At 61.7% G+C, this 110821-nt stretch carries 111 protein-coding genes (2 of these 111 cut by a window edge); 71 read left to right on the top strand and 40 right to left on the bottom strand.

All coding sequences use genetic code 11. The annotated features are described in order from the left end of the window. The 3 genes from AB8B20_RS12435 to AB8B20_RS12425 form a co-directional block, all read right to left on the bottom strand. Positions 1-130 carry the 5' portion of a hypothetical protein gene (locus tag AB8B20_RS12435; protein WP_158596714.1) on the bottom strand. The gene continues 47 nt to the left of window position 1, outside the view, so the window shows 130 of its 177 coding nt (coding positions 1-130); the start codon lies at positions 128-130; its stop codon lies off the left edge, out of view. A 114-nt stretch (positions 131-244) separates the two neighbouring features. After that, a complete protein-coding gene (locus AB8B20_RS12430) occupies positions 245-1543 on the bottom strand; it encodes a glycoside hydrolase family 130 protein (protein WP_439072775.1) in 1299 nt (432 codons plus the stop codon). 42 nt (positions 1544-1585) lie between these two features. Then, positions 1586-3862 (bottom strand): glycosyltransferase family 4 protein, encoded by a 2277-nt coding sequence (locus AB8B20_RS12425; protein WP_439072774.1) that lies wholly within the window; start codon positions 3860-3862, stop codon positions 1586-1588. A 298-nt stretch (positions 3863-4160) separates the two neighbouring features. Between AB8B20_RS12425 and AB8B20_RS12420 the strand changes: the two genes are divergently transcribed. The 3 genes from AB8B20_RS12420 to AB8B20_RS12410 all read left to right on the top strand — a co-directional run bounded on the left by AB8B20_RS12420 (position 4161) and on the right by AB8B20_RS12410 (position 5229). Beyond that, on the top strand, positions 4161-4289 hold the full coding sequence (locus tag AB8B20_RS12420) for a hypothetical protein (protein ID WP_256461248.1): 129 nt from the start codon (positions 4161-4163) through the stop codon (positions 4287-4289). A gap of 120 nt (positions 4290-4409) precedes the next feature. Further along, entirely contained in the window at positions 4410-4601 is a 192-nt protein-coding gene (locus AB8B20_RS12415; RefSeq protein ID WP_439072773.1) for a hypothetical protein, read from the top strand. A gap of 124 nt (positions 4602-4725) precedes the next feature. Next, positions 4726-5229: a YciE/YciF ferroxidase family protein gene (locus tag AB8B20_RS12410; RefSeq protein ID WP_439072772.1), complete on the top strand. Its 504-nt coding sequence runs from the start codon at positions 4726-4728 to the stop codon at positions 5227-5229. 191 nt (positions 5230-5420) lie between these two features. Here AB8B20_RS12410 and AB8B20_RS12405 read toward each other — a convergent pair whose 3' ends face one another. The 3 genes from AB8B20_RS12405 to AB8B20_RS12395 form a co-directional block, all read right to left on the bottom strand. Beyond that, entirely contained in the window at positions 5421-5651 is a 231-nt protein-coding gene (locus AB8B20_RS12405) for a hypothetical protein (protein ID WP_439072771.1), read from the bottom strand. Between the two features lie 174 nt (positions 5652-5825). Further along, positions 5826-6602, bottom strand: a complete 777-nt coding sequence (locus AB8B20_RS12400; protein WP_439072770.1) for an SDR family oxidoreductase — start codon at positions 6600-6602, stop codon at positions 5826-5828. Between the two features lie 25 nt (positions 6603-6627). After that, positions 6628-7326, bottom strand: a complete 699-nt coding sequence (locus tag AB8B20_RS12395) for a GntR family transcriptional regulator (RefSeq protein WP_439072769.1) — start codon at positions 7324-7326, stop codon at positions 6628-6630. Between the two features lie 181 nt (positions 7327-7507). Here AB8B20_RS12395 and AB8B20_RS12390 point away from each other — a divergent pair, with 181 nt between their 5' ends. The 5 genes from AB8B20_RS12390 (at position 7508) to AB8B20_RS12370 (ending at position 14210) form a co-directional block, all read left to right on the top strand. Further along, positions 7508-8764 carry an ABC transporter substrate-binding protein gene (locus tag AB8B20_RS12390; protein ID WP_093756910.1) on the top strand — a complete coding sequence of 419 codons (1257 nt, stop codon included), beginning with the start codon at positions 7508-7510 and terminating at the stop codon, positions 8762-8764. Between the two features lie 122 nt (positions 8765-8886). Next, on the top strand, positions 8887-9765 hold the full coding sequence (locus AB8B20_RS12385) for a branched-chain amino acid ABC transporter permease (RefSeq protein WP_068734877.1): 879 nt from the start codon (positions 8887-8889) through the stop codon (positions 9763-9765). Between the two features lie 10 nt (positions 9766-9775). Then, the gene (locus AB8B20_RS12380; RefSeq protein ID WP_439072768.1) at positions 9776-12295 is read left to right on the top strand and encodes a branched-chain amino acid ABC transporter ATP-binding protein/permease; all 2520 of its coding nucleotides are present in this window, start codon (positions 9776-9778) and stop codon (positions 12293-12295) included. Between the two features lie 8 nt (positions 12296-12303). Next, positions 12304-13251: a 3-hydroxyacyl-CoA dehydrogenase gene (locus AB8B20_RS12375; protein WP_439072767.1), complete on the top strand. Its 948-nt coding sequence runs from the start codon at positions 12304-12306 to the stop codon at positions 13249-13251. A gap of 35 nt (positions 13252-13286) precedes the next feature. Continuing rightward, entirely contained in the window at positions 13287-14210 is a 924-nt protein-coding gene (locus AB8B20_RS12370) for a 3-keto-5-aminohexanoate cleavage protein (protein WP_068734883.1), read from the top strand. Between the two features lie 393 nt (positions 14211-14603). On the opposite strand, the gene AB8B20_RS12365 is transcribed toward AB8B20_RS12370, so the two are convergent. Together AB8B20_RS12365 and AB8B20_RS12360 are read right to left on the bottom strand one after the other, a co-directional pair. Next, positions 14604-14777 (bottom strand): hypothetical protein, encoded by a 174-nt coding sequence (locus AB8B20_RS12365; RefSeq protein ID WP_170849569.1) that lies wholly within the window; start codon positions 14775-14777, stop codon positions 14604-14606. A 288-nt stretch (positions 14778-15065) separates the two neighbouring features. After that, positions 15066-16085, bottom strand: coding sequence for a LacI family DNA-binding transcriptional regulator (locus tag AB8B20_RS12360; RefSeq protein ID WP_439072766.1), 1020 nt, complete (start codon positions 16083-16085; stop codon positions 15066-15068). A 116-nt stretch (positions 16086-16201) separates the two neighbouring features. Here AB8B20_RS12360 and AB8B20_RS12355 point away from each other — a divergent pair, with 116 nt between their 5' ends. The 6 genes from AB8B20_RS12355 to AB8B20_RS12330 are packed head-to-tail and all read left to right on the top strand — an operon-like array spanning position 16202 to position 21148. Further along, a complete protein-coding gene (locus AB8B20_RS12355) occupies positions 16202-17092 on the top strand; it encodes a dioxygenase family protein (protein WP_439072765.1) in 891 nt (296 codons plus the stop codon). A 37-nt stretch (positions 17093-17129) separates the two neighbouring features. After that, positions 17130-17846: an SDR family NAD(P)-dependent oxidoreductase gene (locus AB8B20_RS12350; protein WP_439072764.1), complete on the top strand. Its 717-nt coding sequence runs from the start codon at positions 17130-17132 to the stop codon at positions 17844-17846. 19 nt (positions 17847-17865) lie between these two features. Continuing rightward, the gene (locus AB8B20_RS12345; protein ID WP_439073068.1) at positions 17866-18750 is read left to right on the top strand and encodes a 3-keto-5-aminohexanoate cleavage protein; all 885 of its coding nucleotides are present in this window, start codon (positions 17866-17868) and stop codon (positions 18748-18750) included. Between the two features lie 20 nt (positions 18751-18770). Continuing rightward, positions 18771-19790, top strand: coding sequence for a quinone oxidoreductase family protein (locus AB8B20_RS12340; protein WP_439072763.1), 1020 nt, complete (start codon positions 18771-18773; stop codon positions 19788-19790). A gap of 4 nt (positions 19791-19794) precedes the next feature. Continuing rightward, on the top strand, positions 19795-20145 hold the full coding sequence (locus AB8B20_RS12335) for a cupin domain-containing protein (RefSeq protein ID WP_089265520.1): 351 nt from the start codon (positions 19795-19797) through the stop codon (positions 20143-20145). A 34-nt stretch (positions 20146-20179) separates the two neighbouring features. Then, a complete protein-coding gene (locus tag AB8B20_RS12330; RefSeq protein ID WP_158596892.1) occupies positions 20180-21148 on the top strand; it encodes a Bug family tripartite tricarboxylate transporter substrate binding protein in 969 nt (322 codons plus the stop codon). Positions 21149-21193: 45 nt separating this feature from the next. Here AB8B20_RS12330 and AB8B20_RS12325 read toward each other — a convergent pair whose 3' ends face one another. From AB8B20_RS12325 to AB8B20_RS12305, 5 genes are read right to left on the bottom strand one after another with little or no spacing between them, the layout of a single operon-like run. Then, positions 21194-22168 carry a sugar ABC transporter substrate-binding protein gene (locus AB8B20_RS12325; protein WP_439072762.1) on the bottom strand — a complete coding sequence of 325 codons (975 nt, stop codon included), beginning with the start codon at positions 22166-22168 and terminating at the stop codon, positions 21194-21196. 54 nt (positions 22169-22222) lie between these two features. After that, positions 22223-23203, bottom strand: a complete 981-nt coding sequence (locus AB8B20_RS12320) for an ABC transporter permease (RefSeq protein WP_439072761.1) — start codon at positions 23201-23203, stop codon at positions 22223-22225. Further along, a complete protein-coding gene (locus tag AB8B20_RS12315) occupies positions 23200-24177 on the bottom strand; it encodes an ABC transporter permease (protein ID WP_439072760.1) in 978 nt (325 codons plus the stop codon). Before AB8B20_RS12315 ends, AB8B20_RS12320 begins: the two co-directional genes overlap by 4 nt. Continuing rightward, the gene (locus AB8B20_RS12310) at positions 24174-25745 is read right to left on the bottom strand and encodes a sugar ABC transporter ATP-binding protein (RefSeq protein ID WP_439073067.1); all 1572 of its coding nucleotides are present in this window, start codon (positions 25743-25745) and stop codon (positions 24174-24176) included. The genes AB8B20_RS12315 and AB8B20_RS12310 overlap by 4 nt, the downstream gene beginning before the upstream one ends. A gap of 56 nt (positions 25746-25801) precedes the next feature. After that, positions 25802-26266 carry a RidA family protein gene (locus tag AB8B20_RS12305; protein WP_158550404.1) on the bottom strand — a complete coding sequence of 155 codons (465 nt, stop codon included), beginning with the start codon at positions 26264-26266 and terminating at the stop codon, positions 25802-25804. 148 nt (positions 26267-26414) lie between these two features. Between AB8B20_RS12305 and AB8B20_RS12300 the strand changes: the two genes are divergently transcribed. Then, positions 26415-26948, top strand: a complete 534-nt coding sequence (locus tag AB8B20_RS12300; protein WP_439072759.1) for a MarR family winged helix-turn-helix transcriptional regulator — start codon at positions 26415-26417, stop codon at positions 26946-26948. A 92-nt stretch (positions 26949-27040) separates the two neighbouring features. Here AB8B20_RS12300 and AB8B20_RS12295 read toward each other — a convergent pair whose 3' ends face one another. Then, positions 27041-28192 carry a LacI family DNA-binding transcriptional regulator gene (locus AB8B20_RS12295; RefSeq protein WP_439072758.1) on the bottom strand — a complete coding sequence of 384 codons (1152 nt, stop codon included), beginning with the start codon at positions 28190-28192 and terminating at the stop codon, positions 27041-27043. Positions 28193-28381: 189 nt separating this feature from the next. On the opposite strand from AB8B20_RS12295, the gene AB8B20_RS12290 reads away from it, so the two are divergent. The 10 genes from AB8B20_RS12290 to AB8B20_RS12245 all read left to right on the top strand — a co-directional run bounded on the left by AB8B20_RS12290 (position 28382) and on the right by AB8B20_RS12245 (position 38903). After that, the gene (locus AB8B20_RS12290; protein ID WP_439072757.1) at positions 28382-29461 is read left to right on the top strand and encodes a maleylacetate reductase; all 1080 of its coding nucleotides are present in this window, start codon (positions 28382-28384) and stop codon (positions 29459-29461) included. Then, on the top strand, positions 29458-30825 hold the full coding sequence (locus AB8B20_RS12285) for an amidohydrolase family protein (protein WP_439059571.1): 1368 nt from the start codon (positions 29458-29460) through the stop codon (positions 30823-30825). The genes AB8B20_RS12290 and AB8B20_RS12285 overlap by 4 nt, the downstream gene beginning before the upstream one ends. After that, positions 30822-31739 carry an NAD(P)-dependent oxidoreductase gene (locus AB8B20_RS12280; protein WP_439059570.1) on the top strand — a complete coding sequence of 306 codons (918 nt, stop codon included), beginning with the start codon at positions 30822-30824 and terminating at the stop codon, positions 31737-31739. The genes AB8B20_RS12285 and AB8B20_RS12280 overlap by 4 nt, the downstream gene beginning before the upstream one ends. A 9-nt stretch (positions 31740-31748) precedes the next feature. After that, entirely contained in the window at positions 31749-32633 is an 885-nt protein-coding gene (locus tag AB8B20_RS12275) for an intradiol ring-cleavage dioxygenase (RefSeq protein ID WP_439072756.1), read from the top strand. Between the two features lie 59 nt (positions 32634-32692). Continuing rightward, on the top strand, positions 32693-34093 hold the full coding sequence (locus AB8B20_RS12270; protein ID WP_439072755.1) for an FAD-linked oxidase C-terminal domain-containing protein: 1401 nt from the start codon (positions 32693-32695) through the stop codon (positions 34091-34093). Continuing rightward, positions 34090-35628 carry a sugar ABC transporter ATP-binding protein gene (locus AB8B20_RS12265; RefSeq protein ID WP_439072754.1) on the top strand — a complete coding sequence of 513 codons (1539 nt, stop codon included), beginning with the start codon at positions 34090-34092 and terminating at the stop codon, positions 35626-35628. The genes AB8B20_RS12270 and AB8B20_RS12265 overlap by 4 nt, the downstream gene beginning before the upstream one ends. Then, positions 35621-36571: an ABC transporter permease gene (locus tag AB8B20_RS12260; protein WP_093756888.1), complete on the top strand. Its 951-nt coding sequence runs from the start codon at positions 35621-35623 to the stop codon at positions 36569-36571. The genes AB8B20_RS12265 and AB8B20_RS12260 overlap by 8 nt, the downstream gene beginning before the upstream one ends. After that, a complete protein-coding gene (locus AB8B20_RS12255; RefSeq protein WP_439072753.1) occupies positions 36568-37542 on the top strand; it encodes an ABC transporter permease in 975 nt (324 codons plus the stop codon). Before AB8B20_RS12260 ends, AB8B20_RS12255 begins: the two co-directional genes overlap by 4 nt. Positions 37543-37578: 36 nt before the next feature. Further along, positions 37579-38550: a sugar ABC transporter substrate-binding protein gene (locus tag AB8B20_RS12250; RefSeq protein ID WP_120293316.1), complete on the top strand. Its 972-nt coding sequence runs from the start codon at positions 37579-37581 to the stop codon at positions 38548-38550. Between the two features lie 65 nt (positions 38551-38615). Then, on the top strand, positions 38616-38903 hold the full coding sequence (locus tag AB8B20_RS12245; protein WP_089265505.1) for a YciI family protein: 288 nt from the start codon (positions 38616-38618) through the stop codon (positions 38901-38903). Positions 38904-39030: 127 nt separating this feature from the next. Here AB8B20_RS12245 and AB8B20_RS12240 read toward each other — a convergent pair whose 3' ends face one another. After that, a complete protein-coding gene (locus AB8B20_RS12240; RefSeq protein WP_093756885.1) occupies positions 39031-40668 on the bottom strand; it encodes an isocitrate lyase in 1638 nt (545 codons plus the stop codon). 146 nt (positions 40669-40814) lie between these two features. On the opposite strand from AB8B20_RS12240, the gene AB8B20_RS12235 reads away from it, so the two are divergent. Beyond that, positions 40815-42254 carry a helix-turn-helix domain-containing protein gene (locus tag AB8B20_RS12235; protein WP_439072752.1) on the top strand — a complete coding sequence of 480 codons (1440 nt, stop codon included), beginning with the start codon at positions 40815-40817 and terminating at the stop codon, positions 42252-42254. A gap of 6 nt (positions 42255-42260) precedes the next feature. Here the strand turns inward: AB8B20_RS12235 and AB8B20_RS12230 are convergent, their stop codons facing one another. Further along, positions 42261-43760, bottom strand: a complete 1500-nt coding sequence (locus AB8B20_RS12230) for a helicase HerA domain-containing protein (RefSeq protein ID WP_439072751.1) — start codon at positions 43758-43760, stop codon at positions 42261-42263. Between the two features lie 385 nt (positions 43761-44145). Between AB8B20_RS12230 and AB8B20_RS12225 the strand changes: the two genes are divergently transcribed. From AB8B20_RS12225 to soxA, 8 genes are read left to right on the top strand one after another with little or no spacing between them, the layout of a single operon-like run. Further along, the gene (locus tag AB8B20_RS12225; protein ID WP_093756882.1) at positions 44146-44595 is read left to right on the top strand and encodes a (2Fe-2S)-binding protein; all 450 of its coding nucleotides are present in this window, start codon (positions 44146-44148) and stop codon (positions 44593-44595) included. Between the two features lie 11 nt (positions 44596-44606). Further along, the gene (locus tag AB8B20_RS12220) at positions 44607-46781 is read left to right on the top strand and encodes a molybdopterin cofactor-binding domain-containing protein (RefSeq protein ID WP_439072750.1); all 2175 of its coding nucleotides are present in this window, start codon (positions 44607-44609) and stop codon (positions 46779-46781) included. Positions 46782-46824: 43 nt separating this feature from the next. Next, positions 46825-47112 carry a c-type cytochrome gene (locus AB8B20_RS12215; RefSeq protein WP_439072749.1) on the top strand — a complete coding sequence of 96 codons (288 nt, stop codon included), beginning with the start codon at positions 46825-46827 and terminating at the stop codon, positions 47110-47112. 1 nt (position 47113) lies between these two features. Beyond that, positions 47114-48394, top strand: coding sequence for an FCSD flavin-binding domain-containing protein (locus AB8B20_RS12210; RefSeq protein ID WP_439072748.1), 1281 nt, complete (start codon positions 47114-47116; stop codon positions 48392-48394). After that, the gene (gene soxX, locus AB8B20_RS12205; RefSeq protein ID WP_439072747.1) at positions 48387-48854 is read left to right on the top strand and encodes a sulfur oxidation c-type cytochrome SoxX; all 468 of its coding nucleotides are present in this window, start codon (positions 48387-48389) and stop codon (positions 48852-48854) included. Before AB8B20_RS12210 ends, soxX begins: the two co-directional genes overlap by 8 nt. Before the next feature lie 12 nt (positions 48855-48866). Next, complete coding sequence (locus AB8B20_RS12200; RefSeq protein WP_439072746.1) at positions 48867-49343, top strand: SoxY-related AACIE arm protein; 477 nt, start codon at positions 48867-48869, stop codon at positions 49341-49343. Continuing rightward, complete coding sequence (gene soxZ / locus AB8B20_RS12195; RefSeq protein WP_439072745.1) at positions 49343-49663, top strand: thiosulfate oxidation carrier complex protein SoxZ; 321 nt, start codon at positions 49343-49345, stop codon at positions 49661-49663. The genes AB8B20_RS12200 and soxZ overlap by 1 nt, the downstream gene beginning before the upstream one ends. Further along, positions 49660-50439, top strand: a complete 780-nt coding sequence (soxA, locus tag AB8B20_RS12190) for a sulfur oxidation c-type cytochrome SoxA (protein WP_439072744.1) — start codon at positions 49660-49662, stop codon at positions 50437-50439. The genes soxZ and soxA overlap by 4 nt, the downstream gene beginning before the upstream one ends. A 38-nt stretch (positions 50440-50477) precedes the next feature. Here soxA and AB8B20_RS12185 read toward each other — a convergent pair whose 3' ends face one another. Continuing rightward, positions 50478-50972, bottom strand: a complete 495-nt coding sequence (locus tag AB8B20_RS12185; protein ID WP_439072743.1) for a PaaI family thioesterase — start codon at positions 50970-50972, stop codon at positions 50478-50480. Positions 50973-51107: 135 nt separating this feature from the next. Next, a complete protein-coding gene (gene carA, locus AB8B20_RS12180) occupies positions 51108-52298 on the bottom strand; it encodes a glutamine-hydrolyzing carbamoyl-phosphate synthase small subunit (RefSeq protein WP_315843354.1) in 1191 nt (396 codons plus the stop codon). A 309-nt stretch (positions 52299-52607) separates the two neighbouring features. Between carA and AB8B20_RS12175 the strand changes: the two genes are divergently transcribed. Next, on the top strand, positions 52608-54233 hold the full coding sequence (locus tag AB8B20_RS12175; protein WP_439072742.1) for a glycosyltransferase family 39 protein: 1626 nt from the start codon (positions 52608-52610) through the stop codon (positions 54231-54233). A 142-nt stretch (positions 54234-54375) separates the two neighbouring features. Next, a complete protein-coding gene (locus AB8B20_RS12170; RefSeq protein WP_089265497.1) occupies positions 54376-54831 on the top strand; it encodes a GatB/YqeY domain-containing protein in 456 nt (151 codons plus the stop codon). Positions 54832-54940: 109 nt separating this feature from the next. Here AB8B20_RS12170 and AB8B20_RS12165 read toward each other — a convergent pair whose 3' ends face one another. Both AB8B20_RS12165 and AB8B20_RS12160 read right to left on the bottom strand, forming a co-directional pair. Then, the gene (locus AB8B20_RS12165) at positions 54941-55291 is read right to left on the bottom strand and encodes an endonuclease domain-containing protein (RefSeq protein ID WP_439072741.1); all 351 of its coding nucleotides are present in this window, start codon (positions 55289-55291) and stop codon (positions 54941-54943) included. Between the two features lie 89 nt (positions 55292-55380). Then, the gene (locus AB8B20_RS12160; protein WP_439072740.1) at positions 55381-57009 is read right to left on the bottom strand and encodes a fatty-acid--CoA ligase; all 1629 of its coding nucleotides are present in this window, start codon (positions 57007-57009) and stop codon (positions 55381-55383) included. An 88-nt stretch (positions 57010-57097) separates the two neighbouring features. Here AB8B20_RS12160 and AB8B20_RS12155 point away from each other — a divergent pair, with 88 nt between their 5' ends. Continuing rightward, the gene (locus tag AB8B20_RS12155) at positions 57098-58189 is read left to right on the top strand and encodes an extensin family protein (protein WP_439072739.1); all 1092 of its coding nucleotides are present in this window, start codon (positions 57098-57100) and stop codon (positions 58187-58189) included. Between the two features lie 274 nt (positions 58190-58463). Here AB8B20_RS12155 and AB8B20_RS12150 read toward each other — a convergent pair whose 3' ends face one another. Further along, a complete protein-coding gene (locus AB8B20_RS12150; protein ID WP_068734945.1) occupies positions 58464-59150 on the bottom strand; it encodes a L,D-transpeptidase in 687 nt (228 codons plus the stop codon). A 443-nt stretch (positions 59151-59593) separates the two neighbouring features. On the opposite strand from AB8B20_RS12150, the gene AB8B20_RS12145 reads away from it, so the two are divergent. Beyond that, the gene (locus AB8B20_RS12145) at positions 59594-60574 is read left to right on the top strand and encodes a magnesium transporter CorA family protein (RefSeq protein ID WP_089265493.1); all 981 of its coding nucleotides are present in this window, start codon (positions 59594-59596) and stop codon (positions 60572-60574) included. A gap of 1105 nt (positions 60575-61679) precedes the next feature. Here AB8B20_RS12145 and AB8B20_RS12140 read toward each other — a convergent pair. Both AB8B20_RS12140 and pdxH read right to left on the bottom strand, forming a co-directional pair. After that, positions 61680-62399, bottom strand: coding sequence for an SDR family NAD(P)-dependent oxidoreductase (locus tag AB8B20_RS12140; RefSeq protein WP_089265492.1), 720 nt, complete (start codon positions 62397-62399; stop codon positions 61680-61682). Positions 62400-62464: 65 nt separating this feature from the next. Next, positions 62465-63115: a pyridoxamine 5'-phosphate oxidase gene (gene pdxH / locus AB8B20_RS12135; RefSeq protein ID WP_439072738.1), complete on the bottom strand. Its 651-nt coding sequence runs from the start codon at positions 63113-63115 to the stop codon at positions 62465-62467. Positions 63116-63237: 122 nt separating this feature from the next. Between pdxH and AB8B20_RS12130 the strand changes: the two genes are divergently transcribed. The 3 genes from AB8B20_RS12130 to AB8B20_RS12120 all read left to right on the top strand — a co-directional run bounded on the left by AB8B20_RS12130 (position 63238) and on the right by AB8B20_RS12120 (position 65664). Next, a complete protein-coding gene (locus AB8B20_RS12130; RefSeq protein ID WP_089265490.1) occupies positions 63238-63651 on the top strand; it encodes an RT0821/Lpp0805 family surface protein in 414 nt (137 codons plus the stop codon). A 140-nt stretch (positions 63652-63791) separates the two neighbouring features. After that, entirely contained in the window at positions 63792-64766 is a 975-nt protein-coding gene (locus tag AB8B20_RS12125; protein WP_093756869.1) for a DnaJ C-terminal domain-containing protein, read from the top strand. A 121-nt stretch (positions 64767-64887) separates the two neighbouring features. Next, positions 64888-65664, top strand: coding sequence for a hypothetical protein (locus AB8B20_RS12120; protein WP_439072737.1), 777 nt, complete (start codon positions 64888-64890; stop codon positions 65662-65664). Positions 65665-65707: 43 nt separating this feature from the next. Here AB8B20_RS12120 and AB8B20_RS12115 read toward each other — a convergent pair whose 3' ends face one another. Both AB8B20_RS12115 and AB8B20_RS12110 read right to left on the bottom strand, forming a co-directional pair. Then, the gene (locus AB8B20_RS12115; protein WP_439072736.1) at positions 65708-66481 is read right to left on the bottom strand and encodes an anti-sigma factor family protein; all 774 of its coding nucleotides are present in this window, start codon (positions 66479-66481) and stop codon (positions 65708-65710) included. 18 nt (positions 66482-66499) lie between these two features. Further along, the gene (locus tag AB8B20_RS12110; RefSeq protein ID WP_089265487.1) at positions 66500-66988 is read right to left on the bottom strand and encodes an RNA polymerase sigma factor; all 489 of its coding nucleotides are present in this window, start codon (positions 66986-66988) and stop codon (positions 66500-66502) included. Between the two features lie 225 nt (positions 66989-67213). Here AB8B20_RS12110 and fabI point away from each other — a divergent pair, with 225 nt between their 5' ends. From fabI to AB8B20_RS12090, 4 genes are all read left to right on the top strand, one after another. Then, positions 67214-68035, top strand: a complete 822-nt coding sequence (fabI, locus tag AB8B20_RS12105; protein WP_093756866.1) for an enoyl-ACP reductase FabI — start codon at positions 67214-67216, stop codon at positions 68033-68035. An 11-nt stretch (positions 68036-68046) separates the two neighbouring features. Continuing rightward, complete coding sequence (locus AB8B20_RS12100; protein WP_439072735.1) at positions 68047-68646, top strand: histidine phosphatase family protein; 600 nt, start codon at positions 68047-68049, stop codon at positions 68644-68646. Positions 68647-68721: 75 nt separating this feature from the next. Then, positions 68722-69807, top strand: a complete 1086-nt coding sequence (gene aroC, locus AB8B20_RS12095; protein ID WP_231079676.1) for a chorismate synthase — start codon at positions 68722-68724, stop codon at positions 69805-69807. Between the two features lie 51 nt (positions 69808-69858). Continuing rightward, complete coding sequence (locus AB8B20_RS12090) at positions 69859-71049, top strand: adenylate/guanylate cyclase domain-containing protein (protein WP_439073066.1); 1191 nt, start codon at positions 69859-69861, stop codon at positions 71047-71049. 2 nt (positions 71050-71051) lie between these two features. Here AB8B20_RS12090 and AB8B20_RS12085 read toward each other — a convergent pair whose 3' ends face one another. The 3 genes from AB8B20_RS12085 to AB8B20_RS12075 all read right to left on the bottom strand — a co-directional run bounded on the left by AB8B20_RS12085 (position 71052) and on the right by AB8B20_RS12075 (position 73568). Further along, positions 71052-71807 carry a hypothetical protein gene (locus AB8B20_RS12085; RefSeq protein ID WP_093757333.1) on the bottom strand — a complete coding sequence of 252 codons (756 nt, stop codon included), beginning with the start codon at positions 71805-71807 and terminating at the stop codon, positions 71052-71054. Positions 71808-71897: 90 nt separating this feature from the next. Continuing rightward, entirely contained in the window at positions 71898-72203 is a 306-nt protein-coding gene (gene clpS / locus AB8B20_RS12080; protein WP_089265483.1) for an ATP-dependent Clp protease adapter ClpS, read from the bottom strand. 48 nt (positions 72204-72251) lie between these two features. Then, complete coding sequence (locus AB8B20_RS12075; RefSeq protein ID WP_439072734.1) at positions 72252-73568, bottom strand: tetratricopeptide repeat protein; 1317 nt, start codon at positions 73566-73568, stop codon at positions 72252-72254. Between the two features lie 220 nt (positions 73569-73788). Between AB8B20_RS12075 and AB8B20_RS12070 the strand changes: the two genes are divergently transcribed. After that, positions 73789-74634: a DUF1194 domain-containing protein gene (locus tag AB8B20_RS12070; protein ID WP_439072733.1), complete on the top strand. Its 846-nt coding sequence runs from the start codon at positions 73789-73791 to the stop codon at positions 74632-74634. Positions 74635-74640: 6 nt separating this feature from the next. Here AB8B20_RS12070 and AB8B20_RS12065 read toward each other — a convergent pair whose 3' ends face one another. From AB8B20_RS12065 to AB8B20_RS12045, 5 genes are all read right to left on the bottom strand, one after another. Beyond that, the gene (locus AB8B20_RS12065) at positions 74641-75960 is read right to left on the bottom strand and encodes a cobyrinate a,c-diamide synthase (protein WP_439072732.1); all 1320 of its coding nucleotides are present in this window, start codon (positions 75958-75960) and stop codon (positions 74641-74643) included. Then, complete coding sequence (locus AB8B20_RS12060; RefSeq protein ID WP_439072731.1) at positions 75957-77282, bottom strand: type II toxin-antitoxin system HipA family toxin; 1326 nt, start codon at positions 77280-77282, stop codon at positions 75957-75959. Before AB8B20_RS12060 ends, AB8B20_RS12065 begins: the two co-directional genes overlap by 4 nt. Further along, entirely contained in the window at positions 77282-77533 is a 252-nt protein-coding gene (locus tag AB8B20_RS12055) for a helix-turn-helix domain-containing protein (protein WP_068734977.1), read from the bottom strand. Before AB8B20_RS12055 ends, AB8B20_RS12060 begins: the two co-directional genes overlap by 1 nt. A gap of 126 nt (positions 77534-77659) precedes the next feature. Continuing rightward, positions 77660-79204: an acyl-CoA synthetase gene (locus AB8B20_RS12050; protein ID WP_439072730.1), complete on the bottom strand. Its 1545-nt coding sequence runs from the start codon at positions 79202-79204 to the stop codon at positions 77660-77662. A gap of 211 nt (positions 79205-79415) precedes the next feature. Next, positions 79416-80588 (bottom strand): acetyl-CoA C-acetyltransferase, encoded by a 1173-nt coding sequence (locus AB8B20_RS12045; protein WP_439072729.1) that lies wholly within the window; start codon positions 80586-80588, stop codon positions 79416-79418. Positions 80589-80729: 141 nt separating this feature from the next. Between AB8B20_RS12045 and AB8B20_RS12040 the strand changes: the two genes are divergently transcribed. The 8 genes from AB8B20_RS12040 (at position 80730) to AB8B20_RS12005 (ending at position 89949) form a co-directional block, all read left to right on the top strand. Then, positions 80730-81395, top strand: coding sequence for a TetR family transcriptional regulator (locus AB8B20_RS12040; RefSeq protein WP_093756860.1), 666 nt, complete (start codon positions 80730-80732; stop codon positions 81393-81395). A gap of 227 nt (positions 81396-81622) precedes the next feature. Then, positions 81623-82381 (top strand): SDR family NAD(P)-dependent oxidoreductase, encoded by a 759-nt coding sequence (locus tag AB8B20_RS12035; protein WP_093756859.1) that lies wholly within the window; start codon positions 81623-81625, stop codon positions 82379-82381. Positions 82382-82588: 207 nt separating this feature from the next. Further along, a complete protein-coding gene (locus AB8B20_RS12030; protein ID WP_439072728.1) occupies positions 82589-83395 on the top strand; it encodes an enoyl-CoA hydratase/isomerase family protein in 807 nt (268 codons plus the stop codon). Positions 83396-83473: 78 nt separating this feature from the next. Continuing rightward, positions 83474-85348: an AMP-binding protein gene (locus tag AB8B20_RS12025; protein WP_439072727.1), complete on the top strand. Its 1875-nt coding sequence runs from the start codon at positions 83474-83476 to the stop codon at positions 85346-85348. A 32-nt stretch (positions 85349-85380) separates the two neighbouring features. After that, positions 85381-86508 (top strand): acyl-CoA dehydrogenase family protein, encoded by a 1128-nt coding sequence (locus AB8B20_RS12020; RefSeq protein WP_089265471.1) that lies wholly within the window; start codon positions 85381-85383, stop codon positions 86506-86508. A gap of 12 nt (positions 86509-86520) precedes the next feature. Next, positions 86521-87765, top strand: coding sequence for an acyl-CoA dehydrogenase (locus AB8B20_RS12015; RefSeq protein ID WP_439072726.1), 1245 nt, complete (start codon positions 86521-86523; stop codon positions 87763-87765). 120 nt (positions 87766-87885) lie between these two features. Next, on the top strand, positions 87886-89127 hold the full coding sequence (locus AB8B20_RS12010; protein ID WP_149531693.1) for an acyl-CoA dehydrogenase: 1242 nt from the start codon (positions 87886-87888) through the stop codon (positions 89125-89127). Between the two features lie 144 nt (positions 89128-89271). Then, positions 89272-89949 carry a nitroreductase gene (locus AB8B20_RS12005; RefSeq protein WP_120291820.1) on the top strand — a complete coding sequence of 226 codons (678 nt, stop codon included), beginning with the start codon at positions 89272-89274 and terminating at the stop codon, positions 89947-89949. A gap of 192 nt (positions 89950-90141) precedes the next feature. On the opposite strand, the gene AB8B20_RS12000 is transcribed toward AB8B20_RS12005, so the two are convergent. Next, on the bottom strand, positions 90142-90948 hold the full coding sequence (locus AB8B20_RS12000) for an enoyl-CoA hydratase/isomerase family protein (protein WP_175368266.1): 807 nt from the start codon (positions 90946-90948) through the stop codon (positions 90142-90144). Between the two features lie 200 nt (positions 90949-91148). Between AB8B20_RS12000 and AB8B20_RS11995 the strand changes: the two genes are divergently transcribed. The 4 genes from AB8B20_RS11995 (at position 91149) to AB8B20_RS11980 (ending at position 93817) form a co-directional block, all read left to right on the top strand. Continuing rightward, positions 91149-91808, top strand: coding sequence for a Crp/Fnr family transcriptional regulator (locus AB8B20_RS11995; RefSeq protein ID WP_089265467.1), 660 nt, complete (start codon positions 91149-91151; stop codon positions 91806-91808). A gap of 15 nt (positions 91809-91823) precedes the next feature. Next, complete coding sequence (locus AB8B20_RS11990) at positions 91824-92669, top strand: DUF6537 domain-containing protein (protein ID WP_093756853.1); 846 nt, start codon at positions 91824-91826, stop codon at positions 92667-92669. 170 nt (positions 92670-92839) lie between these two features. Beyond that, a complete protein-coding gene (locus tag AB8B20_RS11985) occupies positions 92840-93244 on the top strand; it encodes a DUF3307 domain-containing protein (protein ID WP_068735395.1) in 405 nt (134 codons plus the stop codon). Positions 93245-93400: 156 nt separating this feature from the next. Next, complete coding sequence (locus AB8B20_RS11980) at positions 93401-93817, top strand: hypothetical protein (protein WP_089265465.1); 417 nt, start codon at positions 93401-93403, stop codon at positions 93815-93817. A gap of 10 nt (positions 93818-93827) precedes the next feature. On the opposite strand, the gene AB8B20_RS11975 is transcribed toward AB8B20_RS11980, so the two are convergent. Together AB8B20_RS11975 and AB8B20_RS11970 are read right to left on the bottom strand one after the other, a co-directional pair. Continuing rightward, a complete protein-coding gene (locus tag AB8B20_RS11975) occupies positions 93828-94157 on the bottom strand; it encodes a YkgJ family cysteine cluster protein (protein ID WP_439072725.1) in 330 nt (109 codons plus the stop codon). Between the two features lie 60 nt (positions 94158-94217). Further along, positions 94218-94916: a helix-turn-helix transcriptional regulator gene (locus AB8B20_RS11970; RefSeq protein ID WP_439072724.1), complete on the bottom strand. Its 699-nt coding sequence runs from the start codon at positions 94914-94916 to the stop codon at positions 94218-94220. 103 nt (positions 94917-95019) lie between these two features. Here AB8B20_RS11970 and AB8B20_RS11965 point away from each other — a divergent pair, with 103 nt between their 5' ends. Together AB8B20_RS11965 and AB8B20_RS11960 are read left to right on the top strand one after the other, a co-directional pair. After that, positions 95020-95223: a hypothetical protein gene (locus AB8B20_RS11965; RefSeq protein WP_093756851.1), complete on the top strand. Its 204-nt coding sequence runs from the start codon at positions 95020-95022 to the stop codon at positions 95221-95223. Between the two features lie 57 nt (positions 95224-95280). Beyond that, positions 95281-96006, top strand: a complete 726-nt coding sequence (locus tag AB8B20_RS11960) for a glutathione S-transferase family protein (protein WP_093756850.1) — start codon at positions 95281-95283, stop codon at positions 96004-96006. A gap of 13 nt (positions 96007-96019) precedes the next feature. Here the strand turns inward: AB8B20_RS11960 and AB8B20_RS11955 are convergent, their stop codons facing one another. After that, positions 96020-96646: a pyridoxamine 5'-phosphate oxidase family protein gene (locus tag AB8B20_RS11955; protein ID WP_439072723.1), complete on the bottom strand. Its 627-nt coding sequence runs from the start codon at positions 96644-96646 to the stop codon at positions 96020-96022. 124 nt (positions 96647-96770) lie between these two features. On the opposite strand from AB8B20_RS11955, the gene AB8B20_RS11950 reads away from it, so the two are divergent. After that, the gene (locus AB8B20_RS11950; protein WP_439072722.1) at positions 96771-97670 is read left to right on the top strand and encodes a LysR family transcriptional regulator; all 900 of its coding nucleotides are present in this window, start codon (positions 96771-96773) and stop codon (positions 97668-97670) included. A gap of 6 nt (positions 97671-97676) precedes the next feature. Here the strand turns inward: AB8B20_RS11950 and AB8B20_RS11945 are convergent, their stop codons facing one another. Together AB8B20_RS11945 and pobA are read right to left on the bottom strand one after the other, a co-directional pair. Continuing rightward, the gene (locus AB8B20_RS11945) at positions 97677-98096 is read right to left on the bottom strand and encodes a PaaI family thioesterase (protein WP_439072721.1); all 420 of its coding nucleotides are present in this window, start codon (positions 98094-98096) and stop codon (positions 97677-97679) included. A 115-nt stretch (positions 98097-98211) separates the two neighbouring features. Further along, the gene (gene pobA, locus AB8B20_RS11940) at positions 98212-99384 is read right to left on the bottom strand and encodes a 4-hydroxybenzoate 3-monooxygenase (protein ID WP_439072720.1); all 1173 of its coding nucleotides are present in this window, start codon (positions 99382-99384) and stop codon (positions 98212-98214) included. Between the two features lie 206 nt (positions 99385-99590). Here pobA and AB8B20_RS11935 point away from each other — a divergent pair, with 206 nt between their 5' ends. From AB8B20_RS11935 to AB8B20_RS11890, 10 genes are all read left to right on the top strand, one after another. Beyond that, on the top strand, positions 99591-100613 hold the full coding sequence (locus AB8B20_RS11935) for a TRAP transporter substrate-binding protein (RefSeq protein WP_320445237.1): 1023 nt from the start codon (positions 99591-99593) through the stop codon (positions 100611-100613). Positions 100614-100878: 265 nt separating this feature from the next. Beyond that, positions 100879-101373, top strand: coding sequence for a TRAP transporter small permease (locus AB8B20_RS11930; RefSeq protein WP_439073065.1), 495 nt, complete (start codon positions 100879-100881; stop codon positions 101371-101373). Positions 101374-101378: 5 nt separating this feature from the next. Then, positions 101379-102689: a TRAP transporter large permease gene (locus AB8B20_RS11925; RefSeq protein WP_439072719.1), complete on the top strand. Its 1311-nt coding sequence runs from the start codon at positions 101379-101381 to the stop codon at positions 102687-102689. Positions 102690-102693: 4 nt separating this feature from the next. Next, positions 102694-103158: a DUF3237 domain-containing protein gene (locus tag AB8B20_RS11920; RefSeq protein WP_439072718.1), complete on the top strand. Its 465-nt coding sequence runs from the start codon at positions 102694-102696 to the stop codon at positions 103156-103158. A 94-nt stretch (positions 103159-103252) separates the two neighbouring features. Then, entirely contained in the window at positions 103253-104188 is a 936-nt protein-coding gene (locus tag AB8B20_RS11915; protein WP_439072717.1) for a cyclase family protein, read from the top strand. Positions 104189-104352: 164 nt separating this feature from the next. Next, complete coding sequence (locus tag AB8B20_RS11910; RefSeq protein ID WP_120291800.1) at positions 104353-105144, top strand: crotonase/enoyl-CoA hydratase family protein; 792 nt, start codon at positions 104353-104355, stop codon at positions 105142-105144. 65 nt (positions 105145-105209) lie between these two features. After that, a complete protein-coding gene (locus AB8B20_RS11905; RefSeq protein ID WP_439072716.1) occupies positions 105210-107093 on the top strand; it encodes a feruloyl-CoA synthase in 1884 nt (627 codons plus the stop codon). Positions 107094-107141: 48 nt separating this feature from the next. Further along, complete coding sequence (locus tag AB8B20_RS11900) at positions 107142-107903, top strand: SDR family NAD(P)-dependent oxidoreductase (RefSeq protein ID WP_089265449.1); 762 nt, start codon at positions 107142-107144, stop codon at positions 107901-107903. Between the two features lie 129 nt (positions 107904-108032). Next, the gene (locus AB8B20_RS11895) at positions 108033-109181 is read left to right on the top strand and encodes an ABC transporter substrate-binding protein (RefSeq protein WP_439072715.1); all 1149 of its coding nucleotides are present in this window, start codon (positions 108033-108035) and stop codon (positions 109179-109181) included. 192 nt (positions 109182-109373) lie between these two features. After that, the gene (locus AB8B20_RS11890; protein ID WP_439072714.1) at positions 109374-110522 is read left to right on the top strand and encodes an ABC transporter substrate-binding protein; all 1149 of its coding nucleotides are present in this window, start codon (positions 109374-109376) and stop codon (positions 110520-110522) included. A 65-nt stretch (positions 110523-110587) separates the two neighbouring features. On the opposite strand, the gene AB8B20_RS11885 is transcribed toward AB8B20_RS11890, so the two are convergent. Next, on the bottom strand, positions 110588-110821 hold the 3' end of the coding sequence (locus AB8B20_RS11885) for an ABC transporter ATP-binding protein (protein WP_439072713.1). The gene runs 498 nt beyond the window's last position; the window shows 234 of its 732 coding nt (coding positions 499-732); its start codon lies off the right edge, out of view — the gene reads right to left on this strand; it ends in the stop codon at positions 110588-110590.

Raw genomic sequence — 110821 nt, 5'->3', positions numbered from 1 at the left:
TGGCGCGGCTATCCCATTTGACCGTGACGCTACTCCAGTCCTTGGCGATGACGGTGCCAAAGTCATTTTTATCGTTCTTCCAAAAGACTGTCGTTCCGAGAACGAGCGCCCTTGATTTTTCACCGGTCACTGTGCGTCTCCCAAAAGTTCTACTTGCCGTTTGGTGAAAGATGCCGACCACGGACGAGCTGGTCGTGCTGAGAAGCCACATCCAATTGCCTCTACGGTAAAGCTAAGTCAGCTCTTATTTGTCCATCGCTGCGAGCAGGCTTCTTATATCGATCGTCGCGATGTTCGAATAACTGTCCGAAATCGCATACGGGAAGATAATTTGATCGCCATGCCGCATTGCGCCGCATGTATAGACGACGTTCGGCACATATCCTTCGCGCTCGGACGGCGCAGGCCGAAGGAGCGGTTCGTCCAGGCGCCCCAGCACCTTCGTCGGGTCGTTTTTGTCGAGCAGTGCTGCTCCTATCGAATACTTGCGGACCGGGCCGACACCGTGGGTCAGCAATAGCCAGCCCTCATCTAATTCGATAGGTGAGCCGCAGTTGCCGATTTGAATGAACTCCCAAGGGGCGGCCGGCTTCAGGATCGGCGTGCCGCCATCCCATGTATAAAGATCATCCGAATAGATCAGGTAGAGGTTTTCATTGTCTTGCCGCGCGATCATCGCGAACCGCCCGTCGATTTTCCGGGGGAAAAGTGCCATGCCCTTGTTATGTGATGCGCTGCCTCTGAGGGCTGAAAAGCGAAACGTGACGAAGTCGGACGTCTCGATGATCTCCGAGCGGATCGCCCTGCCGCTATAGGCCGTGTACGTCGCGTAATAGACCGTTCGCTCGGAATGCTCGAATTTCACGAAGCGCGCATCCTCGATGCCGTTCGATTGCGACTCCGTAATCGGAAAAATGACCCGCTCGCTGATATCCTCGCTGCTACGAAACGTGACGGCGACATCCTCGCCGCCAGGCCCAGACCCGAGGTGTTGAACTGCTGGATTTGATGCGAGGCGTGCGGTCGGATCGATGCTCACGGTCCCGTCGGTATCTACAAGGCCGGTACGAAATGTCAGGGATGACACATGGCCTTCTCCGACGGCGCGCAGGCTGAGGATGAAGCGCAGGGCGCCGGCTGTCGTTCCCGATTGATCGGGGTGAGGCACGATGCTCGGATTGAAGAGTGCCGATGCTTCAAACGAGTATTCACTCAGGAAATAGGCGCCGACTAGCTGACGCTGAATCGTCGTGAACCGGCTATGGCCGTGGAATGCATCTTCCATTTCGTCAGCGCGGGCCTCGAATGTCTGAAGCAGATTCCGGTGGCGACCCAGAAAGTTTTCAAGTACGTCGGCCAACTGATGCTCTGCCTGCTCGGGACTGAGCGCAAGAATCCGGTCGACAATATGATTGGCGCGCGTCTTATCTGTCGGATTGAGATCGCGTGGCTCCGTCGCAGGTTTAAACGGCCGTACGATGACTCGGGACGCGTCGGGCCGGAGATAGAGTGCCTGGCGATTCAGTATCGGAGATAAGGGCAAAAGGAATCTCAATGGTCTGCTGAGAGGGGGAGCCCAACGTGATCAGGCCACGCGGGTCGCGGATTTGGATTGATCCTCGGCGATACGTGCCATGTGCCGAATTTCGGATAGTCCGAGCAGGTAGGATACGACTGACTCGCCGCCGCGGTTCTCATTAGCACGGTCCGGATGCAGTCCGTCACGACAGCTTCCTGTCTCCAGATCGACGAGCGGGATAGAAAGGTCATTGCTGCCGAGGAACCATGCGAAGACCCGGGCGGCTTCGCTCTTCCATTCAATGTTCTGGTCGGCGCGCCACGCCGCAAGGCTGGCCGCGATGGTGGCAGCAGCCTCGACAGGCTGTTGGTCGAAGCTGCGTGGCTGGCGCCGGATGTCGTGAAATCCCTCCGTGCCCACCGGCCTGAACTGACCGCTGGCTGAGGTCTGCTGTGTCAGTAGCCAGCGCAGGCTTCTCAGCCCGGCATTGAGATAGTCCGGCCGTTTCATCGCAGTGCCGGTGAGAATCAAAGCCTGGCAGAGTCTAGCGTTGTCATAGGAAAGTCCGTTTTCGAACCACACCCAATCGCTCGTCTCGACTTTCTCAAGAAGCGAGACGAGCCTGTCGGCCAGAGCCGTCCGGATTGCATTGGCACGGCTATTGTCGGTGACGGTCGTGCAATACGCATCGAGTCCCAGCAATACGAACGCCCAGGCACGGGGCGAGAGGAAATCGCCGACCTTTGGTAAGGCCTCCGCAAAGAGTGCTGCGGCCCAGGTCCGCCGAGAGGGGTTCGCATCCGAAAGAGCGCAAACGCCCAGCGCCCAAAGCGTGCGCCCATGACTGTCTTCCGATCCGCTTTCTTCCAGCCAGCTGCGATCGAAAGCCATGAAATTTCGAAACCGGTGCGTTTCGGGATTCCACGCATGCTGGACGAAAGCTGCAAAGCGGGAGGTCAGGACCTCCGACAGACGTAGTTCCCCGGGCGTGTTCAACGCGCATGCCAGCAGTAGCGCGCGGGCATTGTCGTCGATGCAATAGCCATGCAAGCGATCCGGAACACTGTGAACCGCATGCTGGAACAGTCCGGTGTCGTCGCACATCGACAGGAAGTGACCAATCTGCATCTCGGGAGGTGCGCGACTATCTCGCAGGAGCGTACTCGTATCCGACTTTGCAATGGTCTTGAGCCGGTGGCGGCGACCCGCGTTCTCGAAAACGGACATGTATCGCTCGGCCGTCCGTTCCCAGGTCATGGAGCGACTGCTGGCATAGGCGCGCTTGCGCATCGCCTGGCGCAGTGGTGCGTTGATCAGAAGCTTTTCGATCTCAACGCCGATCGCATTCGCATCCGCGAACGGGACGATAATGCCGCGGCCGTCGGCGAGCAATTCGCGAGCATGCCAATAGGGAGTCGATACCACGGCCTTTCCCAAGCCAAAACTATAAGCCAGGGTGCCTGACGTCATCTGAGATTCGTTCAGATAAGGCGTGACATAGACATCGCACATCGAGATGAAATCGAGCAAGGTCTCCTGGTCAACGAAGCGATCAAGGAAGACAACGTGATCCGCGACGCCAGCTTCGCGGGCCCTTGCAATGAGGGATTCGCGATAGGTCTCGCCTTCGTCATGTACCAGATTTGGATGGGTTGCGCCCAATACGACATAGACCGCACCCGGGCAGGTGCTCAGGATGGACGGCATCGCATCGATCATGAATTCGATGCCCTTATTAGGTGAAAGCAGGCCGAACGTCAGAATGACAGACCTGCCGGCAAAGCCGAGCCTCGTCTTTGCATCGTCGGGCTCCACAAAAGCGAATTCCGGAATTCCATGTGGAATGATCTCGATCTTCTCTTCGGCGACCTGATAGATGGTCCGAAGCAGTTCCCGACCTTTCTCCGCCATCACCACCACTTTCGACGACATCTCGACAACGCGTGTGAAGACATCCTTTTGTGCGGCGGTGGGCTCTGCAAGAACCGTATGGAGTGTCGTCACGATCGGCATCTTGAGCAGCGAGAGAAGTTGGATGATATCGCTCCCGGCTTCGCCGCCGAAGATACCGAATTCATGTTGAAGCGACACCACGTCGAAATGACCGTTGTTCAGGAATTCCGCTGCACGTATGTAGTCGTTGATCAGCTCGTCATTGATCTGAATGCCAACGGTGGCTGGATAGTCATAGAAATGACCATGATCGGTCATCGCCACGATGACGGTTTTGGAGTCTGCGCGGGCGGCTGCTACTGCGCTTTGCAGATCGGTAGTGAACGTGGCGATCCCACATCGGCGTGGAAGTGAATTGCCAATGAATGCAATGCGGCTGAACACCGTCAATCTGCTGCCTCGCGATTTCAATGTTGAAAGGGCAATCGCTCAAAATTGGCAATGCTGCGCCAGCCGCGGCATATCGGACAATTTCGTGACAAAAGCAGCGCGCGCTCGGCAGGGATCATCAGGGTCATCAATGCGCGCGAGCGCAGGGTGCGCTCTTTCTTCGCGAATAGCCATCAGTATCTTCGAGGGCTGGGAGTTGGAACAAGTTGGTGGGAGGTTGGCGAGAGAGCAGTGATAATAAATCGGTCTTTCAGTGCCAGCCGTGGTAACGCTCGGGCTCACACAGCGGGAGTACGATATGGCCAAGGGAAATCGCGAAACCAAGAAACCGAAGAAGGTGCCGGTCAAGACGATCGCTGCTGCAGAGAGCCTCAAGGGCGGCGGTCCCAAGATCATGCCGGCGCTGGGGGCGGTCAGAAAGAAATAGTACCACTCCTCGCGCGGTAGCACTGAATGCTTCCCGTCCGGCGTTGAACAGAGAGTCCGCTCACGCGGCGACGATGCGTCAACGTTACGTCATCGAAATGTTCACAGATCGAGGAAAGACGTGTCGATCAAGTCGACCATTCGAGATGCATGCGGCACGCCTGCGATGTTTGCCGGCTCCAAGACTGGGCAGGAAGATGCACCGTTTGTTTTCATCAATGTTGGCGGCGAGGAACGTCGGATGAGATCTGCCGAGTGGGAAGCGCTGCCGCCATGGCTAGGCGTGCGCCCGGCCTGGGCAGGCAAAGGCTGATATTCGAGGTCTTTCCTCGCCTGCTGGAACATAAATCCTTACGGCGACTTGTCGGGCGTGAATAACCTCAACCCGAGAATGCGAGGCCCCTGCATCAGCGGGGGCTTTTTATTGGAGAAACCCCATGGCCAAAAAGCCCAAGCTGCTCGCCGACCTTTTCCACGACACCCTCAAGGATGTGTATTTCGCTGAGAAGAAGATCTTCGCAACTCTGCCGAAGATGGCGAAGGCCGCTCATGACAAGGGTCTGAAAGCGGCCTTCCTGAAACATCAGAAGGAAACCGCAGGTCAGATCAAGCGCCTTGAGAGCGTGTTCAAGATTGCAGGCAAGAAGCCCGTCGCGAAGACCTGTGCAGCCATCATGGGCATCACGAAGGAGAGTACCGAGATCATGACCGAGTACAAGGGCATGCCCGCGCTCGATGCCGGCCTCCTTGCTGTCGCTCAGGCGGTGGAGCATTACGAGATGTCTCGCTACGGCACGCTTCGTACATGGGCGCAAGAGCTGGGCATGTCGGATGCGGCCTCGTTGCTCGACGCGACGCTGAAGGAAGAAAAGGCTACGGACGCTGCGCTGACCAGTCTGGCAAAGTCGGTCGTCAACGTCGAAGCTGAAGCGGAGATGTGATACAGATACCCGGTTGCTTCGGCGGCCGGGATCTGCCGGTGTTTGAGAAAGTCTGGAACATTTGGCGCTGGCGAGCTTTACATTGGACAACCGCCGCACCGCGCGTCGGATACGGATGGCCTCTGCCATCATAAAGGCCAGCCATGAACATCCAGGCCGTTGATCGCGCCCTCGACATTTACGGGGCGCTCTCAGGTCATTCCGAGTCGCCCGGGGTTCGGCAAAAGCTTTCCATGCACCTGGACGAGCTGGTGGGCAGCGGCGAGAAAGATCACCACCGTTTGACGGTGCACGGTCTGACATTCCTTCGCGAGTACGACCGACAGCGCAACAGCTAGCTTGTCGGAAAAGCTGCGATGATTGTAGCCGCTATCGTCGAGATGATGATCGCGGCGATATCCATAGGGCTTAACATGCGCCATGCGGACACTCTGCGTGATCTGCAGTCGGTCAGACCAATACAGAAGATGCGCCAGGACTTAAACGGTCTGCAAAAGCTGCGGGTCCAGCCAAGCTGACGCTCTGTACTAATTCATAGGAAGAATGCGGGCATTCAGTGTCGTCAGTTGGCTTGCTCGAGTCTTGAGCATCGATGGCTAGCCCAGCATTTGGGTGTCGCCGCAGATCGAAATAGCCTGGCCCGAGATCGTGCGCCCGCGCGGGCTGGCGAGGAACAGGATCTGGTCGGCGATCTGCTCTGGCGTGACGTAATCCTTGATCGACGTATAGGAGAACGCCGTTTTCTCCATCTCCGCAAAGGAAATGCCGCGCTGCTGCGCCTTGGCTTCCAGCACGCGTCGCTGGCGATCGCCGGAGACGAGGCCGGGCAGGATCGCGTTGACGCGGATGTTATCGGGGCCGAGCTCGATGGAGAGCGATTTCGTGAAGCCGATGACGCCCCATTTCGCCGCCGCATAGGGCGAGCGCATCGCGAAGCCCACGCGGCCTGCCGCCGAGGACAGGTTGACGATGGAGCCGTTGCTGCTCTGGCGCAGCAGCGGTACGGCGAGGCGCGTGCAGTTGAACTGGCCGGTCAGGCAGATGTTCAGGCAACGATCCCAGTCATCGGGATGCATCTCCTCGACCTTGGCGGTCGGGCCTGCGACGCCGGCATTGTTGACGAGGACATCGAGGCCGCCGAGTTTAGCTGTTGCTTCATCGAACAGCCTTTGAACTGACGCACGATCAGCAACGTCGCAATGTGTCTGGGTGATTGTGGGATCACTCGCTGTGAGTGCGGCAAGAGCAGCCTGGTCCACATCGCAGACATGAACGCGTGCGCCTTCGCCGGCAAAGGCGCGGGCGATGGCCAAGCCGATTCCGTTGGCGCCCGCGGTAACGATGACGCGCAAACCCTTGATGTTGAGATCCATGGTGGCTCCGGGGACTTTGTGAGAACTAGGCGGAGAGGCCGCCGCGCGACAGGATGAAATTGGCAGCGCTGGTGATATCGGCAGCGATCCCGACTTTGGCAGCTTCGGCATCACCGATCTCGATCGCCTTGCGAACGTCCGCATGAAACCGAATGGCTTCACCCTTGGCGAGACGATCGGGATTGCCGCGCAGATCGAGATTGATGACGGGGCCAGCCTTGAGCCAGAGCGCACGGATGATCTCGACCAGGATCGGCGACTGCGCGGCCTCGTAGACGGCAAAGTGAAACGTCTTGTTGAGTTCGACGGCGCGCGGCAGGTCGGGTGCCTTCATTTCGCTTTCTGCGCGCATGGCCGCTTCTGCGATCGCGATGGAAGCGAGATTGCGGTCTCCACGTAGTTGCGCTGCCTCTGCTGCGGCATGACCCTCGATAGCGATACGCACCTTCGTCAGATCGCGAAACTGCGTGGCCGACATCACGGGCACGCGCACGGCACGGTTTGCCGCGACTTCCAATGCCTTGTCGGCGACGAGGCGGGACACCGCTTCGCGCACCGGCATGATCGACACGCCGAGCACTTCGGCGGCCGTACGCAATGACAGCTTTTCGCCAGGCGCGAGCCTGCCCGAGATGAGCAGATCCGCCAGTTGCGCATAAGCGCGCTCGCCCAGCGTCTGGCGGTCGAGCGGCTCCACAAGGCTCAGCGCAGTCGGCAGGTTCAACGCGGTCTCCGGGCATCGTCGCAAAATTGCAGGGAGGGACTCGACAAAGTCCCTGTCTTTTGCAACTCTAACTGTGATCACAGATCACGGCAAGCGGACAAAGCCCTCTCAACAGAAGAGCGCAACGCCTGCCGGAGGGGAAACAGCCGCGCCGCGCGGCCGTATCAGGGAGACGAATCTGATGTCGAACACCAATCAATTCACGCGCCGCAGTCTGCTGAAGACCGCGGGCGGTCTCGCACTTGCTTCCGGCCTCTCTGCACCATCCGTTCTGAGCGCGCAGACCTCCGACGTCATCCGCATCGGCCATCTCACGCCGCGTACCGGCTTTCTCGGCCCGCTCGGCGAATATGGCGTGATGGCCATCGACCTCGCTGTTGAGGAGATCAATGCCGCTGGCGGCATGATGGGGCGCAAGGTTGAACTGCTCAAGGAGGACTCGATCAATCCTCAGACGGCCTCGACCAAGGCGGAGCGCATGATCGAGCGCGACAAGGTCGCCTGTATCATCGGCGAAATTTCTTCGGCATCGTGTCTGACCATCGCGCAGGTCGCCACGCGCAACAAGACGCTGTTCATCAACACCGGCGGAAATTCCGATGCGCTACGCGGCAAGGACTGCCAGCGCTACATGTTCCACGTCGAGTCGCAGAACTCGATGTATGTAAAGACGGTCGGTCGCTCGTTCCTGCGCGATGGTCTCGTGAAGGGCAAGAAGTGGTACTCGCTCACGGCGGACTACGCTTTCGGCCATGACCTGCTAAGCGTATCGAAGCGCTTCATGCAGGCCAATGGTGGCAATTTCGCCGGCGACGACCTGGTGCCCACCGACGCCACGGACTTTTCTGCCTATCTCCTCAAGATCCGCGAGGCCAAGCCTGATCTCGTGGTGATCAATCTTGCCGGCAACCAGATCACCAACTTCCTCAAGCAATATGCCGAATTCGGTCTGACTTTTCCGGTCGGCGGTTTCGGCTTTGACACGGCTCTAGCCTGGGCTGCAGGCAAGGGCAATTTCGTCGGCACCTGGCCTGTGGTCTGGCATCATCTGCTGGACACGCCCGGCAGCAAGGCCTTCGTCGCGGCCTTCACCAAGAAGTACAACAAGCCGCCGGAGAATCAGGCCTGGGGCGACTACATCGCCACGAAGATCGTGGCGCAGAGCATCAACGAGCTGAAATCGGCCGAGTCGCCGAAGATCATCGAGCATTTCGAGAAGGGCGCGAAGTTCGATCTGCTGAAGACACGTCCCGGCTACTTCCGCGCATCGGATCATCAGCTGATGCACGAAATGTATGCGGTGACGGCGCTACCTGCGGACAAGATCAAGAACCAGTGGGACATCTTCTCATCGAGCCCGGCCGTCCCGGGGCCGGATGAACCGCTCGAAGTCATTGCGTCCACCGCGGAAGAGAACGTCTGCAAATTCCCGAGCTAGCAACAAATGTTGGCGTCTCGCCTTCGGGCGAGACGCCAACATTGTGCTCGCGAAGTTGCTTTCGTCTCGTCCTTCCGACCCCTGTCAGATGCGCATCAGCGCGCGACTGCGGAGCCCATATCATGTCCGCCATGTTGCTCACCCAGCAGATCCTCAACGGACTGCTTGATGGTGTCTATTATCTTCTGATTGCGCTCGGCCTGTCGCTGATCTTTTCGCTCGGCGGCATCGTGAATCTCGCACATGGCGCGTTCTATGCGATTGGCGCTTATCTTACCCTTGTCATTTCGCCCTATCTCGGCTTCGGTGGCGCATTCGTCGTGGCCCCCGTTGTCGTTGCGCTGCTCGGTGTTGTCATCGAGCGGACGTTGTTCCGGCGCTTCTATCGGTCCGATCCCATTCTCTCGCTGCTGCTGACTTTCGGGCTCGCGATGGTCGCCGAGCAGGCTTTGCGCATGATCTTCGGCGCGCCGCCTTTGTCGTATTCGATCCCGCCAGCGCTGCGCGGTCAGGTCGCGATCGGAAGCTTCATCTATTCGTTCTATCGCGTGGTGTTGCTCGGCATTGCCGTGGCCTGTGTGGTCGGGCTCTGGGTGCTGCTGCAGAAGACCTCGTTCGGCCGCGTCGTGCGGGCCGGCGTCCAGAATCCCGACATGGTCGGAGCGCTCGGTATCTCGCTGCAGCCCTATATGTCGGTCGTCGCAGCCCTGGGTATTGGTCTGGCGGGACTCGCGGGCGTGTTGCTGGCGCCGATCTATTCGATCCATCCGGCGATGGGGCAGGAGATCATCACCCCCGCCTTCGTGGTGGTCGTGATCGGTGGCCTCGGCTCGTTCTGGGGCGTGGTAATCGCTGCGCTGCTGGTCGGATTGGTCAAGGGCGTCATGGTCGGCATCGGCTATTCGGCGGCGTCCACGGCGGCGATCTATTTGTTGATGCTTCTGGTGCTGCTGTTCCGGCCGCGCGGCTTGTTCGGCGAACGCATCATGCGGTTCGAGTAAGGCGATGCCAATGTTGAATCGTCTTCCCGTTCCATTGCTGATCGCGGGCGTCGGCTTGCTCATCCTGCCGCCGATCTTGCTGGCGATCGGATTGACTGTGACGTCGGCGACGGAGATCGTCGTCTTCGCACTGGCCTGCATGGCCCTGAATATCCTGGTGGGGCACACCGGTCTCGTCTCGTTCGGTCATGGCGCCTGGTTCGGCCTTGCCGCCTATGCTGCAGCGCTGATCCAGCGCAACTGGATGCCGAATTCATTCGTCGGGCCGACGCTGCTTGCGCTTGTCGTGGTGGCCATCACGGCGGCTGCCTTCGGCTACCTGATCCTGCGCCGCCGCGGCGTGTATTTCTCGCTGCTGACGCTGGCGCTCGCGGCCATGCTCTACAGCGTCTCGTTCCGCTGGACCGACGTCACCGGTGGCGAGAACGGCCTTGGCGGCATCACCCGGCCGGCACTGCTTGGCTTCGACCTCGATGCAGGTGCGACCTATTATTGGTTCGTGGCGCTGATCGCGTTTCTCGTGCTGATCCTGCTGTGGCGCTTCCACAATTCCACGGTCGGTTCTGTGCTGGTGGCGATCCGCGAGAACGAACAGCGCGCGCGCTTCCTCGGTTATCCCACCAATCGCTACAAGCTCGCCGCCTTCGTGCTGTCGGCTACCATCACCGGGCTGGCCGGCATTCTGCTGCTCTACAAGAACCGTATGACGTCGGCGGATCCCATTTCGGTGGCGTTCTCCGGCGAGCTTCTGGCCATGGTCGTGATCGGCGGCATGCGTAGCTTCCTCGGGCCGGCGCTCGGCGCGCTGTTCTTCATTCTGTTTCGTGAATTTCTCGGCATCTACTCCGAGAACTGGTTGTTCTGGTTCGGCTTGGTCTTCGTCGGCTTCATCATCTTCTCGCCCACCGGTCTGATCGGTATGGGCGAGCGGCTGATCGCGCCATTCCGCAAGAAAGTGGAAGAAGACTCGGCAATGTCGGCGCGGCGCATCGAAGTGCTACCACTGCCGGAGTTTTTGCGACCGAAGTCGTCAGTCGACGGAGCGGTACTCGCTGCCAGCCATATCGTGAAAAGTTTCGGTGGCATCAAGGCCGTGCAGGGCGTCGATATCGCCATCGCCGATCGCACGCTGCATGCGCTGATCGGCCCGAACGGTGCCGGCAAGACCACGGCGTTCAATTTGCTGTCGGGTATGTACAAGCCGGATCAGGGAAGCGTTTCGCTGATGGGCATGCCTATCGCAGGCCATACACCGGAAGATATTGCAAGGGCCGGTATTGGGCGTTCGTTCCAGATTACCAACCTGTTTCCCGCGCTCAGTGTTGGCGAAAATATCCGCCTCGCGGTGCAAGCACGGCATCCGCGGCGCTTCGATCCCGTGACCAACGCGCTATCGATTAGCGCAATCAACGCGGAGACCGATGCGGTGATCCGCTATCTCGGCCTCGCTGGAATCGAGAAGGCAGAGGCAGGCATGCTGTCTTACGGCGGCCAACGCCTGCTCGATATGGGCGTCGCGCTGGCTACAGCGCCGCGCGTCCTGTTGCTTGACGAACCGCTTGCAGGCCTCGCTGCTGCCGAACGTGAACGTATCGGTGCGATCATCAAGCGCATCTCGACCGATTTACCGGTCCTGCTGGTCGAGCATGACATCGATCGGGTGTTCCAGCTGGCCGACCACGTCACCGTCATGAATGAGGGACGCGTATTGCTGGATGGCTCCGTCGAAGAGGCGCGGTCCAGCCCGAAGGTGCAGGAAGTCTATATCGGGTCGGGCACAACGGCTGTGGCTGCGCGCCCCCGCGAGACCGCGGCGGGGGCGAAGCCGCTGCTGACGGTGAAGAATGTCGATACGTTCTATGGCAAGAGCCATATTCTCAACGACGTCAATTTTACCCTGCACGAGAACGAGATCATCGCACTGCTCGGGCGCAATGGCGCGGGTAAGTCGACCTTGCTCAAGTCGTTGATCGGGATCGCGCCGGCATCGAATGGCTCTATTCAACTGGCAGGCAGCGAGTTGATCGGCCTGTCGTCTGCGGAAGCTGCGCGGCTCGGCATCGGCTACGTACCACAGGGACGCGCCTTGTTCGCAGGCATGACCGTCGAGCAAAATCTCGAACTTGGTGGTCTCAAGCGGCAGACTGGCAATGGTGTGCATTGGACCCGCGAGCGCATCTACGACTATTTCCCCCGCATTCGTGAGCGTCTCGACAGTCCCGCCGATTATCTGTCAGGCGGCGAGCAGCAGATGGTGGCCGTCGCGCGCGCGTTGTCGGGCGACGTCCGCGTCTTGTTGCTGGATGAGCCATTCGAAGGATTGGCGCCCGCGGTCGTGGAGCAGTTGTTTGAAACCTTTGACCGGCTTCGCAAGGAAATTGCCATCATCATCGTCGACCATAATCTCGATCTGGCTTTGGCTTTGTCCGATTCGACGGTGGCGCTGGAACGGGGCAAGGTCATTCATCAGGGGCCGTCGAAGGCCCTGCGTGACGATCTCGATCTGCGCCGCAAGGTGCTGTGGCTGTGAGAACATCAATGACACTGAACAATCGACATGTAGCGATCGTCGGCGTTGGCTTGATCGGACGCGCCTGGGCCGCGATTTTCGCGCGCGCTGGATGGACCGTGCGGCTGACAGATCCGCATCGCCCGACGCTGGATGCTGCGCCCGGGCTTATTCGCGATGAACTGCATGCGCTCGCCCGCCACGGACTTGCCAATGACCCCGACGGCGCCGCCGCGCGCATCTCGATAGCGGAAAGTCTAGCCCATGCGGTGAAGAACGTTTCCTTCGTACAGGAGAATGGCCCGGAGAACGTCGATCAGAAGATCGCCATCTTTTCCGAGCTGGATCGTCTTGCGCCTCCGGATGCACTGCTCGCATCATCCACCTCGGCAATCGTCGCCTCTCGCTTCACGGAAGCGCTTCCGGGGCGGGCGCGCTGCCTCGTCGGTCATCCCGTCAACCCGCCGCATCTGGTGCCGCTGGTCGAACTATGCGGCGCATCCTGGACCTCGCAGGAGACTATCGACCGCGCGCGCGAGATCTATCGCGAGATTGGGCAGGTTCCGGTCACCGTCAACCGCGAGATCAACGGTTTTATCCTCAATCGGCTTCAGGGCGCGTTGCTGGCGGAAGCGTTCCGTCTGGTCGGCGAAGGTTATGTCTCCGCGGAGGATCTCGATCACACCGTGAAGGACGGCCTTGGCCTGCGCTGGTCGTTCCTCGGGCCGCTGGAGACCATCGAACTCAATGCGCCCGGCGGCATCCCCGATTACTGCGCGCGCTACACCGGTTTCTACAAGGAGCTGGCCGCTGCATCGGCAGGATCCGAGGTTTATCAAAGCCCGAATGTCGACCGGGTGATAGCGGCCTGGCCGCATCAGCCGTCGCCCGACCGAATTGCGGCGCTCACACAGCAACGAAACGAACGCCTCGCTGCGCTGGCGGCCCACAAGGCCGCGCAGGGCGAAAAATCCTGACTACACCATCTCTTAACAGCAAGACGGAGACTGACATGAGCCGCAAAGTCATCATCACCTGCGCCGTGACGGGCGCTATTCATACGCCCTCAATGTCCAAGGCATTGCCGGTGACGCCGCAGGAAATCGCCGACGCTGCCGTGGATGCGGCGGAAGCCGGCGCCGCCATCGTGCATCTGCATGCGCGCAACCCGAAGACCGGGCAACCCGATCAAAGTCCCGAAGCCTTTGCGCCGTTTCTGAAGATCATCAAGCAGCGCACCAATGCGGTGATCAATCTGACCACCGGCGGTGCGCCCACCATGACGGTGGATGAACGCGTACGGCCTGCCGCGGTCTACAAGCCGGAAGTGGCGTCGCTCAACATGGGCTCAATGAATTTCGGGTTCTTCGGGATGCTGAACCGCTTCAAGAAGTTCGAACACGATTGGGAATTGAAGCACCTGCAGAACAAGGACATCGTGTTCCGCAATACATTCCAGGACATTGAGTATGTGCTGAAGACGCTGGCGGAGACGGGCACGCGCTTCGAGTTCGAATGCTACGACACGGCGCATCTCTATAATCTGGCCTACTTCCTCGAACAGGGGCTGGTGAAGCCGCCATTGTTTATCCAGACGGTGTTCGGCCTGCAGGGCGGCACAGGTGCACATCCCGAAGACGTGCTGCACATGAAGCGCACGGCGGATCGGTTGTTCGGCGACAAATATGTCTGGTCGGTGCTCGGTGCCGGTCGCAATCAACTGCCGATCGCGGCGATGGCTGCGGCCATGGGCGGCAATATCCGCGTCGGTCTGGAAGACTCGCTGTGGGCGGCGCCAGGTCGCATGGCCTCCTCGAATGCCGAGCAGGTCACCCTTGCGCGCAAGATCGTCGAAGGCCTCGGCCTTGAAATTGCAACCCCGGATGAAGCGCGCGAGATGCTTGATCTGAAGGGTGGAGACAAGCTGGAGGTCTAAGCTATCCCTGGAGGAGGCGGACAGTGCAAGAGATGTCCGCCTGCTCTGCTTTGGGGGAACCCTGCTGGCGAATGCCCGCTTCTGACACAAAGTCGACGTGATGCGTTACCGCTCCTGGCGCAAGGCGGACATTTGGCGCGCTGAACGTTGCGCGGATCGCATACTTTATCATTCATGAATTTGGCATTTCTCAACCAAATCTCTCCGTATGGTTCTATTCACCATCCGCTTTAGGGAAGTAGCGAGCCGCATAAGAGATGCTGCGTCATGTTCGAAGATCAACTTCGACAAGGAGGCGTCAATGGCCCTTATCATTATGCCGTTTTTGGTGACCGCAGCGGCTGTCGGTATGTTTGTCCTGGCAACTGAGCGCGCCGATGACAAACAATGCGGTTAGGCGCGCGGCTGGTCAGATTTAGAAATCTCCGGCTGATTGGAGAGCAACTGAACAGCTTCTGAGATCAACAAGGCTACATCGCTCAGATCCAGGCGTTGGGCCCGGCCTCGCATGATGTGCAGATCGTTTTTCAACAGGATAAGTTGAGCGCGGCGAGAAACATCAGGCATTTTACGTTCCCTAGCGTGGGAACCGCCCAGCTTCTTCATATGAAATGTGGAATAGCGCCGCATTACTGCAGATGAATGTTCAATGCATCTCATATGACGTCAGATCTGTCATGCAACTCGCTCCGGTCTGATCACTCGCTTGTTATCTTTTGGGCGTAGCCGCTTCTGGATTTGGCCGAATTGATAAGGAAAGTCGGAGGGGTTTGCCGGTATGCGAGTCCGCCGTTGGTTCAAAGCGAGGGGCAAACCAGAATCACGCTGGCTCAATTAATCAGATCCAACGCTGGCTTATCGCGAGATCCTTGGTGGCTGTGTCGAGCGGCGCACGACGAGCAGGGGCGCTGTGACGACATAAGGCGCATCGCCGCGGACGCCTTCGATCAGGTCGAGCAGGAGTTGGCCGGTCTGTTCACCCATCTCGCGGTGGCTGATGCGGATCGTGGACAGCGGCGGATCCACCAGATCCACCAGCGGCATGTCGTTGTGACCGATCACTGACAGATCTTCCGGACATCGCCGGCCCGTTTCGTGCAACGCTTCATAGATGCCGAGCGCGAGGAGATCGTTGGCTGCGACGATGGCGGTGGCCTCAGGCTGTCGTGCGAGCAGTCTGAGTGCGGCAGCGTGTCCTGCCTCGCGCGTGAAGGCTTCAGCCTCTTCGATATCATTGTCGGCCGGCGCGAAACCGGCTTCGTGCATTGCCTCCAAGAAACCGCGGCGGCGAAGCGATCCGGTCGATAGCATTTGCGGGCCGGCGAGGTGGAGGATGTGGCGATGTCCAAGCTCGAGAAGATGCGCAACCGCGAGCCGCATGCCGGCTACATCGTCCGAGACCACCGAAGGCACACGCGCCTCAGCCTCCGCGCGATTGACAAGCACGACAGGGACTTTCCAACTCAGACAACGCTCGATCGAATTATCCTTGAGCGCGACATTCGCCAGCACGAGGCCATCCACGCGGCGCGCCACGAGCCGTTGAACGATGTCGTCGGTGCCCGTCCGTTGCGGTTGCGGGTCGGCGACAATCAGCGCGTAGCCGCGCGCCGATAGCACGTCTTCGAGGCCGCCGATGATCGGCGAGAAGACGGGGTTCGCGATGTCCGGGACGATGATGCCGACCATGTTCGAACGGCCGCTGCGCAGACTCGCGGCCACCGTGTCCGGGCGGTAACCCAGCCGCTCCGCTGCTTCCAGAATCCGGCGCACGACCGGCTCACCGATCCGTCCGCGGCGGGCTGGGTCGAGCGCGCGCGACACGGTGGAGGGGTGCACTCCCACCTCGCGCGCCACGTCTTTGATTGTCGTCATCCCTGCCACGATCTCCAAACTAGCTGGTGCGGTTGACTTGCGCAATCGATTGCACTACATGTGCAATCGATTGCGCGGCGTGGACAGCCAAAAATTCGCAATGTGAGGGAGTGTCGATGATCATCACGCGTCAGGAGGATGTGACCGACGTTGTGCTTGCCGCGATGAGCGGTGCGCCGAACGAGCGGTTGCGCACGGTCATGGCCGCTTTCGTTCGTCATCTGCACGAATTTGCCCGCGAGGTTCGGCTGACCGAGGCGGAATTCGAGTTTGCTATCGATTTCCTGAACCGCATCGGCCAGGCGACAAACGACACCCATAACGAGGGCGTGTTGTTCAGCGATGCAGTCGGGCTCTCGACATTGGTCTGCCTGTTGAACAACGGCCAGGATGGCGCGAGCGAGACCGCCGCAGCGTTGCTCGGGCCGTTCTGGCGGGCGAACGCTCCGCGCGTGGAGAATGGTGCCTCGATCTTGCGTTCGCCGACGCCCGGTGCACCACTGTTCGTCGATTGCCGCATCACCGACGCACTAGGAGCGCCGCTCTCGGGTGTCAGCGTTGATGTCTGGCAGGCCTCGCCATCGGGAATGTACGAAAACCAGGACGCGGGTCAGGCTGACATGAATTTGCGCGGCGTGTTTGAGACCGATGCGAATGGCCGCTTCGCGTTCCGCTCGGTCAAGCCTGCTGGCTATCCGGTGCCGACCCATGGTCCGACCGGGGAGATGCTGGCCGCGCAGCGCCGGCATCCGTTCCGGCCGGCGCATCTGCATGTGCTTGCCTTCAGGCCAGGCTTCAAGACGCTGATCACGCAGATCTTTGTCGATGACGACGAGCATCTGGAGAGCGACGTCGTATTCGGCGTGACGCGTGCGCTGATTGGCGATTTCCGCAAGGGCGAAGGCGCGTCGCCAGCGCCGGATGTCGCTGGCGAATGGTTCAGCCTCAACTACACATTCGTCATGGAGCCCGGCGAAGCCGTGCTCCCGCATCCTCCCATCAAGTGAGCTGTCGATGTCGGATATTCTCGCGAACAAGATAGCCGTGGTGATCGGCGGTTCGGGCGGCATCGGGGCCGCGGCCGCGCAAGCCTTGGCAGCCGAAGGTGCCCGCGTCATCGTGACCTGGCGCTCCGGCGAAGCAGCTGCCAACGCGTTGCTGGCCGGCCTTCCGGGCGAAGGCCATCTCGCCAGATGCGCGGTAATTGAAGATAGCGCAACGCTGACGGCGCTTGCCGGCGAGGTGGAGCGAGCGTTCGGTCGCTGCGATATTCTCGTCAACACCGCCGGCTACACCAAGCCGATCCCGATCGGCGATCTCGACGCGTTGACCGACGATTTCATCGACGACATGTTCAAGGTGAACTGGCGCGGCCAGTTCGCGGCCATCCGCGCCTTCGCGCCGCTCCTCAAGGCGAGCGGCGACGGGTTGATCGTCAACGTGTCGTCGATCGCGGGGCTGAATGGCGTCGGCTCCAATCTGGCTTACGCGGCGATCAAGGCCGGCATCGACACCATGACCAAGTCGCTCGCGCGGGCGTTGGCGCCGGCAGTGCGCGTGATGGCGGTGTCGCCGGGCGTGGTGGCCACTGACTTTGTGCCGGGCCGTGATGCGGCCGCGCTTGAAAAGGTCGCGGGGACCATTCCGCTCAAGCGTGTTGCGACGGCCGAGGATGTCGGCCGCGCAATTGCCGCCTGCGCCACCCACCTGACCTATTCCACCGGCTCGCTGATCGTCGTTGACGGCGGCCGAGCGTTATAAGGAGAGATTGATGCGCCCGATGCTCGACAAGATCGTCATCACTTGCGCCGTCACCGGCAATCTGACGCGGCCGGACCAGACCCCGCATCTGCCAATCACGCCGGAAGAAATCGCCGACGCCTGCCTCGGTGCCGCAGAAGCCGGCGCGGCAGTCGCGCATATCCATGTGCGCGAGCCCGGCACCGGCGCGCCGTCGATGAAGCTCGAATATTATCAGGACGTCGTCGGACGCATTCGCGCGCGCAATCGCAACCTGATCCTGAACATCACCACCGGTCCCGGCGGTCGCTTCGTGCCTTCGCAGGACGATCCCAAGGTCGCCGCCGCCGGTACTACGCTGATGAACCCGGAAGAACGCGTCGCCCATATCACGGCGTTGAAGCCCGACATCTGCACGCTCGATCTCAACACCATGAATTCCGGCGGGCAGGTGGTGATCAACACGCCCGGCAATGTGCGCCGTATGGCGAAGGTCATCCGCGAGGCCGGCGTGAAACCCGAGATCGAACTGTTCGATTCCGGCGATATCGCGCTGCTGCACGATCTTCTCGGCGACGGTACGCTCAGCGGCCCGGCGCTCACCTCCTTCGTGATGGGCGTGAAATACGGCTTCCAGCCGTCGCCGGAAACGGTGCTCTATGCGCGCGGTCTGCTGCCGCGGGATGCGCATTTCACGGCCATCGGCATCGGTCGCTCCACATTTCCGATGGTGGCGCAATCGGTGCTCGCCGGCGGTCATGCCCGCACCGGTCTGGAAGATGCGGTGATGCTCGGCCGCGGCGTACTGGCGCCGTCGAACGCCGTGATGGTGGACAAGGCACGCCGCATCATCGAAGAACTCGGCGCGCAGATCGCGACGCCTGCTGAAGCACGCGCGCTGTTCGATTTGCCGGGCGCCGCATAACACAGCATTCGAGGACTGAAATGACTGCAGCCGCCAAGACTTCTTCCAGCGTCACCGCAACATGCCTGCGGGTCGCCGCGAAGGCTGATCGCATCGAGAATGTGGCGCTCGGCATCGAGCAACGCACCCTCGCCTGCGCCAGGTCAGGCGATGCGCTGGTCGAGATAAGGGCCGCCGCGATCAATCCGTCGGACGCCAAGGCGACGCTCGGTCTGATGCCGCATGCGGTCTTCCCCCGCACGCCCGGCCGTGACTTCGCCGGAGTCGTGATCGATGGGCCGGCCGACCTGATCGGCAAGGACGTGTTCGGCTCGTCCGGCCAACTCGGGATCGGCCGCGACGGCACCCATGCCACGCATCTGATGGTGGAAGCGTCTGCGCTGGTCGAGAAGCCCGCAAACATCAGCCTCGCGGAGGCGGCTGGCATCGGCGTGCCCTTTGTCACAGCGCAGGAAGGCTTTCGCCGCAGCGGCATGCCGAAACCCGGCGAGACGGTGTTGATCCTCGGCCTGAACGGCAAGGTCGGTCAGGCGGCGACGCAGATCGCATCATGGCAGGGCGCTCGCGTGATCGGCGTCGTCCGCAAGGACGAGCTATATGCTGGCTATGCCCATGGCGAGGTGACCGTCATCGATTCCAGTCGCAATGATGTCGCCGCGACGGTGCGCGAAATTACCGGCGGCAAGGGTGCGGACATCGTCTACAACACAGTCGGCGAACCGTATTACGACGCCGGCACGAAATCGCTCGCGCATCTCGGCCGCCAGATCTTTATTGCCTCCACCAAGGCCACCGTGCCGTTCGATATCTTCGCGTTCTATCGCGGCAAGCACACCTTCTTTGGTGTCGACTCGCTGTCGCTGTCATCGCCGGAAGCCGGCGAGATCCTGCGTGAATTGGTGCCGGGTTTCGCCAGCGGCGCGTTGAAGCCGTTTCCGATCAAGCCGGACGCGATCTACCCGTTGGAGCGCGCTGCAGAGGCCTATGTCGCCGTGCTCGGCTCTTCGCGCGACCGTCTCGTTTTTCAGCCTAACGGGTGAAGCCATGCATGTTGTCCGCCTGAACGATGCCCCGCGCTACGAAGCCCCTGGCCACAATGACATGCGGATGTTCCGCCTGCAGGGCCGCGACGCCGGGCCGGGCGATGTGATGTGGCTCGGCATGAGCCAGATTCTGCCGGGCGGCGGCATTACGCCCTCGGCCTCGCCGGAGGAGAAGTTCTATGTCGTCCTCGAAGGCGAAGTAACCTTCGAGACGCCGGATGGCATCGCCACCCTCGGCATCTGGGATTCCTGCCGCATCGCGCCCAACGAGACGCGCGCGCTGCGCAACGAGACGAAACGACCGGCGGTGGTGTTGCTTGCAATGCCGCTGCCCAACACCGCCAGAGGCTGAAAGCCCGGCACTTGGTTCTTTAAGGGAGAAAATGATGGATCGCCGACACTTCATGATCGGCTCTGGCCTCGCCGCGACTGCGGCGCTGATGGGCAGCGGAGCCATTGCACAGACTTATCCGAACCAGCTCGTGCGTATTATCGTGCCGTTTTCGGGTGGCAGCCTCACCGACATCCTTGCCCGTTCGGTGGCCGAGAAGCTTGCTGCGAAGTGGAAGCAGCAAGTCATCGTAGAGAACAGGCCCGGCATCGCCGGTGTCAGCAGTGTCGCCAAAGGCCCGACCGATGGCTCGCAGATCATGCTGACCTCAAACGGCCACAGCGTGATCGGCGTGGTCAACAAGAACCTCAACTTCGATCCGATCAAAGATTTCGCTGCGATCAGCCGCGTCGGATCGACGCCGTCCATCCTGATCGTGCCGCCGGATGCGCCGTTCAAGACGCTGGCCGAACTGATCGCTGCGGCAAAGGCCAAGCCGGATTCGCTGAGCTACAGCTCTGCCGGCGTCGGTAGTTCCACCGGTATCGCCGCCGAACTGTTCAGGCATCTCACGCAGACCAAGATGGTGCTGATCCCGCATCGCGGACTGCCGGAATCCCAGATCAGCATCATGCGCGGCGACACCTCGGTTGCCTTCACTTTCTTCGGCGTCGGTGGCGACCTGATCCAGTCGGGAAAGTTGCGCGCACTGGCAGTCACCGGCAAGAGCCGCATGGCGCAACTGCCTGATGTGCCAACCTTCGCCGAGGCAGGGCTCCCCGAATTCACCTACGATAGCTGGTTCGGCATGCTCGCCGCCGCGGCGGTGCCGAAGCCCATCGTCAGCCAGATCGCGCGCGATCTCGCCGAGGCGCTCAGCGATCCGGCCCTGATCAAGCAGTTCGCCGCGCAGGGCGCCGACATCGCCAGCTCGACGCCGGAAGCGTTCGAGGCCGAATTGCGCAGCGATGCGGAGCGTTATGGCAAGCTCATCGCGATGTCGACGGACGGGGCGGCCAAGTAGGAAGGCAGGCCTGCAGCACGCGACGCGTCTGCAGGCCCGTTAGCGCTACTTCGCGATATACGCGTCCGGCGTCGGGCAAGTCCGGTCCTTGTAGGGGACGAGCCAGGGCGCATAATTGGCCTTGGTGATGATCGCACCGGGGATCGTGATCTGCTTCGGCGCACTCTGGCCGCGAATGGCATTCAGGCCGACAGCGGTGGCGACGCAGCCGATCTTGAAGCCGTCGAACTCCGCGATTGCCAGCAGGCTGCCGGCCTTCACGGCTTCGACAGCCTCCGGCACGCCATTGATCGAGACTACCGCGACGTTCTTGCGGCCGGCTGCATTGAGTGCCTCGATGGCGCCGAGCGCGGACGCGTCGGCAGCGGCGATCACGCCGTCGATGGTGCTGAACTGCTGGATCAAGTTCTCCATCGTCTGCATGCCGAGCAGGCGCTGGAAGTTGGCGGGCTGCGAGGCCAGTATCTTGATATTCGGATAGTCCTTGGCCGCAGCGTCGAAGCCGCGCTTGCGCTCGTCGCCCGTGGTCGAGCCCTTGACGCCTTCGAGGATCACCACATTGCCCTTGCCGCCGAGGTGGTCGAACAGCGTCTTGGCAATGTCATAGCCGAGCTTGTAATCGTCCTGGCCGACAAAGGAGAGATAGGGGGCGTCGCCGCCGCGGTCATTGTAGTTGATGATCGGCAGGCCGGATTCGATCAGGCGCTTGATCGTCGGCAATTGCGCCTTGGCATCGATCGGCATGAACAGCATCAGATTGGGCTTGGTCACGCCGACGTCTTCGAGCTGCGACATGCCTTCGGTGATATTGTTCGGCTTGGTCGGCGTGTAATATTTGACCGTCGCGCGCATTTTCTCCGCCATCTGCGCGACGCCGGCGCGCACACCCTCGAAATGAGGGTCCACCTGGTTCTTCGTGAAGGCTGCAATCACTTCGCCATCGGCGCGCGCCGCCGAATTGAACAGGGTGCCGCAAATGACGGCGGCAAGAACGCATCGGATAGATCGGGTGGTTCGCATGATGGCCCCTCTGGTTGTGAATGACGAGACTGTGGTGAACTGGTGATGCCGGGTCTATCCGCTCCCTGATCGGCGTCGGCTGATGACGAGATCCGCAATGATGGCGACCAGGACGACGGCGCCGTTGACGAAGGGATGCCAGGTCGCTGCAACATTCAGCAGATTGAGGCCGTTGACGATGATGGTGAGCAGGATGGCGCCAAGCACGGTGCCGACGATGTTGCCGTTGCCACCGAACAAGGATGTGCCGCCGACCAGAACTGCGGCGATAGCAGGAAGCAGCAACGGCTCGCCGATTCCGGGCTCGGCGGCATTGAGGCGTGCGAGATAGACGAGAGACGCGATGCCCGCCGTCAAGCCGCTGAGCACATAGAGCAGCAGCCGACGACGCTCGACCGGGACGCCGGACAGCAGCGCGGCGGTCTGGTTGGCGCCCATGAAATACGCCTCGCGGCCGAAGGTCGTGCGGTGCAGGAGGATGCTGCAGGCGAGACAGACCACAAGCGTGATCCAGATCGGCAGCGGAACGCCGAGGAAGAAGCCGGTGCCGAAATAGCGAAACGACATCGGCATGCCGTAGATCGTCTGCCCGGCCATGAACCAGTAGGCGATGCCCTGCGCCACCCACAGCATGCCGAAAGTCGCAAGGAAAGGCGGCAACTGCAGGCGGTTGATCATCAGCCCGTTAGCGTAACCGATCAGCGTGCCGGCGCCGATGGCGACCGCAACGCCGTACCACGGATTGCCGGTGGTCTTGATCGCGGCTGCGGCGAGACAGGCCGACAGCGTCAGATTGGCGCCCACCGACAGATCGAGCCCGCCGCCGATGATGACGAGTGTGAGGCCGGACGCGACGAGAAACAGCAGGCTCGCCTGCCGCAGCATATTCAGCAGATTGCTCACCGACGCGAATCCCGGATCGACCGCGGTCAATGCGCCGGCGATCAGAACGATCAGCACGAACCGGCCGAGCAGGGCCGCAGTGTCGGGCGACAGGGACGATGGGCGGATATCGAGCGTTGCCGGGATCGTCATGCCGTACGCCTCACGAATTGCTTGCGCGCCTGGTCGATCAGCAACGCGAGGATGAGCAGGATGCCGATGCACACGACCTGCAGCGATGAGTCGATGGACAGAATGTTGAGTCCATTGCGCAGCACGGTGATGGCAAGCGCGCCGAGCACGGCACCGAACAGCCAGCCCTGTCCTTTTTCGAAGGAGGTGCCGCCGAGCACGACTGCGGCGATCGCCTCGAACTCCATGCCGATGCCGACGGTCGGATGCGCTGAATTGGTGCGTCCGATCAGCAACACCGCCGAAAGGCCGATGATCGTGCTGCCGAGCACATAGACGGCGAGGTGGACGAGATTGGCGCGAATGCCGGCGAGACGCAGCGCGTCCTTGTTGCCCCCGATGGCGATCACGTAGTTGCCGAGCCGAGTGCGATAGAGCAGTAGCCACAGCGCGGCATAAAGGGCGGCCGCGATCGCGATCGGCGTCGGAATGAACCAAAGCTGGGAGCGATAGAAGGTTTCAATGGCAGGCGTGAAACCGCCGACGGGATCTCCATTGGTGAGCACCAGCGCAATCCCCTGCATCAGCCCCATGGTGCCGAGGGTGACGACGAAAGCGGGTAGCGTCAGATAGGCGATCAGGACGCCGTTGAGGGCGCCAAAGGCGGTGCTGATCGCGAGTGCCGTCGCGCAGGCAGCGAATACGCCCCATCCGGCGAGAAGCGCCTCGGCGACGATGACGCCGCTCAGCCCGAGCAGAGCTCCGGCCGACAGGTCGAGGCCCTCGGTCATAATGATGAGCGTCATCGGCAGGGCGAGCATCAGTAGTAGCGAGGTCTGCAAGCCGACATTGACGAGGTTGGTCTGGGAAACGAATTTCGGATTGACGATCGTAAACAGCACCAGCATCAGGATCAGCAGGAGGCCGGCGCCGGGGATTGCGCTGAGGAACTGACCCATGCCGGACCTGCGCTGCAGCTGGATCGTTACGCTCATTGATGCACCGCCAGTTCGAGGATGGCCCGCTCGGTTAGCTGGTCGCCGGCGAGATGCCCGACGATGCGATGGTCGCGCATGACATAGGCGCGGTCGCAGAGCTGAACGAGCTCCGGCAGTTCCGAGCTGATGACGACGACACCGGCCCCGCCATCGACCAGTTGATCGATCAGGCGATAGATCTCCGCCTTGGCGCCGACATCGACACCGCGCGTCGGTTCGTCCAGCAGAAACAGTTTGGCTCCCGCGGCCAGCCATTTGGCCAGCACGACCTTCTGCTGATTGCCGCCGCTGAGGGTGTGGACGCTCTGGCGCGTGCCATGGGCGGCAATGCCGAGCTGTGCGATCAGCCCGCGTGTGTCCCGCTCAGCTTTGGTCGGTGAGAACCAGCCGGAGGTGAAGCTGCGCCACAACGAGGCGACTGTCGCATTGTCGCGGACATCGAGTGGCAGCGCCAATCCCTCCCGTTTGCGATCTTCCGGGAGCAGGGCCATGCCCGCACGCACCCGTCTGTCCAGTGTGGCCGGCGTGCGCGATCCGAACAGAGCGATCTCGCCGCTCGCGATTGGATCCGCGCCGAACAAGGCGCGAACCACTTCGGTCCGGCCGGACCCAACGAGGCCGGCAAGCCCCACCACTTCGCCGGCCAGAATTTCGATGGAGATGTCCGACAGTTTGGCCGTGTTCACATCCCTGGCGAGCAGAACGGGCTCGCCGGGCGGGCGCGGCGTCCGTGCGAGTTGCGATCCCGATGGTCGCCCGATCATCGCGCCGACCATCTCGGCCTGGCTTTTCTGACCGCGCAGCACGCTGGTCACGACGGCGCCGTCGCGCAGGATAGTGATGCGATCGCCGAGCATCTGCACCTCCTTCATGCGATGGGAGATGTAGACGATGGCGACGCGCTTTTCCGTCAATCGCGCGATGGTTTGAAACAGGCGATCTGATTCACGCTCGGAGATCGCCGCCGTCGGCTCGTCCATCACGAGCACCCGCGCGTTCTGCGAAAGCGCCTTGGCGATCTCCACCATCTGCTGCTGGGCTACGCCGAGATCGGCTGCGTATGCGTGGGTGTCGTAGTCGAGGCCGAGATCGTCGAGGATGGTGCGTGCGGCTGCATGCATGGCCGCGGAATCGACGAGGCCGAAGCGACTGAATGCGGCTTCGCGACCGAGAAAGATGTTCTGCGCGATGTCCAGATACGGGATCAGCGAGAATTCCTGGAAGATGACGGCGATACCAAGCGCGCTGGCATCGGCGGGGCGGGCGACGGCGACCCGCCGGCCCTCGATCTCGATATAGCCGCGATCGGCCGCATAGGCGCCGTACAGCGTCTTGATCAGCGTCGACTTTCCCGCACCATTCTGGCCGAGGATGACATGGACCTCACCGGCATAGACGTCGAGCGATACGTTCTTGAGCGCATGCACGCCGGGAAAGGATTTGTCGATACCGACCAGACGCAGCAGCGGCGCATCGGCTTCGCTTCCGGTCGCCCGCGGCGCGGACCCCTTTGGGGCGTGCAGCGTGCGGTCCCCTTGCTCATTTTGATTTTCAGTGCCGTGCATCATTGTCGGCCTCGTTCGGCCCGATGACCCGGGGCCGGCGGGAGGTCACATCCGGTCTATTTTTGCACGGGAATGGCGGCGATCATGTCGAGCTCGACACGGGCGCCCTGGGTCGAGAGCTGGTTGATGCAGATGGTGGTGCTGGCCGGCGTCCAGTCGCCGAAATATTCCTTCATCACCTTCACCATACCGTCCTGGTCCCGGATGTCGGTCAGGTACTTCGTCACCTTGACGATGTCGGTCCAGGTCAGCCCTTCGTGATCCAGGATCGACTGGATCGTCTGCATGGCGCGGTGGGTCTGGTCCTCGATCGAATTCGGATGATCGTGCTCCTCCAGAACATGGGGATGCTTGTGATAGAGCGGCGAGGGCGTTGCTCCGGAAATGAAAAGCATGCCGCAGGGCACTTCGACACGGATCGCTGGCGCATAAGGCATGTCCGGCTTCCGCTCCGGCATCGTCTGGATTTCCTTGACGTGCGGATTGGTGGGCGAGGTCGCAAAGGCCGGCTTGGCTGTCATGATCATTTCCTCGATGGCGGGCGTTGGTAACCTCGTGACCTTCTCGCGAGGGGCATCCGATCAACCCGTCACGAAGCGTGAGGTCAAACTATCTTTAAGTCAAGATAAAATATCTTTGCAGAAAGATAGATGAATTTGCATATATTCGGTGGCCCGTGCCTATATGCTGATCATCATGACCACCGATTCGATTGATGAGATCATTGCCGGCTGGAGCCGGCGGCGGCCCGACCTCGACGCCGGTCACCTCGACGTCGTCGGCCGGATTGTCCGGCTGTCCGTGCATATGCGCAGCGCCATCGAGCCCGCGCTCGAGGAGCAGGGCTTCAATTGGGAATTGTTCGACCTGCTTCTGACGATCTACCGCCGCGAGGCCGATAGCAGTATCGGTGTTCGACCGACTGACCTCTATGCGGAGTGCCTGCTGTCGTCGGGCGGGCTCACCGCGCGGCTGCGGCGTGCCGAGCAGGACGGCTTCATCGTCAGGCGCCAGGATCCTGAAGATGGCCGCGGTGCGCGGATCACGCTTACGGCCAAGGGGCGAAATTCCGTCGACAAGGCGATTGCCCAGCACTTCAAGTTGTCCCGTTCGGTCGACGAGGTGCTGACGGCCAACGAACGTCAAACGCTCACGCGGCTGTTGCGGAAACTTCTGATCTCGGTCGAGAAGCCAAGTCTGTAACGGATCGCATCTGAGCGCCCCCGTTGTCAGCAAATCCGGATTGGTCGTTGGCACCTTTCCATGCCACCGCCGCAGCGTGCGTCAGGTTTCGCTTAGCTTTGTCGGTGCCGTATTCTGACTTCTCTTTTGGCGGTGTCAGAAAGATCCGATGAACGTGTCTTGGTCGGCAGTTTGATCGCGGCGACAGAATCGCGCGCAAGCAAAACCGGCTTCAGTACGATCCGATCGTTTTGAACCGGCGTTCCCTTGATCATCGCAATAAGGATGTGAGACGCCTGCGTTCCCAGTTCCGCAGTCGGTGTACTGATGGTCGTCAGCGCCGGTGCTATCGCATCCATGAACAGCATGTCGTTCATGCCGACCAGCGAGATGTTGCCGGGACATGAAATGCCCTTGTTTCTCAGGTGCCGAAGGCAGCCTACGGCCAGCATGTCGTTGCCAGCCACAATCGCCGTAATATTGGGGTTCTCCGTCAGCAAACGTTCGCAAGCGAACTCGCCTTCCTCGACCGTAAAGGCCTCACCGAAGACGGCAGTGGGCGCAACTCCGTCTTGAGCCAAGACTTTGCAAGCGCGCCGAAAGCCGCGATAGCGGTGGTAACCCGTCGACACATTTTGCGGGCCGCCGACATGAGCAATTTGCCTGTGCCCACACTCGGCGAGATGATGAACCGCCAGTTCCATTGCCTTAGCGTCGTCGACCCGGACGCTCGGAATGAATTCGCTTTCAGGGTCGCGAAACACCGCGACGACTGGAATATTCGCCTCGACGCAGGCTGCGATGCCGGGATCGTTTCGCTCGAAGGTCGCGACGATCAGCCCCTCGACGCCTTGCTGGATGAAACGATCGATCAGCGCGGCCTGCCTGAGCGGATGGTTGTCGGTATTGCCGACGATGGTGACGTATCCAATCTCGGCGAACCGGTCCTCAATCGCCCGCACTATGGGGGGGTGGACGGGGTCACCAAGGTTCGAAACAATAACGCCGACGGTGCGAGATCGCTGGGTCCGAAGCGCCGATGCCATGGCGTTGGCCCGATATCCCAGCTTCTTCGCGCAAGCTTCGACGCGCTCGATCATTTCTGGGGAGATCAGGTGGCGCTTCTCGGGATTGAGCCCGCGCGACACCGTTGACCAATGGACGCCAGCACACTTCGCGACATCAATGATTGTCTTACGCGACGACCGCTCCTGAAGCGCGGGTGACGTCTTCTTGGTATTCTTGGTTTTTTTGGGCATCGCCATCCAGCCTGCTCGCGCGCGTCGTCGTATCCGCTAACGATCACGTGAGAATGCCTCATCTTGCACAAATTGACAAACGTGTGCAGAGTTTCTTGACAAACGTGTGCACGGGAATGATGGTAGCGAAAATCCGCTGCATGCCTTGGTGCAATGCAGCAGAGGCGCCTAACGGCGTCGACGATCAGGGATGGAATGATGGAGAGCTTCGTCTATCAGGCGGCGCCCATGCGGGTCGTCTTCGGCTCGGGACGGCTGGCAGATCTGGCCGCTGAGCTCGACCGACTCGGCGTTAAGCGCGCACTCGTTCTGACGACAGCCCAGCAGAAATCTCACGGCGAGCAGATTGCCGCCCTGATCGGTGACAGAGCGGCGGGCGTCTATGCCGGTGCGGTGATGCATACGCCGGTTGATGTGACCGAACTTGCGATGCAGCAGGTCAAGGCTCTGCAGGCCGACGGCATCGTCGCGGTGGGCGGTGGTTCGACCATCGGGCTAGGCAAGGCGATCGCGCTACGGACCGACCTGCCGCAAATCGTCGTACCGACCAGCTATGCCGGGTCCGAAATGACGCCGATCCTGGGTGAGACCCGCGAGGGACTGAAGACCACGCAATCGAGCCCGAAGATACTCCCCGAAACGGTCATCTACGACGTCGACCTGACGCGCACATTGCCGCCTGCATTTGCCGTGACATCGGGCGTCAATGCAATCGCTCACGCTGTCGAAGCGCTCTATGCGCGCGATGCCAATCCGGTCGTGTCGTTGATGGCGGAAGAGGGCATTCGCCTGTTCGCCGGCGCGCTGCCGAAGCTTGCGGCTGGCGAGGACAACGCGGCGGCGCGCGATGATGCCCTGCGCGCTGCCTGGTTGTGCGGCGCCTGTCTCGGCGCCGTCGGCATGGGTCTGCATCACAAGCTCTGCCATACGCTGGGCGGCACGTTCAATTTGCCACATGCCGAAACCCACACGGTGATCCTGCCGCATGCGATGGCCTATAATGCTCCCGCCGTGCCAGTTGCGGCGGCTCGCGTCGCGCGCGCGCTTGGCGCCGGACAGGCCGCGCAGGGACTGTTCGATCTTACGCAGGGACTTGGCGCCAAAGTCGCGCTGCGCGATCTGGGAATGCCGAAGGACGGCATCGAACGCGCCGCCGACCTTGCCGTCAGCAATGCCTACTGGAACCCGCGGCCGCTGGAACGCGATGCCATCCGCGATCTGATCGCGCGGGCCTGGGCGGGCGAACCTCCGGTCGTAGCGGAGGCGTTGCGATGACGGCCACGCGCACGCTCATCAAGTCCGCCACGATCCTGACAATGGACGACACGATCGGCGATCTCGCGCAAGCCGACCTGCTGGTTGATGGCGATCGCATCGTCGACATCTGGCCGGGCCTCGATGCCGGTGATGCGGAGATCGTCGATGGTCGTGGTCGCATCGTCATTCCGGGCCTTGTCAACGCGCATATGCATACGTGGCAGACCGCCTTGCGCGGCTTCTCCGCGAACTGGACGCTTCCCGAATATTTCCGCCGGATGCATGCGGGACTGGCCACGGTCTTTCGTCCCGAGGATATCCATATCGGCACGCTGATGGGCGCGCTGAACCAGATCAATTGCGGCACCACCACGCTGGTTGACTGGTGTCACAACAACCCAACGCCTGCGCATAGTGATAGCGCCGTCGCGGCGCTGAAAGAGAGCGGCATCCGTGCCGCCTTCTTTCACGGCTCGCCGAAGCCGGAGGCGGCGCCGGGGCAGCCGCACTTCTCCGAGGTTCCGCATCCGCGCCATGAGGTCGAGCGCTTCCTGGCAGGGGCACTGTCTAGCCGCAGTGATCGCGTCACGCTCGGGCTCGCGATTCTCGGCCCGCATTATTCGACCATGGATGTTGCCATCCATGATTTCGAATTGGCGCGTGAGTTCGATCTGATTGCCTCGATGCATCAGGGCGGAGGCCCGGCCAAGACGCCGGGTGGCTGGGCGAAGCTGATTGCAGCCGGTCTGGTCGGTCCCGGCATCAACATCGTGCACGGCAACGATCTTCCCGACGATCTGCTGCATCAGCTTGTCGATCTCGGCGTGTCGTTCTCGGTCACGCCAGAAAATGAAATGAATCAGGGCCACGGCTACCCGATCACCGGGCGGCTGTTGAAGCTGGGATCGCGGCCATCGCTCGGGGTCGATCTGGAATCGGTGCTGCCCGGCGACATGTTCAACGTTGGCCGCATCGCACTTTCGATGCAGCGTGCGCTAGACAACGCCGAGAGCCGGCGGGCCACGGGCGCCATCCCGGCTGCCACGACGATCACGACGCGTGAGGCCTTGCGCTGGATCACCATCGAGGGCGCTCGCATGCTCGGGCGTGAAGACACCATCGGTTCGCTCACACCGGGCAAGAAGGCGGATCTGGTCGTCATCAATGCCACCGACCTCAACCTCTGGCCGGTCCATGATCCGGTTTCTACGGTCCTGATGCAGTCCAGCATCGCCAATGTCGAGGCGGTCATGATCGACGGCATCTGGCGCAAGCGAGGCGGACACCTGCTGGCGGAGAACCTCGACCACAAAAAGAATGAACTCGAGCGATCAGGCATGCGTATCGTCTCCGAGATCGAACGTCAGGAGAAAGCGGCATGACAACCCCGTCGAGAGATCAAGCACAGGCCGTCGCCTGGATCGGTGTTGGCAAGATGGGCTTGCCGATTGCCGGCCGCATGGTGGAGGCCGGTATCCGTGTCACCGGTTACGACCCAAGCCAGCAGCGCTTGGTGTTGGCACAGCAGCTTGGGCTTCAGACGGCTAACTCCGCGGCGGACGCCGCTGCAAACCACTCGATCATCTTCACATCGCTGCCCGACGATGCGGCGTTGCGTTCCGTGGTGCTCGGACCAGACGGCTTGCTGAACAAGCTGACACGTGGTGCGGTTCTGATCGAGACGAGCACTGTCAGCGCCGAAATATCAGCGGAGGTTGGTGTCGCGGCGGAGGCAACGGGTATTGCCTATCTGCGCGCTCCGGTGTCCGGCAATGCAGCGATCGCGCATACCGGCGCGCTGACCTGCTTCGTGTCGGGGCCGCGCGACGCGTTCGATGCGGTTCAGCCGGTGCTGGCGACGTTCACACGCGCGCAAACCTATCTCGGCGTGGCTGAAGAGGCGCGATTTGCCAAGCTCGCGGTCAACCTGATGATCGCGGTGTCCGCCGGAATGATGGCCGAAAGTCTCGCGCTGGCGCGCAAGGGCGGCATCTCCTGGCCGGATATCCTCAAGGTCCTGGATGATAGTGCGGTCGCCTCGCCGATGGTCAAGTACAAGACGCCGCCACTGGCCACGCGCAACTTCGAGTCTACTTTCTCGTGCCGGCAGATGGCCAAGGATCTCGACCTCATCATCGGGGCCGGCCATCACGTCGGCGTGCCGCTGCAACTCGCAGCGCAGGTGCGAGAAATCTACGGATCGCTTGTTGCGCAAGGAGATGGCGAATCCGATTTCATCGCCACCGTGCGCCATGTCGAGCGACTGTCGGGTCTCGGCGAGCCGAAGCTTGGGTGAGGGGAGGCCATGCGGAATTTCAACGAGAACACCATCACCGACGCCGTGCTGGATCGCATCACGGATGCCGGCCAGCCGCGGATCAGACAGATCAGTGAGGCGCTGGTACGCCATCTGCATGCCTTCGTCCGGGAGATTCGGCCGACCCAGAGGGAATGGGAGCAGGGCATCGAATTCCTGACGCGTACCGGTCACATGTGCGACGATAAGCGCCAGGAGTTCATCCTGCTTTCGGATACGCTCGGGGTGTCGATGTTGGTCGATGCTATCAATCATGGTGCCGAAAAAGGTGTGACGGACACGACCGTGCTCGGGCCGTTCTTCGTCCAGGCGGCCCCGGAGAAGAAGCTTGGCGAAGACATCTCCGGTGGCATGGAGGGCGATCCGATGATCGTGACGGGATCGGTCTCGACGCCGGATGGCAAGCCGATCGCAAATGCGACAATCGACGTCTGGCACTCCGACGACGACGGGTATTACGATGTTCAGCAGCTCGACAAGATCGGCGATCTGGCGATGCGTGCGCGGTTTCATGCCGATGCCGAGGGCCGTTTCCGGTTCTGGTCGATCAAGCCAGCGGCCTATCCGATCCCGCATGACGGGCCGGTCGGCGATATGCTCACGGCTCAGGGGCGTCATCCGTGGCGGCCCGCCCATGTTCACTTCATGATCTCGGCGCCTGACTTCGAACAACTGGTGACGCATGTGTTCGTCGCGGGCGACAAGTATCTCGACTCCGACGTCGTCTTCGGCGTCAAAGATACGCTCATTCGCGAATTCGCCCGCAAAGATGCCGGCGAAGCTCCCGACGGGCGCATGCAGAACACGCCTTACTATCATTTGAATTACGATTTCGGTTTGAAGCCAGACGCCAACAAGGCGCATGCTGTCTAGCTAACAATGCGCATCACGGGCCGCAGAGCCTGAGCGCTGATATGGAAGGGGAGGATGCTATGGGAGCGCCAGTGAGCGCCGAGACGGCCGTGGTCCGTCTGAACGAGATCATTGGGGCACGCGCCACGATTGCGCGCGGCGTGCTCGATGATCACGGCCGCAGCGAAGCCTATCACGCCAGCCGTCCACCGGATGTCGTGGTGTTTCCGGAGACCACGCAGGAAGTCGCTGAGATCGTGAAGCTCTGCGGCGAACTAGGCATGCCGGTCGTTCCATTCGGCGCGGGTACTTCACTCGAAGGCAATGCAGCATCGGTGGCTGGCGGCGTCTGTATCGATTTTGCGCGGATGAACCGCGTGCTCCGGGTGCATGACAAGGACCTCGACGTCGTCGTGCAGCCTGGCATCACCCGCAAGCAGCTCAACGCGCATCTGCGCGACACCGGATTGTTCTTTCCGATCGATCCCGGCGCCGATGCGTCGATCGGCGGCATGACCTCGACGCGCGCGTCAGGGACCATGGCCGTCCGCTACGGCACCATGAAGGATAATGTGCTGGCGCTCGAAGTCGTGCTGCCGGATGGGCGGGTGATCCGTACCAGCCAGCGCGCCCGCAAATCGTCAGCCGGTTACGATCTCACCCGGCTGCTTGTCGGCTCCGAGGGCACGCTCGGCGTCATCACCGAAATCACCCTGAAGCTGCATCCATGGCCGCAGGCGATCTCGTCCGCGGTCTGCAGTTTCGGGCGACTCGATCAAGCGATCGATGCTGCGATTGAAGTGATCCAGTCGGGCATTCCGGTCGCGCGGATGGAACTGCTGGATGAAGTCATGATGCGCGGCATCAATGGTTATTCCAAACTTGGCTATCGCGAGGCGCCGACGCTGTTCTTTGAATTCCACGGCACCGAGGCGAGTGTCGCGGAGCAGGCCGAACTGGCGGAGGCGATCGCCACCGAACATGACGGCCAAGGCTTCCAATGGGCGCGTGCGGCGGAAGACCGGACGAAGCTGTGGCATGCCCGCGACAACACGCTCTATGCGGGTCTCAGCCTGAAGCCGGGCGCCAAGGCCATGATCACGGATGTCTGCGTGCCGATCTCACGGCTGACGGAGTGTCTCACCGAGACGCGTCGCGACATCGATGCCAACGGACTGATCGCGCCTGTGGTGGGCCATGTCGGCGACGGGAATTTCCATCTGCTGATCCTGATCGACCAGGATAATGCCGACGAAGTCGCGCGCGGCAAGGCGCTGCACGCGCGGTTGGTGGCGAGGGCGATCGCGATGGAGGGCACCTGCACCGGCGAACACGGCATCGGTACCGGCAAGATCGGATTCCTCCAGGACGAGCTCGGCGACGCCGTCGATATCATGCGTGGCATTAAGGCGTCGATCGATCCGAAAGGCATGATGAACCCCGGCAAGATCTTCTTGCCCAATGCACCGGTGCTGGCATGACGCAGCTCGCTCAGTCCAAGGCTGCCGTGTCGATCGTTCAAGCAGCGCCGCCGCTGTTCGAACTGCGCGGCATCTCCAAGGAATTCCCGGGAGTGAAGGCACTCGACGATGTGTCGTTCTCGGTCTGGCCAGGCGAGGTGCATATGCTGCTCGGCGAGAACGGAGCAGGCAAATCGAGCCTGATGAAAGTGCTGTGCGGGGCCTATCGCGCCGATAGCGGCTCGTTCCACTACAACGGCGGGACAGTCGAGATCGCGTCGCCAGCCGATGCGCAGAAGCTCGGCATCGCCGTCATCTTCCAGGAATTCTCGCTGGTCCCCTATCTCGACATCGCGCAGAACATCTTCCTCGGACGCGAGCCGGCAGGACGTGTTCCCGGCACGATCGATCGCGCGAAAATTCTGGCTGATGCCAGGCGCGTGCTGGCTTCGATCGGATTCGACATCGATCCGGCGATCCGGATCGAGAAGCTGGGCGTCGCCCAGCAGCAGATGGTGGAGATTGCAAAGGCCATCAGCCAGAACGCGCGAATTCTCGTGATGGATGAGCCGACGGCGGCGCTGTCCGATCGCGAGACGGAATTGCTGTTCGCACTGATCGCGCGGCTCAAGGCAGACGGCGTCGCCATCATCTACATTTCGCACCGCATGGCGGAGGTGTTCTCGCTCGGTGACCGCATCACGGTGCTGCGCGATGGGCGTCGTATCGATGAAGTGAAACCCGGGGCCGTGTCATCGGACGATCTGGTCCGGATGATGGTCGGTCGCAGCGTCGATATGAGCTATCCACGGACCTTCGCCCAGGCCCCTGGCAAGGTCATGCTTGAGGTGAAGGGTCTCTCCTCTGCCTCGGGCATTGCGGGCATCGACCTGGTGGTGCGGCAAGGCGAGATCGTCGGGCTGTGCGGGCTGGTCGGCTCGGGGCGCACGGAAGTGGTGCGGGCCATCTTCGGAGCCGACAAGGCGACCGCAGGACAGATCCTGTTCGACGGCCGGGAGAAATCCGGTGGTCCGGACGAAGCGGCGAGACTGGGGCTCGCGCTGATTCCGGAAAGCCGCAAGGCCGAAGGTCTGGCTCTGATCCGCTCCGTCGGAGACAACCTGATCGTTTCCGCGCTACGCAAGATCTTTCCGCGTGGCTTCTTCGATCAGGGAAAATCCAGGCAGGTTGCCAATGATCTGATCCGGCAGTTGAGGATCGTGACCCCATCGGACAAGCAGGCCGTCGGTCTTCTGTCCGGCGGCAACCAGCAGAAGGTCGTCATCGGCAAATGGCTGGCCGCTGGCGCCAAGCTGTTCATCTTCGACGAACCGACACGCGGCATCGATGTCGGAGCGAAAGCCGAGATCTTCGCGCTCATCGACCGACTGGTCGCGGATGGTGCCGCTGCGCTGATGATCTCGTCGGAGCAGGCGGAAATCTGCCACGTCTGTGATCGCGCCTATGTCATGTGCGACGGACGGATCGCGGGTGAACTGGCTCGCCACGAACTGAGTGAGGAAAACATCGTGAAGCTGGGGATGCATCATGCGTGAACAAGCGATGGTATTGAACACCAATCCGCTTCAGCGGATTCCCGGCGTTGCCGTCATGCTGGTGCTGCTATGTGTTGTCTTCAGCCTGATGACGCCCGGCTTCCTGACGGTGCCGAATATCTCCAACGTGCTCGTCCAATCGACGATTCTGTTGATGCTGGCGCTTCCGATGACGCTGATCATCATGACCGAAGGTCTCGACCTGTCGATGGGCGCAGTGCTGACGCTGACCTCGCTGATCGTCGCCATCGTCGCTTTGGCCACTGGCTCGCTGCTGCTCGGTCTGCTTGCGGCTCTGGTCGTCGGAATCGTGTTCGGGACGATCAACGGCTGGCTGGTGGCCGTTGTCGGCATTCCCCCTTTTGTCGCCACGCTGGGCACACTCGGGATGGCGCAGGGGCTCTCGCTGATCGTCAGCGATGGCCAGAGCGTCGTCGGCATGCCAGCGGCCGTTCGCGGCGTCTATTCCGGAACGCTCGGCGGCGTTCCGCTTCCGATCGTACTGGGACTGGGAAGCTACCTTGCCTTCCACGGATTACTCTACCACACGCGTTTCGGGACTTACATTTTCGCACTTGGCGGCAACCGCGAAGCGTTGAAATTCGCCGGCATCTCGGCCCGACGCTTGCTGATCCTCGTCTACGCGCTCGGCGGCGCCATGGTCGGTCTGGCCGGTCTCCTGATGACTGCGCGCATGAACTCCGGGCATCCAACCGCTGGCCTCGGTCTTGAGTTCGATGCCATTGCAGCGGTTGCCGTCGGCGGCACGTCGTTCGAGCGCGGCAATGGCTGGCTGCTTGGCACCTTGCTCGGCGTGGTCACCGTGGGCGTGTTGCGCAACGGATTGAATCTGCTGGCGCTGCCGTCTTCGATTCAGGTGGCAAGCGTCGGCTTGCTGGTGATTGCAGCCTTGTTCGTCGATGGATTGCGGAGCCGATCATGACCGATATCTCAAAGCCGATCTCAGGCGGCAGAATGTTGCTTTCCGACGAGATGATCCAGGTGTTCTATCGCCTGCTCGCCGCGTTTCTGATCTGTGCGGCGCTGACCATCCTGACCAACTCGTTCTTCAGTCTCGGCAACATCCTCAACGTCCTGCGTCAGGCGAGTCTGCTGTTCTTCATTGCGTCGGGTCTGACTTTGGTGGTGCTGACAGGTGGCCTCGACCTTTCGATTGGTGCCAATGTCGCCATTTCCGCCTGTATTGCCGGAACGGTGATTCATCAGACGGGCTCGCCGACCTTGGGGGTACTGACAGGCATCGGCGTCGGTGGCGCGGTGGGGATGCTGAACGGCGTGATGGTGACGGCGCTTCGAATCCCATCCTTCATTGCGACCTACGGGATGCTGTGGGTGCTGCACGGCATCACTTACTGGTACATGGGCGGAGAGACCATGCACGGCTTCCCGGCTGGCTTTCGCCAGATCGGCAGTGGCTATTTTCTCGGTCTTCCGATCCCGGTCTATCTGTTGCTGGTCTTCCTCGCCATCGGAACCATTTTCGCGCAGCGCACCACGTGGGGACAGGAAATCTATGCCATCGGCGCCAACCCGGTCGCCGCGCGATTGTCGGGCATTCCCGTCGCTCGCCGACTCCTGCTGGTCTACACAGTGTCGGGCGCAATGGCCGGGCTCGCCTCGATCATCTTTCTTGCGCGACTGAACTCTGCCGAAGCCGATATCGGAGAAAGCCTGACACTGCCGGCGATTGCCGCGGTTCTGATCGGGGGCACCTCGCTGTTCGGCGGTCTCGGAACGGTGTTCGGCACGTTCGTCGGCGCACTCATTTTGACCCTGGTCCTCAATGGCATGAACCTGTTGTCGGTCAACGCGAGTTGGCAGCCATTGGTGACCGGCGTCATCGTCATTCTGGCAGTATGGCTGGATATGAAAACACGGCGCCGTGCGGCGTAAGTGTTCGATCTTAAAAAACAAACGGAGGGAACGACTATGAAGAAGGCCTATGGCGCGCTTGCTGCACTGCTTCTGACGACATCACTCTCATCCCACGCGTTCGCTGACGGCGAGACGATCGCGGTGTTTACAAAAAACCAGACCAATCCGTACTTCCAGACAGTACGAGTTGGGTCCGACGCAGCCGCCAAGGCGATGAAGGCAAAGACGCTGCATTACATCCCCACAAAGCCGGACAGCATTCCGGAGCAGCTCAGCCAGATTGAGGACGTGGTGGTGAAGAAGCCGTCGGCGATCGTCTTCATCCCGGTCGACTACAAGGCGATGGTCCCCGGCGTCGAGAAGATCAATGACGCAAAGATCCCGGTTGTGAACGTGACGGATCGTTCCGCCGGCGGCAAGTTTGTCGCCTTTGTCGGCGCCGATGACTACAGTCTGGGTCTGGAGACCGGGCGCTATCTGCTGAAGACGCTGGGCGGCAAGGGCAACTTTGTGATCATTGAGGGCGTCAAAGGATCCTTGACGAGCATCGACCGCGTCCGCGGCTTCAACGATGCCTTGAAGGAAAACCCGGGCGCCAAGCTGCTTGCGTCGCAGCCGGGCAACTATCAGCGGCTGCAGGCGCTTCAGGTCATGGAGAATCTCATGCAGTCGAATACCCAGATCGACGGCGTATTGGCCGCCAACGACGCAATGGCGATCGGCGCGATCGAGGCGCTCGACGGTGCCAATCGCAAGGCCCAGGTCATCGGCGTCAATGGCACCAAGGAGGCGATCGACGCGATCAAGAGCGGGAAGTTGCTGGCGAGCGGCGACTACAATGGCTTCATGCAGGGATGCCTCGGCATGATGATCGCCATTCGTTCGCTGCGTAACGAGCCGGTGATCACCGAGATCGTTCTCAAGCCCACGGTGATTGGCAAGGAGAACTATCAGCCCTACGACGTGCCGCTGGAATCGCGGACCTGCCCGAGCTGGGACGAGGCTGCTAAGCTCGGCACCAAGTAGTATCTTCGACACTTCAGGCGGTCGTCGCAGGTCGGCGGCCGTCTTCTGTCTTCCAGGAGCTACGCATGCTGTTTGCCATCCATGCCGTCGATCATGCCGGGGCGCTCGACAAACGCTTGTCTCACTACGAGGCTCACAAGGCCTTTTTGTCCGACACCTCGGCCTATGACGTGACGATCGTGATGTCCGGTCCGCTGACAGCCGATGACGGCCAGACCATGATTGGCAGTCTGTTTCTCGTCGAGGCCGCCGACCGCGCGGCGGTCGAAAGATTTCATCATGCCGATCCGTTCTTTGCCGCCGGCATCTGGCAGACGGTCACGATTACCGGCTTCCTGCGCCGACAGGGATAAGCGGAATGGAGGCCGGCGCCTTGTCTGTCGGCGAGGCAGTCCTTCGGCATTTGAGAGCCGACAACGAAATCAGCCTGAGGTCTGACAGGACCCCAGGCTGACTTTGCGATGAGCTGAACCGTAACGACTAGCCGAACTGGTTCATCGTGTTGTGCGCGCCGCCCGCCTTCAGGGCTGCTTCACCGGCGAAGTATTCCTTGTGCTCGTCGCCGATGTCCGAACCAGCCATGTTCTGATGCTTCGCGCAGGCGATGCCTTGACGGATTTCCGCGCGCTGGACGTTCTTGACGTAGCCCAGCATGCCCTGTTCGCCGAAATACTCCCTGGCGAGGTTGTCGGTGGACAGCGCAGCCGTGTGATAGGTCGGCAGCGTGATCAGGTGATGGAAGATGCCGGCACGCTTGGCTGAATCAGCCTGGAATGTTCGGATGAGTTCGTCGGCTTCGACCGCCAGCGGCGTGCTGTCGTACTCCACCTTCATCAGCTCGGCGCGGTTGTACTTGCTGACATCCTTGCCGGCTTCCTTCATCGCGTCATAGACCTGCCAACGGAAGTTCAGCGTCCAGTTGAACGACGGCGAGTTGTTGTAGGCTAGCTTCGCATTCGGGATCACCTCACGAACGCGATCAACCATCTTGGCGATCTGCTCGATGTTCGGCTTCTCGGTTTCGATCCACAGCAGGTCGGCGCCGTTCTGCAGCGAGGTGATGCAGTCGAGGACGCAGCGGTCCTGACCGGTGCCTTCGCGGAACTGGTACAGATTGCTGGCCAAACGCTTCGGGCGCATCAGCTTTCCATTACGCGTAATGACGACGTCGCCGTTGCCGATCTTTGAAGCATCGATTTCTTCGCAATCCAGGAAGCTGTTGTACTGGTCGCCGATGTCACCCGGCTTGTGGCTGACAGCGATCTGCTGCGTCAGGCCAGCGCCGAGCGAGTCGGTGCGGGTGACGATGATGCCGTCTTCGACGCCCATTTCGAGGAAGGCGTGACGGCAGGCGCGGATCTTCGCGAGGAAGACTTCATGCGGCACGGTGACCTTGCCGTCCTGATGGCCGCACTGCTTCTCGTCCGAGACCTGGTTCTCGATCTGCAGCGCACAGGCGCCGGCTTCGATCATCTTCTTGGCGAGCAGATAGGTCGCTTCCGCGTTGCCGAAGCCGGCATCGATATCGGCGATGACGGGAACGACGTGGGTCTGGAAGTTGTCGATCTTGTTGATCAGTTCTTCTTCCTTTGCCTTGTCGCCAGCCTTACGAGCGGCGTCGAGGCTGCGGAAGATGTCGTTGAGCTCGCGCGAGTCAGCCTGACGAAGGAAGGTGTAGAGCTCCTCGATCAGAGCCGGGACCGAAGTCTTCTCGTGCATCGACTGATCCGGCAGCGGGCCGAATTCCGAGCGCAGCGCCGCGATCATCCAGCCCGAGAGGTACAGGTAGGTGCGGTCGGTGGTGCCGAAATGCTTCTTGACCGAGATCAGCTTCTGCTGCGCGATAAAGCCGTGCCAGCAGCCGAGCGACTGGGTGTACTTGGTGGTGTCTGCATCATAGGCGGCCATGTCGGCACGCATCAGCGATGCCGTGTAGCGTGCAACGTCGAGACCGGTCTTGAAGCGGTTCTGCAGGCGCATGCGTGCGACCGCTTCGGCGGTCACGCCGTTCCAGGTGTCCTTGGTCTTGAGCAGCGCCGACGCCGCCTCGACTTCGCTCCGATAGGAGCCGGTGCCGAGGATGGTCTGGTTGCTGATCCCGCGTGGCTGGAAGTTCATTGTCTCGATCCCTTTGGCTGACGAAAACCTGTCCTTGGTTGTAATCGCGGGATCGCCAGCCGCTAGACGGAACGCAGATAACTTGTCATACTTTACAAACTGAACGTGTAAGGCTGTAAAGTAGTTACAAGGTATTGGAGTGTGCGATGGCCGCCTCGGCAGGTCGTTCGGTGTTCATGGGGCCGCGAATCCGGCGGCTTCGGCGCGATCTGGGCCTGACCCAGGCCGATATGGCGGCCGATCTGGAAATTTCGGCCCCTTATGTCGCTTTGCTGGAGCGCAACCAGCGGCCGATGACGGCCGACATGCTGCTTCGGTTGGCGCGCACCTACACGATCGATCTCGCCGATCTGGCTGGCGATGGCGGTGCCGACAATACGGCGCGGATGCAGTCGATCCTGAAAGAGCCGATGTTCTCGGACATCGATATCCCCGCGCTCGAAATCAGCGATCTCGCGGTGAGCTATCCCGGCATGGCCGAGGCGTTCCTGCGCCTCTACACCGCCTATCGCGAGGAGCAGCTCGCGCTGGCGGATCGGCGCGCACCGGCGCTCACCGGTGGCGCGTCGTCTTCGGATAGCGAGGGCTATGATGCCAACGATCCCGTGGCCGAGGTCAGGCGGTTTCTGGCAGCTCGCCGCAACAATTTCGCTGTGATCGACGACGTGGCCGAACGTCTTGTGCAGGCGACGTCGGGGCCGAGCGGTTTCGTCGAGCGTCTCAAGACCCGGCATAAGCTGCAAGTGCGCTATCTACCGCCGGACGTCATGCTCGGCTCGGTCAGGCGACTGGATCTGCATCGCAAGCAATTGCTACTTGAGGATTCGCTCGATACCGCAAGCCTCCATTTCCAGTTGGCGCAGCAACTCGCCTATCTCGAAATGGAAAACGAGATCGGCACCGCACTCGAAGACGGCCAGTTCACCACCAAGAGCGCTGAACTGCTGGCGCGCCGGGCGCTCGCGGGTTACGCCGCTGCGGCGCTGATCATGCCCTATGCGGCTTTCGCGCGCGCCGCCGAGACCCGTCGCTACGATCTCGAAGCACTGGCGCGCCAATTCGGTGCCAGCTTCGAACAGACCGCGCATCGCATCACGACCTTGCAGCGGCCGGGCGCCGAGAAAGTCCCGTTCTTCCTGATCCGCGTCGACCCCGCTGGCAACATCTCAAAGCTGCTCGACGGCGCCGGCTTTCCATTTGCCAAGCACGGCGGCGCGTGCCCGCTGTGGTCAGTGCATGACGTTTTCAAAACGCCGCGCCAGATCGTCACGCAGTGGCTGGAATTGCCGGATGGGCAGCGCTTCTTTTCGATCGCCCGCACCGTCACGGCTGGCGGTGGTGGTTACGGCGCACAACGCGTCGAGCGCGCCATCGCGATCGGTTGCGCAGCCGAACATGCGGGGCAGTTGATCTATACGCGCGATGCATCGGCGCCGCGTGCGGAAGCACCCACACCGATCGGCGTTGCATGCCGCGTCTGTCATCGTCCGCGCTGCGCGGCTCGCTCGGCGCTTCCAATCGGGCGCGAGTTGTTGCCCGATGATTTTAGGACGCTGAACGTTCCGTTCGGCTTCTCGGCGGACTGAAACGGCTCAGGCCTGCTCGGCCGCAGCTTCCTCGGCATTGGGATCGCCGGGCGCCGTAGCCCAGGCCAGTTCGACGAGCGTCACGATGCGCCGACCGGCGCCATCGAGCTGGCAGACGATGAGGCCTTGCTCCTCGATATAGTTCAGCAGGCGCTGTGCGCGGCGTAGCGAATGCGAGCCGTAGGCGCGGGCGATCGCGGCATTGCTCGGGCAGGGCCAGCCTTCCTTGGCGGCGCGGGCGATCATCATGAAAACGCCCTGCATATCTTCCGGCAGGATCGAGGCGCGGACCGAGACGTCCTGCCACCCGTCATCTTCTGTAATGTCGGAGCCGAGCCCGGCGCGGGCGCGCGTCAGCATGCGGCGGAAGTCGTCGAGGTCCGGCACGGCAGCGCCAAGCCCCTCGATGCGGCAGCGGACCACGAATTCCTGATAGAGCACGCCAACCACCCGGAAGCCTGCATCGGGCTCGGCCATCAAGGCCTGCAACACGCGGTCGACGCGCTCTCGCCGCGCGGCCAATTCCTCGGCGCTGATCGGCGTCTCCGCCACGTCCGGCCGAATTTCCAGCGCTGCGGACTTCGCCGCCATGAGCTGGCCAAGCAGATCCGGCGATGACGGTGCGCGGCGCTGCGGCCGGACCGGCTCCGGCGGGGGCGCTGCGAGAATCGTGGCGCGGACGTCGTCGAGTGTCGCTTCCGGCAGCGGCATCAGGCGTGGGGTCGCATTGCGCGGACTTGTTTCGGTGACACCGATGCGCAGGCCCAGCGGACGACGGGAGAGGGCGGGACCCAGCGCCATGAACTGGCCGCGCTCGAGGTCGCGGAAGGATTCGGCCTGCCGTCGCTCCATGCCGAGAAGATCGGCGGCGCGTGCCATATCGATATCGAGGAAGGTGCGGCCCATCAGGAAATTCGATGCTTCGGCCGCGACATTCTTGGCGAGCTTCGCCAGTCGCTGTGTCGCGATGACGCCGGCAAGGCCACGTTTGCGGCCGCGGCACATCAGGTTGGTCATGGCGCCGAGCGATAGTTTGCGCGCTTCGTCGGACACCTCGCCGGCAACGGCCGGGGCGAACAGCTGTGCCTCGTCCACCACCACGAGCATCGGATACCAATGGTCGCGAGGCGCGTCGAACAGCCCGCCCAGAAAGGCGGCGGCGCGGCGCATTTGATTCTCGGCATCCAGCCCTTCGAGATTGAGCACTGTGGAGACGCGGTGCATGCGCGCGCGCTCGCCGGCCACCTGCAACCCGCGTTCGGTATGCGCCTCGGCATCGATCACCAGATGACCGAATCGCTCCGCCAGCGAGACGAAATCGCCTTCAGGGTCGATGATGGTTTGTTGCACCCATGGGGCGCTCTGTTCGAGCAGCCGGCGCAGCAGATGCGATTTTCCGGAACCCGAATTGCCCTGTACGAGCAGACGCGTCGCCAGCAGTTCCTCAAGGTCCAGAGCCGCCGGGGCGCCTGACGTCGTATGCCCCATCTCGATCGCAACGGTCATGTCTCGACTCAGGTCTCCTTGTAGAGAGGGCTTACCAACCCGGCCACAGCGCGTCGAGCGGCGCACGGCTATCATCCCGTGTTCCACGCAACTCTCACCAAGTAAATCGCGACAGCGAATCGGCGATGTTCTGCACACGGCGGTGCCCGGTTTTGCCAATGGCAATCTCAGGCGGTTTCCTTGCATGATCGCATTGTGTTCGACCCGCGGTGATAGAGCGTCAGCAAACAGAAAATCCCGCGTGACGTAACTGTGACGTCCGCAAGGCAGGGACATCGCTGGAATCTTCGGGCGCCGCAGTCACCAAACATTTGATTTGGAATTCTTCCAGTTTCAGGGGAGGGTTGCTGCAACGGCGATATGCGCCACGACCCGGGGAAATGCGATGGCAAGCCTCACGATCAATGGACGAACCTACGAGATCGATGCAGAACCGGACACGCCGTTGCTATGGGCGATCCGCGAGAATGCCGGGCTGACAGGGACAAAATACGGATGTGGCGTCGCCCAATGCGGCGCCTGCACCGTTCATGTCGATGGCCAGCAGGTCCGTTCCTGCAGCATGGCGCTCAGTGAGGCGATCGGAAAGCAGATCACGACGATCGAGGGCCTTGCGTCCGAGGGGGCCGTGCACAAGGTGCAGCAGGCCTGGATCGATCATGATGTGCCGCAATGTGGTTACTGCCAGAGCGGCATGATCATGGCAGTTGCAGCGCTGCTGGAGACAGTGCCGCAGCCGACCGATGAGGATATCGACCTCGCCATCACCAATATCTGCCGTTGCGGCACGTTCCAGCAGGTCCGTGAAGCGATTCACGCCGCTGCAAGCGCTTGAGGAAGATGGTCATGGGTCATGCTCCGCAACTCAATCGCCGTTCGTTTGTCCTGGGAACTGCTGCTATCGGCAGTGGCCTCGCGCTCGGTATTCCCTTTGGCGGGCCGACCGCAGTCTATGCGGCCGATGGTACGCCTGAGGTCAATGCCTGGGTGGTGATCCGGCCTGATGAGACCGTTGTCGTGCGTATCGCGCGGTCCGAGATGGGGCAGGGAACGCTCACGGGGCTGGCGCAATTGGTCGCTGAAGAACTTGAATGCGACTGGTCCAAGGTGACGACGGAATATCCTACGCCCGGGCAAAGTGTCGCACGCAAGCGCGTCTGGGGGGACTTTTCCACCGGCGGCAGCCGCGGCGTTCGCACTTCGCATGATTACGTCCGCAAAGGCGGCGCGGCTGCGCGCCTGATGCTGATCCAGGCGGCAGCCGATGAGTGGGCCGCGCCCGTGTCGGAATGTGCCACCAGCAAGGGCGTCATCACCCATGTCCCGTCGGGGCGCACCATCACTTACGGCAAGGTCGCGGAAGCGGCTGCTAAGCTGCAGCCGCCGGCCGACGTCAAGCTGAAGGATCCCAGGGACTGGACCATCGCCGGCAAACCGCTGAAGCGGCTCGATACGGTCGAGAAGACCAACGGCAAGATGATCTACGGCGCCGATATCAAGCTGCCGGGAATGCTCAATGCCGCGATCAAGGATTGCCCGGTGTTCGGCGGCACGCTGAAGAGCTTCGACGACAGCAAGATCCTGGGCATGAAAGGCGTCAAGAAGGTTGTGCGCGTCGGCGACAGCGCCGTCGCTGTGATCGCTGATACGTGGTGGCACGCCAAGTCGGCGCTGGAAGCGATGCCGGTCGTCTGGGACGACGGCAAGAACGCCAGCGTGTCCAGCGAGTCCATCGCCAAGTGGCTGCAGGAAGGCCTGGACGCTGCGCAGCCCGCTTTTGTCGGCAATAAGGCTGGCGATGTCAAAGCAGCGTTTGCGGGTGCTGCGAAGACGGTGGAAGCGGTCTACGCCTATCCCTATCAGAACCACGCCACCATGGAGCCGATGAACGCGACGGTGCTCTATACGCCAGAGAAGTGCGAGGTCTGGACCGGGACGCAGAATGGCGAAGCCGTGTTTGCGGCCGCAGTCGAAGCGTCAGGCCTGCCGAGTGACAAATGCGAGGTTTACAAGATCATGCCGGGCGGCGGCTTCGGTCGGCGCGGCATGACTGATTACGTCCGTCAGGCGGTGGCCATCGCCAAGCAGATGCCCGGCACGCCGATCAAGCTGATGTGGTCGCGCGAAGAGGACATGCTGCACGGCCGCTATCACCCCATTACGCAAAGCAAGCTGGTCGGCGCCTTCGATGCCGATAACAATCTGATCGGTTTGCACATGCGGATCTCAGGCCAGTCGATCCTGGCCAGCGTGCGTCCCGAGGGAATGCAGAACGGGATGGATCCCGTCACTTTCCAAGGTCTGAATGCCAGCGGTGAGGCAGCGATCGGCTACACTGTTCCGAATTTGCTGATCGACCATTCCATGCGCAATCCGCATGTGCCGCCGGGCTTCTGGCGCGGCGTCAACGTCAACCAGAATGCGATCTATCTCGAAAGCTTCATGGACGAACTCGCGCATTCGGTCGGTCAGGACCCGCTCGAATTCCGTCGCAAGCTGATGACCAAGCATCCGAAGCATCTCGCGGTGCTCAATGCCGTCGCAGAGAGGATCGGCTGGACGACGCCGGCACCGCAAGGCGTGTTCCGCGGCATCTGCCAGCATATGGGCTTCGGCAGTTATGTCGCGGCTGCGACGGAAATTTCGGTGACGGGCGGCAACAAGATCAAGATCCATCGCATCGTTGCCGCCACAGATCCGGGTTACGCGGTGAATCCCTGGCAGATCGATCGCCAGATCGCCGGCTCGTTCGTCTATGGCCTGTCGGCGCTGTTCTATGGCGAGTGCACCGTGAAGGGTGGTCGCATCGAGCAGGAAAACTTCGACACCTATCAGTCGATGACCATGAAGGAGATGCCGAAGGTCGAGTCGATCCTGATGCCATCGGGCGGCTTCTGGGGCGGCGTCGGCGAACCGACGATCTGCGTGGCCGCGCCGGCCGTGCTGAATGCCTATTTTGCCGCGACCGGCAAGCGCATCCGTTCCGTGCCGCTGAAGAATCACGACATCATCTTTGCGTAACCGACGCGTCGCCATGCTTGCTGCCCATCACTGGATTTCGCTCATGAAGGCACTGCGTACCTCACTTGCGATCGGGCTGATCGTCGCCTCGGCGGCGCCGGTCCGGGCGGCATCGGCGCTGCCGCCCGGCGCGGCGTCGTGCTCCGGCTGCCATGCGGCGACATCGCAGGTCATCCCGAACATCTATGGGCGCGATGCCGATGCGACGCGCTCCACATTGCTGGCCTTTCGCAATGGATCGATGCCGGCCACGGTGATGACGCGGATCGCCAAGGGCTTCTCCGAAGACGAAATCGGGTCGATTGCGGCCTGGCTGGCAACGCAGAAATAGCATGACCCACAAGAATCATACCTCACGACGGGAGTTTCTTCGCGCTGCCGCTGCCGCGACGGCGTCCCTTGCGCTGGCATCGCCCAGCCTGGCGCAATCGCCCGCGCGCGTCGTCGTGATCGGCGGCGGCTTCGGCGGCGCCAGTTGCGCGCGCGCGCTGCGGCAGCTCGATCCGTCGCTGGATGTCACGCTGGTGACGGCCGATCGCCAATATGTCGCGTGCCCGTTCAGCAACGAGGTCATTGCCGGTGACCGCGCCATCGAGGCCCAGCAATTCACCTACGAGAAAACCGCTACCGCCGGCATCAAAGTCGTCGTGCAAATGGCGCAGACGATCGACCCGCAGGCGCGCACGATCGGTCTCGCCGATGGATCGACGTTGCGCTACGACCGGCTGGTTCTGTCGCCCGGAATCGATCTGCGCTTCGACGCGCTTGCGGGCTATGATGAGGCTGCAGCGTCGCGCATGCCACATGCCTGGAAGGCGGGCGAACAGACGCTGCTGCTGCGACGCCAGTTGGAAGCGATGGACGATGGCGGCGTGGTTGCGATCGTCGTTCCCGCCAACCCCTTCAGGTGTCCTCCGGGCCCCTATGAGCGCGCGAGCTTGATCGCGCATTACCTCAAGACCCGAAAGCCGCGGTCGAAGCTGATCATTCTCGACTCGAAAGACGCGTTTTCGAAGCAGCGGCTGTTTCAGGCCGCGTGGCAGGAGCTGTATCCGGGATTGATCGAATGGGTCGCGCTGTCGCAGGGCGGCAAGGTTACGTCGGTCGATCCGGCGACCAATACGCTGGTGACCGATTTCGCGACACATCACGTTCAGGTGGCCAATGTCATTCCACCGCAGCGCGCCGGACGCATCGCGGAGATTGCCGGCGTCACCGACAAATCCGGCTGGTGTCCGATCAATCCCGTCAGCCTTGAATCAACCCAGGTGCCGAACATCCATGTGATCGGCGATGCCTGCATTGCCGGCGCCATGCCCAAATCCGCATTCTCGGCGAATGCGCAGGCGAAGACCTGTGCCGGCGCGATCGTGGCGTTGCTGGCGGGGGCGACGCCGACGTCGCCGAAGCTGATCAACACTTGCTACAGCCTAGTCGCGCCCGACTACGGCATTTCCATCGCGGGCGTCTATCAGCCCCGCAATGGCCTGTTTGCGGATATCGAAGGCGCGGGCGGTACGAGTCCGCTGGATGCGCCGCGTGATGTCCGGGCCCGTGAAGCGATCTATGCGCGATCCTGGTTCGAAACGATCGGAGCAGAGGTCTTTGGTTAGTCGCCGCCGCGCATCGACGCTGTTGACGGCGAGCGTGGCGACGACGCTGCTGCTGACTGCTCCGGTCCGCGCGGGTGAACTTGTCCCTTATGCGGTGGTTGGCGATGCGATTCCGCTGCCCCTGGCGCGCGCGGTTGGCGACGCGTCGGCGGGCAGGGCGATCGTCGTCAACCGGACCTATACGTGTCTGCTCTGTCACAGCGGTCCATTTACCGAACAGAGATTCCAGGGCGATCTTGCGCCAAGCCTTGCCGGCACCGGAAGCCGGTGGTCGGAAGGCCAGTTGCGGCTGCGGCTGGTGGATGCCTCCCGCCTCAATGCCGCGACCATCATGCCGTCCTATTATCGTGTAGATGACTTGCAGCGTGTCGGTGACGCATGGCTTGGCAAGCCGATCCTGTCGGCGCAACAAATCGAGGACGTCGTCGCTTACCTGACAACGCTGCAGAACCCATCATGACGAAAGCAATCCATGGCTGAGCCCGATCGAACGACGCGTCGCCAGTTCCTGGCGACCGCCGGCGGCGCAGCGCTCGGCGCGGTGTCACTCGTGCATGTCGGCCCGGCCCATGCGACGCCGGACACCATGAAGGCGGCCATCCGCGATATCGTCAACGGCGCCGGCGTGCGCCCCGGCAAAGTGAAGCTCGACGTCCCGCCGCTGGTCGAGAACGGCAACACGGTGCCGCTCACGGTCACGGTGACGAGTCCGATGAGTGATGCGGATCACGTGGTCAGTATCCACATTTTCAACGAGAAGAACCCGCAGCCCAATGTCGGTAATTTCTATATCTCCCCACGTGCAGGCCGTGCGCAGATATCGACGCGCATCCGGCTCGCCGACACGCAGACACTGACGGCCATCGCGAAACTCTCCGATGGTTCGTTCTGGTCGGCGACCGCCGACGTCGTGGTCACGCTCGCCGCATGTACCGAGGAGGCAACCTGATGGCGTCCGCGCTGATCAACGTTCCGTCTACGGTCAAGCGTGGCGACATCATCGAGATCAAGACGCTGATGTCCCACATCATGGAGACCGGCTTTCGCCATACCGTGACCGGCGAGGTTATCCCGCGCAACATCATCACCAATTTCACCTGCCGCTATAATGGCGAGGAAGTGTTCCGGGCCGATCTGTTTCCCGCGTTCTCCGCCAATCCTTTCATCTCCTTCTTTACGGTCGCCACCGAGAGCGGAAAATTCGAATTCCAGTGGATCGGCGATAACGGATTTCAGGAAACCGCGTCGGCCAGCATCACGGTCACATGAGGCGACTGCGAAATATCAGCCTGTCGTTGCTGGCAGCCGTCGCCTTCACGTCGCTCATCGAGGCGGCGGAGATCGCGCCGGGCGAGCGACGCTCCGGTGCCAGTTTCATGTCCGTCGAAACCCAGGCCATGCAGAACGACGCCACGGCCAATCCCGGCATGCTGGGGGTGCTGGATGGCGAGGCGCTATGGACCCGAAAGCCCGCCGCCGGCCGTGCTTGCGCGGATTGCCACGGTGATGCCAGCAGCATGCGCGGCGTCGCTGTGCGGTACCCGGCATTCGATGACAAGCTCAATCGCCCGGTCGATCTCGAACAGCGCGTCAATCTCTGCCGTGTCGATCATCAACAATTGCCGCCGCTCGCCGATGAAAGCCGCGATCTGCTGGCGCTGACCGCATTGATCGGCCGGCAGTCACAGGGGATGCCGATCGAGACGGGCGCCGATTCACGTCTGCAGGCATTCATTGACAAAGGCCGCGATGCCTTCATGCGGCGTCAGGGGCAGTTGAATCTGGCATGCACGAACTGTCACGACGACAACTGGGACAAACGTCTCGCCGGCTCCGCGATCACGCAGGCCCATCCGACGGGCTATCCCGTCTATCGGCTGGAGTGGCAGGGGCTTGGCTCTCTCAAGCGCCGCCTGCGCAATTGCATGATCGGCGTGCGCGCTCAACCCTACAGCGCCGACGCGCCTGAGATGGTCGAGCTTGAGCTCTACCTGATGTCGCGCGCGCGGGGCATGGCAAGCGAAACTCCCGCTGTCAGGCCGTGACGCTTCGAATGTCTGTGTACGTGCCCGCGGGCTCCAGGTCAGGTCGTTTCCTTCGGTATCTCGAACACCAGACACGTCGTGGTGGCATGGGCGATGAGCCGGCTCTTGGAATCCGTGATGCGCGCTTCCGCCGTTGCGGCGCGGCGGCCGACATTCAGCGTCTTGCCTTCGGTGCGCACGGTGCCAGAATCCTTGCTCATCCCGCGGATGAAGCTGATCTTGAATTCCAGAGTGGTGTAGCCGGTGCCGACAGGCAACATGGTGTGCACGGCGAGGCCCATCGCCGAATCCAGCAGGATCGCCGCGTAGCCGCCATGTACCGAGCCGATCGGATTGTAGTGGCGGAAGCCGGGGACGCTGTGAAACACGACAACACCGGGTTGTGCGGTCGAGTCGAACGGCTCGACATTCTCCATGATCGGCGGCTGCGGCAGCTCGCCGGAGAAGATCTTGCGCACAAAATCGAGCCCGGGCATCGAGGCCATCAGGCTGGTGGGGACGACGTCGTAGCGGGGCGTGGGGGCGTCGGTCATGGATCATTCCCGGCAATTGTAATGACGTGCATCATACAAAAGGTGGCGCCGCGTGTCATCTTTTCGGCGTTCAAAACGAAAATGGCCGGGGTGATCCCGGCCATAACATCTTAATTCCGCAAACTGACATGAGAGCTACGGCGCCTTGTTCGCCCGCATCAGATCCGCGAACCGCTTGAACAGATAGTGCGAGTCGCGCGGACCGGGGGAAGCCTCCGGGTGATACTGCACCGAGAATACCGGCTTGCCGTCGAGCTGGATGCCGCAATTGGATCCGTCGAACAGCGAGATATGGGTCTGCGTCGCGCCCTTCGGCAATGTCGCTTCATCCACCGCGAAGCCGTGGTTCATCGAGGTAATTTCCACCTTGCCGGTGGTCTCGTCCTTGACCGGATGATTGGCGCCGTGATGGCCCTGATGCATCTTCTTGGTCTTGGCGCCCACCGCAAGGCCCAGCATCTGGTGACCGAGGCAGATGCCGAATGTAGGCACGCCGGAATCGATCACCTGCTTGATGACAGGCACGGCATATTTGCCGGTCTCGGCGGGATCGCCGGGGCCATTCGACAGGAACACACCGTCCGGCTTCAGCGCCATGATCTCTTCTGCCGAGGTCGTGGCCGGAACGACCGTGACCTTGCAGCCTTCGCCGGCCAGCAGGCGCAGAATGTTGCGCTTGATGCCGTAATCGATGGCGACGACGTTGAATTCAGGGTTGGTCTGGCGACCGAAACCCTTTTCCCATTCCCAGGGAGTCTCGTCCCACGTGAAGCGCTGGGCCGACGTCACCATCGGCACCAGGTCCATGCCTTCGAGACCCGGCCATTCGCGTGCTTCTTCCTTCAGGCCATGCAGGTCGAATTGGCCGTCCTTCGCGTGCACAAGCACCGCATTGGGCATGCCCTTGTTGCGGATCAGCGCGGTCAGGGCGCGGGTGTCGATGCCGGAAATGCCGATGATGCCGCGCGCCTTCAGCCAGGCGTCGAGATGCCGGGAAGAGCGGTAATTCGACGGGTCGGTGATCGCTGAGCGCAGGATCACGCCGCGGGCGCCTGGCGTCGCCGCCATGTTCACCGTCTCGATATCCTCGTCGTTGGTGCCGACATTGCCGATATGCGGGAAGGTGAAGGTGATCAGCTGCCCGGCATAGGATGGATCGGTGAGGATTTCCTCATAACCGGTCATCGCCGTGTTGAAGCAGACTTCGCCCACGGCCTGGCCTTCCGCGCCGAGGCCGAAGCCCTCCAGCACGGTGCCATCGGCGAGCACGAGGAGCGCGGTCGGTTTGTGGTCCGGCCAGGCTGAAGATGTTTCTGAGGGGGTCATGAGGGGACTACATAGTCCGCGCATCCGCCGCCGTCAAAGCCGGAAAGGCCGGATTCACACGTCAACCATGGCTTGGCAGGTTAGCAATCGGCGCTTTGCCCGATCAACGGGCCCGGACAGAGCTTCATGAAGGAATAATATCTCATCTGGCAGAATTGTGGTGTTCCGGTTGTCCGGCGAAACCTGCACGCCGATAGCGCGTAATTTGCAGAATGAGATGTAAAATCAACTAATTATAATTACGGATGCTTGCCGGAACTCACTTTCGCCGGTAGCAAGCTACGACTTCCCGTATTTCCGGATATTTCAGTGCAGTTGGACTATTTCGCCAAGATGGCCGCGCGCTCGGCCGTCGCGCCTGCGCGATGGCGCAGGCCTTTTCTGACCTTCCTCGATGGGATCGAGAAGGGCTGGACGATTCCTGTGCTGATCGTCGGCTTCGCGGGAATCTGGCTGCTGTTTCTGGTGATCGCCTATCAGAGCGGCGATCTACATGCGGATGCGCTGGAAACCTGGACGCTTGGGCGCGAATTCGCATGGGGTAATCCCAAACATCCGCCCTTGATGGGCTGGGTTGCGCGGCTGTGGACGCTGGTTTTCCCGCTGACCGACTGGTCGTTCCAGTTGCTGTCGATGACCAATGCCGCGGTGGCGCTCTGGGCCGTCGATCTGATTGCGCGCCGCTTCGTGCGCGGCGATTCGCGAGCCGTCGTGCTGCTGCTGCTGATGCTGCTTCCGGCCTACCAGTTCCATGCCCAGCGCTTCAACGCGAACACGGTGCTGCTCGCGGTCTGGCCGCTGGCGACCTACTGCTTCCTGCGCTCCTTTGAAACGCGCGCTATCGGCTGGGCTGCCGCCGCCGGCGTCCTGTCCGCGCTGGCGATGCTCGGCAAATATTATTCGATCTTCCTGATCGCCAGCTTCGCGCTGGCAGCGATCGTGCATCCGCAGCGGGCGGTCTATTTCAGGTCCTGGGCACCGTGGGTCTCGACACTTGCCGGGCTCATTGTCCTTGGGCCGCACATCCATTGGCTCGTGACGACCGGTGCTGCGCCGTTCACCTATGCCATGCAGGTTCACGGCGGCATCGACTTCGGTCAGTCACTTATCGAAGCCAGCATGTTTTTGCTCGGTCTCGCGGCGACGCTGGCGCTCCCGGCCATGGTCTGGGTTTTATCGGCCGAGCTGCGCCTGAAGTACTTTTCGGCCGATTTCCGTGCGATGGGTCCAGGATTGCTGCTGCTGTTCTGGGTGTTTATCGGCACCGTGCTGCTGCCCGTTATGACAACCGTCACGCTTGGCACCGACATGCCTTCGCTATGGGCGCTCCAGGGCTTGTTCCTGCCTGCCGTTTTGATCGTCTGCGGTGCCCGCTTCACGCTCGAACGCCTGTATGTGGTCAATATGGTGGTGTTCGTTGCCGGCATCGCCATCATCGCAACCGTTGTGGCTGCTCCGATCCATGCGATTTACCGCAACAGCATCAATCCTAACGAGCGGACTTACTATCGGCTGGCCGCTCAAGAGCTGACTGACCGGTGGCACCAGATGACAGGCCGGCCGATGCCACGGATCAGTGGCGACGACGGACTGGCATTCGCGACGGCCTTTTACAGCCCTGACCATCCCGTCTACAGCCGCCCGTTCCAGTTCCAGTACACTTGGGGCATGCCGCGCGCGACGACGCTGCAGAAGGGGTGGGCTTCGATGTGCTTTGCGACAGATAGCGATTGCCTGATGTGGATGGGCAAGGTCGCGATGCTCGAGCCGCGGCACGTCAGGTTTGATTTCGAGGTTCAGCCCCGGCTATGGGGCCATGCCGGTATTCCGGCCACCATATCGGCGTTGATGGTTCTGCCATACGTCGCTGGAGCCGGCGCGCCCGGGCCGCTATCTGCAGGCGTGGAGGATTTCAGCTCCAGCCATCGGCAATAGGTTTGGGCAGTAGGTTCGGGCAATAGCTCCGGGCGGCGTCCCCGAGAATTGGCGGGTGCAGTTGTGCATACCCCTTAAAACGCTTAGATCGGGGCCAACCGAGTTCCGGCGCTGCGATTGGCGGCCGCAAGAGGAGACGCAGATGCTGCGCGATGACATTAACAACGCCGTCAAGGACGCCATGCGGGCCAAGGACGAGCGCAAGCTTTCGACGCTTCGCATGGTCAATTCGACCATCAAGAATGCCGATATCGAAGCGCGCGGCCAGAGCAAGCCGCCGCTGTCGGATGCCGACCTGCTGAGCCTGCTGCAGAAGATGATCAAGCAGCGCCAGGAATCGGTGGAGCTCTATGACAAGGGCGGCCGCGCGGAGCTCGCGACCCAGGAGCGCGAGGAAATCGCGATCATCTCCGCCTATCTGCCGCAGCAGATGTCGGAGGACGAGACCAAGTCCGCCATCGCAGCCGAGATCGCAGCGACGGGTGCGGCCGGCATGAAAGACATGGGCAAGGTGATCGCCGCGCTGAAAGCGAAATATGCCGGCCAGATGGACTTCGGCAAGGCCAGCGGTCTGGTGAAAGCCGCGCTCAACGGCTGAGGCTCTCTTTAACCTCTCCCCGCCCTTTGCGGGGAGAGGTCGCGCGCACCTGGCGCGCGGGTGAGGGGCCAAGCACGCTGCTTCAACGCACGCAATCTATCGGTTCGGATCAATCCGAGGTCTTGCGCAATTCCTGATCGATGAGCGACAGCACGCCTTCGATATTTGACAGCACATCGTTGTTCCAGAAGCGAAGCACGCAATAACCTTGCTCGCACAGATATCGATCGCGCATGGCGTCCCGTTGCGACTCCGGATGCTGCCCGCCATCGACCTCGATAACGATCATCTTCTCCCGACAAACGAAGTCGCAGATATATCGCCCGATCGGCTCTTGGCGAATGAATTTGCAGCCGGCAATCTGCCTGTTGCGCAGACGATTCCACAGTTTCGTTTCGGCGTCGGTGGAGTTGGCGCGTAATTCGCGCGATCTGTTGGTGATGCGAATGTGGCCACGCATGTGCCATGCCCCTCACCCGACCGGCTTCGCCGGTCGACCTCTCCCCGCGAAGGGCGGGGAGAGGTTAGGAACGCTGTCGCTCTTGTCAGCTACGCCGCCGCCGTCGGCAGGCTATACGTCTTGAACTGATCGCGCAGCGCGGTCTTCAGGATCTTGCCAGTGGCCGTGTGCGGGATAGCATCGACGAACACCACATCGTCCGGCATCCACCACTTGGCGATCTTGCCATCCATATATTTCAGGATGTCTTCGCGCGTGGCGGTTTGATCCTGCTTCAGTTGTACGATCAGCAGCGGGCGCTCGTCCCACTTCGGATGATAGACGCCGATGACGGCGGCTTCCGCCACCTGCGGATGACCGACGGCAAGGTTCTCCAGATCGATCGACGAGATCCATTCGCCGCCGGACTTGATGACGTCCTTGGAGCGGTCGGTGATCCGCATATAGCCGTACTGGTCGATGGTGGCGACGTCGCCGGTGTCGAAATAGCCGTCCTCATCGAGAATGTTGGCATCGACGCGATAGTAGGCGGCCGAGACCGAGGGGCCACGCACCTTGAGGCGGCCGAAGGTCTTGCCGTCCCAGGGCAGGTTCTTGCCGGCGTCGTCGGTGATCTTCATCTGGACGCCGAACGGCGGATAGCCCTGGGTCTGCAGGATATCCAGCCGCTCGTCGCCTTCAAGCTGGTCGAACGGCGGCTTCAACGCGGCCAGCGTGCCGATCGGGCTCATTTCGGTCATGCCCCAGGCATGACGTGCACCGATGCCCATATCGACGAACGCCTTGATCATCGAGCGCGGCATCGCCGAGCCGCCGCATACCACCATGCGCAGGTCGGGCAGTTTCAGATTGTTCTGCGACATGTAGTTGAGCAGCATCAGCCATACCGTCGGCACGCCCGCAGTATGCGTCACCCTCTCGGTGGAGAGCAATTCATAGATCGAAGCGCCGTCCATCTTGGCGCCCGGCAGCACGAGCTTGGTGCCCATCGACGGCGCGGAGAACGCGATGCCCCAGCTATTGGCATGGAACAGCGGGACCACCGGCAGCATGGTGTCGGCGGCATTGGCGCCGAGCGAGTCACCGGTGTTGGCCATCAGCGCGTGCATCACGTTGGAGCGGTGCGAATACAGCACGCCCTTCGGATCGCCTGTTGTTCCCGATGTGTAGCACATCGCGGCTGCGGTGTTCTCGTCGAATTCCTTCCATTTGAAGTTGCCGTCGACCTCAGCGATCCAGTCCTCATAAGCCACGGCGTTTTTCAGCGTGGTCTGCGGCATGTGCGCCTTGTCGGTGTAGACGATGTAGCGCTCGACTGATGGCAACTGGTCGGCGAGTTTCTCGAGGATAGGGACGAAGGTGAGGTCGGTCATCACGATGCGATCTTGCGCATGGTTGATGATCCACGCGATCTGATCCGGGAATAAACGTGGATTGACGGTGTGGCAGATGGCGCCGATGCCCATGATGCCGTACCACGTTTCCAGGTGCCGCCATGTGTTCCACGCGATGGTGGCGACGCGGTCGCCCATCTTGATGCCCTCGCGGTCGAGACGCTGTGCGACCTTCAGGGCACGGGTACGAATTTCGGCGTAATTGGTGCGGTGGATGGGACCTTCGACTGATCTGGTCACGACCTCGCGCTCGCCGTGGACTTGGGCTGCATGATCGATGATCCGATGACACAGCAAAGGCCAGTCTTGCATCAAGCCACGCATTTGATCGTTCCTCCGTCTTGTGATTGGCGTGCCGGCTCCCCGATCGTTGCCGGGGAACTTCGACCGTGTTCTTGCTTTAGGTCTTGGCATGAAGTTTAGCGCGGGGAAAGCGGCCCGGAAATGGACTTTTGGCCTATCCGGCTGCGACCAAAGGACAATTGGGGTGGTTCTGGCGTTGCTGCTGGTTGCCGCGCCGGCGCAGGCCTATCTGACGACATCGCGTGTGCCGCTGCCAAAGCCCCGCCCGGCAGAAGCGCCGGCGATCGAGCCGGCGCAAAATCCCGGTGAGGAGCCTGCGAGATCGGAGCAACCCGCTGAGCCTGAGAAGCCTGCTGCGGAAGCGCGTCCGCCGGAGCCGCCGCCGCCTTCAGCCTGCCGCTTGGCGCTCACCGATGCCATCGCTGTTGCGCCGAGTATTCCCGACATCAAGGGGCCGGGCGCCTGCGGCGGACCCGACATGGTGCGGCTGGAAGCGGTTGTGCTGCCGGACAGGACGCGCGTGCCGCTGAAGCCGGCGGGAACGATGCGCTGCGCCATGGCAACGGCGGTGGCCGAATGGATCCGCGCCGACATGGCACCGCTCGCGACCAACCTCGGCACCAAGCTTCTTGAACTCGATAATTTCGACTCCTTCGATTGCCGTGGTCGCAACCGTGTCGTCGGGGCGAAACTGTCAGAGCATGGCCGCGCCAATGCGCTGGATGTGCGCGGGCTGAAACTCGCCAATGGCCGCTCGATCGCACTGACCGAGCGCAACACGCCGCGCGAGCAGCGCGAGGCCGTGCTGCATTCGGTCTGTACGCGGTTCACCACCGTGCTGGGGCCGGGCTCCGACGGCTACCACGAGGATCATATCCATCTCGATATCGCCGAGCGGCGCGGCAACTACCGCATCTGCCAATGGGACGTCTGGGACGAGTGGCCGCGCATCGCGCCGCTGATGCCGGCCGTGCGCCCGGACGAAGCACCGCCGCGCGAAGTGGCGGAAGGCAAGCCGGGGGAGAAGACGCCGGAGGCGGCGAAGCCCGCAGAGCCTCCAGCCGCTCAGCCTGCCGCTGAAGCCGAGCCGGAGCCCGAAGCAGAAGCCGCGCCTCCACAAGAACAGCCCAAGCCGAAGCCAAAACCCAAGCCGAAGAAGCGCCGCGCGCCGCCACCATCGCCGTTCAGCTTTTTGCGGTGATTTGAAAAGGAGTGGGGGAGCAGGCGTGAGGTTGCAATCGCCTCTTAGCTGTCATCCCCGCGAAGGCGGGGATCCATAACCACGGTTGGCGTGGTTGAGGCGACGGCATTGCCGCATCTACAGCGCTTCAAAAGTTCTTCGGAGTGTATGGATCCCCGCCTTCGCGGGGATGACATCGGTGTTTGAGGTGAATGCTGAGCACCCAACCATCCCGCCCATCAACAGAAAAAGCGCCGGCAAAACCGGCGCTTTTCCAATCTCATAAAACCTTAGCTCAGTACGGCGTTCCGCCGCCGCCCTGCAGGGCCAGCTTCGAATTATACGGCGAGTCGCCGGCCTTCGGCTCAAGCACGACGACCACAGCGCCGGGCTTGACGCGGCTATAGAGGTCGATGACGTCTTCGTTGGTCATGCGGATGCAGCCCGACGAGATCGAGGCGCCGATATATTCCGGCTGATTGGTGCCGTGAATGCGGAACAGCGTGTCCTTGTTGCCCTGATAGAGATAGAGGGCGCGGGCACCGAGCGGATTATCGACGCCGCCGGGCACCTGGGCCGGCAGGCCTTCGATGCGGGCGTGAATGTCCTTGGTCGGGGTCCACTTCGGCCATTCGGCCATGTTGCCGACGCGCGCGACGCCCGAGAAGGCCAGCGCTTCTTCGCCGACGGTCACGCCATAGCGGATCGCCTTGCCGCCGTCCTGGACGAAATAGAGATAGTGGTTGTCGGAATCGACCACGATCGAGCCCGGCGCTTCCTTGCGGTGGAAGTCGACGATGGCGCGGCGGAACGGCTCGGCGACGGCGACCTTCGCGTAACGCGCCTTGGCGAGCTGTGCCTTGTCATTCGGCTTGAGGCTGGCTTCCGGGGCGGCCTGGAATTGCGTGGCGGTCTGCATGCAGCCCGACAGCATCAGGCCGGCGGCGACAATCAAACCAAGCTTAATCTTGAGCGGCGACATGTCATTGTTCCAATTGCGTGAGGTCCGAATTCAGACAGGCTGGTGCAAGGAAACGCACCCAAAATAGCCTGCGAACGCCACGATTCCGTTAAAGCTACTATCGCTGAAATCCGCTGCAATTCCAGCGGTTAGATGCGCTGCGCATCATGCAGCGCACAACCTGTGTCATATTTGCCGCAGAATTTTCGACCCTCCGGCCAAATCCTGTGCAGAACCGCAACGCCTCGCGAAGCCGTGATGCGCGCGTGACAATTTTGTCAGATCGAGACCATGGAACGCGCGATCTTGCGGGAAAAATTCCCCGGGTTCGGGTGGGGTTGGCGCGCCGCACAAAGGCTGTCATGACGGCTGCATCCGCATCGGTCATGGTCGGTCGCCCCTGCCGATTCTGTCCGGATCGTCCGTATTGCAGTGTCCCGCCTTTTCAATGTCCCGGAGTTGCTATGCTCGCTGTCTTCACCCCTGCCGACCACGCCTTGAGAAAATCCGAGCCAACCGATCTCGAAGCGTTGCCGGACAATGCGGTGTGGATCGACATGGTGAAGCCGTCGCCAGCCGAAGACAAGGCGGTGGAGAAACTGGCGGGGGTGGAAATTCCGACCCGCGAAGACATGCAGGAGATCGAAATCTCCAGCCGTCTCTATATCGAGAACGGCGCCCGCTATATGACCGCGAGCTTGATGTGCGGCTCCGACACGGAGTCGCCGCGGATCACGGCGGTAACTTTCATCCTCACCCGGCAACGGCTGGTGACGGTGCGCTACGACACACCGCGTCCGTTCGCGTCCGTCGAACTGAAGCTTGGCCGCAACGCGCCACCCGGCGCCAATGGTGAAACCATTCTGCTCGAACTGCTCGACGCGGTGATCGATCGGTGCGCCGACATTCTCGAACGCGTCGGCGCCGACGTCGATCAGGTCAGCCACGACATCTTCGAGCCGGATGAGTCGCTGCGGACCGGCCATGCCAAGCGTTATTCCGAAATTCTGATCACCATCGGTCGCAAGGGCGACCTGACCTCGAAAGTACGTGAAAGCCTCGTCTCGATCGGCCGCGTCGTCACCTTCATCACGGCGGAAGCCGAAGGCGTGAAGTGGTCGAAGGACATGCGCGCGCAGCTCAAGACCATGCAGCGCGACGTGGTGTCCCTGACCGATCACGCCTCCTATCTGTCGAACAAGATCACCTTCACGCTCGATGCGATGCTCGGTGTCGTCAATCTCGAACAGAACAACATCATCAAGCTGTTCTCGGTCATGGCCGTCGTGCTGATGCCGCCGACATTGATCGCCTCGGTCTATGGCATGAATTTCAAGGCGATGCCGGAACTGCAATGGGATGTCGGTTACCCCATGGCGCTGATCATGATGCTGTTCGCCGCGGTGCTGCCTTATATGTTCTTCAAGTGGAAGAAGTGGCTGTAGGGCACGTAGGGCGGCACTAACCTCTCATTTGTCATTCCGGGATGCGTCACGCCGGCGAAGCCGGTGGGGTGCAGGCCCGGAATCCATAAGTTCGATCGTGGTTATGGATTCCGGGTTCGCGCAAGGGCGCGCCCCGGAATGACAAATGAGGGATAGCAGCGCCCAAACATTTTTCCTGCATCTCTTGACAATATGCCTATAAGGATTATCCTCCGCTCATCCGGTTCGCGAGGGGCGCTTCATGAGGCGTCTTGAAGTGGGACTGGGATGCGGCGCCTGCGGGTGTGGGGTGACGTACCCCGCGCACTCGGGAGGCCTTGGGTCACCGTCCGACCCCACTACGGGGGTCTGCCACTCATGCTGGCTGGACGTGGCATTGGTGAACGGCGGGAAACCGTCGGGATCAGCGGAGTGCGGAGCTCTGCGCCTTTGCCCGGAAGAACGGTCCCGGGGACAGAAATCGCCGCGGTGGCGCGCCGGATGGCGTTGCGCGGTTGCAGCTTGCCGGCGTTCCGGCGGAGCGGATCGCGAAAATTACCACCATTTCGCGTCGTCAGGCGCGCTGCCACCCCTCATGTTTCAGGAGGGGACACCGCTTAGACAACCCCGAGCATGCGCTCGCGGGATCATAAAGGCGCGGGTGTCTGAATCTTTTTCCAACTATCAAAACGCATTCATGATGCGTGTTCGAAAAGCCCAATGATCATAGGCTTCGCGCGATTCCCGCCACAATTTATCCGGTAAAATTCGAGCGTTCCGCTGAACGGTTGCGCTAATGGTTGCTGTCATAACGCTGTCAGAAGCGATGAGGACAGCAATGGTTGACAAAACAGAAACATCGGGACGGAACGTCGTCGATCTCAGGTCCTATCAACAGGCGCGCATGGCCAACGGTCGGGCGCAGGCGATGTCTGCGCGTACCTGCCGGCATTGTGGTGCCGGGTTGATGGACGGCGAATCCGAAGACGATTGTTCCAGCGCGGGGATCAGCGCGGCTGCGCCGATGCCGCGGAAATTTTACGCGGACTAGAAAATCCCGCGCTTTTCGAGGAGCGCCAGAATGGCGCGGTCCTCAGCATGACTATTCCCCACCCGTTACCGCTGATCAGACGTGCTGGCCGCCATTGATGTGGATCTCGGCGCCGTTCACGTATGAACTCGTTTCCGTACACAGCACATAGATGATCTTGGCGACTTCGTCGGGCGTGCCGAGCCGATGCAGCGGGATCTGCTGATCGACGATGGTCTGCGTGCCCGGCGAGAGGATCGAGGTGTCGATCTCGCCCGGCGCGATGGCGTTGACGCGGATGCCGAGGCGGCCGAAATCCGACGCCATTTCGCGGGTCAGCGACGCCAGCGCCGCTTTCGATGTGGCATAGGCCGCACCGGCAAACGGATGCACGCGCGAGCCGGCGATCGAGGTGACATTCACCACTGAGCCCTTCGCAGCCTTCAACTGCTCGATCAGCCCGCGGGCCATCATGATCGGTGCGAAGAAGTTGACGTTGAAGACATGGCTCCAGGTCGCGACGTCGGTATCGATCGAGCCCATGCGCGCGCCACCTTCGGCCTTCGGCGAGATGGCGGCATTGTTCACTAGCGCATGCAGCGCGCCGCCGTTCAGCCGTTCCTTGATGTCGTCGATGGCGCGGACGGTGTCGTCATGGTCGGCGAGGTCGACCTGGATGTGATCTTCGGGGCCGGCATCCCATGGGCAGACTTCCGGAAACGGATGCCGCGAACAGGTCAGCACACGCCAGCCGGCGCTTGAAAAGCGCATCACGGTGGCATGACCGATGCCGCGGCTTGCGCCGGTGAGCAGCATGGTGCGCTTGGGCGCGTTCGATCCTGGATGGCTCACGGGTCTGGTTCTCGTCTCGTTGTCGGCGTTCACGGATACAGTCTCACCTTGGTCCAGGACGTATCTGGTGCCGCGGTGTCGCGGCGGAATTCGATGCGGTCGTGCAGGCGATACGGGCGGTCGTGCCAGAACTCGAACCGCTGTGGCGTAATGCGCCATCCGCTCCAACCTGGCGGACGCGGCACGCTGCCGATCAGGTGTTTGGCGCCTTCCTTGGCGATGGCCTGTTCGAACGCAAAGCGGCTTTCCAGCGGCTGCGACTGTTTGCTCGCCCAGGCGCCGATCTGCGCCTGTTTGGGGCGGGTCGCAAAATACTCGTCGGCCTCGGCTTCGGTCACGCGGGTGACCGGACCGCGAATGCGGACCTGCCGGCGCAGCGACTTCCAGTGAAACAGCAGCGCGGCCTTGGGATTGGCGGCAAGCTCCTGGCCCTTCTGGCTGGCGATGTGGCTGTAGAACACGAAGCCGTCGGTGTCATAGCCCTTCATCAGCACCATGCGGACGTCCGGCAGGCCGTCGGCATCGACGGTGGCCAGCGCCATCGCGTTCGGATCGTTGGGTTCTGAGGTCTTTGCCTCGGTAAACCACTCGGAAAACAGTGCAAATGGTTCCGCAGCGGCCGTAAAATCACCTGACGTTAACGGAGTTGAGTCTTTGATGGGGGAGGTCGTGTCGGTCATGTCCGGAGTTCCGCTTGCGTTGGCCTGTTGTAGAGAGCTTGCTGCTGCCCCTACATAGGCAAGACCTATATAGGATACGGCAACGCATTGGCCTATCGGCCATCTGCCCGCTCGGTGCGGCTTTGACAGCAATTCTTATCGGCAGCACCCTCGGTGGTTGCAGTATGGGCCGAAACGAGTCCGCGCTGGCCAGGATGGAGGGCGGCGATGTCACCGGTTCGATTTCGCCGGCATCCGTCCAGGCCACCAATTACGAGCCCACCGAAGCCGATCTTGTCCTGACGCGTACGGCGGCCTCCGATGTCCTTACCAAGGGCAGCAAGGATTCCAGCCAGCCGTGGGAAAACCCGTCGACCGGCGCGCGCGGATCGGTGACGCCTCTGTCCAGTGCCTATGTCGCGGAAGGTCGCACCTGCAGGGATTTTCTGGCCAGCTATGTCAACGGCACTAGCGAAAGCTGGATGCAAGGTGCGGCCTGTAAGGGTGACCGCGGCAGCTGGGACGTGCATACGCTGAAGCCGTGGAAACGGAGCTAGTTTTCACCGGCGGGCCGCTTGCGGCCGAGTTGCAAAAATGACACGAAGTCACCAGATGAAGAAGCAGGCGGGCCCTGGCCCGCAAACCCAACATGCGGGCCGATTGCCCGCCTTTTAGTTACCTGAAGGAGAGACGACGGATGCGCGACCCCTATGAGGTCTTGGGGGTGCAGCGGGGCGCCAGCGCTGCGGCGATCAAGAGTGCCTATCGCAAGCTCGCCAAGAAGCATCATCCCGACAGCAACAAGGACGATCCGAAAGCCGCCGACCGGTTTTCGGAATTGAATGCGGCCAACGAGATCATCGGCGACGAGGACAAGCGCAAGCAGTTCGACCGTGGCGAGATCGATGCCGAGGGTAAAGCACGCTTCCAGGGATTTCCGGGCGGCGGCCGCGCTGGCGCGTCGCAGCGCGGCTTCGAGCATGCTTTCCGTGGCGGTCCCGGTGCGCAGCAGGGCTTTCCCGGCGGTGCCGGTGGCGGTTTCGAGGATATCCTCAACAGCATGTTCGGCGGCGCCAGCCCGCGCGGCGCGCGTCCCGGCGCGCAGGGCTTTGAGTTCGATACCGGTGGCTATGCCGGCGGGATGCCTGATCTGGATCTGAACGTTGCCATGACGGTGACGCTGGAAGAATCCGTGAAGGGCGCCGAGAAGCGCGTGCGTCTGCCATCCGGCAAGGAATTGAACGTCAAGATACCGGCCGGCGTCACGTCGGGCCAGCAGATCCGGCTCCGCGGGCAGGGTGAAAGCGCGCCAGGACATCGTCCCGGCGATCTGATGATCACCGTCACCATCGCTCCCCACGCTCACTTCAAGGTGGATGGCAACGACCTGCGCGTCGATCTGCCGATCACGCTCTACGAAGCCGTGCTTGGGGCCAAGGTGCGCGCGCCGACACTCACCGGTGCCGTGGAGCTTTCAATTCCGAAGAACACGTCGAGCGGACGGGTGTTTCGCCTGAAGGGCAAGGGCCTGCCGCTGGCCGGAGGCGCCGCGGGCGATCTCTACTTCACCACCAGGATCATGCTGCCGGACGGCAACGATGCCGAGCTGGAAGCCCTGATGGAGAAGTGGCGCGACGGGCACCCGTATCATCCGCGGAGTGATTTGGGGTAGGTTCGGATGAGCGGTGCGGTATTGGCCGCGCCGCTCTCGATCAATCTGCTGCTAACCTTGCGGGCAGATCAATTCGGTCAACGTTTGATTGTGTCGATGCTGATGCACTATAAAAACGTGCATGGTCATCATCTATCCAACCGCCAGACAGGTTTTTCACTCTGTATGGGATGGCGGGCGTCTCGTCTTTCGCCAAGCGCCGCATTTGGTCCTGATCGCGTTTTCGATCTATGTGCTGATCGATCTCTCCAAGCTCGTAGTCGCATCCAGCGACATCGGCAGCAAAACATTTCGCCTCCTGCTCGACGGCATGTCGACGATCCTGCTGGTGCCCTTTCAGGTCGGCGCATATCGTCTGATCATTCTGGGCGAGCAGCCCGCGCACTATCTCGCGTATTTTTGCGATCGGTTCCGCCGCTATTTTAAATGGGTGGCCGTGCTCTGGGTACCGACGCTGGTCGGCGAGATCATGCCTGAGTCCGGTTTGATGAGTATTCTCTTGCCGATTGGTTTGGCGATTATCGTCATCATTGTGTCGGTCCGCCTGGTGTTGCTGTTTCCTGCTTTGGCCGCGGGCCCGGTCAATGTGACGGCTGCAGATGCATGGCACGATAGTCGAGGACGGATCTGGCTGATCGTTCGGACCATATTGGCAATCGTCATTCCGTTCACGGCGGCGCTGGTGGTGTGGATTGCTTGCATCATGATGTTGGGCCTGATGGGAAGCACGGCTGATCTTCCATTCTGGAAAGCAATGTTGCGGGCCGTTACGGACAGCACGATGGGAATTATCGCAACCATTGTGATGATCGCGAATACGGCACTGTTATTCGATGTGATAGGTGACCGCGTCAAACGCGAAAGTTCTTTCTTGCCGGAGGCAACGCCAAACGCCTGACAGCCCGGATTCTGCTTCGCTCCATCCGGGCTACAGAGTGTAGCTATCCCCCGATCTTCTCCGTCTGGTCATAGATCTGGCGGGCGACCTGGTTGAGCCGGTCCTTGTCGGTCGGGCCTGACACGACATAGCCGACGCCCTTGTCAGCCCAGAACATGGCGCCGTCCTTGTCCTGCGCGGCATAGCGCATCTGGGTCGCGTCAGCCTTCGCCGCACGCGAAGTGTAGAGCGTGTAGCGCTCGCCCGACGGGCTCTCATACATGAAGAAGGCCGCAGGCGCTTCGGGGCCGGGCAGCAAGCGTCCGCCGACCAGCTTCAATCCGGCCGCATCGAGTTCGGGCGCCTTGATCTCGTAGCCGACGCGCTTCGACAGCCACTGCTGCAGGTGTGCACGTTCATTGGCTGCGACTTCGACCGGATGACGGACTTCGACCACATAGGTCCGGTGCGCACCGAGCGCGTCCACCGTGAAACTCCGGAATATCGATGGCGAGGTCGCTGCGCCGCGTGCGACCCAGCCCGCGCTGCCACCTGCAATGAAGGCGACAAGCGTGGCCGCGACGGCGCCGTAGATCCAGCGCCGCGGCTGCTGAACCAGTCGCTCGATTTCCAGCCGCTGCGGCACGGCTTCGTCGGCAATCGCATCGTAGCGGGCATGCAGCAACTCGGCCATCGCGCGCCATGATGCGACGCGCTCGGCATCGTCAGGATGTGTCGCGAGCCAGGCCTCGACATCGGTGCGGCGCTCGGCCGGCAATTCATTATCGACGAAGGCGTGCAATTCGTCTTCGGTCACGGGAATGTTCGGTCCGGTCATTATCATCTTCCCTTTAAATCATTTGACCGCGCGCAGCGCCGGGCGCTCGCCGTCGAGATAGGCTTTGACATGGGCGCGGGCGCGGGCGAGACGCGACATCACGGTGCCGATCGGCACGCCCTGAATGTCGGCGACTTCGCGGTAGCTCAGGCCTTCGAGCATCACGAGCAGCAGCACCGAGCGCTGCTCTTCGACGAGGGCGGCAAGGGCGCGCGAGATGTCGCGCCCTTCGGCTTCGGTCCCGCTGGCATCCGGATTGTTGTCGAACAGTTCGGTGAAGACTGGTTTGCGTGCCAGCGAGCGGCGGCGGTTGCGGTTCAGATTGGTCAGGATCGTATAGAGCCAGCTTCTGAGATCGCCGCCGATGAACAGTTTCTCGGAGCGTAGCGCGCGCACGAGTGTGTCCTGCACCAGGTCGTCTGCGATGTCGGTGTCACGCGCCAGCGCCCGCGCATAACGGCGCAGCGCCGGAATCATGCTCTCAACGCTCTCGCGAAAGGCGCTCATGGGGCTCGTGCCATCCGTTGCAATCCTGACGGTATCTTGGGCGGTCCGCAATTGCGCCGCATCTATCATAACACCTTGGCGGACCGTCTATTCCGGCGTTAAGCCCGGACGGTAAACAGCCACATAACCGGGCTTTTGGGCTGTACCGGACGCAAGTGCTGGTGTACCCCCAAGGCCAGATCGGCATGGACTGCCAAGTTATCAGCCAAGCAAATAGGATGTGATATGAGTGAAGTTTCAGGCCTGATGAAGGGCAAGCGCGGCGTCATTCTCGGCGTGGCCAATAACCGTTCCATCGCCTGGGGCATTGCCAAGGCGTGCCAGGCGCAGGGCGCCGAGATCGCGCTGACCTATCAGGGCGATGCGCTGAAGAAGCGCGTGGAGCCGCTGGCGGCGGAACTGGGCGCGCTCGTGCTTGGTCATTGCGACGTCACGGATGCCGCGACCATCGATGCGGTGTTCGACGAGCTCAAGGCGAAGTGGGGCAAGATCGACTTCGTCGTCCATGCCATTGCGTTTTCCGACAAGAACGAGCTCGAGGGCCGCTATGTCGACACCACGGCGGAGAACTTCAGCAAGAGCATGCTCATCTCCTGCTATTCGCTGACCGCGGTTGCGCAGCGCGCCGAGAAACTAATGACCGACGGTGGTTCGATCATCACGCTGACTTATTACGGCGCCGAGAAGTGGATGCCGAACTACAACGTGATGGGCGTCGCCAAGGCCGCGCTCGAAGCCAGCGTGCGCTATCTGGCGGCTGACCTGGGCGAGAAGGGCATCCGCGTCAATGCGATCTCCGCCGGCCCGATCAAGACGCTGGCCTTCGCAGGGATTGCCGACTCCCGCTATCTGCTGAAATACAACGAGGTCAATGCGCCGCTGCGCAAGAACGTCTCGATCGACGAAGTCGGCCAGAGCTCGATGTATTTCCTGTCTGACCTGTCCTCTGGCGTCACCGGCGAAGTGCATCACGTCGATGCTGGCTATCACGTGCTCGGCACCAAGGTGCCGGATGCGCCGGATATCTCGATGGGCGGCAAGGACTGATCGCTTAGTCCATGCCGAAACCAACGATCTATTATATTCGCCACGGTCAGACCGAATGGAATGCCGCCGGTCGCTTTCAGGGCTCGAAGGACATTCCGCTCAACGATCTCGGTCGTGAGCAGGCGGCGCATGCTGGTGGTGTCCTTAAAGATCTGCTGGCGCGCGACGGGCGCACCAACGGCGATGTCGCATTCGTCTCCAGTCCGCTCGGCCGCGCGCGCAACACCATGGAACTGGTGCGCGGCAAGCTCGATCTGCCGCATGACGACTACGGCCTCGACGATCGTCTGCGTGAGATCGGCTTCGGCCACTGGGAAGGCTTTACGCTGGCCGAGCAGGAAGCCGCACATCCCGAGATCTTTGCGGCGCGCTTGCGCGACAAATGGAGCCTGTCGGCGCCGGGCGGCGAGAGCTACGCTGAGGTGCAACTCCGGATGCGCGAATGGGTTGACGGCCTGACGGGCGATACCGTTGCCGTTGCCCATGGCGGTACGGCGCGGGCGCTAATGGTGGCGCTGGGCTTTGAGACGCCGGACGGGGTCAGTGAGCTGCCGATCCAGCAGGGCGCGGTCTACGTGTTCAACGCCGACGGGATGGACAAGTTTAGTTAAGCATTGCGGCTGACCGGGCGATTTGACCCCTCGGACGGCCCGCGTTACGACATCTGCTCAAGCAGCGAGCGCCCCATGTCCCACAACACCTTCGGCCACATGTTCCGCGTCACGACCTTTGGCGAGAGCCACGGGGTGGCGATCGGCTGCGTGGTCGATGGCTGTCCGCCGCTGATCCCGCTCGATGTTGCCGAGATCCAGGCCGATCTCGATCGCCGCCGTCCCGGCCAGTCGCGCTTTACCACGCAGCGGCAGGAAGCTGACGCGGTCAAGATCCTGTCCGGGGTCATGGCGCATCCGGAAACGGGTGTGCAGGTCACGACGGGGACGCCGATCGCGCTCTTGATCGAGAATACCGACCAGCGCTCGAAGGATTATTCGGACATCAAGAACAAGTTTCGGCCGGGCCATGCCGACTTCACCTATGAGGCCAAATACGGGTTGCGCGACTATCGCGGCGGTGGCCGTTCATCTGCCCGCGAGACGGCGACGCGTGTTGCGGCCGGCGCGATCGCGCGCAAGATCGTGCCCGGAATGACGGTGCGTGCTGCGCTGGTGCAGATGGGACCGCACAAGATCGACCGCGGCAACTGGGACTGGGACGAGGTCGCCCGCAATCCATTCTTCTGCCCGGATAAGGACAAGGCCGCCTTCTTCGAAAGCTATCTCGATGGTATCCGGAAATCCGGCTCGTCGATCGGCGCGGTGATCGAGGTGGTCGCCGACGGCGTGCCCGCAGGTTTGGGCGCGCCCATTTACGCCAAGCTCGATGGCGATCTGGCAGCGGCGCTGATGAGCATCAATGCGGTGAAGGGTGTCGAGATCGGCGACGGTTTCGGTGCTGCGGAATTGTCTGGCGAGGACAATGCCGACGAGATGCGCATGACCAATCACGGCCCGTCATTTCTCTCAAACCATGCTGGCGGCATCCTCGGCGGCATTTCCACAGGCCAGCCGGTCGTGGCACGTTTTGCAGTGAAGCCGACTTCGTCGATCCTGTCGCCGCGCAAGACCGTCGATCGCAATGGCGCCGATACGGACATCCTGACCAAGGGGCGTCATGATCCCTGCGTCGGCATCCGCGCCGTGCCGGTGGCGGAAGCCATGGCCGCTTGTGTGCTCGCCGATCATTTCATTCGGCATCGCGGACAGGTCGGCTAGAGTAAGTGACTGACCGAAGCCCGCGTTCGCGCGAGTTTGAAAGTGCCAGCCGTGTTGCCCGACAAGCTCAGAGAGATCATCGACTGGCTCAGCGACGGTGCGCGATCCGCGCCGACGCCATCGCGCATGATGGCGGAATGTTGCGAACGGCTTGTTGCTGCGGGGCTGCCGTTGTACCGCGTGGGCATCTTCATCCGCACCCTGCACCCGGAAATCTTCGGCCGCAATTTCATCTGGCGTCCGGAGACCGGGGTGGTCCTCAGCTCGGTTGATTTCGACATTCAGGAGGCACCTGAATTCCTCAGCAGTCCGCTTGCACTGGTCTTCCGTGAAGGTGTCGAGGTCCGTAGCCGACTTCATGAGCCATCAACCACACCCTTTCCTTTTTTCGACGACATGCGCGCCGAAGGTGTTACCGATTATATCGCGATCCCGCTCACCTTCGTCGACAACATGCTCCACGCATCAAGCTGGACCACCAAGCAGCCCGGCGGTTTCACCGAGGAGCAGCTTGCTGCCTTGAAAGCCGTGCTGCCGACATTGGCGCGGTTGATCGAGGTCATCGGCATACGACGAGTGACGGTGACACTGCTCGATACCTATGTGGGCAATCGCGCTGGCGGACGTATTCTCGGTGGTCAGATCCGACGTGGCCATACCGAGACCATGCGCGCAGCGATCTGGTTGTCGGATCTGCGCGGCTTTACGGCGCTGTCGGACCGATTGCCGCCGGAAAGCGTCGTCGAGATTCTCAACCTTTACTTCGATTGTCAGGTGCCTGCGATCCTCAAGCATGGCGGCGAAGTGCTCAAATTCATGGGCGATGGCCTGCTGGCCGTGTTTCCCATTGCCGAGGATGATACGGATCGTTCGATGGTTTGCGGTCATGCGCTGGAGGCTGCGCGTGAAGCCAGCGCTGCCGTTGAAGCGCTGCGCTGGTCGGATGCGGCAGGTGCCGAAGAGCGCTTTCGCTTCGGTCTGGCACTGCATGTCGGCAAGGTGCTTTACGGCAATATCGGTGGCGGCAACCGGCTCGACTTCACCTGTATCGGCCCGGCGGTGAACCTCGCCGCACGTCTGGAGAAGATCGCCGGCAAACTGCACCGGACGGTGGTGGCGTCGACCGCTTTTGCTGATGCGACACGCGCCGATTGGGCCGATCTCGGTGAATTTCCCATCGCTGGCTTCGCCAAGGCCGAGCAGGTCTATGGATTGGGCGATGAAACCGCGGTCGCTGGCTGAGGTCAGTCGCCGCGCAGATGGGATTGCTTGAGGGCCGCGGTCAGGATCATCAGGGTCACCCAAAGCCGCAGCATCGCGAAGCCGAAGATAAAAACGAAGAAGATCAGGTTTCGGATGAAGGTGTTCGTCGTCGGCGCCTGCCCGTAGATCGCAATCGCGTTGCGAACGAGACCCTGGACAAAACCGAGGCCGAAATAGGCGGCGGTCAGGACCAGAAGGCCCACGCCGAGCCACGCGCTTCGCCTGGCGAATTCACGGCAAGCCGCGAAGAAACGAACCCTGTTGTCATGGCGTTCGACGCCGACGATCATCAGCAAGATCAGCGTGGCGATGGATGCATTCCAGATCTTTCCGGCCGCCGTCGGCTGATCGAACGCCATGCCATCGATGCCGCCCATGAAGTTCAGGTCCAGCGGCGAGATCCCGAGCGATACAGAGATCATGCTTGCTACAAGCATCAGCGCGCCGATACGCACCAGAATGCGCAGCGATAGTCGGAATTCATCCTCGAACGTCATCGCTCCGAGATGGGTCTCGCCGTCGGCAAGCTCGATCGACCGCCGTGCGGTCACCAGGAACGCGAGAAGAACGGCAACCGTGGCGACGAAGATGGCCGGCAAGGCGATAACGCCACCGCTGAACGCGATCACGCGCATTCCCGCTGCCAGCACGAGCCAAGGCAGGCATTCGATGAAGCGCAAAGGCCCGAACGACAATTCCGGCCGGGATACATATTGCTTGCGGAGTGCAATCGACATCTGGCGAGCTTGCCACATGCCGCCCAACCTCGGATTGAGCCGATCGTTAAATTTTTATCGTCTTGGTGGCCAAAGCAGAAGCGCCACGTCCTATTCTTCCGGCTCGGTCGTGAACAGAAGCGGATAGCCCTTGGCGCGGCCGGCATCTGTCGCGCGGGTCGCCTTGGTCTCGGCGACGTCACGGGTGAACACGGCGACGACGCAGACGCCGCGTTGATGCGCCGTCATCATTACCTTGGCGGCTTGATCCTCGGACATGCGAAATTCCGCCTTCAGCACCCGCACGACGAACTCCCGCGGCGTGAAGTCATCATTGACGAGGATAACCTTGTACAATTTCGGCCGCTCGACCTTCGGCTTGGTCTTAGTCTGCGGGGCGGTGACACTCTCGGGCATGCACACTCATCCGGACGATCGCGCTCTGTGGCGGCGACGCGACGATGATCACTCGGCCGGGCAATCCTTGAGGCGTTGCACGGCATCCTGATCGCCGCGCTGCACGGCCATTGGTTTCAGTTTACAGGCTCCGGGGACGTCGCGAAACTGCGGGTTCTGCGATAGTTTGAGATCGACCAATGCGGCAAGTGCGTCAGGCTCGCCAAGTTCCGCAGCCTGAATTGCCTCATACAGAACGATATTGAGCGAGGAAATCTGAACCTGCGGATGGCTGGCCAGCAACCGCAGGGCCTTTAGCCGGGAGTCGTAATCCCAGACCCCGGCAGTGATCAGCAAGTCGACCCCCTTTGACACGTCGCGTGGCACCAGCTTTCCATCGAGATAAAGCTGGCCGAGCAGGCCACTCGCGCTCGCCTGATGGCGCTGGCTTTGCAAGATCGATAATGCGCGCTTCGGATCGGCCGGGCCGCCTTCGCCATCGAGCAGCATCTGCGCCAGTTCGGTATCCCCTCCCAGACGATCGCGCGCGGCCTCTTCAAATAGTTTGCGGGCGCGCACGGGATCGTTGGGACGCGTGGCTTCAGCCAGCGCCGCCTTGGCGCCAAACGAGCCGCCTTGGGCGAGACGTGCGAGTAAATCCCGGCCGAGGGTCTGCTCGTCCGGCTGTGGGGATCGCGCGAGAAGCCGGGCAAGCCTGATCTGCTGGTCCGCACGGGTGACGTTCTCCGGCAGCGGCAACCGAAGCGCGCGCTCGGTCCAGTATCGTTCGGCCGAGGCGTCCCGCTTCACGATGCCGCCACGGCCATAGAGGATGGCGAGCCTGTTTACCGCTGACGGGTTGTCCAGTTCGGCTGCCTTGATCAGCGCGTGCTGTGCCTCGTCGCGCGCAATCAGTTGCGGGCGATCAAGATGATAGTCCCATGAATTATGCGACTCATAGATTGCGTAATTTGCCTCGCTATCGTTCCGGGCTGCGGCCTCGCGCAACAGTGCGACCGCCTCGGCGCGCCGTTCATGCGGCAGCGATTGAGCGAAGGCCACCTTGTTGCGGACATCGTCCGGAGCAGCAGCGAATGCTTCGCTGCAGGCGGTCTGGCGCATCCGGTAACGCAGCTTCTCTTGTTGCTCGGGGAGGTATTCGGTGGCGTTCCGCAAAAGACGGCGGCATTCGTTGGCTGCGTTGGCGCCGAACGGCTGAATAGGTTCGTCCTGTTCGGCGGCCCCTGTCTTGCGCTGTTCGGCAGGTGCTGAAACGAACAAAGCGATCGCTGCGCCGATGCAAGCGAGCAGTACGGCCAACACGATTGCGTGCCGCGCTGCGGGCTGGCGGCCACCGTTCATCGGCGCGTTCAAGGCGGCACTCATGTCGGCCATTCCGGTCGGCAATGGTGGATGTGGCGTTGGCGACATCCTGCGCTAGCTTTGTCGCGCGAACGTGCAAACCGTTCAAATCTGGGGGCAGGCGCCCGTTAACTCTGCCGCAGCAGCAGAGCCGCCATGACCGGATTGTGAACATGCCTGCAGGTTCCTGCTTTGCGGCTCGTCATTTGCATGTCACCATTCGATTCTCAACGGGAGGGCCGCTATGCGCTGGTGTGTCTCGATTGGAGCGGTACTCATCGCGGGAGCGATGGCCGGCGGGGACGTCGCGAGCATGGCTGCGACAGGCCCGAAAGCGCAGTTTGCCCAGAGCAAGCAGGACCCCGTAGTCGATGTCGAACTGGTGCTGGCGGTCGACGTTTCCTATTCGATGGATATGGACGAGTTGGCGATCCAGCGCGAAGGCTATGCCCAGGCCATCGTCTCCAAGGAATTTCTTACCGCGCTCAAGAGTGGCCCGACAGGCAAGATTGCGGTCACTTATTTCGAATGGGCGGCATCGTCAGACCAGAAGCTGATCATTCCCTGGCGTGTCATCGATGGTCCTGAATCCGCCGACGCGGTGGCATCCGAAATCATGAAGACACCGATCCGCCGGGCGTCAAGGACGTCGATCTCGGGCGCGATCTACTACGCCATGCCGCTGTTCGATGAAAATGCGCTGCACGGTCTGCGCCGGGTCATCGATATTTCGGGCGATGGGCCGAACAACAATGGAGGACCGGTGACGGTCGCGCGCGATGAGGCAGTCGCGAAAGGTATTGTCATCAACGGCCTGCCGATCATGGCCAAGGAACTGTCCTACTCGACCATGGATATCGAAAACCTCGATCTCTATTATGAGGACTGCGTGATCGGCGGCGCGGGTTCCTTCGTGGTGCCGATCAAGGAGCGCGACAAGTTCAAGGAAGCGATCCGCACCAAACTGGTGTTGGAAGTCGCAGGATTGATGCCCGAGCCGCGCGCGATTCCTGTCGCCAACACGACGAAGGAGCCCCGCGTCAACTGCCTGATCGGCGAGAAGATCTGGCAGGATCGCTGGGGGCGTTAGTTCCCGTTAGCCATCGACCCGCGCAATCGCGTGGAAAAACGTGCCGGTGACATGGCCGCGCCGTCCGCCGCGCTCTGCCATGGGTTCGGCCTGCGCGTTGCGGAGATCGACCAGCGGGTCGTCGCTGCCCGGATCAATCAGTGACGCATAGTGAAATTCATGGCCGCGGATGAGCGATCCCTTTGGTCCGATCGAACTGTCGGATAGCAATCGCGCCTCGCGATAGCCGAGATGCAAGTGCCGCTTGTGGAAACTCGTCGTGTGGCTGAGCAGCCCCGTCATCGCATGCCGGTTGCCGTCGGCATCCTCCAGGCCTTCACCGAGCACCATATAGCCGCCGCACTCGCCATGGACCGAACGTGTCTGTGCGAAGCGCACCAGCCCGTCGCGGAATCTTTGCGCCGAGGCAAGCGTTGCCACGTGAAGTTCGGGATAGCCGCCTGGCAGCCAGCATGCATCACAATCATCCGGCGGAGCTTCATTGGCCAGCGGTGAGAAGCGGACGACCTCCGCGCCGGCATTGCGCCAGCCGTCAATCAGGTGCGGATAGATGAAGGTGAAGGCAGCATCAGCGGCCAATGCAATGCGCTGACCCGGCGGCGGTAAGGCCGGCGCGGCATTGCGGGCCGGCTGTCCGTCGATCGGCGCAGCCAGCGCGATGATAGTATCGAGATCGAGGTGCTTCTCCGCCATGCCGGCGAGTACGTCCATCCGTGTGGCAAGGTCGCCGTGTTCGCCAGCCTGGATGAGGCCGAGATGACGCTCTGGCAGCGCCAGTGCGGCATCCCGCGGAATGGCGCCGACGACGGGGATGCCGAGCGGCGCGATGGCGTCCGTGATAAGGCGGCGGTGGCGATCGCTGCCGACGCGGTTCAGGATCACGCCGGCGACGTGCACGTCAGGACGATGACTGGCAAAGCCGCGCACCATGGCGGCGGCGGATAGCGATTGCGCGGTCACGTCGAGCACCAGCAGCACCGGTAGATTGAAGCGCGCGGCGATACTGGCGCTGCTACCGTCTCGGTCGGCGACGCCGGGCACACCGTCGAACAGGCCCATAACGCCTTCGACCACCAGCAGATCGGCGGCTTCGGTGGTGCCAGCCATCAGCGCCTGCAGCAGCGAGGGCGGCATGGTCCAGCTATCGAGATTGATGCAGGGAGCGCCGGTGGCGACCGCGTGAAAGGCAGGGTCGATATAATCGGGCCCGGCCTTGGCCGCACGCAGTACCATGCCGCGCCGCCCGAGCGCGGCGAGCAGGCCGAGCGTGACCGTGGTCTTGCCCGCGCCGGAACGTGCTGCGGAGACCAGCAGGCCGGCGGTCATGATGGAACCTGGCTGAGGCTTTTCTCGATCATCGTGATGCGATGTGTCATCGCTTCCGAGATCGATGCAACCAACTGTTCGGGGAAATCTGGAGGCAAGTCATCAATCGCCTGCTCTGCCTTCATCATCGTGTTTGCGACGATATCCTCGAAAGTGGAGCGCACGAGACTGGCACCGATGCCCGCCATCGCAGCGGATTGGACGAAGTGCCGCGGCATGACCTCCTCGACCCCGTAGTGACGGCTCTTGCCGATCGACATCGCCAGCTTGAAGTTTTTCCTCTGGACCTGCCCATTGTCGAGGCTCGGCTGTGCGCTCAGCACATCGTAGAGCGGGGTCATGCGGAAGCGTCCACCTGGATTGAGGAAGATGCTGAAATTCTTGGCATGGCCGTCGGTGGCGCCGATCAGCCAGAACACGATGATGGCGCGCAGGAAATGCGAAAGGTCTGCTTCGACGGTGTCGCTGCCCTTGAGCAGGCCGAAGATCTCCGTCGTACCGGGGCCGCCGTCGGACTGATATTTTCGCGTCGAGGCTATGGACAGCGATTGCAGGCAGTCCTCCTGAGGCAGGCGCAGCAGGCGCTTGTCGCGCGTCCAGAGCCGGTCGAAGCGTTCGACCACCAGCGTTCGCCGCCCGCCGAAATCGGCGATTTCCGTATGGGCTGACGGGATGCCGAGCGCTGACAGAAGTCTAAGGCAGAAATACTCGTTCTCGACACTGTCCGAGAGATCGACGCCGTTTGGGAGCCGGCCGATCTGCGGCTTCAGGATATGGGTGGTCGCCGTCGTGCCAATTGGTTTGTACCATCGGCCGTCTCGCTTCAGCAGCGCCGTCTTCTCCTGGGCTCCGGCGATAGAAATACGGAAGCCCTTATCCTCGCCGAGCCCGAGCGGGGCAGAAACGAGGTTGTTCAGGATGTCTGCGATATCGCCAGCATCGACAGGATGGCCGTCCACTTTGCCGGCCGGGTCGGGTGTGTGTTCGTCCGGAAGAAATTGCAACGCGCCGACGCAGTCGTGGCCGAGGGCGGCGAGCATGCTGTAGGTGTCGGTGCCTTCGGCGCCGACACGTTCGGCGACGCGCTTGCGGATTGCGTCGCCGTCCGGCAGCAGATTGTCGAAGACATTGAGGACCGCCGCGCCGACGTACTGATCTTCGCGCAGTGGAAGGGATAGCGAGATGGGAAAGGTCGAATCCCAATCCAGCCAGTCGCGCGCATAGCGGAAGTTGACGGCACCAGTTGCCTCGCGCCGGAGCGCACCGACGAGCCTGCCGTTGACGAACACGTTCAGCGGAACGTGCTTCGGCGAACGCGCCATCAGAAAATGCTTTCGATGTCGGCGGCCTCGGTGGTCGTACGAGATCGTACAACCAGTTCGAGATTGAGCGCGGCGAGAGCCGCCATCAGCGTATTGAGTTGGACGGCGGGTTCGCCGGCTTCCAAACGGGAAACCGTTCCCTGCCGCAGATGCAGCTTCTGGCCGAGTTCCGTTTGTGTAAGGTCAGCTTGCTTTCTTGCCCGCCGCAAAATGGCGCCGAGCTGTTTTTCGTTGCGTGCGATCTGGTCCATGGAAAATCTCCCATGAAGTTTATACGCGGTCGCGTATAAAAATACAATATACGCGATCGCGTATATTTCAATTTTATACGTAAATGCGTATAAAAAAGATATATACGCGATCGCGTATAAGCCGCCTCACACTGTCGCTCTTTCCTTCTTCGGCCAGTACTTGTCCCGCAAGTGGCGCTTCACCAGTTTGCCGGTCGGCGTGCGTGGCAGTTCGGCCTCGAAGTCGATGCTCTTGGGGCATTTGATCGGGGAAAGATGCTTGCGGCAGTACAAGATCAATTCGGCCTCCAGCGCCTTGCCGGCGCGGCTCATGTCGTGCGGCTGCACCACGGCCTTGACCTCTTCGCCCATCTCCTCGTTCGGCACGCCGAACACCGCAACATCGGCGATGTCCGGATGGGTGATGAGAATGTCCTCGGTCTCCTGCGGGTAGATGTTCACACCGCCGGAAATGATCATGTAGGACTTGCGGTCGGTGAGGTATAGGAAGCCTTCGTCATCGAGATAGCCGACATCGCCGAGGGTAGACCAGCCGCGCGCGTTATAGGCGCGCTTCGTCTTCTCGGGATCGTTGTGATAGCTGAACTGCGGCGTATCGGCGAAATACACCGTGCCGATTTCGCCGGTCGGCGCTTCCTGGTCTTCTTCATTGACGATCTTGACGCTGCCGACCACAGCCTTGCCGACGGTCCCGCGATGCGACAGCCACTGCTGCGAGTTCGACACGGTGACGCCGTTGCCTTCGGAGCCGGCGTAATATTCGATCAGGATCGGTCCCCACCAGTCGATCATCCGCGCCTTGACGTCGACGGGGCAGGGGGCTGCGGCATGGATCGCGCCGTTCAATGAAGAGACGTCGTATTTCAAACGGACTTCATCAGGCAGCTTCAGCATGCGGACAAACATGGTTGGCACAAGCTGCGATTGGGTGATCTTGTGCTTCTCGACAAGCTTGAGGAATTCCTCGGCGTCGAAATGCTCCATGATCACCGACGTGCCGCCGAGCGTGATCGCCATCATGTTAAAACGTAACGGAGCCGCGTGATACAGCGGCGCCGGTGACAGATAGATCGAGTCCGATGTCATGCCGCACATGTTCGCGCAGAGCAGCTTCAGGAACGGATTCGGCACGTCGATCGGATTGTTCTCCGAGGCGCGCTTGATGCCCTTGGGGCGGCCCGTCGTGCCCGACGAATACAGCATGTCGTAGCCGGCAACCTCGTCGGCAATCGGCGTGGCGGGCTGAGTGGCGAGGGCACTATTCCAGTCGCGGAAACCGGTGCGCGAACCGTCGACGATATAGAACATCGGCTCCGCGGCGTTGGTGATCAGCGGTGCAACCACATCGGCGCATTTCTCGGAGGTGATGACAACCCGTGCGCCGCAGTCTTTCACGATATAGGCGATCTCGTCCTGCGTGAGGTAGCGGCTGATCGCCGTGTAATACAGCCCGCTGCGCTGTGCAGCCCAGCAGATCTCCATGAAGTCGAGGCGATTCTCCATCAAGAGCGCGATGTGGTCGCCGGCCTTCAGGCCGAGTGAGCGAAACAGCTGCGCGCCGCGGTTGGAACGTTCGTCGAGTTCGCGATAGCTGAGCGCCTGGCCGGAGCCGGCCATGCGGTAGGCAATCTTGTCGGGACTGGTCTTCGCGTGAATCGACGGATGCGTCATGGAGAATTCCTTGGTGTTTCCTCGAAGACCGGCGGATTTTTCCGCTCGTGGTGTGGTTCGGTAGGCTCTCTCAGTTGTCATCCCCGCGAAGGCGGGGATCCATAACCTCCTTCAGTTGAGATGGCACGCGGCGGCCTCCGCGTTCTTGCTATCTCGATCGAGAGTATGGGTCCCCGCCTTCGCGGGGACGACACCATTGTTGTCGGAGTGCTTACAATCGCTCTACGATCGTCACATTCGCCATGCCACCGCCTTCGCACATGGTCTGCAATCCATAGCGCTTCTTGTTCTGCTGCAGTGCGTGCACCAGCGTGGTCATCAGCTTGGTGCCGGAGCCGCCGAGCGGATGGCCGAGCGCGATGGCGCCGCCATTGACGTTGAGGCGCTTCGGGTCGGCGCCAGTGGCCTTAAGCCAGGCCGTTGGAATCGAGGCAAAGGCTTCGTTGACTTCGAACAGGTCGATGTCGTCGATCTTCATCCCGGCCTTTTCCAGCGCGCGCTTGGTGGCGGGCAGCGGCGCTTCCAGCATGATCACGGGATCACCGCCCATCATGGTCATGTGATGGATGCGGGCCAGCGGCTTGACGCCGAGCTGCTTGAGACCCCTTTCGTTGACGACCATCACGCCCGACGCGCCGTCGCAGATCTGGCTGGCGGATGCTGCAGTGAGCTTGCCGTTCTCAGCGATCAGCTTGACGCCCCTGATGCCGTCGAGCGTGGCGTCGAAGCGGATGCCCTCGTCGATGTGATGGGTGTCCGTGGTGCCATCGGCGCGGGTGATCTGCAGCGGGATGATTTCGTCCTTGAACCGGCCGGCCTCGGTCGCGGCAATAGCGCGCTGATGGCTCTGGAAAGCGTATGTGTCGAGGTCATCCTTCGACAGTCCGTATTTCTCGGCGACCATCTCGGCGCCGGTGAACTGGCTGAACTGGATGTTGGGATAGCGCGCTTCCATGCCGGGGCTCTTGTAGTGGCCCATGCCGGCCTTGGACGCGAGAATGCTTAGCGAGCCCATTGGCACGCGGGTCATGCTCTCGACGCCGGCGGCGATCACGATGTCCATAGAGCCAGCCATCACGGCCTGGGCGGCGAAATGCAGCGCCTGCTGCGATGAACCGCACTGGCGGTCGATGGAGGTGCCCGGCACGCTTTCCGGAAGCTTCGAGGCCAGCACCGCGTTGCGCGCGACGTTGACGGCCTGCTCGCCGCCCTGACCGACGCAGCCCATGATGACGTCCTCAACCGAGGCGGGATCTGCGCCGGTGCGTTCAACCAGCGTGTTCAAAACCGAGGCTGCGAGGTCGGCCGGGTGCCAGCCGGCTAAACGCCCGCCCTTGCGGCCACCGGCGGTGCGTGCAGCGGCAACGATATAGGCCTCGGCCATGCGTGATCTCCCTTTTTTGCCTTGTTTGGCGGCGTTTTTCGTGGCGTTGAATGCGCGGGATTTAAGTGTCCGCGGAGAGTTTAGTCAATCGGTCAATTAACTCTTGAGTGCGGCCGATTGTTCGTATTATCTGCGCTCCGAATGGCACCGACTTTGAACCCCAGCACCTCTGTGAAAACCGCCGCTGCCCGTAATCCGACGGCCGACAAGCTGTTGCTCGCGGCGAGCGAGCTGATGATTGCCAGCAACTCCATCGAGGTGTCGCTGAGCGAGATTGCGCAGCAGTCCGGGGTCAATGCGGCGCTGGTGAAATATCATTTCGGCAATAAGGACGGCTTGCTGCTGGCGCTGCTCGCGCGCGATGCCGCCACCGAGATGACCAATCTGGAATATCTGCTGGCGCAGCCGATCTCGGCCACTGCAAAACTGCGGCTGCACATCGCCGGCATCATCAAGGCCTATTACCAGTTTCCCTATATGAACCGGCTGATCCACTACTTGCTGCATGAGAGCAGCAACGAGGCAGCCGACGAAGTATCGAAGTTCTTCGTGGGGCCGCTGCTCGGCTTCCATCGCCGCCTGCTGGCCGAGGGACTTGAATCCGGCGAATTTCGCAAGGTCGATCCGGTGTTGTTCTACACCAGCCTGATCGGCGCCTGCGACAACCTGTTCTTCAGCCGTCATGCCATGTCGCGCGCCATTGGCGTCGGCCCGGTGACCGATGAAGTCTGCCGCGACTACGTCGCCCATATGGAAGCGATGCTGCTCGGCGGAATCCTCACAAACAAGAAGGCCGCCAAGGCCTGACATCACGAGCTCAGAAGAAACGGCCCAAGGAAAACTGCCAAGAAAATTCAAAAACGTCGGGAAACGCCCAAGGAACCAAATTCAAGAACCAAAAATAAGAAACGCCCAAGGATCAGTTCCAAGAACAACAACCAAGAAAACGCCCAAGGACCACTTCTTCTTCTTCTTTTTCGTCGCGACCCAAAATTCAAGAAACGATCAGAAACGCCCAAGGAAAGGCATTATCGATGCAGTTGAAAGACGTAGCCGTATTCATCACCGGCGGTGGCTCGGGCCTCGGTGCCGCGACCGCGCGCGCGATGGCTGCCAAGGGCGCCAAGGTCGCCGTGTTCGACCGCGCGCAGGACAATGCCGAGAAGGTCGCTGCCGAAGTTAAGGGCGTCGCCACCGTCGGCGATGTCACCAGCGAGAGTGACGTGAAGGCGGCGCTCGCCAAGGCAGCGGCTGCGCATGGTACCGCGCGCGTGCTGATGAACTGCGCCGGTATCGGCGGTTCGCAGCGCATCGTCGGAAAGCAGGGCGTTTATCCGCTCGAGAAGTTCACCAATGTCATCATGGTGAACTTGATTGGAACCTTCAACTGCCTGCGCCTGTTCGCCGAGCAGCTCGCCACCGCCGAACCGATCGGCGAGGAACGCGGCGTCATCATCAACACCGCCAGCGTCGCGGCCTATGAAGGCCAGATCGGCCAGATCGCCTACTCCGCCTCGAAGGGGGGCGTTGTCGGCCTCACGCTGCCGGCCGCCCGCGATCTCGCCTCCAGCAAGATCCGCGTCAACACCATCGCGCCGGGCCTGTTCCTGACGCCGCTGCTGATGGGCCTCAACGAGGAAGCCCGCGCTAGCCTGGGCGCGCAGGTGCCGCATCCGGCCCGCCTCGGCGACGCCTCGGAATACGGCAACCTTGCGGTCCACATCGTCGAGAATCCGATGCTGAACGGCGAAACCATCCGCCTCGACGGCGCCATCCGTATGGCGCCGCGGTAGTACTTGTCTTCCCCTCTCCCCCAGCGCGGCGTAGCCGCGCGCCGCGGGAGAGGGTGCCTGAGCAAGCGAAGGCGGGAGAGGGCTCGTTGTGGCGCCCCTCTCCCAAGTGAGTTTGTTTCTAACTCCTGCGCTGCCCTCTCCCGCAAGGGGAGAGGGCGCGGCAATGAGCGTCGGCAAGGCGCCAACGAGTGAAACGGGAGAGCGCGTGTGTCTAATCCACTGCTGATCGAACACGACGATGGCGTGGACCGGGTGACGCTTAATCGTCCGGACAGTCTCAACGCGCTCGATCCTGCTCTGATCGACGCACTAAACGACTATTTCGAAAGCCTGCAGCGCAATCGCAAGACACGCGTGGTCGTCCTCAAGGGTGCCGGCGCCAATTTCTGCGCCGGGCTCGATCTCAAACACGCAATGGCCGTGCGCTCCGGGCAGAATGCGCCGCGCACCGTCACCGAGTCGCTGGATTCCCAGCGCCGCATCGCGGATATCGTGATGCTGATGCGCCGCTGTCCGCAGCCGATCATCGCGCTGGTGCAGGGTGCTGCCGCCGGCGGCGGTTTCGCGCTGGCGCTCGCCGCAGATATCCGCATCGCCGCCAAGTCGGCGCGCATGAACTGCGCCTTCATCAAGCTCGGCCTCGGCGGCTGCGACATCGGCTCAAGCTATTTCCTGCCGCGTCTCGTCGGTGTCTCCGTCGCCTCTGAACTGATCCTCACCGGCCGCTTCATCCATGCCGATCGCGCGCTGGCTGTTGGGTTGGCGTCGGAAGTTGTCGACGACGGTCAACTCGAAGCCGCCGCTGCGCCCTATGTCGATGCGATGATGACCGCGTCGCCGGTAGGGCTGCGGCTGTCGAAGGAATGCATCAACATGTCCGTCGATGCCGGCTCGATCGAGGCCGTCATCGCCATGGAAGATCGCAATCAGGTGCTGTGCAGCCGCTCGGAAGATTTCGAGGAAGGCATTCGCGCATTCATCGAGAAACGAAAGCCGGTTTACGTCACACGTTGAAGCGTGATCTCACGCAACGAACACAGGGTCCGACAAACGAGACCATGGTTCGATAAGAACGGTTTTGGGAGAAACCACATGAACCCGCAGGCTGCCGCGGTGCTGACAAAGCCCGCCTTCCGCAAGATCCACTGGATGGAGCGCGACATCGATGTCGAGCGCCGGCCGGACGGCGTCATCGTCATGAAGTCGCTGATACCGTTGATGCCCTATGAGACGCATCTGCCGGCGTCTCTGGCGAAGTGGGCCAAGGAGCGTCCCGATCACACCTGGCTGGCCCAGCGCGCCGGCGATGACCGGCAATGGCGTCGGCTCAGCTATGGCGAGGCGAAGCGGACCGCCGATGCGCTGACCCAGGCGCTACTCGACATGAAGCTCGCGGCCGATGGACCGGTTGCGATCCTTTCGGGCAATTCCATCGAGCATGCACTAATGACCATGGCGGCGATGCAGGCGCGGCATCCGGCAGCGCCGGTGTCGCCGGCCTATTCGCTGATGAGCCAGGATCACGCCAAGCTCAAATATCTGTTCGACCTGATCAAGCCTGTCGCAGTCATGGTGCAGGACGGGCCGACCTTCCAGAAGGCGCTGGATGCGCTCGATCTCACCGACATCAAGATCATCCATGTGGCGCGCCCGCCGACGGGGATCGCCAGCACCGCCTATGCCGACATGGTCGCGACCATGGTTACGCCCACGGTCGACGCATCGCTCGCCCAGATCATGCCCGATACGGTCGGCAAGCTGCTGTTCACCTCGGGCTCCACCGGCATGCCCAAGGCGGTCATCAACACGCAGCGGATGATGACGGCGAATGCCGCGATGATGATGCAGACGCGCCCGCGCGATCCGAACGCGCAGCCGCCGGTCTATCTCGACTGGATGCCGTGGAATCACACCATGGGCGGCAACGCTTTGTTCAACCCGCTGCTGATCGATGGCGGCACGCTCTATATCGACGATGGCCGTCCAATGCCGGGCATGATCGACGAGACATTGCGCAATCTGCGCGAAATCTCGCCGACCTATTACGCCAATGTTCCCGCCGGCTATGCTGCCATCGCCAGCGCGATGGAGAAAGACGATGCGCTGGCGCGCTCGTTCTTCAAGAACCTGAATCTGATGGCCTATGGCGGCGCGCGTCTCCCTGACGATCTCTATGATCGTATGCAGGCGCTGGCCGTGCGCGCCACCGGCGAGCGCATCGTGTTCTATACCGGTTGGGGCTGCACCGAGACCTCGCCGACCTCGACCGGCACCTATTGGGACACCGAGCGCGTCGGCCTGATCGGCCTGCCGTTCCCCGGCGTCGAACTCAAGATGGTGCCGGTGGATTCGAAATACGAATTGCGCTTGCGCGGCGTCAACGTGATGCCGGGCTACTATCGCCAGCCGGACCTCACCAAAGCGGCCTTCGACGAGGAAGGCTTCTACAAGATCGGCGACGCTGGCATTTTCGTCGACGACAATGACCCCGTGCAGGGCCTGATCTTCTCCGGCCGCGTGGTGGAGGACTTCAAGCTGACGACCGGCACCTTCGTGCATGTCGGCTCACTGCGCACCGATGTGATCGCTACGGCGACGCCGGTGGTGCAGGACGCGCTGATCACGGGACAGGATCGCCCCTATATCGGCGTGCTCGCCTGGCCCAACCTGCCGGCCTGCCGCATCATGATCGGCGAGCCCGAGGCGACATTTGCCGATGTGGTGAAACATCCCGCGGTTCTTGTCTGTCTGAAGAAGGGGCTGCAGGCACATAATGCGTCGTGCGAAGGCGCCAGCAGCAGGCGCATTGCGCGCGCGATGTTCATGGTCGAGCCGGCGTCCATCGACGGCAACGAACTCACCGACAAGGGCTACATCAACCAACGCGCCGGCCTCGAACGCCGCGCGGCACTGGTCGCCCAGCTTTACGCCGAGCACCCCGGCGAAGACGTCATCATCCTCAACTAGACTTTCCATCGATCAGAACAGAGTACACCGCCATGAACTTCGATTTCTCCGACGACCAGAAGCAGCTCCGCGATGAGGCCCGGCGTTTTCTCACCGAGAAGTGCCCGCCGAAAGCCGTGCGCGCCGTGATCGACGGCAAGGCGCCCTATGATCGTGAGCTCTGGAAGGGCCTGGCTGACATGGGCTTCCTCGGCGTCGCCATCCCGGAAGCGTTTGGCGGTTCGGGTGCCGGTCATCTCGAACTCTGCGTGATCGCCGAGGAAATGGGCCGCGCGCTGGCGCCGGTGCCATTCTCGTCTACGGTTTATCTCGCCGCTGAAGCGCTGTTGCTCGCCGGCTCCGATGCGCAGAAGCAGAAGTGGCTGCCGGCGATTGCACAGGGCAATGCCATCGGCACGCTGGCGCTGTTCGAAGGCTCGGGCAATCCGTCGCCAAAGGCGATCAAGCTCACCGCCGCGAATGGCGTGCTCAATGGCACCAAGAAGCCGGTGGCCGATGGTGCCATCGCAGATTTCGCCATCGTCGCCGCGCGCACCGGCTCCACCGGCCGCGACAGCGATATCGCGCTGTTTCTGGTTGATCTCACCAGCGAAGGCGTCGAGGTGAAGGCGCTGACCTCCATCGATCCGTCGCGCAATCAGGCCGAGATTACCTTCAAGAACGTCAAGGCCGAGCCGCTCGGCGTTGCCAACGAAGGCTGGAGCATTCTCTCGCAGGTGCTCGATCGTGCCGCCGTGCTGATCGGCTTCGAACAGGTCGGCGGTTCCGACCGTGCGCTGGAAATGGGCCGCGACTACGCGCTGGATCGTATCGCCTTCGGTCGCCAGATCGGTTCGTTCCAAGCGGTCAAGCACATGCTCGCCGACATGTATGTCTCGGCGACGCTGGCGCGCTCGAATTGCTATTACGGCGCCTGGGCGCTCTCGACCAACGCGTCCGAACTGCCGGAAGCCGCCGCTGCAGCACGCATCAGCGCGACGCAGGCATTCCAGCACTGCTCGAAGAACAACATCCAGGTTCATGGCGGCATGGGCTTCACCTGGGAGTTCGACTGCCACCTCTACTACCGCCGCTCCAACGCGGTGGCGGTTGGGCTCGGCTCGCTGTCCTATTGGGAAGACCAGTTGATCGAGCGCATGCGCCAGAAGAACGCGGCGTAAGGACCAATCGCGATGAATTTTGATGACACCCCGCAGGAGGCCGCGTTCCGCGCCGAGGCGAAAGCCTGGATCGCGGCCCATGCGCCCAAGCAATATGAAGACGAACTGAAGAAGGCTGCGCTTGGCCGCATTCAGCTCAAGAGTGCGAATATTCTGGAAGTCGCGAAAGCCTGGCAGAAGAAGAAGGCCGATGCCGGCTGGGCCGTACCGCACTGGCCGAAGGACTATGGCGGTCGCGGCGCATCGCCCATCGAGCGGGTGATCTGGCAGCAGGAAGAGGGCGTGTTCGGCAAGCTCGGCGCGCTCTTCATCATCGGCCACGGCATGTGCGGCCCGACCATGATGGCCTACGCCGCCGAGGAGCATAAGCGGCAGTATCTGCCGCCGCTGGCGTCCGGCGAGAAGATCTGGTGCCAGTTGTTCTCTGAACCCGCCGGCGGATCCGACGTCGCAGGTCTCCGCACCCGCGCGGAAAAGGACGGTGACGACTGGGTCATCAACGGCCAGAAGATCTGGACTTCCGGCGCGCATTACTCGGATTATGGCATTCTGATCACCCGCACCGACCCGACTGTGCCGAAGCACAAGGGCCTCACCATGTTCTTCCTGGACATGAAGAGCCCGGGCGTCGAGGTGAAGCCGATCAAGCAGGCCAACGGGCAGGCCGAGTTCAACGAGGTGTATTTCACCGACGTACGGATTCCCGATGCGCAGCGGCTCGGCGCGGTCGGCGATGGCTGGAACGTGTCGCTGACCACGCTGATGAACGAGCGCATGGCGATCGGCGCCAATGTTGCCACCGGATTCCCGGAACTGTTCGAGTTCTGCAACGGCCTGATGCTCGATGACGGTCCGGCCATCGACGATCCCGCGGTGCGCTCCAAGCTCGCCAGCTGGGCGGTGCGCGCCAGCGGACTTCGCTACACCAGCTTCCGCGCTATCTCGGCGCTGTCGCGCGGCGAACGTCCGGGTCCGGAAAACTCCATCGGCAAGCTCGTTGCGGGTGCCATGCTGCAGGATGTCGCGACCTATGCGCTCGATCTGCAGGGTGCGGCCGGCGTGCTCAACGGGCCGGAGGATGCGGAGGTCGCCGGCAAGTTCCAGGCGATGCTGCTGCGCTCGCCCGCCACGCGCGTCGAAGGCGGCACTGACGAGATCCTGCGCAACATCATCGCCGAGCGCGTGCTGGGTCTCCCCGGCGACATTCGCGTCGACAAGGACGTGCCATTCAACAAGATCCCGACCAAGGGACGATAAGTCAGCCTGTAGGATGGGTAGAGCGCAGCGAAACCCATCAATGTCCGCGCAAGCCCATCGATGGGTTTCGCAAGGGCTCTACCCATCCTACGCTTTCTTTTCTCATTAAGGACGACTGCCATGAATTTCGATGACACGCCGCAGGAAGCCGAATTCCGCGCCGTCGCGCGCAAGTGGATCGATGCGAACGCACCGAAGGAGCTGGAAGCTGAGCTGACCAAGCCATCGGCGAAGCGCGCCAGCGAGAAGCGCGACGCGATGCTCGATGTCGCCAAGGCGTGGCAGAAGAAGAAGGCCGATGCCGGCTGGGCCTGTCTGCATTGGCCGAAGGAATATGGCGGCCGCGGCTCGACGCCGATCGAGCGCGTAATCTGGCAGCAGGAAGAGGGCGTCTATGACAAGCTCGCGCGGCCCTTCGCCATCGGGCAGGGCATGTGCGGCCCGACCGTGATGGCCTACGCCTCCGAAGACCAGAAGCGCAAATATCTGCCGCCGCTGGCCTCCGGCGAGAAAGTCTGGTGTCAGCTGTTCTCCGAGCCCGCCGGTGGTTCCGACGTCGCTGGCCTTCGTACCCGCGCGGAGAAGGATGGTGACGACTGGATCGTCAACGGCCAGAAGATCTGGACCTCCGGCGCGCATTACTCTGATTATGGCATCCTGATCACCCGCACTGACCCGAATGTGCCCAAGCACAAGGGCCTCACCATGTTCTTCCTCGACATGAAGAGTGAGGGCGTCGAGGTAAAGCCGATCAAGCAGGCCAATGGCATGCAGGAATTCAACGAGGTGTTCTTCACCAATGTAAGGATCCCGGATAGCCAGCGGCTCGGCGCCGTCGGTGACGGCTGGAACGTGTCGCTGACCACGCTGATGAATGAGCGCATGTCGATCGGCTCCCGCGTCGCCACGGGTTTCCCGGAGCTGTTCGAGTATTGCAGCAACCTGATGCTGGAAGACGGCCTCGCCATCGACGATCCCAATGTGCGCTCCAAGCTCGCAAGCTGGGCGGTGAAGAATTCCGGCCTGAAATACACCAGCTACCGCTCGATCTCGGCGCTGTCGAAGGGCGAGCGTCCGGGTCCGGAGAACTCCATCGGCAAGCTGGTCTCCGGCATGATGATGCAGGACATCGCGATGTTCGCGGCCGACCTGCAGGGCGCTTCCGGCGCGCTGGTCGGCGCCGATGCGGAAGCAGCCGGCGAATTCCAGGCGACGATCTTGGGCTCGCCATCGATGCGTATCGCCGGCGGCACCGACGAGATCCTGCGCAATATCATCGCCGAGCGCGTGCTGGGTCTGCCCGGTGATATCCGCGTCGACAAGGACGTACCGTTCAACAAGGTCCCGACCAAGGGACGGTGATATCTCTGCCCTCATCCTGAGGAGCGTGCCACTTGGCACGCGTCTCGAAGGATGGCAACAAACTCAAGAGCCAAGCCAGCTCATGGTTCGAGACGGCGCCAATTGGCGCCTCCTCACCATGAGGGACCGAGCCAGGATGTTTCCATGACTGACGCCATCTCCACTCTCGAAACCCTTCTCGCCGGCCGTTACTCCTGCCGGGCCTACAAGACCGAGCAGGTGCCGCGCGCTATCATCGACCGCATTCTCAATGCCGCGCAGAAGACCGCGTCGTGGTGCAACAGCCAGCCGTGGCAGGTCACGATCACGTCGGGTGAAGCCACCAAGAAGTTTCGCGACGTGCTCTATCCTGTCGCGGCCGCGGGCACGCCGAATTCGGGCGACTTCCCGTTTCCGCGCGAATATCGCGGGGTCTATCTGGACCGCCGTCGCGAAAGCGGCTTCCAGCTTTACAACACACTGGGTATCGCGCGCGGCGACAAGACGGCCTATGCCGAGCAGGCGTTGCAGAACTTCAACTTCTTCGGCGCGCCACATGTGGCGATCATCACGTCGGATGAAGCGCTCGGGGTCTATGGCGCAGTGGACTGCGGCGGCTATGTAAACAATTTCATGCTGGCTGCGCAGGCGCTCGGCCTCGCGACCGTGCCGCAGGCGGCGCTGGCGTTTCACTCGGCCGTGGTGCGCCAGCATTTCGGCATGAGCGACGACCGCCGCGTCGTTTGCGGCATTTCGTTCGGCTATCCGGACCGCGAGCACAAGGTCAACAGCTACCGAACGAACCGCGCGCAGTTAGGCGATGTGGCGACGTTTGTGGAGTGACTCTGCTCACTTCCCTCTCCCCCAGCGTAGCGAAGCTGCGCGCCGTGGGAGAGGGTGGATCGAACGCGAAGCGGTCGAGACGGGAGAGGGGCTGCCACGAGCTCCGAGCTGGCTACCCCTCCCGCCGTCGCTTCGCTCAGGCACCCTCTCCCGCAAGGGGAGAGGGGAAGAAAAGTGCCACGGGCTTAACGTTTAAAACCGCGGTGCCCGTTTCTCCGCGAACGCCTTCGTGCCTTCCTTGATCTCATCGCCCCGCATGCTGTCCCGCGCGCGCTGATCGGCGGCAGCCTCGTCCAGTTCACCGCGGGCGAATTCGTTGATCGCCTGCTTCATGCCGCGCATGGCGATCGGGGCGTTGCCGGCCAGAATCATGGCGAGCTTGTCGACTTCCTCGTCCAGCGCCTCGGTCGGCACCATGGCGGTGAGGTAGCCGATCCGCAGCAGTTCGCTGGCTTCCAGCTTCTGCGCGGTGAGAAACAATCGCTTGGCGTTGTCGACCCCGAGCCGGCTCACATAGCGTTTGATGCCGCCCTTGTAATAATGCAGCCCGAGCCGGGCGGCCGGCATGAACATCTCGCAGGTGTCGACGCCGATGCGGAAGTCGCAGGCCAGTGCCATGTCGGTGGAGCCGCCATAGACGCCGCCATTGAGCCGGCAGATCGTCGGGAGCGCCAGGTCCTCCAGCCGGTTTGCCACGGCCTCAAAGGCCGATCCGGACGAACCTTCGGCCACGGGCTTGGGCGCGCTGGCAGCCCGTTCGGAGATCGCATTGAGATCGAAGCCGGCGCTGAAAGCGCGGCCGGTGCCGGTGAGCACTAGCACCCGGACGGCGCGATTCGCCTCTACGCGATCGAACAGCTGTACCAAGGTGTCCAGGTCGAGCTGGGACAGCCGGTTCAGCTTCTGGGGGCGGTTCAGGCGGATGGTGGCGCGGGGGCCGTCGATGGTCAGAATGGGGGGCGAGGACTGGTCAGATGCCGTTTCCGTCGTTTCCGACATGTTGTTCTCCTTTGGGATGGGAGCGACGGTGCCCGCACCGGCGGATCGCGTCAATCTGCGCACGACTCCGTGATTTTTGCGGGTCGCAACACGGGCTATTTTAACCAGATGGGCTATATTGCGGCTGCAAAGGCCCGGTCATTCGCGCTTCATAGTCGCGGAGGACGGTGCGGCCGTTCCTGGAAACCCGGTTTGCTCCCATGGATATGTCCTATCTCCATCACTTTGGCAGCGCCGCCGCCACGATCTTCGTGGTCGCGACCGCCACGATGCGGACGATGATTCCGCTGCGGGTGTTTGGCATCATGGCCAATGTCCTGCTAATCGCGATCTCGATCCCGACCCACAACTATCCGACCATGGCATTGCATGCGGTACTGCTGCCGCTCAACATCTACCGCCTGCGCCAGATGCTGCAATTGGTCCAGGATGTGAAAAAGTCGGTGAACTCGGACCTGTCGATGGAATGGCTGAAGCCGTTCATGACCAAGCGTCCCTGTAAGGCCGGTGAGGTGTTGTTTTACAAGGACGAGAAGGCCGAAGACATGTTCTACATCGTCAGTGGCCGTTATCGTCTCGTCGAATCCGGGATCGAATTGCCGGTCGGCGCCATTGTCGGTGAACTCGGCATGCTGTCGCCCTTGAACGAACGCACCCAGACGCTGGAATGTATCGAGCCCGGCATGGTGCTCAGCGTCAGCTACAGCCAGGTCGAAGAGCTCTACGTGCAGAATCCGGAATTCGGTTTCTTCTTCCTGCGTCTCGCCAGCGCGCGATTGTTCGAGAATATCGACAAGCTGGAAGCGCGTCTGATGAAGCAGGACGCGCCCGCATTGCCCATGGCGCCGCAGCACGCATAAGCATCAGGACGTCCCGTGGCAGGTTTCATCAACGTCATCCGCTCCACGCTCGCCGAGCTGGCGAACAGGAGCGAACCTGCAGCGCCGGTTTTGCCGGTGGGGCTGCCGGCTGCGGTGCGTCCTGTGGCGGAAGATGGCGTGGCCCTGTTGATCAACTATCAGAGCGCAGTCTACGCGCAGCTCTACAGCGACCGGCTGCGTCGCTTTGTCGGACGGCGCAACGTCAGCGACGAACTGTTTAGCGAGATTGCGCGGCTGCTCACGATGCGCATGAGCTATCACGATCCGATCCGCATCGCGCAGCTCAAGCTGCAGGAACCCGTGATGCCCGGCCGGCCGCCCGTCGTCGACAGGCGGCGTTTTCGCCTCGACGAGTTGGTGTCGGCATTGCCGGAGATCGTCGGCGATCCCCTGATGTGGGCGCTCGAGCGCATCTATTGTGCGCATCGCACGGTGCCGATCCGTTTCAGCAAGGCGAGCATCTGGGGCATCAAGCGCCTTGAGTTCGAATCCTGGCTGCGACGTTGGCGCCTGTTGTCGACGCGTTATGAAACCGAGCGCGTCTGGGTCGAACGCTGGCTGCACATGATTGATCGGGCACTGACCAAGCAGCCGGACGCGGCAATGGCCATCGTGCAGACGGCAACCATGATCGAAGGTTACGGCACGGGCTATCGGCAGGGCATGGCCGCCTGGCATCAGATCATCGACGGACTAGCCAAGCCGGCTTTCGATGGGACGCTGGTTATCACCGACCTGGCGGATGCGATCACGCGTGCCCGTGCGGTGCCGCGCGATCCGAAAGGTGACCAATTACGCAAGGCGATCGGCGAGCTCCGGGCGCATGCCGTTCTGAACTAGCGAGAAAGTGGAGCGTGCGCAGTGTTTTCCCGTCCAGGCTGGCTCTGCAGGAAGCGGTGGGTTTTCGGTTCCGCGGCGTGCATTCCCGGTTTCGGAGTGTCATAAATAGGGCGAGTGATCGGGCCGGCTAAGCGGGCCAGCCTGTCGTGACCGGTGAGAGGGACGTCAGCTTGTTGTTTCCTGCAATGTCGTCGTCGATTGCTCTGGGCGGGCTCGTCGGGTGGATGCTCGTCCTCACCGTCAAGCACGTGATCGCTGATTTCCTGCTGCAAAACGCCTGGATGGCGATAGGCAAGGATCAACGGACCGGATGGGCGCTGCCGCTGCTGGCGCATTGCGCGATCCATGGCGTACTGACGACGCTGTTCATTGCCGTTGTACAACCCAAGCTCTGGTTCCTGGGACTGGTCGACTTCGCAATCCACATCACCATCGATCGGCTCAAGGGCATCTGCGTATCGCATTTCGGTGTGACGCAGGGCCATCGCTGGTTCTGGTGGCTGATCGGCATCGATCAGGCGCTGCATCACCTGACCGACTTCTTCCTGGCCATCTTCATCGTCGCCAACAGCTGATGCGCGTTTGAACGCATCGAGTTCCAATGTGGCGGTAGCAGGGCACGGCTGCCACATTTCAAACTGTTACTCAAGAGTCGCACGCGGCCATTAAGGCTGTTGGTTAACCCTGCGTTAGGAAATTCAACCGCATCCTCATTAACGAGGAGAAACCCCATGCGGTCCAGCCGTCAAGCTTTTGAGAACGATTTTTGCCCCGTCGAGGAAGATCTGCTCGGTGCAATGTATCGTGCAAATGAAAATGGCCTGCCCCATCTCGTGGCCAGCGTTTCATCCGATGTCCGCGCGATGTTGGCTCTGTTTTGCTATCGCCGCAGTCATCTCCACGCTTTGGCAATCTCGATCGCATCGAGTTGCAGCGAGCGCGAACTGATCGAATTCGGTGGCCGCGTTGGTTCCACGCTTTACGCGCTGTCGCACGACACCGCTGTGGCGCGTCCTTCGGTGTCGGCCTATCACAACCGCAAGGCCATCACGCTGTCGACCAAGCCGCTCTCGACGCTGGCGCCGATGGATGATGATCTCGACGACGAACTGGACGACAAGGAACTCGCTTACACCGTCACGGCGTAGCTGACATCAACTACTCTGCGGCTGCCAGCACCGGCAGCCCGTGCCGGCGTCGCGCCATGGCACATTCGGGATCGCCGGGCATGCAGGTCCGGCACACGTCCGGTCTGACGGCGTAAATCCCACAGGCTGTGGCCTCTCCAACCTTTCCGTTCAATGCGCTGCAGCGGTCTCCGTCGCAGCGCATTCCCGATTCCCGATCATTGACATATTTGGCCGGGATCAGATCGAGATCGGCATCGTCCTCGATGGTGAAGCGCGGCCAGTTGCTGGAATACGAACAGCACGCACCACAGGCCTGGCATGGGCTGGCTTCGCTGATCGTGGCTGCGTTGCTTGTCATGCCGCGGTTTATCGCGATCGGGCGGGTTTCACCAGCCGTGCAGATGCAGGCTTGGCTGTTTCAGGTATCCTGTGGCCGCTCCCAGCTCAGCGTCTTGCGCCATTTGCTGCGCAGCGTCTCGCGCCGTTCCGGATACTTCTCATCGAGGAAATGTGCCTCGATCGCTCGGTCGGTTCGAAAACTGCGGAAATCCTTGCGAAGCTCGCACCAGGCCGCCAGCAGCCGCACCGCTTCCAGATAACCCACCGCGATCGGCCAGACGATGCGCTCGCTATCGCGACCGGCTTCGTCCCGGTAAAGCAGCCGGACCTTTTTGCCCGCATGAATATGCGCGCGCATCTGCACCATATCCATACTGTCGGCGGTGCCGCGGAAATCCGGCCGCGCGCGGCTCGCGGGTTCCAGCACGAAGGGGCGCAAGCGCTCGGGCACGGTGTCCGCGATCTTCGCAATGAGATCCTGTGCGGCCTTGGCCAATGCCGGATCGGCGTGCCCCATCACCCATTGCGCGCCGAGCACGGCGGCTTCGATCTCGTCGGGTGTCAGCATCAGCGGCGGCATGTCGAAGCCGCGTTCGAGGATATACCCCATGCCGGCTTCGCCGCGGATCGGGACGCGTTGCGCCATCAGTGTCGCGATGTCGCGATAGATCGTCCGCTTGGACGTTTCCAGTTCGGCTGCAATGGCATCCGCCGTCAGCGGCTTCCGCGTGCGCCGAAGCACCTGGATGATCTGAAACAGGCGGTCGGCGCGTCTCATGGTCGTCCCTCTATCTTTGTTGGCAGATGTCGATGCTGACAGCATGTTGGCAGCAGGGGGCAGTCATACAGGGTCCAGGTTCAAACGAACGAAGGATTCTGCAATGACCGCTTTCGATAGCCTCGCCGTCTTTTCGCACGATGACCGGCTCTGGCGCATCCGGGCATGGCTGCTGGAACGCGCCATTCTCGCCCTGTCGGGAGACCTCCGCTGGGCCCTGATCGGGCTCGGCTGGCGCATGGTCTCCACCGCGGCGGTCCAGGCGCGCGCTTGGGTCGCCGGCGTCATCCGGCGTGACGGCTGCTGACACCACGGTGGCAGCAGCGACTGCTAGTCTCTTGTCCTTATCACTTGGAGAAACCACATGATTGTCCTTCACGGCGCAGGTGCAGGCTTTGGCCTGCCGGAAATCAGCCCTTTCGTTACCAAGACGGAAGTCCAGCTCAAGATGGCCGGCTTGCCCTATGAGAAGCAACCGGCACGGCCGCAGGATTCGCCGAAAGGGCAGATGCCCTATATCGATGACGGCGCTGAGTGCATTGCCGACTCCACCTTTATCCGCGCCTATATCGAACGCAAATATGACGTCGATTTCGATAGGGGTCTCGATCTCGCCCAGCGCGCTCAGGCCTGGGCGATCGAGCGGATGATCGAGCATCACCTCTATTGGTCGCTGGTCGGCGTGCGCTGGGTCGATGCCGATAATTTCGCCAAGGGACCGTCGCATTTCTTCGACGGCATTCCCGAAGCGCAGCGCGACGAGATCCGTGCATCCGCGCGCAAATCCGTCATTCAGAACCATCTGGCGAATGGCCTCGGCCGGCATCCTGCCGATGAGGCGCTGCAACTCGCGGATCGTTCGCTGATGGCTCTGTCGGTGCTGCTGGCCGGGAAGTCTCACCTGATGAGCAACCGCCCGGCGGGTGTCGATGCGACCGCATTCGGCGTTCTGGCCGGGATCATGTCGCCGTTGTTTCCGTCACCCCTGCAGCGTCAGTTGCACCGCTACGGCAACCTCGTCACCTACGTGGATCGGATGATGGCAGAGTATTATCCCGAACACGTCTGGCAGTGCAGCGTCGCGGCGTGACGCTCTACTGCCCTCAATGCGGCGACGCTGAGTCCTTCAGCGTCGCTAGCTCGGCTTCCAGCTCCGCAATCCGCGCATCGCGCGCTGCCAAGACTGCGGCGACATCGGCGGCATCGAATTTCTGCGGGATATGCTGCGGACAATTGGTATCCCATGCAGCGATCGTGAACAGGATGACCTGCTCGGGCTTCGCACGATAACCTTGTGGCATCAGCGATCGCATCAAGGCCGGGTCGTCCTCGACCACCCGCGCGGTGCCCCAGAGCTTGACCCGGCGGCGATGCGCGTAATCCATGATGAAGATGTTGGCCTTTGGATTCTCGGCGAGATTGCCCTGGGTGATGTATTGCCGATTGCCGCTATAGTCCGCAAAGGCCAGCGTCTGCTTGTCGAGGATCTTCACGAAGCCCTTCGGTCCGCCGCGATGTTGCATATAAGGCTGGCCGTCAGCGCTGGCGGTAGCCAGAAAGAAGCTGTTCGCCTCGGCGAGAAACGCTGCGAGATTGTCGTCGATCTCGGTGCGCCAGCCGCCGTTTTCCTCGACATGCGCATAGCCGGAACGCGACCCCTTGCGGGTCTGGATCGCCTTGACGGTCGGCGTGAACGCAATGTCGCTGGAATAGGTGTGGATGTCTGACATGACTTACTCCCTGATTGGAGCTCGGAACGGGATACGTCTCCGCTAGCCCCAAAGTGGCTCTTTCCTCGCATAAGAACAATCATCGGAATTGACACTTCATTATTGCGGGATATGAAATGGTTCGATGGATCGCATCGAAGCCATGACCGTCTTCGTCGCCGTGGCGGACCTGCAGGGGTTCGCGCCCGCGGCCCGCAAGCTCGGACTCTCCGCGTCGGCGGTCACCCGCATGGTGGCGGCGCTGGAGGAGCGCCTTGGCGCCCGCCTGCTGCAGCGGACCACGCGCTCGGTGATGCTGACCGATGTCGGCGCGCGCTATCTGCAACGGGCGCGCCAGATTCTCGCGGATATCGAGGAAGCCGAGGGCTCCGCGCAGGCCGAACGGGCCAGGCCGACCGGGCGTCTGGTCGTCTCGGCGCCAGTCGGCTTCGGGCGGCTGCATGTGACGCCGCTGATCTCGGCCTATCTGCAGCGCTATCCCGATGTCTCGGGTGAATTGCGGCTGACCGATCGCATGGTCGGCTTGGTCGAGGACGGCATCGATGTGGCGGTGCGGATCGGCGATCTCGCCGATTCCAGCCTCGTGGCGCGCAACCTCGGCACCATGTCGCGCATCGTGGTGGCGTCGCCGGATTATCTGGCGCAGCGCGGCCAGCCGACGGCACCGGAGGATATCGCAAAGCACGACACGATCCAGTTCGGTTCGATCGCGTCAGCGCCGGAATGGCGCTTCGTGCGTGATGGCCGGGATGTTCGCATCACGCATACGCCGCGCTTCACCACCGATGTCGCCGATGCCGCCATCTGGCACGCCGAGCACGGTGGCGGCCTGACTCGCGTGCTGGCCTATCAGGCTGCGGAGGGGCTGGCGGCGGGACGGCTGAAGCGCGTGCTGACGAAGTTCGAGCCGCCGGCGGTGCCGATCCACATCGTCTATCCGACATCGCGCTTGCTGTCGGCGAAAGTGCGCGTCTTCATCGATCTAGCCGCCGAAACCTGCCGGTGGGATTTCAGCAAGCGATAGCCATCGCTACGTTTTTGGTGGCGCCACGCTAAATGTGCCGTTGGCCCGGGCGCACGGCTCGCCGTCTGCCGTGATTAGTGCCTGCGCAAAGCAGAGACGCTTGCCGGTCTTGATGACCTCGGTTTCAATCTGTAGCCATTGCCCGATCTGCGCGGAACCGAGAAAATCGGCGGACAGATTAACAGTCACCAACCGTGTGCCGCCGCCGAGTACATGCCCGCAACTTAGGCCCATCGCATTGTCGGCCAGCGCCGTGATCAGCCCGCCATGCGCCATGCCGCGCGAGTTGGTATGCGCTTCAGCAATGCGGAGGCCGAGGATGACATTGGTCTCCGTCACCTTTGAATAGATCGGTTCCCATGGCGTGGTGAGGGGGCTCTTGCGATAGTGTGGCGCGAAGCCGTGGGGGATCGCGGTGTCGGTCATGGCACATCCATCTGGATTGTTTGCGCCATAGAAACGAAAGCACGCGCAAAGGACAGGCCAACAAAGTTTGAAACGGCTTTATCCGGCCGTTTAAAACAACGCGGCGTCTACGATCCTAATACGGCAGTCCCACATAATTTTCCGCCAGCGACGCTGTCGCGACATCCGAATGTACGACATAATCCAACTCGGCCTGCTGCAGCTTGGTGCCGAAGCCGTCATTGTCGGGGAAGCGGTGCATCATCGAGGTCATCCACCACGAGAAGCGCACGGCTTTCCAGACCCGCTTCAGCGCGACCGCTGAATAGAAGTCGAGACCGCTCGACGATTTCTCATCGTAGAATTCGCGTAGCGCCATCGACAGGTAATGGACGTCGGAGGCCGCGAGGTTGAGCCCCTTGGCGCCGGTCGGCGGCACGATGTGGGCGGCGTCGCCCGCCAAAAAGAGCCTTCCGAAGCGCATCGGTTCCGCGACAAAACTACGCAGCGGCGCGATACTCTTCTCCAGCGATGGGCCGGTGATGAGGCTTTCGGCGGCCTCCGTGTCGAGGCGACGGCGCAACTCGTCCCAGAACATGTCGTCGGTCCAGTTCTCGACTTTTTCGTCGAGGGAACACTGGACGTAATATCGGCTGCGCGTCATCGAGCGCATCGAGCACAGCGCGAAGCCGCGTTGGTGATTGGTGTAGATCAGCTCATGCGACACTGGCGGCGTATCCGAGAGCAGGCCGAGCCAGCCGAACGGATAGACGCGCTCGAAGGTCTGTACGGCGGAGGCCGGAACACTCTGGCGCGAGACGCCGTGGAACCCATCACAGCCGGCGATGAAATCGCAGGCGATCTCGTGGCTTACGCCGTCCTTGACGTAGCGGACGCGGGGGCTTGTGCCGTCGAAATCATGCAGCGAGACATTGTCGGCGTCATAGACCGTGGTCAGCCCGGCCTTGTCGCGGGCGTCCATCAGGTCGCGGGTGACTTCAGTCTGGCCGTAGACGGTAACCACCTTACCGGCGGATGCCTTCTTCAGGTCGAGGCGGTGGCGAATTCCGCCGAACAGAAGTTCGATCCCGTCATGGATCAGGCCTTCGTGATGCAGGCGCTCGGTAATCCCCAGCTTTTCCAGCAGGCCAACGGTGCCCTGTTCGAGCACGCCGGCGCGGATGCGGGCGAGGACATAGTCCCGATCCTTGCGCTCCAGAACGACGTTATCAATCCCATAGGCATGCAATAGTTGCCCTAGCAACATTCCAGCCGGACCAGCTCCAATGATGGCAACTTTTGTTCGCAACGCTTGCTCCCGCGGTTGATATAGGCTCTGTCGTCCGACTGAGTTGACAAGTCAAGCGGGGTCGCGACACTGGCTCCGCAACGCGTGCGATCGCACCGCTTGCAAGGATGATTATAACATATAACAATATTCGCAAAGGGCCATTCAAGGTCCGGTGAACAGGTTCGAGAGAACACGTCCAAACGGACGTAGAGGGAGAGACGTCGATGAAAAGGGCAATCTTTGCATTGCTGGCGGCTGGCTGTCTGACGACTGCAGTGAGCCCGGCGCAGGCGCAAGACAAAACCGTCAATATGAAAGTATCGCTGTGGGTGCCGCCGGCGCATCCGCTGGTGCCGGCCACACAGGCCTGGGCGGCCGATATCGAGAAGGCCTCGGGCGGCAGCATCAAGATGTCGGTATTCCCTTCGGAACAGCTAGGCAAGGCGTTCGACCATTACGACATGGCGCGCGATGGTATCGCCGATATCACCTATGTGAATCCCGGCTATCAGCCCGGCCGTTTCCCCATCGTGGCCGCGGGCCAGCTGCCCTTCGTGTTCTCGGACGGCAAGAAGGGCACCCTCGCGCTCAACGAGTGGTATCAGAAATACGCCAAGACCGAGATGAAGGACACGAAGCTGTGCTTCGCTTTCATCCACGATCCCGGATCGATCCACGGCAAGAAGAAGATCGTCGTGCCGTCAGACCTCAACGGCGTGAAGGTCCGCCCGGCGCAGAGCACCATCGGTGAAATGGTCAAGCTGTTCGGCGGCACCAATGTGCAGGCCTCGGCGCCGGAATCGCGCGATGCGATCGAACGCGGCGTTGCCGACGAGATCGCGTTCCCGTGGGGCTCGATCTTCCTGTTCGGCATCGACAAGGTGGTGAAGTATCACATCGACGTGCCGCTCTATTCGACGGTGTTCACCTACAACATCAACCTCGCCAAGTATAATTCCATGTCCGCGGCGCAGAAGAAGATCATCGACGATCACTGCACGCCGGAATGGGCCTCCAAGGTCACCGATCCCTGGGTCGACTTCGAAGCCAATGGCCGCACCAAGATGAAGGCGCTGCCGGATCACGAAGTCTACAAGCTGACGCCCGAGCAGCTCGCCGAGTGGAAGAAGGGCGTTCAACCGCTCAACGCCGCCTGGGCTGCGGCCGTGAAGAAGGCCGGCGGCGATGCCGATGCCATCGACGCCGACCTCAAGGCGATGCTGAAGAAGCACGACGCGGGGCTGTAGCTTTCCGCCGAGTCCGTTGATCGCGCGGACCTCTCACCACGTCATGGCCGGGCTTGACCCGGCCATCCACTTTCCTTCGCCACCCCAAAGATGAATGCCCAGGTCATCTAGTGAAGTTCGCTTCGCGCTGCCCGAGCATGACGATCGAGAGGGCGGAGGCTGGCTTCTCCTCTTGAGCATTGTGACATCGACGATGACCGCCACGTCCGAAATCTCCCAATCCAGCGCCCTCGGCATTCCGCCGGATCCGCCCCGCAAGAACGTGATGGATCGCTTTATCGATTCCATCGAGTGGATCGCCGCGTTCTTCGTAGGTATCGTCGCGCTGAATACCTTCATCGCGGTGTTCATGCGCAAATTCTTCGCAGTCACGATCCCCGATTACTACAATATCGGCCAGTTCATGCTTGGCGTGCTGATCTTCTGGGGCATCGCAGCGACGTCCTATCGCGGCTCGCACATCACCGTCGATCTGGTCTGGGCCAATGCCACGCCAAAGTATCAGCGCTGGATCGACGTGTTCGCAACCTTGGTGCTGCTGTTCGTCGTGACCGTGCAGACCTACACGCTGTTCGACAAGGTTGTGGACACCTATTCGAGCCACATCGTCACCATGGATCTGCAACTGCCGGTCTGGCCGTTCTTCCTGCTGTCATGGATCGGCGACGTTTCGGCGGTGCTGTTGATCGCGATCCGCACTTACAGGCTGATCTTCCATCCGGAAGAGATGCATGAAGCCGAAATCAAGACGGCAGAGTAAATCGCATGGATCTCAGTAACGAAGCGGTTGCCGTCATCGGCTTTGTCAGCCTGTTCGTATTGATGCTGTTGCGCGTGCCGGTGGGTATGGCAATGGGGCTCGTGGGCATCACGGGCTTCGGCTATCTCACTGGTTTTGCGCCGGCGCTCAAGCTGGTCGGCCAGACCACCATGCGTACGGTGACGGATTATTCCTTCGGCGTGATCCCGATGTTCCTCCTGATGGGCGCCTTCGTCTCGGTGTCCGGCATCAGCCGCGAACTGTTTCGCGCGGCCAACACCTTTGTTGGCCACTGGAAAGGTGGGCTGGGCATCGCGACTATCGCCGCCTGCGGCGGCTTCGCTGCGATCTCCGGCTCGTCGGTGGCGACGGCTGCGACATTCTCCGCCGTTGCCTATCCGGAAATGCGCCGTTTCAATTATCCGCAGAGCTTCGCCACAGGCGTCATCGCCGTGGGCGGCACGCTCGGCGCGATGCTGCCGCCGTCCACGGTATTGGCGGTTTACGGCATCATTACCCAGCAGGACATCGGCAAGCTGTTCATCGCCGGCATCGTGCCGGGCCTGCTCGCTATCGTCATGCACATGATCACCATTGCGATCATCGGCGTGGTCAAGCCGGGCTTCTTGCCGGCTGGCCCGAAAGCCTCGTGGCGCGAGCGCGCGGCGGCGATCCGCGACGTCTGGTCGCCATTGCTACTATTCGTCTTCGTGATCGGCGGCCTTTATGGCGGATTCTTCATTCCGACCGAAGCCGGTGCGGTCGGCGCGGTCGGTGCCTTCATCATCGGCGTGCTGCGCGGCAAACTGAACAAGGACGGCATCCTGCAGTCACTATTGCAAGCGACGCGGACCGCTGCCGCCGTGTTCACCGTGCTCATCGGCGCGCTGTGCTTTGGCTATTTTCTTACGATTACCCAGACCCCGCAGCACGTCACCGAGTTCCTCACCGGCCTCGGCATCGGCCCCTACGGCGTGCTGGCGCTGATCCTCCTGATGTATCTGGTGCTGGGCTGCCTGATGGATGCCATGGCCATGGTGATCCTCACCGTGCCGATCGTGTTTCCGGTGATCATGGCGCTTGGTTTCGATCCGATCTGGTTCGGCATCGTCATCGTCATGACCGTCGAGCTCGGCCTGATTCATCCGCCGGTCGGCATGAACGTGTTCGTCATCAAGAGTGTGATCAAGGACGTCAGCATGGCGACGATATTCAAAGGCGTGCTGCCATTCGTGGTTACCGACCTGATCCGTCTCGTGCTGCTGATCCTGTTCCCGCTGATTGCCACCTGGCTGCCGATGCGGATGATTGGATGACATCATGACGACACCGCAGCTTGCGACGAAGTATGTCTTCAGCCTGTCGATCAAGGTCGGCGCGCCGATCGTGGCCGGCGATCTCGGATATGGCATCCGCCGGGTCATCCCGGTCCTTGGCGGCACTGTGCAGGGCGAGGGCATCAAGGGTACGATCCATTCGGGCGGCGCCGATTTTCAGATTATCCGTCCGGATGGCTTCACTGAGCTGGAAGCGAAATATACGTTCGAGCTCGACGAGGGGGCTGTGATCTATATCGAGAATATAGGCGTCCGCTTTGGCCCGAAGGAGGCGCTTGATCGCATCGCTCGGGGCGAGGCGGTCGATCCCGCGCTGATCTATTTCCGCTCGGTGCCGAGGTTCGAGACAGGGCATCCCAAGTATCGTTGGCTGATGCAGAATCTGTTCATCGGCGTCGGCGCACGGCATCCCGACCGGGTCGAGCTTGCGGTGCATCAGGTGCTGTGAGGCCTGCGCAGTCGGGCCGTGCTTACTTTCTCCCACTTCGTGTTGTTAACTACGGTTGACCGGCAAAAGCCGGCGTATATCGGGAGGATACAACATGCTGAAAGCTTGCGTCCTTGGGTATTCGATTTCTGTATTAGCAGTCATTTTGCCTGCATCTGCGCAGGATTGGACCAAATCCAAATGGGGGCCAAACGACGAAATCGGCGCCGCCAACTACATGAAGCCCGATCTGGTGAAGTCGGCCGCGCAACTGGTGAAGACCGGCAAGACCTACGCGCTCGGCATTCCGGTGGGCGCGGACACGCCGGCCTATCCGCCCCGCGGTTTCAAGATCACCGTGGTACAGCCCGGTCAGGCCGGCAATCCCGGGCTCGGTCCGAATCAGGCGACCTATAATGACGACATGCTCAACGGCTGGGTCGGCGTCGGCAGCCAGATGGACGGGCTCGGCCATCTCGGCGTCAATCACGTCTACTATAACGGCAACAAAATTGCAGACTTTGGTGATCCTACTGGCCTTAAGAAGCTCGGCATCGACAAGGTGCCGCCGCTCGTCACCCGTGGCGTGCTGCTGGACATGGCGGCCTACTACAAGACCGATGTGGTCAAGGAAGGCACTGCTTTCAATGTCAAGGAAATCGAGGAGGTCGCCAAGGCGCAGGGCGTCGAGATCAGGCAAGGCGACGTCGTGCTGTTCCACACCGGATGGCTCAGCCTGCTCGGCAAGGACGATAAACGCTACAATGCCGGCGAGCCCGGCCTTGGCGCCGAGGGCGCTAAGTATCTAACCAGCAAGGGTGTCGTCGCGGTCGGCGCCGATACCTGGGGCGTCGAGGTGCTGCCGTTCGAAACCGGCAATGTATTTGAAATCCACCAGATACTTCTGGCGATGAACGGGACTTACATCCTCGAAAACATGGATACGTCCGAACTGGCCAAGGACAAAGGCTACGAATTCCTGTTTGTGCTCGGTCAGCCCCGCTTCAAGGGCGGTGTGCAGAGCATGATCAACCCGGTGGCGATCCGCTAGCCCCGGTAATAGAGGCGATCCGGTCTATCAGGCGAGACCGGATCGCTGTCGCACCGGAATACCTGACTTTATGTAGGACGAGATCAACCTATTGCACCGCAAGATTGACTCATGCGCTATTCGTTATAAGATATAATTATTCTAGCCAGGACCTAATCGCCCTCATGAACCAAGCCGTCGCCGCTACCGCTGCCATGCTCCAGATCGAAACCCAAGGCCGCGTGCTGATCGTGGGCCTGAACCGTCCTGCCAAGCGCAACGCGCTGAACGATGGACTGATCCTGGACATCGAGCGTTGCTTCGCGTCGCTGCCCGAGGAAATCGGTGCCGTCGTCGTCCACGGCATCGGCGGGCATTTTTCCGCGGGTCTCGATCTGTCCGAACTCACCGAGCGCGACGCGACAGCCGGCTTGATGCATTCGCGGATGTGGCACCGGGTGTTCGATATCATCCAGCATTGCCGCGTCCCAGTGATCGCCGCACTACAGGGCGCAGTGATCGGCGGCGGCCTTGAACTGGCTTGCTCCGCGCATATTCGCGTTGCCGATCCCTCGGCCTATTACGCGCTGCCGGAAGGCAGCCGCGGTATCTTCGTCGGTGGTGGAGGCTCGATGCGTCTGCCGCGCCTGATCGGTGTGCACCGGATGGCCGACATGATGCTCACCGGCCGTGTTTACAAGGCGGAGGAGGGCGTGGCGCTCGGCTTCGCGCAGTATCTGACGGAAGCCGGCGGCGCCTTGCCCAAGGCCATAGAGCTTGCCGAGCGTGTCGCGCAGAACGCACCGTTGACAAATTTTGCCGTGCTGCAGGCCTTGCCGCTGATCGCCGAAGCCAGTCCGCAAACAGGCCTGATGCTCGAAGCGCTGATGGCCTCGGTGGCGCAGAGCGATCAGGAGGCGAAAAATCGCATCAGGGATTTTCTGGAGCGCAAGGCCGGCAAGGTGAAGCCCGGCTAATCCTGCAAGACGACAACGAACAAAAATAAAAGCAACAATCGGGACGAATACACAGGGCGGAAACAATGTCTGCAAGTGCCGACAAAATCGATCAGACAAAGCGAGCGATAACCGCGCATCCGCTGCGGCCGATTTCCTATGGCGATCCCGCGGTCACCATCGATCGGCGCGATGACGGCACCATCTATCTGCGTCCGACCAATGCCATCGGCGACTATCCGGAGCGTGTCACCGACTATCTGCATCACTGGGCCAGGGAAGCGCCGGATCGCGTCTTCATGGCCGAGCGCGCCGAAGGCGGCGGCTGGCGCGAAGTCACTTATGCGCAGATGCTGGATGCGGCGCGCCATATCGCCTCGGCGCTGCTGTCGCGCGAGCTGTCCGCCGACAAGCCCATCGTCATTCTCTCCGGCAATTCGGTCGATCATGCACTGATCGCCTTCGGCGCGCTCTATGCCGGTATCCCCTATACGCCGGTGTCGCCGGCCTATTCGCTGGTGTCGAAGGATTACGGCAAGCTCGGCTATCTCATGAAGCTGCTGACGCCGGGGCTGGTCTTCGTCGATGACGCCAATGCGTTCACGAACGCCATTCACTTCAATGTACCGGCCGACACCGAAGTTGTCGTTTCCACCGGCGCTCTGCCGGACCGGCGCGTGACCAAACTCTCCGATCTGCTCGTGACGCCGGAGGCCGCCAATCTCGACGCTGCGAACGCAGCCATCGGTCCGGATACCATTGCGAAGTTTTTGCTGACCTCCGGCTCCACCGGCAATCCGAAGGCCGTGATCAATACACAGCGCATGATGTGCGCCAACCAGATCATGCTGCGCGATACACTGGCCTTCCTGAAGGACGAGCCGCCGGTGATCATCGACTGGCTGCCATGGAATCACACCTTTGGCGGTAATCATAATATCGGGCTGACGCTGTTCAATGGCGGTTCGATGTATCTCGACGACGGCAAGCCGACGCCCGCGGGTATCGAACAGACAATTCGTAATCTCCGCGAGATCTCGCCGACGGTCTATTTCAACGTCCCCAAAGGGTATGAATCGTTGTTGCCGTATTTGCGTGAAGACGCTGCGTTGCGCGAAAAATTCTTCGCGCGGCTGCACGCAATGTTCTTTTCCGGCGCAGCGCTGTCCGCCTATGTCTGGGACAGCCTCGATGAATTGTCGGTGCAGACCACTGGTGCGCGCGTGCCCATGCTCACCGGCCTCGGTGCCACGGAAACCTCGCCGTTCTTCATGTGCGTCAATCCCGTCACCAGCCGCTCCGGCCATGTGGGTCTTCCCGTCCCGGGCAACGATGCCAAGCTGGTGCCGAACAACGGCAAGATGGAAGTGCGCGCCAAGGGGCCGAATATCACGCCGGGCTACTGGCGCGAGCCGGAACTGACCGCGAAGGCGTTCGACGAGGAAGGCTATTACATCTTCGGCGATGCGCTGAAGGCCGTCGATCCCGATGATCTCTCCGCCGGTTTTGATTTCGACGGCCGCATCTCCGAGGATTTCAAGCTCGGCAGCGGCACCTGGGTCAGTGTTGGCCCGCTGCGCGCGCGCTTCGTCGGCACCTGCGCGCCGCTGGTGCGCGATGTCGTCATCGCCGGCATCAACCGCGACGAACTCGCAGCTCTCGTTATTCTCGATCTCGATGGCTGCCGTGTGATCAATCCCGATCTTCTTGTGGGCGACCTCGCTGCGGCAGCCAATGATCCGATCGTCCGCGACGCGTTCCGTGAGCGCCTCGCACGTTTCATAGCCGGTGCTACCGGTTCGTCCACGCGGATTGCCAAGGCGGTGCTGCTCGACACCCCGCTGTCCATCGATCGTGGTGAGGTCACGGACAAGGGCTCGGTCAATCAGCGCGCTGTGCTGGAGCATCGCGCCAGGTTGATCGACGATATCTATGGGAATCCGGAAGTCGCGAAAGTGATCGCGATCTAGTTGAAAGCCGCCAATGAACGGCAGAGAAATCGAACAGGGGAGGACATCATGCAATTGAAGAACCAGGCCGCTATCGTCACGGGTGGCGCTTCCGGTCTCGGCGCTGCGACCGCCCGCAGGCTCGCCGCGCAGGGCGCGAAAGTCGCGCTGCTCGATCTCAACATCGCCCTCGCCGAAGCCGTCGCCAAGGAAATCGGCGGTGTTGCCATTTCCTGCGACGTGTCCGACGCCGCCTCCGCTGAAGCCGCGGTCGCCGCCGCCGCCAATGCGCACGGCCCGGCGCGTGTGCTGGTGAACTGCGCTGGCATCGGCGTCGCCAAGCGCGTGATCGGCCGCGATGGTCCGATGGCGCTCGGCGATTTCGACAAGGTCATTCGCGTCAACCTGATTGGCTCGTTCAACATGATCCGCCTGGCAACGGACCCGATGTCCAAGCTGGAGCCGCTGGAGACCGGCGAGCGCGGCGTGGTGATCTCGACGGCCTCGGTGGCGGCCTATGACGGCCAGATCGGCCAGTCCGCCTATTCGGCCTCCAAGGGTGGCATCGTCGGCATGACACTGCCCATCGCCCGCGAGATGGCCCAGTTCGGCATCCGCGTGCTGACCATCGCGCCGGGCCTGTTCATGACGCCGCTTTTGGCGGGCCTGCCGCAGGAGGCGCAGGACAGCCTCGCCGCGGCGATCCCGTTTCCGCGCCGACTCGGCCATGCCGACGAATTCGCGTCTCTCGCACTGCACATGATCGACAACCCGTATTTGAACGGCGAGGTGGTCCGGCTCGACGCCTCGCTGCGCATGGCGCCACGTTAAGCCTGCGGCAAAGCATCAATGCGCCAGCCCTTTACCGGTACGGGCGCACTGACCTAAAGAAGGGGCTGATCAACCAGCCGAACTTTGATTTAGCTGAGAACATAAAAAATAACCTGGAGGGAGAGACCCATGACCAAGCATCACTTGGCGATCGCGGCCGTTGCCGCATCGCTGGCACTCGCCGCACCGGCTTTTGCGCAGACGTCCGACATCACTATCGGCATCACCACGTCGACCACGGGCCCCGCGGCCGCGCTGGGCATTCCCGAACGCAACGCGCTGGAATTCGTGCCGAAGGAAATCGGCGGCGTCCCGCTCAAGATCATCGTGCTCGACGATGGCGGCGATCCGACCACCGCGACCACCAATGCCCGCCGTTTCATGACCGAATCCAAGGCCGACCTCATCATGGGCTCGGCGGTGACGCCAACCAGCATTGCGGTGTCCAATGTGGCCAACGAAGCCGGCATCCCGCATTTCGCGTTGTCGCCGCTGCCGATCACGCCGGAACGCGCCAAGTGGTCAGTGGCCATGCCGCAGCCCGTGCCGATCGTCGGCAAGGTGATGTACGACCACATGAAGTCCAAGGGCATCAAGACCATCGGCTATATCGGCTATTCCGATAGCTACGGCGATCTGTGGTTCAACGATCTCAAGACCCAGGCGGTGCCGATGGGCATCAACATCGCGGCGGAAGAGCGTTTTGCCCGTCCGGATACGTCGGTCACCGGTCAGGTGCTGAAACTGCTTGCTGCCAATCCTGACGCGATCCTGGTCGGCGCCTCCGGCACCGCCGCCGCGCTGCCGCAGACCGAATTGCGCGACAAGGGCTACCATGGTCTGATCTACCAGACCCACGGCGCCGCCTCGATGGACTTCATCCGTATCGCCGGCAAGGCCGCCGAAGGCGTGCTGATGGCCTCCGGCCCGGTGATGTATCCGGAAGGCCAGGCCGATACGGCCCTGACCAAGAAGCCCGGCATGACGCTCAACACCGCCTATGAGGCCAAATACGGCCCGAACAGCCGCAGCCAGTTCGCCGGCCACTCCTATGACGCCTTCGAGGTGCTGAAGCGAGTGATCCCGACGGCGCTGAAGACCGCCAGGCCTGGCACTCCGGAGTTCCGCGAGGCGATCCGGCAGGCGCTGCTCACCGAGCGTGAGATTGCCGCCACCCAGGGCGTCTACAACTTCACGGAAAAGGATCGGTATGGCCTGGATGAGCGTTCGCGCATCTTGCTGACGGTGAAAGACGGCAAATACGTTCTCGCCCAGTAATGCAGATCTGACGGAGGGCAGTGGCGCGAAGCGCCTTTGCTTCGCCGGCATTTTTCGATAACAAGGCCGGCCCTCGCCAGAGGGTCGGCTTTTTGCTGTGCGCGAGCCTTCGCGCGGCCACAACCAGCGCCACGTCTGCCGGTATCGCTGCCGCTTTCGGCGCTCTCCGCTTCCACACGAGAAAGATAAGACATGTCCAAGCTTCACCTGGCGATCGCGGCTGTTGCCGTCTCGCTGGCGATTGCCACCCCCGCCGAAACCCAGACTGCCGACATCACCGTCGGCATCAGCATTTCCACCACGGGCCCCGCGGCGGCGCTGGGCGTGCCCGAGCGCAACGCGCTGGAATTCGTGCCCAAGGACATCGGCGGCGTGCCGTTGAAGCTGATTGTGCTCGACGACGGCGGCGATCCGTCCATCGCCACCACCAATGCGCGCCGTTTCGTGTCGGAATCCAAGGCCGACATCATGGTCGGCTCGTCGATCGTGCCGTCCTCGGTCGCCATCTCGGCGGTCGCTAACGAAGCCGGCATTCCGCATTTCAGCCTGTCGCCGATGCCGTTCACGCCCGCGCGCGTGAAGTGGTCGGTGGACATGCCGCAGCCGGTCGAGATCGTCGGCAAGGTCATGTACGACCACATGAAGGCCCATGGCGTGAAGACCATCGGCTATGTCGGCTATTCGGATTCCTATGGCGACCTGTGGTTCAACGACCTCAAGGCGCAGACATCAACGATGGGCATGTCCATTGTCGATGACGAGCGCTTCGCGCGTCCGGATACGTCGATCACCGGCCAGGCGCTGAAGCTGATCGCCGCCAATCCCGATGCCATCCTGATCGGTGCCGCCGGCACCGGCGCCGGCATGCCGCAGTCCGAACTGCGCGATCGCGGCTACAAGGGCCTGATCTATCAGACCCACGGCGCCGCCTCATCAGACTTCATCCGCATCGCCGGCAAGTCGGCCGAAGGTGTGCTGATGGCTGCTGGTCCCGTAATGTATCCGGAAGGCCAGCCGGACTCCGCGCTGACCAAGAAGCCCGGCCTCGAACTCAATGCGGCCTACGAGGCCAAATATGGCGCCAATAGCCGCAGCCAGTTCGCCGGTCATGCCTATGACGTGTTTGAGATCCTCAAGCGCGTCGTGCCGGTCGCACTGAAGACCGCCAAGCCCGGCACCCCGGAATTCCGCGAAGCCATCCGCCAGGCGCTGATGAGCGAGAAGGAAATCGCCGCGACACAGGGCGTTTACAACTACACCGAACAGGACCGCAACGGCGTCGACGACCGTTCGCGGATCCTGCTGACGGTGAAGGACGGGAAGTACGTTCCGGCGAAGTAAGCCAGCGCACCGCTCAAACGAAGGCCGGCTGTCGCGAGACAGCCGGCTTTTTCATATGATCGAGATCAGATTGCGCTCGCGCCTTCGTGCTGAAAGCCAAGATAGCTCGCCACCACGCGTTGGTTGCTGGCGATGTCGCTGGCGGCGCCATCCAGGATGAACTCGCCGAGCTCCATCACATAAGCGCGGTCGGCGATCTTCAGTGCCGCCTGCGCATTCTGCTCGACCAGCAGCACTGAGACGCCGGCAGCCTTCAGCTCGCTGACGATGCGGAAAATGTCGGCGACAATGATCGGGGC

This window comes from Tardiphaga sp. 866_E4_N1_4 (genome assembly GCF_052076075.1).
Taxonomy (GTDB): domain Bacteria; phylum Pseudomonadota; class Alphaproteobacteria; order Rhizobiales; family Xanthobacteraceae; genus Tardiphaga; species Tardiphaga robiniae.
This window is presented reverse-complemented; position numbering and strand designations above follow the sequence as displayed.

What these genes read in the sequence shown, in the direction of transcription:
- AB8B20_RS11960 (WP_093756850.1), top strand. Translation starts at nt 95,281, where the DNA reads ATGATTGTCCTTCACGGCGCAGGTGCAGGCTTTGGCCTGCCGGAAATC.
- aroC (WP_231079676.1), top strand. Translation starts at nt 68,722, where the DNA reads ATGTCCCACAACACCTTCGGCCACATGTTCCGCGTCACGACCTTTGGC.
- AB8B20_RS12015 (WP_439072726.1), top strand. Translation starts at nt 86,521, where the DNA reads ATGAATTTTGATGACACCCCGCAGGAGGCCGCGTTCCGCGCCGAGGCG.
- AB8B20_RS12010 (WP_149531693.1), top strand. Translation starts at nt 87,886, where the DNA reads ATGAATTTCGATGACACGCCGCAGGAAGCCGAATTCCGCGCCGTCGCG.
- AB8B20_RS12375 (WP_439072767.1), top strand. Translation starts at nt 12,304, where the DNA reads ATGACACTGAACAATCGACATGTAGCGATCGTCGGCGTTGGCTTGATC.
- AB8B20_RS12170 (WP_089265497.1), top strand. Translation starts at nt 54,376, where the DNA reads ATGCTGCGCGATGACATTAACAACGCCGTCAAGGACGCCATGCGGGCC.
- AB8B20_RS12360 (WP_439072766.1), bottom strand. Translation starts at nt 16,085, where the DNA reads ATGACGACAATCAAAGACGTGGCGCGCGAGGTGGGAGTGCACCCCTCC.
- AB8B20_RS11890 (WP_439072714.1), top strand. Translation starts at nt 109,374, where the DNA reads ATGTCCAAGCTTCACCTGGCGATCGCGGCTGTTGCCGTCTCGCTGGCG.
- AB8B20_RS12035 (WP_093756859.1), top strand. Translation starts at nt 81,623, where the DNA reads ATGCAGTTGAAAGACGTAGCCGTATTCATCACCGGCGGTGGCTCGGGC.
- AB8B20_RS11910 (WP_120291800.1), top strand. Translation starts at nt 104,353, where the DNA reads ATGAACCAAGCCGTCGCCGCTACCGCTGCCATGCTCCAGATCGAAACC.
- AB8B20_RS12315 (WP_439072760.1), bottom strand. Translation starts at nt 24,177, where the DNA reads ATGAGCGTAACGATCCAGCTGCAGCGCAGGTCCGGCATGGGTCAGTTC.
- AB8B20_RS11945 (WP_439072721.1), bottom strand. Translation starts at nt 98,096, where the DNA reads ATGACCGACACCGCGATCCCCCACGGCTTCGCGCCACACTATCGCAAG.
- AB8B20_RS12020 (WP_089265471.1), top strand. Translation starts at nt 85,381, where the DNA reads ATGAACTTCGATTTCTCCGACGACCAGAAGCAGCTCCGCGATGAGGCC.
- carA (WP_315843354.1), bottom strand. Translation starts at nt 52,298, where the DNA reads ATGACCCCCTCAGAAACATCTTCAGCCTGGCCGGACCACAAACCGACC.
- AB8B20_RS11975 (WP_439072725.1), bottom strand. Translation starts at nt 94,157, where the DNA reads ATGACAAGCAACGCAGCCACGATCAGCGAAGCCAGCCCATGCCAGGCC.
- AB8B20_RS12245 (WP_089265505.1), top strand. Translation starts at nt 38,616, where the DNA reads ATGCTGTTTGCCATCCATGCCGTCGATCATGCCGGGGCGCTCGACAAA.
- AB8B20_RS11950 (WP_439072722.1), top strand. Translation starts at nt 96,771, where the DNA reads ATGGATCGCATCGAAGCCATGACCGTCTTCGTCGCCGTGGCGGACCTG.
- AB8B20_RS12200 (WP_439072746.1), top strand. Translation starts at nt 48,867, where the DNA reads ATGGCTGAGCCCGATCGAACGACGCGTCGCCAGTTCCTGGCGACCGCC.
- AB8B20_RS12040 (WP_093756860.1), top strand. Translation starts at nt 80,730, where the DNA reads ATGGCACCGACTTTGAACCCCAGCACCTCTGTGAAAACCGCCGCTGCC.
- AB8B20_RS12290 (WP_439072757.1), top strand. Translation starts at nt 28,382, where the DNA reads ATGATGGAGAGCTTCGTCTATCAGGCGGCGCCCATGCGGGTCGTCTTC.
- AB8B20_RS12320 (WP_439072761.1), bottom strand. Translation starts at nt 23,203, where the DNA reads ATGACGATCCCGGCAACGCTCGATATCCGCCCATCGTCCCTGTCGCCC.
- fabI (WP_093756866.1), top strand. Translation starts at nt 67,214, where the DNA reads ATGAGTGAAGTTTCAGGCCTGATGAAGGGCAAGCGCGGCGTCATTCTC.
- AB8B20_RS12115 (WP_439072736.1), bottom strand. Translation starts at nt 66,481, where the DNA reads ATGACCGGACCGAACATTCCCGTGACCGAAGACGAATTGCACGCCTTC.
- clpS (WP_089265483.1), bottom strand. Translation starts at nt 72,203, where the DNA reads ATGCCCGAGAGTGTCACCGCCCCGCAGACTAAGACCAAGCCGAAGGTC.
- AB8B20_RS12155 (WP_439072739.1), top strand. Translation starts at nt 57,098, where the DNA reads ATGAAGTTTAGCGCGGGGAAAGCGGCCCGGAAATGGACTTTTGGCCTA.
- AB8B20_RS12370 (WP_068734883.1), top strand. Translation starts at nt 13,287, where the DNA reads ATGAGCCGCAAAGTCATCATCACCTGCGCCGTGACGGGCGCTATTCAT.
- AB8B20_RS12125 (WP_093756869.1), top strand. Translation starts at nt 63,792, where the DNA reads ATGCGCGACCCCTATGAGGTCTTGGGGGTGCAGCGGGGCGCCAGCGCT.
- AB8B20_RS11970 (WP_439072724.1), bottom strand. Translation starts at nt 94,916, where the DNA reads ATGAGACGCGCCGACCGCCTGTTTCAGATCATCCAGGTGCTTCGGCGC.
- AB8B20_RS12025 (WP_439072727.1), top strand. Translation starts at nt 83,474, where the DNA reads ATGAACCCGCAGGCTGCCGCGGTGCTGACAAAGCCCGCCTTCCGCAAG.
- AB8B20_RS12160 (WP_439072740.1), bottom strand. Translation starts at nt 57,009, where the DNA reads ATGCGTGGCTTGATGCAAGACTGGCCTTTGCTGTGTCATCGGATCATC.
- AB8B20_RS12380 (WP_439072768.1), top strand. Translation starts at nt 9,776, where the DNA reads ATGTTGAATCGTCTTCCCGTTCCATTGCTGATCGCGGGCGTCGGCTTG.
- AB8B20_RS11905 (WP_439072716.1), top strand. Translation starts at nt 105,210, where the DNA reads ATGTCTGCAAGTGCCGACAAAATCGATCAGACAAAGCGAGCGATAACC.
- AB8B20_RS11955 (WP_439072723.1), bottom strand. Translation starts at nt 96,646, where the DNA reads ATGTCAGACATCCACACCTATTCCAGCGACATTGCGTTCACGCCGACC.
- AB8B20_RS12330 (WP_158596892.1), top strand. Translation starts at nt 20,180, where the DNA reads ATGGATCGCCGACACTTCATGATCGGCTCTGGCCTCGCCGCGACTGCG.
- AB8B20_RS12280 (WP_439059570.1), top strand. Translation starts at nt 30,822, where the DNA reads ATGACAACCCCGTCGAGAGATCAAGCACAGGCCGTCGCCTGGATCGGT.
- AB8B20_RS12310 (WP_439073067.1), bottom strand. Translation starts at nt 25,745, where the DNA reads ATGCACGGCACTGAAAATCAAAATGAGCAAGGGGACCGCACGCTGCAC.
- soxA (WP_439072744.1), top strand. Translation starts at nt 49,660, where the DNA reads ATGAGGCGACTGCGAAATATCAGCCTGTCGTTGCTGGCAGCCGTCGCC.
- AB8B20_RS12070 (WP_439072733.1), top strand. Translation starts at nt 73,789, where the DNA reads ATGCGCTGGTGTGTCTCGATTGGAGCGGTACTCATCGCGGGAGCGATG.
- AB8B20_RS12255 (WP_439072753.1), top strand. Translation starts at nt 36,568, where the DNA reads ATGACCGATATCTCAAAGCCGATCTCAGGCGGCAGAATGTTGCTTTCC.
- AB8B20_RS11920 (WP_439072718.1), top strand. Translation starts at nt 102,694, where the DNA reads ATGACGACACCGCAGCTTGCGACGAAGTATGTCTTCAGCCTGTCGATC.
- AB8B20_RS12240 (WP_093756885.1), bottom strand. Translation starts at nt 40,668, where the DNA reads ATGAACTTCCAGCCACGCGGGATCAGCAACCAGACCATCCTCGGCACC.
- AB8B20_RS12050 (WP_439072730.1), bottom strand. Translation starts at nt 79,204, where the DNA reads ATGACGCATCCGTCGATTCACGCGAAGACCAGTCCCGACAAGATTGCC.
- AB8B20_RS12150 (WP_068734945.1), bottom strand. Translation starts at nt 59,150, where the DNA reads ATGTCGCCGCTCAAGATTAAGCTTGGTTTGATTGTCGCCGCCGGCCTG.
- AB8B20_RS12365 (WP_170849569.1), bottom strand. Translation starts at nt 14,777, where the DNA reads ATGCCTGATGTTTCTCGCCGCGCTCAACTTATCCTGTTGAAAAACGAT.
- AB8B20_RS12100 (WP_439072735.1), top strand. Translation starts at nt 68,047, where the DNA reads ATGCCGAAACCAACGATCTATTATATTCGCCACGGTCAGACCGAATGG.
- AB8B20_RS11965 (WP_093756851.1), top strand. Translation starts at nt 95,020, where the DNA reads ATGACCGCTTTCGATAGCCTCGCCGTCTTTTCGCACGATGACCGGCTC.
- AB8B20_RS12385 (WP_068734877.1), top strand. Translation starts at nt 8,887, where the DNA reads ATGTCCGCCATGTTGCTCACCCAGCAGATCCTCAACGGACTGCTTGAT.
- AB8B20_RS12140 (WP_089265492.1), bottom strand. Translation starts at nt 62,399, where the DNA reads ATGCTGCTCACCGGCGCAAGCCGCGGCATCGGTCATGCCACCGTGATG.
- AB8B20_RS12265 (WP_439072754.1), top strand. Translation starts at nt 34,090, where the DNA reads ATGACGCAGCTCGCTCAGTCCAAGGCTGCCGTGTCGATCGTTCAAGCA.
- AB8B20_RS12325 (WP_439072762.1), bottom strand. Translation starts at nt 22,168, where the DNA reads ATGCGAACCACCCGATCTATCCGATGCGTTCTTGCCGCCGTCATTTGC.
- pdxH (WP_439072738.1), bottom strand. Translation starts at nt 63,115, where the DNA reads ATGACCGACACGACCTCCCCCATCAAAGACTCAACTCCGTTAACGTCA.
- AB8B20_RS12285 (WP_439059571.1), top strand. Translation starts at nt 29,458, where the DNA reads ATGACGGCCACGCGCACGCTCATCAAGTCCGCCACGATCCTGACAATG.
- AB8B20_RS11900 (WP_089265449.1), top strand. Translation starts at nt 107,142, where the DNA reads ATGCAATTGAAGAACCAGGCCGCTATCGTCACGGGTGGCGCTTCCGGT.
- AB8B20_RS12345 (WP_439073068.1), top strand. Translation starts at nt 17,866, where the DNA reads ATGCTCGACAAGATCGTCATCACTTGCGCCGTCACCGGCAATCTGACG.
- AB8B20_RS12215 (WP_439072749.1), top strand. Translation starts at nt 46,825, where the DNA reads ATGAAGGCACTGCGTACCTCACTTGCGATCGGGCTGATCGTCGCCTCG.
- AB8B20_RS12235 (WP_439072752.1), top strand. Translation starts at nt 40,815, where the DNA reads ATGGCCGCCTCGGCAGGTCGTTCGGTGTTCATGGGGCCGCGAATCCGG.
- AB8B20_RS12075 (WP_439072734.1), bottom strand. Translation starts at nt 73,568, where the DNA reads ATGAGTGCCGCCTTGAACGCGCCGATGAACGGTGGCCGCCAGCCCGCA.
- AB8B20_RS11980 (WP_089265465.1), top strand. Translation starts at nt 93,401, where the DNA reads ATGCGGTCCAGCCGTCAAGCTTTTGAGAACGATTTTTGCCCCGTCGAG.
- AB8B20_RS12340 (WP_439072763.1), top strand. Translation starts at nt 18,771, where the DNA reads ATGACTGCAGCCGCCAAGACTTCTTCCAGCGTCACCGCAACATGCCTG.
- AB8B20_RS12185 (WP_439072743.1), bottom strand. Translation starts at nt 50,972, where the DNA reads ATGACCGACGCCCCCACGCCCCGCTACGACGTCGTCCCCACCAGCCTG.
- AB8B20_RS12405 (WP_439072771.1), bottom strand. Translation starts at nt 5,651, where the DNA reads ATGGCGCATGTTAAGCCCTATGGATATCGCCGCGATCATCATCTCGAC.
- AB8B20_RS12355 (WP_439072765.1), top strand. Translation starts at nt 16,202, where the DNA reads ATGATCATCACGCGTCAGGAGGATGTGACCGACGTTGTGCTTGCCGCG.
- AB8B20_RS12275 (WP_439072756.1), top strand. Translation starts at nt 31,749, where the DNA reads ATGCGGAATTTCAACGAGAACACCATCACCGACGCCGTGCTGGATCGC.
- AB8B20_RS12120 (WP_439072737.1), top strand. Translation starts at nt 64,888, where the DNA reads ATGGTCATCATCTATCCAACCGCCAGACAGGTTTTTCACTCTGTATGG.
- AB8B20_RS12210 (WP_439072748.1), top strand. Translation starts at nt 47,114, where the DNA reads ATGACCCACAAGAATCATACCTCACGACGGGAGTTTCTTCGCGCTGCC.
- AB8B20_RS11915 (WP_439072717.1), top strand. Translation starts at nt 103,253, where the DNA reads ATGCTGAAAGCTTGCGTCCTTGGGTATTCGATTTCTGTATTAGCAGTC.
- AB8B20_RS12335 (WP_089265520.1), top strand. Translation starts at nt 19,795, where the DNA reads ATGCATGTTGTCCGCCTGAACGATGCCCCGCGCTACGAAGCCCCTGGC.
- AB8B20_RS12270 (WP_439072755.1), top strand. Translation starts at nt 32,693, where the DNA reads ATGGGAGCGCCAGTGAGCGCCGAGACGGCCGTGGTCCGTCTGAACGAG.
- soxZ (WP_439072745.1), top strand. Translation starts at nt 49,343, where the DNA reads ATGGCGTCCGCGCTGATCAACGTTCCGTCTACGGTCAAGCGTGGCGAC.
- AB8B20_RS12410 (WP_439072772.1), top strand. Translation starts at nt 4,726, where the DNA reads ATGGCCAAAAAGCCCAAGCTGCTCGCCGACCTTTTCCACGACACCCTC.
- AB8B20_RS12420 (WP_256461248.1), top strand. Translation starts at nt 4,161, where the DNA reads ATGGCCAAGGGAAATCGCGAAACCAAGAAACCGAAGAAGGTGCCGGTC.
- AB8B20_RS12260 (WP_093756888.1), top strand. Translation starts at nt 35,621, where the DNA reads ATGCGTGAACAAGCGATGGTATTGAACACCAATCCGCTTCAGCGGATT.
- AB8B20_RS11995 (WP_089265467.1), top strand. Translation starts at nt 91,149, where the DNA reads ATGGATATGTCCTATCTCCATCACTTTGGCAGCGCCGCCGCCACGATC.
- AB8B20_RS12220 (WP_439072750.1), top strand. Translation starts at nt 44,607, where the DNA reads ATGGGTCATGCTCCGCAACTCAATCGCCGTTCGTTTGTCCTGGGAACT.
- AB8B20_RS12305 (WP_158550404.1), bottom strand. Translation starts at nt 26,266, where the DNA reads ATGACAGCCAAGCCGGCCTTTGCGACCTCGCCCACCAATCCGCACGTC.
- AB8B20_RS12055 (WP_068734977.1), bottom strand. Translation starts at nt 77,533, where the DNA reads ATGGACCAGATCGCACGCAACGAAAAACAGCTCGGCGCCATTTTGCGG.
- AB8B20_RS11895 (WP_439072715.1), top strand. Translation starts at nt 108,033, where the DNA reads ATGACCAAGCATCACTTGGCGATCGCGGCCGTTGCCGCATCGCTGGCA.
- AB8B20_RS11925 (WP_439072719.1), top strand. Translation starts at nt 101,379, where the DNA reads ATGGATCTCAGTAACGAAGCGGTTGCCGTCATCGGCTTTGTCAGCCTG.
- AB8B20_RS12165 (WP_439072741.1), bottom strand. Translation starts at nt 55,291, where the DNA reads ATGCGTGGCCACATTCGCATCACCAACAGATCGCGCGAATTACGCGCC.
- AB8B20_RS12225 (WP_093756882.1), top strand. Translation starts at nt 44,146, where the DNA reads ATGGCAAGCCTCACGATCAATGGACGAACCTACGAGATCGATGCAGAA.
- AB8B20_RS12110 (WP_089265487.1), bottom strand. Translation starts at nt 66,988, where the DNA reads ATGAGCGCCTTTCGCGAGAGCGTTGAGAGCATGATTCCGGCGCTGCGC.
- AB8B20_RS12005 (WP_120291820.1), top strand. Translation starts at nt 89,272, where the DNA reads ATGACTGACGCCATCTCCACTCTCGAAACCCTTCTCGCCGGCCGTTAC.
- AB8B20_RS12250 (WP_120293316.1), top strand. Translation starts at nt 37,579, where the DNA reads ATGAAGAAGGCCTATGGCGCGCTTGCTGCACTGCTTCTGACGACATCA.
- AB8B20_RS11935 (WP_320445237.1), top strand. Translation starts at nt 99,591, where the DNA reads ATGAAAAGGGCAATCTTTGCATTGCTGGCGGCTGGCTGTCTGACGACT.
- AB8B20_RS12065 (WP_439072732.1), bottom strand. Translation starts at nt 75,960, where the DNA reads ATGACCGCCGGCCTGCTGGTCTCCGCAGCACGTTCCGGCGCGGGCAAG.
- AB8B20_RS12060 (WP_439072731.1), bottom strand. Translation starts at nt 77,282, where the DNA reads ATGGCGCGTTCGCCGAAGCACGTTCCGCTGAACGTGTTCGTCAACGGC.
- AB8B20_RS12145 (WP_089265493.1), top strand. Translation starts at nt 59,594, where the DNA reads ATGCTCGCTGTCTTCACCCCTGCCGACCACGCCTTGAGAAAATCCGAG.
- AB8B20_RS12230 (WP_439072751.1), bottom strand. Translation starts at nt 43,760, where the DNA reads ATGACCGTTGCGATCGAGATGGGGCATACGACGTCAGGCGCCCCGGCG.
- AB8B20_RS12000 (WP_175368266.1), bottom strand. Translation starts at nt 90,948, where the DNA reads ATGTCGGAAACGACGGAAACGGCATCTGACCAGTCCTCGCCCCCCATT.
- AB8B20_RS12085 (WP_093757333.1), bottom strand. Translation starts at nt 71,807, where the DNA reads ATGTCGATTGCACTCCGCAAGCAATATGTATCCCGGCCGGAATTGTCG.
- AB8B20_RS11930 (WP_439073065.1), top strand. Translation starts at nt 100,879, where the DNA reads ATGGATCGCTTTATCGATTCCATCGAGTGGATCGCCGCGTTCTTCGTA.
- AB8B20_RS12390 (WP_093756910.1), top strand. Translation starts at nt 7,508, where the DNA reads ATGTCGAACACCAATCAATTCACGCGCCGCAGTCTGCTGAAGACCGCG.
- AB8B20_RS12400 (WP_439072770.1), bottom strand. Translation starts at nt 6,602, where the DNA reads ATGGATCTCAACATCAAGGGTTTGCGCGTCATCGTTACCGCGGGCGCC.
- AB8B20_RS12295 (WP_439072758.1), bottom strand. Translation starts at nt 28,192, where the DNA reads ATGGCGATGCCCAAAAAAACCAAGAATACCAAGAAGACGTCACCCGCG.
- AB8B20_RS12045 (WP_439072729.1), bottom strand. Translation starts at nt 80,588, where the DNA reads ATGGCCGAGGCCTATATCGTTGCCGCTGCACGCACCGCCGGTGGCCGC.